The sequence below is a fragment of the Pantoea sp. Mb-10 genome (assembly GCF_021272205.1).
In the GTDB taxonomy this organism is placed as follows: Bacteria; Pseudomonadota; Gammaproteobacteria; order Enterobacterales; family Enterobacteriaceae; genus Pantoea.
The window spans coordinates 403,414-518,756 of record NZ_JAJSDX010000004.1 but is presented as its reverse complement, the minus strand read 5'-3'; the positions used below and the strand labels follow the sequence as shown (position 1 = coordinate 518,756).

Annotated in this window: 97 protein-coding genes and 1 riboswitch (2 of these 98 only partly in view); of the genes, 45 read left to right on the top strand and 52 right to left on the bottom strand. The window is 57.2% G+C overall.

The genetic code is table 11. From position 1 onward, the window contains the following. Positions 1–515, bottom strand: partial view of a dGTPase gene (gene dgt, locus LU196_RS11175; RefSeq protein WP_232759358.1) — the beginning only. The gene continues 979 nt to the left of window position 1, outside the view; 515 of the gene's 1,494 nt are visible here — the first part of the coding sequence; the start codon lies at positions 513–515; its stop codon lies beyond the left edge, outside the window. A 98-nt stretch (positions 516–613) separates the two neighbouring features. Between dgt and mtnN the strand changes: the two genes are divergently transcribed. The 3 genes from mtnN (at position 614) to LU196_RS11160 (ending at position 2,469) form a co-directional block, all read left to right on the top strand. Continuing rightward, on the top strand, positions 614–1,312 hold the full coding sequence (gene mtnN / locus LU196_RS11170) for a 5'-methylthioadenosine/S-adenosylhomocysteine nucleosidase (RefSeq protein ID WP_232759357.1): 699 nt from the start codon (positions 614–616) through the stop codon (positions 1,310–1,312). Continuing rightward, positions 1,305–2,099 (top strand): vitamin B12 ABC transporter substrate-binding protein BtuF, encoded by a 795-nt coding sequence (gene btuF / locus LU196_RS11165; RefSeq protein ID WP_232759356.1) that lies wholly within the window; start codon positions 1,305–1,307, stop codon positions 2,097–2,099. The genes mtnN and btuF overlap by 8 nt, the downstream gene beginning before the upstream one ends. A gap of 118 nt (positions 2,100–2,217) precedes the next feature. Next, entirely contained in the window at positions 2,218–2,469 is a 252-nt protein-coding gene (locus LU196_RS11160; RefSeq protein ID WP_232759355.1) for a hypothetical protein, read from the top strand. Positions 2,470–2,503: 34 nt separating this feature from the next. Here the strand turns inward: LU196_RS11160 and erpA are convergent, their stop codons facing one another. Beyond that, positions 2,504–2,851, bottom strand: coding sequence for an iron-sulfur cluster insertion protein ErpA (gene erpA / locus LU196_RS11155; RefSeq protein ID WP_232759354.1), 348 nt, complete (start codon positions 2,849–2,851; stop codon positions 2,504–2,506). Positions 2,852–3,071: 220 nt separating this feature from the next. Between erpA and hemL the strand changes: the two genes are divergently transcribed. Next, a complete protein-coding gene (hemL, locus tag LU196_RS11150; RefSeq protein ID WP_232759353.1) occupies positions 3,072–4,352 on the top strand; it encodes a glutamate-1-semialdehyde 2,1-aminomutase in 1,281 nt (426 codons plus the stop codon). A 46-nt stretch (positions 4,353–4,398) separates the two neighbouring features. On the opposite strand, the gene fhuB is transcribed toward hemL, so the two are convergent. From fhuB to hrpB, 5 genes are all read right to left on the bottom strand, one after another. Next, positions 4,399–6,378, bottom strand: a complete 1,980-nt coding sequence (gene fhuB / locus LU196_RS11145) for a Fe(3+)-hydroxamate ABC transporter permease FhuB (protein WP_232759405.1) — start codon at positions 6,376–6,378, stop codon at positions 4,399–4,401. Beyond that, positions 6,378–7,256 carry a Fe(3+)-hydroxamate ABC transporter substrate-binding protein FhuD gene (gene fhuD, locus LU196_RS11140; protein ID WP_232759352.1) on the bottom strand — a complete coding sequence of 293 codons (879 nt, stop codon included), beginning with the start codon at positions 7,254–7,256 and terminating at the stop codon, positions 6,378–6,380. Before fhuD ends, fhuB begins: the two co-directional genes overlap by 1 nt. A gap of 7 nt (positions 7,257–7,263) precedes the next feature. Continuing rightward, on the bottom strand, positions 7,264–8,058 hold the full coding sequence (fhuC, locus tag LU196_RS11135) for a Fe3+-hydroxamate ABC transporter ATP-binding protein FhuC (RefSeq protein WP_232759351.1): 795 nt from the start codon (positions 8,056–8,058) through the stop codon (positions 7,264–7,266). Positions 8,059–8,308: 250 nt separating this feature from the next. Continuing rightward, positions 8,309–10,855 (bottom strand): bifunctional glycosyl transferase/transpeptidase, encoded by a 2,547-nt coding sequence (gene mrcB / locus LU196_RS11130; protein ID WP_232759350.1) that lies wholly within the window; start codon positions 10,853–10,855, stop codon positions 8,309–8,311. A gap of 94 nt (positions 10,856–10,949) precedes the next feature. Next, positions 10,950–13,424 (bottom strand): ATP-dependent helicase HrpB, encoded by a 2,475-nt coding sequence (hrpB, locus tag LU196_RS11125; protein WP_232759349.1) that lies wholly within the window; start codon positions 13,422–13,424, stop codon positions 10,950–10,952. A 27-nt stretch (positions 13,425–13,451) separates the two neighbouring features. Here hrpB and thpR point away from each other — a divergent pair, with 27 nt between their 5' ends. The 9 genes from thpR (at position 13,452) to panD (ending at position 20,568) form a co-directional block, all read left to right on the top strand. After that, a complete protein-coding gene (gene thpR, locus LU196_RS11120; protein WP_232759348.1) occupies positions 13,452–13,991 on the top strand; it encodes an RNA 2',3'-cyclic phosphodiesterase in 540 nt (179 codons plus the stop codon). Next, on the top strand, positions 13,992–14,708 hold the full coding sequence (gene sfsA, locus LU196_RS11115) for a DNA/RNA nuclease SfsA (protein WP_232759347.1): 717 nt from the start codon (positions 13,992–13,994) through the stop codon (positions 14,706–14,708). It abuts the gene before it with no gap. A 301-nt stretch (positions 14,709–15,009) separates the two neighbouring features. Further along, positions 15,010–15,465: an RNA polymerase-binding protein DksA gene (gene dksA, locus LU196_RS11110; protein WP_232759346.1), complete on the top strand. Its 456-nt coding sequence runs from the start codon at positions 15,010–15,012 to the stop codon at positions 15,463–15,465. A 70-nt stretch (positions 15,466–15,535) separates the two neighbouring features. Continuing rightward, complete coding sequence (gene gluQRS / locus LU196_RS11105) at positions 15,536–16,471, top strand: tRNA glutamyl-Q(34) synthetase GluQRS (RefSeq protein ID WP_232759345.1); 936 nt, start codon at positions 15,536–15,538, stop codon at positions 16,469–16,471. A gap of 38 nt (positions 16,472–16,509) precedes the next feature. Further along, positions 16,510–17,919 (top strand): polynucleotide adenylyltransferase PcnB, encoded by a 1,410-nt coding sequence (gene pcnB, locus LU196_RS11100; RefSeq protein WP_232759404.1) that lies wholly within the window; start codon positions 16,510–16,512, stop codon positions 17,917–17,919. Continuing rightward, a complete protein-coding gene (gene folK / locus LU196_RS11095) occupies positions 17,916–18,401 on the top strand; it encodes a 2-amino-4-hydroxy-6-hydroxymethyldihydropteridine diphosphokinase (protein ID WP_232759344.1) in 486 nt (161 codons plus the stop codon). Before pcnB ends, folK begins: the two co-directional genes overlap by 4 nt. An 81-nt stretch (positions 18,402–18,482) precedes the next feature. Further along, positions 18,483–19,277, top strand: coding sequence for a 3-methyl-2-oxobutanoate hydroxymethyltransferase (gene panB, locus LU196_RS11090; protein WP_232759343.1), 795 nt, complete (start codon positions 18,483–18,485; stop codon positions 19,275–19,277). Between the two features lie 15 nt (positions 19,278–19,292). After that, complete coding sequence (gene panC / locus LU196_RS11085) at positions 19,293–20,147, top strand: pantoate--beta-alanine ligase (protein WP_232759342.1); 855 nt, start codon at positions 19,293–19,295, stop codon at positions 20,145–20,147. Between the two features lie 40 nt (positions 20,148–20,187). After that, positions 20,188–20,568, top strand: a complete 381-nt coding sequence (gene panD, locus LU196_RS11080; RefSeq protein ID WP_232759341.1) for an aspartate 1-decarboxylase — start codon at positions 20,188–20,190, stop codon at positions 20,566–20,568. A 53-nt stretch (positions 20,569–20,621) separates the two neighbouring features. On the opposite strand, the gene LU196_RS11075 is transcribed toward panD, so the two are convergent. The 3 genes from LU196_RS11075 to hpt form a co-directional block, all read right to left on the bottom strand. Beyond that, positions 20,622–21,392 (bottom strand): ABC transporter permease, encoded by a 771-nt coding sequence (locus tag LU196_RS11075; RefSeq protein WP_232759340.1) that lies wholly within the window; start codon positions 21,390–21,392, stop codon positions 20,622–20,624. After that, positions 21,389–22,312, bottom strand: coding sequence for an ABC transporter ATP-binding protein (locus LU196_RS11070; RefSeq protein ID WP_232759339.1), 924 nt, complete (start codon positions 22,310–22,312; stop codon positions 21,389–21,391). The genes LU196_RS11075 and LU196_RS11070 overlap by 4 nt, the downstream gene beginning before the upstream one ends. 243 nt (positions 22,313–22,555) lie before the next feature. Beyond that, on the bottom strand, positions 22,556–23,092 hold the full coding sequence (hpt, locus tag LU196_RS11065; protein WP_232759338.1) for a hypoxanthine phosphoribosyltransferase: 537 nt from the start codon (positions 23,090–23,092) through the stop codon (positions 22,556–22,558). 168 nt (positions 23,093–23,260) lie between these two features. Between hpt and LU196_RS11060 the strand changes: the two genes are divergently transcribed. Further along, positions 23,261–24,547 carry a cystathionine gamma-synthase family protein gene (locus LU196_RS11060; protein WP_232759337.1) on the top strand — a complete coding sequence of 429 codons (1,287 nt, stop codon included), beginning with the start codon at positions 23,261–23,263 and terminating at the stop codon, positions 24,545–24,547. Between the two features lie 19 nt (positions 24,548–24,566). On the opposite strand, the gene cueO is transcribed toward LU196_RS11060, so the two are convergent. After that, the gene (gene cueO / locus LU196_RS11055) at positions 24,567–26,207 is read right to left on the bottom strand and encodes a multicopper oxidase CueO (RefSeq protein WP_232759336.1); all 1,641 of its coding nucleotides are present in this window, start codon (positions 26,205–26,207) and stop codon (positions 24,567–24,569) included. A gap of 177 nt (positions 26,208–26,384) precedes the next feature. On the opposite strand from cueO, the gene LU196_RS11050 reads away from it, so the two are divergent. The 3 genes from LU196_RS11050 (at position 26,385) to speD (ending at position 28,515) form a co-directional block, all read left to right on the top strand. Beyond that, positions 26,385–26,732: a YacC family pilotin-like protein gene (locus tag LU196_RS11050; protein WP_232759335.1), complete on the top strand. Its 348-nt coding sequence runs from the start codon at positions 26,385–26,387 to the stop codon at positions 26,730–26,732. A 104-nt stretch (positions 26,733–26,836) separates the two neighbouring features. Beyond that, positions 26,837–27,718: a polyamine aminopropyltransferase gene (gene speE, locus LU196_RS11045; protein ID WP_232759334.1), complete on the top strand. Its 882-nt coding sequence runs from the start codon at positions 26,837–26,839 to the stop codon at positions 27,716–27,718. Further along, entirely contained in the window at positions 27,706–28,515 is an 810-nt protein-coding gene (speD, locus tag LU196_RS11040; protein WP_232759333.1) for an adenosylmethionine decarboxylase, read from the top strand. Before speE ends, speD begins: the two co-directional genes overlap by 13 nt. A 1,026-nt stretch (positions 28,516–29,541) precedes the next feature. On the opposite strand, the gene yacL is transcribed toward speD, so the two are convergent. From yacL to pdhR, 6 genes are all read right to left on the bottom strand, one after another. Then, positions 29,542–29,904 carry a protein YacL gene (yacL, locus tag LU196_RS11035; protein WP_232759332.1) on the bottom strand — a complete coding sequence of 121 codons (363 nt, stop codon included), beginning with the start codon at positions 29,902–29,904 and terminating at the stop codon, positions 29,542–29,544. A 161-nt stretch (positions 29,905–30,065) separates the two neighbouring features. Then, positions 30,066–32,663, bottom strand: coding sequence for a bifunctional aconitate hydratase 2/2-methylisocitrate dehydratase (acnB, locus tag LU196_RS11030; RefSeq protein ID WP_232759331.1), 2,598 nt, complete (start codon positions 32,661–32,663; stop codon positions 30,066–30,068). Between the two features lie 322 nt (positions 32,664–32,985). Continuing rightward, positions 32,986–34,410, bottom strand: a complete 1,425-nt coding sequence (lpdA, locus tag LU196_RS11025; protein ID WP_232759330.1) for a dihydrolipoyl dehydrogenase — start codon at positions 34,408–34,410, stop codon at positions 32,986–32,988. A gap of 175 nt (positions 34,411–34,585) precedes the next feature. Beyond that, on the bottom strand, positions 34,586–36,472 hold the full coding sequence (gene aceF / locus LU196_RS11020) for a pyruvate dehydrogenase complex dihydrolipoyllysine-residue acetyltransferase (RefSeq protein WP_232759329.1): 1,887 nt from the start codon (positions 36,470–36,472) through the stop codon (positions 34,586–34,588). A 14-nt stretch (positions 36,473–36,486) separates the two neighbouring features. Beyond that, positions 36,487–39,153, bottom strand: a complete 2,667-nt coding sequence (gene aceE / locus LU196_RS11015; RefSeq protein ID WP_232759328.1) for a pyruvate dehydrogenase (acetyl-transferring), homodimeric type — start codon at positions 39,151–39,153, stop codon at positions 36,487–36,489. A gap of 127 nt (positions 39,154–39,280) precedes the next feature. After that, positions 39,281–40,045 (bottom strand): pyruvate dehydrogenase complex transcriptional repressor PdhR, encoded by a 765-nt coding sequence (gene pdhR / locus LU196_RS11010; RefSeq protein ID WP_232759327.1) that lies wholly within the window; start codon positions 40,043–40,045, stop codon positions 39,281–39,283. A 504-nt stretch (positions 40,046–40,549) separates the two neighbouring features. Here pdhR and aroP point away from each other — a divergent pair. The 3 genes from aroP (at position 40,550) to LU196_RS10995 (ending at position 44,421) form a co-directional block, all read left to right on the top strand. Continuing rightward, on the top strand, positions 40,550–41,905 hold the full coding sequence (aroP, locus tag LU196_RS11005) for an aromatic amino acid transporter AroP (protein ID WP_232759326.1): 1,356 nt from the start codon (positions 40,550–40,552) through the stop codon (positions 41,903–41,905). A 159-nt stretch (positions 41,906–42,064) separates the two neighbouring features. Beyond that, complete coding sequence (locus tag LU196_RS11000) at positions 42,065–43,471, top strand: glycoside-pentoside-hexuronide (GPH):cation symporter (protein WP_232759325.1); 1,407 nt, start codon at positions 42,065–42,067, stop codon at positions 43,469–43,471. Then, positions 43,468–44,421: a family 43 glycosylhydrolase gene (locus LU196_RS10995; RefSeq protein ID WP_232759324.1), complete on the top strand. Its 954-nt coding sequence runs from the start codon at positions 43,468–43,470 to the stop codon at positions 44,419–44,421. Before LU196_RS11000 ends, LU196_RS10995 begins: the two co-directional genes overlap by 4 nt. Here the strand turns inward: LU196_RS10995 and ampE are convergent. Together ampE and ampD are read right to left on the bottom strand one after the other, a co-directional pair. After that, positions 44,403–45,257, bottom strand: a complete 855-nt coding sequence (gene ampE / locus LU196_RS10990) for a beta-lactamase regulator AmpE (RefSeq protein ID WP_232759323.1) — start codon at positions 45,255–45,257, stop codon at positions 44,403–44,405. The two genes, LU196_RS10995 and ampE, sit on opposite strands and share 19 nt — an antisense overlap. Positions 45,258–45,273: 16 nt before the next feature. Then, positions 45,274–45,825 carry a 1,6-anhydro-N-acetylmuramyl-L-alanine amidase AmpD gene (gene ampD / locus LU196_RS10985; RefSeq protein ID WP_232759322.1) on the bottom strand — a complete coding sequence of 184 codons (552 nt, stop codon included), beginning with the start codon at positions 45,823–45,825 and terminating at the stop codon, positions 45,274–45,276. A 179-nt stretch (positions 45,826–46,004) separates the two neighbouring features. Here ampD and nadC point away from each other — a divergent pair, with 179 nt between their 5' ends. From nadC to hofC, 4 genes are all read left to right on the top strand, one after another. Continuing rightward, positions 46,005–46,901 (top strand): carboxylating nicotinate-nucleotide diphosphorylase, encoded by an 897-nt coding sequence (gene nadC / locus LU196_RS10980; protein WP_232759321.1) that lies wholly within the window; start codon positions 46,005–46,007, stop codon positions 46,899–46,901. Positions 46,902–47,061: 160 nt separating this feature from the next. Further along, complete coding sequence (gene ppdD, locus LU196_RS10975) at positions 47,062–47,505, top strand: prepilin peptidase-dependent pilin (protein WP_232759320.1); 444 nt, start codon at positions 47,062–47,064, stop codon at positions 47,503–47,505. After that, positions 47,505–48,893 (top strand): type II secretion system protein GspE, encoded by a 1,389-nt coding sequence (gene gspE, locus LU196_RS10970; RefSeq protein ID WP_232759319.1) that lies wholly within the window; start codon positions 47,505–47,507, stop codon positions 48,891–48,893. Before ppdD ends, gspE begins: the two co-directional genes overlap by 1 nt. Beyond that, positions 48,886–50,085, top strand: coding sequence for a protein transport protein HofC (gene hofC, locus LU196_RS10965; protein WP_232759318.1), 1,200 nt, complete (start codon positions 48,886–48,888; stop codon positions 50,083–50,085). Before gspE ends, hofC begins: the two co-directional genes overlap by 8 nt. 31 nt (positions 50,086–50,116) lie before the next feature. On the opposite strand, the gene LU196_RS10960 is transcribed toward hofC, so the two are convergent. Further along, positions 50,117–51,157, bottom strand: a complete 1,041-nt coding sequence (locus LU196_RS10960) for a GMP reductase (RefSeq protein WP_232759317.1) — start codon at positions 51,155–51,157, stop codon at positions 50,117–50,119. Between the two features lie 218 nt (positions 51,158–51,375). On the opposite strand from LU196_RS10960, the gene coaE reads away from it, so the two are divergent. Genes coaE through yacG form a run of 3 tightly spaced genes read left to right on the top strand, consistent with a single transcriptional unit; the run spans position 51,376 to position 52,938 of the window. Continuing rightward, on the top strand, positions 51,376–51,984 hold the full coding sequence (gene coaE / locus LU196_RS10955) for a dephospho-CoA kinase (RefSeq protein ID WP_232759316.1): 609 nt from the start codon (positions 51,376–51,378) through the stop codon (positions 51,982–51,984). 4 nt (positions 51,985–51,988) lie between these two features. Then, positions 51,989–52,732, top strand: coding sequence for a cell division protein ZapD (gene zapD / locus LU196_RS10950; protein ID WP_232759315.1), 744 nt, complete (start codon positions 51,989–51,991; stop codon positions 52,730–52,732). A gap of 8 nt (positions 52,733–52,740) precedes the next feature. Next, complete coding sequence (gene yacG / locus LU196_RS10945) at positions 52,741–52,938, top strand: DNA gyrase inhibitor YacG (RefSeq protein ID WP_232759314.1); 198 nt, start codon at positions 52,741–52,743, stop codon at positions 52,936–52,938. Between the two features lie 25 nt (positions 52,939–52,963). Here yacG and mutT read toward each other — a convergent pair whose 3' ends face one another. Next, positions 52,964–53,359, bottom strand: coding sequence for an 8-oxo-dGTP diphosphatase MutT (gene mutT, locus LU196_RS10940; protein WP_232759313.1), 396 nt, complete (start codon positions 53,357–53,359; stop codon positions 52,964–52,966). A 185-nt stretch (positions 53,360–53,544) separates the two neighbouring features. Between mutT and LU196_RS10935 the strand changes: the two genes are divergently transcribed. Beyond that, positions 53,545–53,931, top strand: a complete 387-nt coding sequence (locus tag LU196_RS10935) for a response regulator (protein WP_232759312.1) — start codon at positions 53,545–53,547, stop codon at positions 53,929–53,931. A gap of 46 nt (positions 53,932–53,977) precedes the next feature. Here LU196_RS10935 and secA read toward each other — a convergent pair whose 3' ends face one another. The 21 genes from secA to ilvI all read right to left on the bottom strand — a co-directional run bounded on the left by secA (position 53,978) and on the right by ilvI (position 79,239). Beyond that, entirely contained in the window at positions 53,978–56,683 is a 2,706-nt protein-coding gene (gene secA, locus LU196_RS10930) for a preprotein translocase subunit SecA (protein ID WP_232759311.1), read from the bottom strand. A gap of 73 nt (positions 56,684–56,756) precedes the next feature. Then, positions 56,757–57,257 (bottom strand): secA translation cis-regulator SecM, encoded by a 501-nt coding sequence (gene secM / locus LU196_RS10925; protein ID WP_232759310.1) that lies wholly within the window; start codon positions 57,255–57,257, stop codon positions 56,757–56,759. A gap of 269 nt (positions 57,258–57,526) precedes the next feature. Beyond that, positions 57,527–58,444, bottom strand: a complete 918-nt coding sequence (gene lpxC / locus LU196_RS10920; RefSeq protein WP_232759309.1) for a UDP-3-O-acyl-N-acetylglucosamine deacetylase — start codon at positions 58,442–58,444, stop codon at positions 57,527–57,529. 101 nt (positions 58,445–58,545) lie between these two features. Further along, entirely contained in the window at positions 58,546–59,700 is a 1,155-nt protein-coding gene (gene ftsZ, locus LU196_RS10915) for a cell division protein FtsZ (protein ID WP_232759308.1), read from the bottom strand. A gap of 70 nt (positions 59,701–59,770) precedes the next feature. Continuing rightward, positions 59,771–61,027, bottom strand: a complete 1,257-nt coding sequence (gene ftsA / locus LU196_RS10910) for a cell division protein FtsA (RefSeq protein WP_013507861.1) — start codon at positions 61,025–61,027, stop codon at positions 59,771–59,773. Then, positions 61,024–61,863 carry a cell division protein FtsQ gene (gene ftsQ / locus LU196_RS10905; protein WP_232759307.1) on the bottom strand — a complete coding sequence of 280 codons (840 nt, stop codon included), beginning with the start codon at positions 61,861–61,863 and terminating at the stop codon, positions 61,024–61,026. The genes ftsA and ftsQ overlap by 4 nt, the downstream gene beginning before the upstream one ends. Position 61,864: 1 nt before the next feature. Next, entirely contained in the window at positions 61,865–62,785 is a 921-nt protein-coding gene (locus LU196_RS10900; protein WP_232759306.1) for a D-alanine--D-alanine ligase, read from the bottom strand. Then, the gene (gene murC, locus LU196_RS10895; protein WP_232759305.1) at positions 62,778–64,253 is read right to left on the bottom strand and encodes a UDP-N-acetylmuramate--L-alanine ligase; all 1,476 of its coding nucleotides are present in this window, start codon (positions 64,251–64,253) and stop codon (positions 62,778–62,780) included. Before murC ends, LU196_RS10900 begins: the two co-directional genes overlap by 8 nt. 68 nt (positions 64,254–64,321) lie before the next feature. Further along, entirely contained in the window at positions 64,322–65,380 is a 1,059-nt protein-coding gene (murG, locus tag LU196_RS10890) for an undecaprenyldiphospho-muramoylpentapeptide beta-N-acetylglucosaminyltransferase (RefSeq protein ID WP_232759304.1), read from the bottom strand. Further along, positions 65,377–66,591 (bottom strand): cell division protein FtsW, encoded by a 1,215-nt coding sequence (gene ftsW, locus LU196_RS10885; protein ID WP_232759303.1) that lies wholly within the window; start codon positions 66,589–66,591, stop codon positions 65,377–65,379. Before ftsW ends, murG begins: the two co-directional genes overlap by 4 nt. Continuing rightward, a complete protein-coding gene (gene murD / locus LU196_RS10880; protein ID WP_232759302.1) occupies positions 66,591–67,907 on the bottom strand; it encodes a UDP-N-acetylmuramoyl-L-alanine--D-glutamate ligase in 1,317 nt (438 codons plus the stop codon). The genes ftsW and murD overlap by 1 nt, the downstream gene beginning before the upstream one ends. Positions 67,908–67,909: 2 nt before the next feature. Further along, positions 67,910–68,992: a phospho-N-acetylmuramoyl-pentapeptide-transferase gene (gene mraY, locus LU196_RS10875; RefSeq protein WP_232759301.1), complete on the bottom strand. Its 1,083-nt coding sequence runs from the start codon at positions 68,990–68,992 to the stop codon at positions 67,910–67,912. After that, positions 68,986–70,347 carry a UDP-N-acetylmuramoyl-tripeptide--D-alanyl-D-alanine ligase gene (gene murF, locus LU196_RS10870; RefSeq protein WP_232759300.1) on the bottom strand — a complete coding sequence of 454 codons (1,362 nt, stop codon included), beginning with the start codon at positions 70,345–70,347 and terminating at the stop codon, positions 68,986–68,988. Before murF ends, mraY begins: the two co-directional genes overlap by 7 nt. Next, positions 70,344–71,831 carry a UDP-N-acetylmuramoyl-L-alanyl-D-glutamate--2,6-diaminopimelate ligase gene (gene murE, locus LU196_RS10865; protein ID WP_232759299.1) on the bottom strand — a complete coding sequence of 496 codons (1,488 nt, stop codon included), beginning with the start codon at positions 71,829–71,831 and terminating at the stop codon, positions 70,344–70,346. The genes murF and murE overlap by 4 nt, the downstream gene beginning before the upstream one ends. Beyond that, the gene (locus LU196_RS10860; RefSeq protein WP_232759298.1) at positions 71,818–73,584 is read right to left on the bottom strand and encodes a peptidoglycan glycosyltransferase FtsI; all 1,767 of its coding nucleotides are present in this window, start codon (positions 73,582–73,584) and stop codon (positions 71,818–71,820) included. The genes murE and LU196_RS10860 overlap by 14 nt, the downstream gene beginning before the upstream one ends. Before the next feature lie 16 nt (positions 73,585–73,600). Then, on the bottom strand, positions 73,601–73,921 hold the full coding sequence (gene ftsL / locus LU196_RS10855) for a cell division protein FtsL (RefSeq protein ID WP_232759297.1): 321 nt from the start codon (positions 73,919–73,921) through the stop codon (positions 73,601–73,603). Further along, the gene (gene rsmH / locus LU196_RS10850; RefSeq protein ID WP_232759296.1) at positions 73,918–74,859 is read right to left on the bottom strand and encodes a 16S rRNA (cytosine(1402)-N(4))-methyltransferase RsmH; all 942 of its coding nucleotides are present in this window, start codon (positions 74,857–74,859) and stop codon (positions 73,918–73,920) included. The genes ftsL and rsmH overlap by 4 nt, the downstream gene beginning before the upstream one ends. Positions 74,860–74,862: 3 nt before the next feature. Beyond that, positions 74,863–75,321 carry a division/cell wall cluster transcriptional repressor MraZ gene (mraZ, locus tag LU196_RS10845; protein ID WP_232759295.1) on the bottom strand — a complete coding sequence of 153 codons (459 nt, stop codon included), beginning with the start codon at positions 75,319–75,321 and terminating at the stop codon, positions 74,863–74,865. A gap of 490 nt (positions 75,322–75,811) precedes the next feature. Beyond that, positions 75,812–76,822 carry a catabolite repressor/activator gene (cra, locus tag LU196_RS10840; RefSeq protein WP_232759294.1) on the bottom strand — a complete coding sequence of 337 codons (1,011 nt, stop codon included), beginning with the start codon at positions 76,820–76,822 and terminating at the stop codon, positions 75,812–75,814. Between the two features lie 198 nt (positions 76,823–77,020). Then, a complete protein-coding gene (ilvN, locus tag LU196_RS10835; protein ID WP_232759293.1) occupies positions 77,021–77,512 on the bottom strand; it encodes an acetolactate synthase small subunit in 492 nt (163 codons plus the stop codon). Between the two features lie 2 nt (positions 77,513–77,514). Then, a complete protein-coding gene (gene ilvI, locus LU196_RS10830; RefSeq protein ID WP_232759292.1) occupies positions 77,515–79,239 on the bottom strand; it encodes an acetolactate synthase 3 large subunit in 1,725 nt (574 codons plus the stop codon). Between the two features lie 909 nt (positions 79,240–80,148). On the opposite strand from ilvI, the gene leuA reads away from it, so the two are divergent. Genes leuA through leuD form a run of 4 tightly spaced genes read left to right on the top strand, consistent with a single transcriptional unit; the run spans position 80,149 to position 84,825 of the window. Further along, positions 80,149–81,711, top strand: coding sequence for a 2-isopropylmalate synthase (gene leuA, locus LU196_RS10825; RefSeq protein ID WP_232759291.1), 1,563 nt, complete (start codon positions 80,149–80,151; stop codon positions 81,709–81,711). 2 nt (positions 81,712–81,713) lie between these two features. Beyond that, positions 81,714–82,805, top strand: coding sequence for a 3-isopropylmalate dehydrogenase (gene leuB / locus LU196_RS10820; RefSeq protein WP_232759290.1), 1,092 nt, complete (start codon positions 81,714–81,716; stop codon positions 82,803–82,805). 3 nt (positions 82,806–82,808) lie between these two features. Beyond that, a complete protein-coding gene (gene leuC / locus LU196_RS10815) occupies positions 82,809–84,215 on the top strand; it encodes a 3-isopropylmalate dehydratase large subunit (RefSeq protein WP_232759289.1) in 1,407 nt (468 codons plus the stop codon). A gap of 4 nt (positions 84,216–84,219) precedes the next feature. Beyond that, entirely contained in the window at positions 84,220–84,825 is a 606-nt protein-coding gene (gene leuD / locus LU196_RS10810; protein ID WP_232759288.1) for a 3-isopropylmalate dehydratase small subunit, read from the top strand. Positions 84,826–84,857: 32 nt separating this feature from the next. Here the strand turns inward: leuD and LU196_RS10805 are convergent, their stop codons facing one another. Next, complete coding sequence (locus LU196_RS10805) at positions 84,858–86,039, bottom strand: MFS transporter (RefSeq protein WP_232759287.1); 1,182 nt, start codon at positions 86,037–86,039, stop codon at positions 84,858–84,860. A 244-nt stretch (positions 86,040–86,283) separates the two neighbouring features. Between LU196_RS10805 and sgrR the strand changes: the two genes are divergently transcribed. The 4 genes from sgrR (at position 86,284) to thiQ (ending at position 91,378) form a co-directional block, all read left to right on the top strand. Next, positions 86,284–87,945, top strand: a complete 1,662-nt coding sequence (sgrR, locus tag LU196_RS10800) for an HTH-type transcriptional regulator SgrR (RefSeq protein ID WP_232759286.1) — start codon at positions 86,284–86,286, stop codon at positions 87,943–87,945. Positions 87,946–87,980: 35 nt separating this feature from the next. Then, positions 87,981–88,075: riboswitch (TPP riboswitch) on the top strand. Positions 88,076–88,120: 45 nt separating this feature from the next. Next, complete coding sequence (gene thiB / locus LU196_RS10795) at positions 88,121–89,107, top strand: thiamine ABC transporter substrate binding subunit (protein WP_232759285.1); 987 nt, start codon at positions 88,121–88,123, stop codon at positions 89,105–89,107. Further along, positions 89,083–90,693, top strand: a complete 1,611-nt coding sequence (gene thiP, locus LU196_RS10790; protein WP_232759284.1) for a thiamine/thiamine pyrophosphate ABC transporter permease ThiP — start codon at positions 89,083–89,085, stop codon at positions 90,691–90,693. Before thiB ends, thiP begins: the two co-directional genes overlap by 25 nt. Next, positions 90,677–91,378 (top strand): thiamine ABC transporter ATP-binding protein ThiQ, encoded by a 702-nt coding sequence (gene thiQ / locus LU196_RS10785; protein WP_232759283.1) that lies wholly within the window; start codon positions 90,677–90,679, stop codon positions 91,376–91,378. Before thiP ends, thiQ begins: the two co-directional genes overlap by 17 nt. Here the strand turns inward: thiQ and LU196_RS10780 are convergent. Next, positions 91,375–92,139 (bottom strand): DedA family protein, encoded by a 765-nt coding sequence (locus LU196_RS10780; RefSeq protein ID WP_232759282.1) that lies wholly within the window; start codon positions 92,137–92,139, stop codon positions 91,375–91,377. The genes thiQ and LU196_RS10780 overlap by 4 nt on opposite strands. Before the next feature lie 166 nt (positions 92,140–92,305). Here LU196_RS10780 and polB point away from each other — a divergent pair, with 166 nt between their 5' ends. The 3 genes from polB (at position 92,306) to rluA (ending at position 98,405) form a co-directional block, all read left to right on the top strand. Next, positions 92,306–94,666, top strand: coding sequence for a DNA polymerase II (gene polB, locus LU196_RS10775; protein ID WP_232759281.1), 2,361 nt, complete (start codon positions 92,306–92,308; stop codon positions 94,664–94,666). Positions 94,667–94,819: 153 nt separating this feature from the next. Continuing rightward, positions 94,820–97,726: an RNA polymerase-associated protein RapA gene (rapA, locus tag LU196_RS10770; RefSeq protein ID WP_232759280.1), complete on the top strand. Its 2,907-nt coding sequence runs from the start codon at positions 94,820–94,822 to the stop codon at positions 97,724–97,726. 19 nt (positions 97,727–97,745) lie between these two features. Then, positions 97,746–98,405 (top strand): bifunctional tRNA pseudouridine(32) synthase/23S rRNA pseudouridine(746) synthase RluA, encoded by a 660-nt coding sequence (gene rluA, locus LU196_RS10765; RefSeq protein WP_232759279.1) that lies wholly within the window; start codon positions 97,746–97,748, stop codon positions 98,403–98,405. Between the two features lie 36 nt (positions 98,406–98,441). Here rluA and djlA read toward each other — a convergent pair whose 3' ends face one another. Continuing rightward, the gene (gene djlA, locus LU196_RS10760; RefSeq protein WP_232759278.1) at positions 98,442–99,248 is read right to left on the bottom strand and encodes a co-chaperone DjlA; all 807 of its coding nucleotides are present in this window, start codon (positions 99,246–99,248) and stop codon (positions 98,442–98,444) included. Positions 99,249–99,430: 182 nt separating this feature from the next. Here djlA and lptD point away from each other — a divergent pair, with 182 nt between their 5' ends. The 6 genes from lptD to apaH are packed head-to-tail and all read left to right on the top strand — an operon-like array spanning position 99,431 to position 106,265. Next, the gene (lptD, locus tag LU196_RS10755; RefSeq protein ID WP_232759277.1) at positions 99,431–101,812 is read left to right on the top strand and encodes an LPS assembly protein LptD; all 2,382 of its coding nucleotides are present in this window, start codon (positions 99,431–99,433) and stop codon (positions 101,810–101,812) included. A 54-nt stretch (positions 101,813–101,866) separates the two neighbouring features. Further along, complete coding sequence (gene surA, locus LU196_RS10750; protein WP_232759276.1) at positions 101,867–103,162, top strand: peptidylprolyl isomerase SurA; 1,296 nt, start codon at positions 101,867–101,869, stop codon at positions 103,160–103,162. Next, positions 103,152–104,144, top strand: coding sequence for a 4-hydroxythreonine-4-phosphate dehydrogenase PdxA (gene pdxA, locus LU196_RS10745; protein ID WP_232759275.1), 993 nt, complete (start codon positions 103,152–103,154; stop codon positions 104,142–104,144). Before surA ends, pdxA begins: the two co-directional genes overlap by 11 nt. Then, complete coding sequence (gene rsmA, locus LU196_RS10740; protein ID WP_232759274.1) at positions 104,137–104,961, top strand: 16S rRNA (adenine(1518)-N(6)/adenine(1519)-N(6))-dimethyltransferase RsmA; 825 nt, start codon at positions 104,137–104,139, stop codon at positions 104,959–104,961. The genes pdxA and rsmA overlap by 8 nt, the downstream gene beginning before the upstream one ends. Before the next feature lie 4 nt (positions 104,962–104,965). Then, positions 104,966–105,343: a Co2+/Mg2+ efflux protein ApaG gene (gene apaG, locus LU196_RS10735; protein ID WP_232759273.1), complete on the top strand. Its 378-nt coding sequence runs from the start codon at positions 104,966–104,968 to the stop codon at positions 105,341–105,343. Positions 105,344–105,392: 49 nt separating this feature from the next. After that, entirely contained in the window at positions 105,393–106,265 is an 873-nt protein-coding gene (gene apaH, locus LU196_RS10730; protein ID WP_232759272.1) for a bis(5'-nucleosyl)-tetraphosphatase (symmetrical) ApaH, read from the top strand. Positions 106,266–106,307: 42 nt separating this feature from the next. Here the strand turns inward: apaH and folA are convergent, their stop codons facing one another. The 7 genes from folA to fkpB all read right to left on the bottom strand — a co-directional run. Then, positions 106,308–106,802: a type 3 dihydrofolate reductase gene (gene folA / locus LU196_RS10725; protein WP_232759271.1), complete on the bottom strand. Its 495-nt coding sequence runs from the start codon at positions 106,800–106,802 to the stop codon at positions 106,308–106,310. Positions 106,803–107,067: 265 nt separating this feature from the next. Beyond that, positions 107,068–108,213 carry a porin gene (locus tag LU196_RS10720; RefSeq protein WP_232759270.1) on the bottom strand — a complete coding sequence of 382 codons (1,146 nt, stop codon included), beginning with the start codon at positions 108,211–108,213 and terminating at the stop codon, positions 107,068–107,070. Positions 108,214–108,457: 244 nt separating this feature from the next. Continuing rightward, positions 108,458–111,679, bottom strand: coding sequence for a carbamoyl-phosphate synthase large subunit (gene carB / locus LU196_RS10715; RefSeq protein ID WP_232759269.1), 3,222 nt, complete (start codon positions 111,677–111,679; stop codon positions 108,458–108,460). A 13-nt stretch (positions 111,680–111,692) separates the two neighbouring features. Continuing rightward, positions 111,693–112,841 (bottom strand): glutamine-hydrolyzing carbamoyl-phosphate synthase small subunit, encoded by a 1,149-nt coding sequence (gene carA, locus LU196_RS10710; RefSeq protein ID WP_232759268.1) that lies wholly within the window; start codon positions 112,839–112,841, stop codon positions 111,693–111,695. Positions 112,842–113,314: 473 nt separating this feature from the next. After that, positions 113,315–114,127: a 4-hydroxy-tetrahydrodipicolinate reductase gene (dapB, locus tag LU196_RS10705; RefSeq protein ID WP_232759267.1), complete on the bottom strand. Its 813-nt coding sequence runs from the start codon at positions 114,125–114,127 to the stop codon at positions 113,315–113,317. A 206-nt stretch (positions 114,128–114,333) separates the two neighbouring features. Continuing rightward, positions 114,334–115,287 (bottom strand): 4-hydroxy-3-methylbut-2-enyl diphosphate reductase, encoded by a 954-nt coding sequence (gene ispH / locus LU196_RS10700; RefSeq protein WP_232759266.1) that lies wholly within the window; start codon positions 115,285–115,287, stop codon positions 114,334–114,336. Beyond that, a protein-coding gene (gene fkpB, locus LU196_RS10695; protein WP_232759265.1) for an FKBP-type peptidyl-prolyl cis-trans isomerase crosses the window boundary here: on the bottom strand, positions 115,268–115,343 show its final stretch. The gene runs 395 nt beyond the window's last position; 76 of the gene's 471 nt are visible here — the last part of the coding sequence; the start codon falls outside the window, past its right edge; the stop codon is at positions 115,268–115,270. The genes ispH and fkpB overlap by 20 nt, the downstream gene beginning before the upstream one ends.

The window sequence follows — 115,343 nt, the reverse complement described above, 5'->3', positions numbered from 1 at the left end:
TCCTGACGAATCATTGCATTCAGCTGGTCAAAATCAGCCCGCTGCGCGTCATTCGCCACGCCCGCCACCAGCGGATCCACCAGCTCGGCTGGCAGGTTAGCGTCGAACCAGTCATTGATGGCCGCTTCACCGAAGTGACCAAACGGCGGATTGCCGACGTCATGCAGCAGGCAGGCCATTTCCACCAGGCTTTCAAAGGCACCTTCGTAATCATCCAGCCCGTAACCTGCCAGGCCACCCTCCTGCATTTTCAGGGTATGCAGAATCTCTTTGGTGATATAACGCCCGGTTTGCTGTACCTCCAGCGAGTGCGTCAGGCGCGAGCGCACTGCCGCATTGCGCTCCAGCGGAAAGACCTGCGTTTTTTGCTGTAACCGACGAATTGCCGCGGAGTTAATAATACGCCCACGGTCACTCTCAAAATGGCGGGTAATAAGGTATTCACCTTCAGGAGCTTTGCGACTGGTATAAGGACGGGTGAAGCTGATCTTCTTCCTGAAATTGATCGTCGCCATCATAACCTCGTATTTTTAGGTGAATTGTTCCCTTGTCAGCCATGATAGACTATGCCTCACTTTTACGGTTTACATCCATAACTACAGCGAGATTCTTTATGAAAGCAGGCATTATTGGCGCGATGGAGCAGGAAGTCACACTGCTGCGTGACAAAATTGAAAACCGCCAGACGCTGAGCCTGGCCGGCTGCGAAATTTACACCGGCACGTTGAATGGCGTTGAGGTGGCTCTGCTGAAATCAGGCATCGGTAAGACGGCGGCGGCGCTGGGTACCACGCTGCTGCTGCAGTTGTGCAAGCCGGATGTGGTGATCAATACCGGCTCGGCGGGCGGTCTGGCCTCGACCTTGAAGGTGGGCGATATCGTGGTCTCTGACGAAGTGCGCTATCACGATGCCGATGTGACTGCATTTGGCTATGCGCCTGGTCAGATGGCAGGCTGTCCAGCGGCTTTTACTGCTGACGTTAAGCTGATTGAGGCCACTGAGCAGGTGATACAGCAGTTGAATCTGAATGCCGTGCGCGGCTTGGTCGTGAGCGGCGATGCCTTTATCAATGGCGGTGACGCGCTGGCGCGCATCCGCACCACCTTCCCGCAGGCCGTTGCCGTAGAGATGGAAGCCACAGCAATCGGTCATGTGTGCCACCAATTTGCCGTGCCGTTTGTGGTGGTGCGCGCCATTTCTGACGTCGCCGATCAGGCTTCCCACCTCAGCTTCGACGAATTCCTTAGCGTCGCAGCGACCCAATCTTCGCTGATGGTTGAAAACCTGCTGACGCAGCTGGCGCGTGGTTAAATACCTGCTGTTCGGGCTATTGCTGATTGGCAGTAGCCTGCTGGCTGCTCCCCCGCGCGTCATTACGCTTGCCCCGCATCTCACAGAGCTGGCTTTTGCCGCGGGCATTACGCCCGTGGCGGTCAGCGCCTGGTCAGATTACCCTGCGCAAGCCGCCTCCCTTGAGCAGGTGGCGAACTGGCAGGGAATCAAAGTCGAACGCATTATTCAACTTAAGCCGGATGTGGTGCTGGCATGGCGCGGAGGAAATCCACAGCGTCAGATAGACCAGCTGCGCCAGCTGGGACTGAATATCGTGTGGATCGATCCGCAAAACCTGGAGGCGATGATTGACGCGCTAGCCAGCCTACAGCGCTGGAGCCCACAGCCACAGAAAGCCGCCGCTGCAGCACAGGCATTACGCACACAGTTGGCGGCCCTGCGTCAGTACCCTCGGCCGCGTATACCCGTTCCGCTGTTTCTGCAATTTGGTCAGCAGCCGCTGTTTACTGCCGCGCGAAATACCCTGCAAAACGAGGTGATCGCGCTGTGCGGGGGGCGAAATATTTTTGCCGACAGCCCGGTAAGCTGGCCGCAAGTTAGCCGAGAGCAGGTGCTGGCACGGCATCCCCACGCGATTGTCACAGTCGGTGACGCACAAAAAGCCGCTAACGTCGCCGATTTCTGGCGGCCTCAGCTCAACGTGCCCGTCATCGCCATTGATGAGAACGAGTTCAGCCGGCCCGGCCCGCGCATGCTGCTGGCCGCCAAACAGCTGTGTGCTCAACTCCACGCGCAAGAAAAATAAACGGCCCTAAGGCTAAAGATTCCGCCCCTCGCGCCGAGGTATGTATAACAAGGTACCGCGCCACGTAAGCACGGTGCCCATCTCGCGCTATGCGCCTTTAAAACACCAGGACTACACCATGACCAGACTGCTTCTGCTGGCCATCGGGCTGGCGATCGCTGCGCCATCGGGCGCGAGCACCTCAACCGGCTCTATTGCCGCAACATTAACGCTATTTTATCGCTGTGACATTTCGCGCTTAAGCGACCGTACTCTGCCTTCTGTAGCCTGCGGTGGACAGGTTAACGCCCAGCCGCGCATGACGCAAAGCGCGCTTAAACGCGATGCGAAAAAGCGTGAAACTTCACGATTAGTGACACTGGAGTGGTAAGCGCTGACCGCCTGAACGGCGGTCAGATTATCAATTAGATGCTGAACGAAGAGCCGCAGCCGCAGGTGGTTTTTGCATTGGGATTGGTCACGATAAAACGTGAGCCTTCCAGACCTTCGGTGTAATCCACCGAGCCGCCGACCAAATATTGCAGGCTCATGGGATCCACCACCAGCGAGACGCCCTGTTTTTCGATGGTCATGTCGCCGTCGTTCAGCTGATCGTCAAAAGTAAAACCATACTGGAAGCCGCTGCATCCACCGCCGGTAATGTATACGCGTAATTTCAGCGCCGGGTTCTCTTCATCGGCAATCAGGTTTTTCACTTTTTTTGCTGCTGCATCAGTAAATTGCAAAGGCAGCGCTGCTACGTCGTCACTCATCTTATACTCCGGGTAAACGTCCAGGTCAGAAAACGACCTCAATTCCGCTATTATCTGCCAGCCCCTCGGTGCAATCAAGTGCCGCGCTTGGCACTGTGTGCCGCGTGGGGTGCGCTAAAGTATAGCGTGGCAACAGGCTTTCGCCCCCGTTCGCCTTTTATCGCAGCCCGTTCTTCCCGTAGAATGGCGCCAGATTTTTTAGAACAGCAGGAGCCGATCCATGAGTAAGTCAGAAAACCTGTACGCCAGCGCGCAGCGCCGCATTCCCGGCGGCGTCAATTCACCGGTACGCGCCTTTACCGGTGTCGGCGGCGTGCCGCTGTTCATCGAACGCGCCGATGGGGCGTATCTGTACGATGCCGATGGCAAAGCCTACATTGACTACGTGGGTTCCTGGGGGCCGATGGTGCTGGGGCACAATAACGCGACCATTCGCAACGCGGTGATTGATGCCGCCGCGCAGGGGCTAAGCTTCGGCGCCCCCACCGAAATGGAAGTGAAAATGGCCGAGCTGGTGTGCGAGCTGGTGCCCAGCATGGACATGGTGCGCATGGTGAACTCTGGCACCGAAGCCACCATGAGCGCCATTCGCCTGGCGCGCGGTTTCACCCATCGCGACAAAATCATCAAGTTTGAAGGATGCTATCACGGCCACGCCGATTGCCTGTTGGTGAAAGCAGGCTCCGGCGCACTGACGCTGGGTCAGCCGAACTCTCCCGGTGTGCCCGCGGATTTTGCCAAACACACCCTGACCTGCACCTTTAACGATCTGGCGTCAGTACGCGCGGCGTTTGAGCAATATCCCGACGATATTGCCTGCATCATCGTAGAGCCGGTCGCGGGCAATATGAACTGCATTCCGCCGCAGCCTGATTTCCTGCCCGGCTTGCGAGCCCTGTGCGATGAGTTTGGTGCCCTGTTGATCATCGACGAAGTGATGACCGGCTTCCGCGTCGCGCTCGGTGGCGCGCAGGCACACTATGGCGTGACGCCCGATCTGACCTGCCTTGGCAAAATCATCGGCGGCGGCATGCCGGTGGGCGCCTTCGGCGGCCGTCGTGACGTGATGGAAGCACTGGCGCCGACCGGCCCGGTATACCAGGCGGGAACGCTTTCCGGCAACCCAATCGCCATGGCTGCGGGCTTTGCCTGCCTGACGCAGATTGCCCAGCCGGGGACACACGCCACCCTGACGGCACGCACCACACAGTTGGCAGAGGGATTACTGGCCGCAGCCAAAGCGGAAAACATTCCGCTGGTGGTGAACCACGTCGGCGGCATGTTTGGCGTGTTCTTTACCGATGCGGAGCAGGTGACCTGCTATGCCGACGTTACCCGCTGCGACGTCGAGCGCTTTAAGCGTTTCTTCCATTTGATGCTGGCGGAGGGGGTTTATCTGGCGCCGTCAGCGTTTGAAGCAGGCTTTATGTCATTGGCGCACACCGAAGAGGACATCGCGCGTACCGTTGAGGCGGCACGTCGCTGTTTCGCACAGCTGTAAGCTGTCGTTTTACCGGTGTTAGTGGGCGCTCGAGAGAGCGCCCTTTTTATTGGCTGCGACGCAGCAGCCAGATAAAGTACGGCGCGCCCAAAAACGTCGCCATCAACCCCGCCGGCACCTGATCGGGGAACGCCAGCATTCTGCCGCACCAATCCGCCACGATCATTAGTCCACTTCCGAGCAGCCCTGCCATAACCAACTGGGGCAGCGCACGGCGGAAGCCGAGCATACGCGCAATATGCGGCGCCATGAGGCCGATGAAGCTCAGCGGCCCGATGGTTAACGTGGCGGTAGCGGTCAACGCGGCCGCCAACAACAGCAGGCAAAGGCGGGATGACGTCAGCGCCATGCCCGCCGATCGCGCCGTGGCGCTGCCCAGCGGTAGCAGAGTAAGCCAGCGGCTGGCTAACGGTGCCAGCGCCACCAGCACGGCGCCCACGCCCGCGCTCTGCAGCGCCTGAGGCCAGGAGAGGTTGTAGGTGGAGCCGGAAATCCAGCTCAGCAGCCCGGCCATGCGCGGATCGCCGCTGGCAAGCAGCACCATCAGCAAGGTCACAAAGGCACTGTTGAGCGCCATGCCCGCCAGCAGCATGCGCGCCGGTGAAAAGCCGCCGCGACTCGCCACCAGCAGGATAATCGCCAGGGTGAGCGCCGCGCCCAGCGCGCCCGCCGGCAGCAGCCAGGCCACGGCGTCGCCCGGTACAAAAAACAGCATCATCACCACGCCGCACGCCGCGCCCGAACTCACGCCCAACACTTCCGGGCTGGCCATGGGATTCCCGGTGAGACGCTGGATCAACGCCCCTGCCACGCCCAGCATCATGCCGACGGTAAGCGCCCCCAGCACGCGCGGTGCACGCCACGGCAGTAAGCGATCGCGCATGTCGCCGCTCGCCCACGTCCAGCTGTGCGCATCGTGCCCCATGCTCAGCGCCGCCAGGCTGAGTATCGCCACCAGCGCCACGCCGCACAGCCCCCATCGCCATACCGCCTGACGCTCCGCAGGCACCCGATCGCCGATGTTCATTGCTGGCGGCACTGAGCCATTGCGCAGTCGCGGCAGTAACCACAGCAGCACCGGTACGCCAATCAGCGCCGTTGCGGTGCCGGTTGAAATTTCGCGCCAGTGTCGAGTCAGCCACCACACGCTCTGATCCGCCAGCCACAGCAGCAGTGCGCCAATCAGCGGCGCCAGCAGCATCCGGCTCAGCAGACGACGTCCGCCGAGCAGCCTCGCCAGCAGCGGCGCAAACAGGCCGATAAAGCCAATGATGCCCGCCACGTTGACCAACTGGGCGCTGAGCAGAATAGCCAGCGCCAGCGCCGCCACCCGCGCCAGCGACAGGGAGAGTCCGAGGTTTTTCGCCACGCTGTCATCCAGCCCCATCAGCGTCAGCGGGCGCAACAGCGCCAGCGCCAGCGCGCACGCCACCAGCAAACGCGGCCAGAGCTGCGCAACGTTGCGCCAGTCCAGCTGGTTCAGCGATCCGGTGCCCCATAAAAACAGGTTTTGCAGCTGATCGTGGTTAAAAATGGCAAAAATTTGGTTCACCGCGCCGGTGTAGAGGCTCAGCACCAGGCCCGCGAGGATCAGCGTGACCGGTGACAGCCGTTTTCCCCAGGCGACGCCAAACACCAGCAGCCCCACCAGCACTGCGCCAGCGAGCGCCGCGAACTGTTCCGTCAGCGCCCCGCCGGGCAGCTGCCACAGGGTCGCGACGGTAATGCCCAACTGCGCGCCCGACGACACGCCCAGCGTGGTGGGCTCAGCTAACGGGTTACGCAGCACCTGCTGAAACAGCAGTCCCGCCAGGCCCAGCCCGGCCCCCACCAGCAGTGCCAGCACCAGCCGTGAAAGCTGGCTGGCGTGAAACACCATCTGCTGGATATTGGTCAGGTCAGGCGCGCGCGCGGCCTGAAGCCACTGGCCGATGGGAAGCGTTTGTGACAGGTTCAAGACGGTTAATGCCAGGGCCAGCGCAAACATGGCGCTTAACAGAACAACGGGAAAAAGGCGCTGACGCATCATGATGACTCCAGCGCGTCGGTTAATACGCGGACAAATTTCAGTGTTGAATAAGTGGCGCCGTAATACCACACCGCCGGCACGCGCTGAAAGCGTCCGGCGCGCACGAACGGCAGTGCCTGCCACAGCGCGGTGGCCTGCACCTGCTGCATGTCGCGTGCATTGTCGTGATCAAAGCAGATCACCTGCACATCCCCCACGTCAGCCAGCCGCTCCAGTCCCACCACGGCGCTGCCCCAAAAATTGGTTTCACCCTGCCAGGCATTGCGTAGGCCAAGCGTTTGCATGACTTCAAGAAACAGGCTGTTGGCCCCAAAGGTGATGGCGTGACGGCTATCCAGCAGCGACATCAGCAGCAGCGGACGCGATGCAAACGGCTTCAGGCGCTCGCGGGCCGCCGCCAGCTGCGCATCCATTTCATATAAGTGCTGCTGCGCCTGTGCCTCCCGACCAAGACGCGCGCCGAGCGCTTGCAGCGACTTGCGCGCGGTCGTCAGGGGTTTGCCGTCGCCGCTGTTGAGATCAAACCCCATTGACGGGGCGATGCGATCGAGCTTGTCCAGCGACGGTCCATAGCCATTGGAGTGCAGAATCAACGAGGGGTGTAATTGCGTCATCAATTCCAGATTGGGCTCGGTACGCAGACCGAGATCCACCGTGCTGGCTGGCAGCACCGGATCGCCCACCCAAATGCGGTAGTTGCGCGTGTCCGCCACGCCGAGCGGTGCCACGCCCAGCGCCATGAGCAGCTCCACCGGTAGCCACTCCATGGCAAGAATGCGCGTGGGATCGGGCACGACAGCACGCAGCGGCGCGACCTGCATCAACGGTGTCAGCGCCAGGGCGGTAAGTAAACGACGGCGAGAAAGGGTCAGCATCACGCCCTCACACCACGAAACTGACGGGCGCACCGCCCGCCGGATGCGGCAAAATCCCCATCGGGATGCCGTAGATATTATCCAGCACTTCCGGCTGCATAATCATGTCAGGCGTGCCTTCGGCCAGCATTTCGCCTCCGCGCAGCGCCACCAGTCTATCGCAGTAGCGCGCCGCCATATTGATATCGTGCAGTACCGCAATGACCGTTAACCCCCTGGCGCGACTCAGGTGTTGTATCAGCGTCAACACCTCAACCTGATGGGCAATATCCAGCGCCGATGTCGGCTCATCCAACAACAGGCAGCGGCTGTTTTGCGCCACCAGCATGGCCAGCCACGCCCGCTGCCGCTCGCCGCCGGATAAGCTATCCACCAACCGCCCGGCAAATGGACTCAGCCCTACCTGAGCGATGGCCTCGTCGACGTGCAGCCGATCTTCCCGACCAAAGCGTCCCAATGCGCCGTGCCAGGGATAGCGTCCAATCGCCACCAGCTCTCGCACCGTCATGCCTTCGGCGGCGGGCAGCTGCTGCGGCAAATAGGCCACCTGTCGCGCAAACACCTTGCTGTTCCACTCGACCACCGGCTTATCGTCAAGCAGCACGCGTCCGGTACTGGCGGCGTGGTGACGCCCCAGCAGTTTCAACAGCGTGGATTTACCCGAGCCATTATGGCCGATGAGCGCCGTGACGTTACCCGCGGCAAAGGTCAGCGAAAGTGGATGCAGCAGGGTGCGGCCCGGTACGCGGAAGCTGACATTATCCAGCGAAAAGGTGCTCTCTGTGGCGTGCGGATGCAGCATGGTAATCCTTGGTGTCTGCGCACGAGGCGCCCGACTCGTTATCGGTTCTGCGCTTGCTTAGCGGCTAAAAGCGAATGAAAACGAGAATGATTATTATGACGGAGGGATTTTAGGCGAAGAGCGCGGGCCGTCGCAAGATGAAATGCCCTTAGCCGTAACCGTCTGAGCAAAACCTCTGTGTTTTTGCGCGCTTATACTTCAGAGCGGGCATAAAAAAGGGCGCCGCAGCGCCCTTTGGGATAGCAACCGATTATTTGCTGCCAAACATATCCTTGATCCAGCCTGCCACGCCGTCGGCGTCCTTCTGCTCTTGCTGCGGCTGTTGCTGTTGCTGTTGCTGCTGCTGCTGCTGCTGTTGCTGTTGCTGCTGGAACAGCTGCTGCTGGACTTGCTGCTGTTGCTGACACAGCCCGTTAGCATCCAGCGTCCAGACCGGCAGCGAGCGCCATGTGCTGCTGCCCGTGCCGCAGACAAAGTTCCCGGCAGAATCCACATTCATCTGCGTGATGTCTTCCGGCGGCGTCAGCGTCAGCGGCATCGGTGCCTGATTGTCCAGATAGCGGCGATAGATCTGCATCGCGCCGCTCGAACCATACAGCTTCGACGTTTGGTTGTTATCGCGTCCCACCCACGTGATCGCCACTTCTTTACCATCAATACCGGCATACCAGCTGTCGATCAGATCGTTGGTGGTGCCGGTTTTGCCCGCCAGATGCGCGCTCGGATAGCGAGCACCGATAGCACGGGCGGTACCGTGATCCACCACCTGCTGCAGCGTATAGAGGGTGAGATAGGCCGCCTGGGCCGGTTCCACGCGCTGCGCCTGCGGATAACTCTGATACAGCACCGTACCGTCTTCCGCAATCACTGAACGCACCGCCGAGAGATCGGCTCGGTTGCCGCCGCTGGCAATGGACTGGAAAGCCTGCGCCACTTCAACCGGCGTCAGGTTAAGCGCACCCAGCAGCATCGCTGGCACCGGATGCAGCTGATCTTTCGCCACGCCCAGCTTGTTCCAGGTGTCCACCACCGCATCCAGACCCAGCGTCATACCGAGGTTAACGGTCGGCACGTTCATGGAGTTGGTGAGCGCGTCCACCAGCATCACTTTGCCGCTGAAACGACGATCGTCGTTCATCGGCTTCCAGATGCTGCCGTTGGGCTGCTTCAGCGCGATGGGCTCATCCGCCAGCCACGTATTAAGCCGATAGCTGTTGGGCTGACTCAGCGCCGTGAGGTAGGTCGCCGGTTTCGCCAGTGAACCGATTGAACGGCGCGCCTGCAGCGCACGGTTGTATCCGGCAAACTGCGGATCGGCACCGCCTACCATCGCGCGCACTTCGCCGCTGAAGCGGTCAACGACCACCATGGCGGTTTCCAGATCTTTCAGGCCACGCTGTTTTTTCAGCGTCGGAATGCCGTCTTCCACCGCTTTTTCCGCCGCATCCTGCGAAATCGGATCGAGCGTGGTGAAGATCTTCACGCCAGAAAGATCTTTGGTTTTATCGCCCAGCTTCGCCTGCAGCTCGTTGCGTACCATCTGCATAAAGGCGGGCTGCGGGGTGATCACGCCGCCTTTGGGCTGCACGCCGAGCGGACGCGCCGACAGCATGTCGTACAGTTCCTGATCGATCACGTTCTGCTGCTGCAGCAGACGCAGCACCAGGTTACGTCGCTCCAGCGCCAGCTTGGGATTGCGCCACGGGTTATAGAGCGACGCCCCTTTCACCATGCCCACCAGCATGGCCTGCTGATCGAGACTGAGTTCATCCACCGGACGGCCAAAGTAGTACAGGCTGGCCAGCGGGAAACCGCGGATCTGATCGTTGCCCGCCTGGCCGAGATACACCTCGTTCAGGTAGAGCTCCAGGATGCGATCTTTGCTGTAGCGCGCATCCATGATCACCGCCATGTAAGCTTCACGGGCTTTACGCCACAGTGAACGCTCATTGGTGAGGAACAGGTTTTTCACCAGCTGCTGCGTCAGCGTACTGCCGCCCTGCACCGCTTTGCCGGCGGTGATGTTGGCGAGGAAAGCACGGCCGATGGAGTACGGGCTGATGCCGTCATGCTCGTAGAAGTGGCGATCCTCGGTGGCAATCAACGTACTCACCAGCAGATCCGGGAATCCGGCGCGCGGCACAAACAGCCGCTGCTCGCCGTTCGGCGACTGCAGCATGGTGATCAAGCGCGGATCGAGGCGGAAGAAGCCAAAATCACGGCCGGTGTCGAGGTTTTTGATCTCGCTTAGTTCGTTATTGCTGAAGGTCAGCCGCGCGCTGATCTGCCCCTCTTTGCTGTCCGGGAAATCAAAGGGACGGCGCAGCAGGTCGATGGTATTGCCCTTCACGCTAAACTCGCCAGGGCGGGTAATGCGCGACACTTCGCGATACTGCGTACCTTCCAGCAGGGCAATCATCTCTTTTTTGTCATAGGACATGCCTGGCTCAAGGCTGACCATGCGCCCATACACCGCGGCAGGTAGCTGCCACACTTTGCCATCAATACGGCTGCGGATTTCGGAATCCAAATAGATGCCCCAGGCCACCATCACGACCACGAACACCAGCAGCAGCTTGATAATCCAGCCTAACCAGCGACGCTTGCCACGGGGTGGACGTTTTCCTTTACCTTTACCTTTGGGTGGCACCGGCGCACTCTCCTCATTATCTTCGTCAAAATCGTGCTGATCGATATCGTCATCCAGCTCCCTGCGGCGACCCCGCCGCGCAGCGTTGCGCGGCGGCTTTGGTGCTTTTCCTTTGCGTCCAATGGGTTCGCGATCGTTCCCAGACATGCTTTTTTCTCCAGGCATAGCGGCGGTTGCGGCCGTTACTCTAACTGCTTTCACGCATCGCGCATGGCAGAACCCTCTGATTTCGGCCCATGCATTACGATGAAAATTTCTTGGTGCGCCGCGTCGGCACGGCGCTGGCCGGATCGTCTGGCCACGGGTGCTTTGGATAGCGCCCCTTCATCTCTTTCTTTACGTCAGGATAGGCACCGCGCCAGAACGCCGCGAGATCGCGGGTGATTTGCAGCGGACGCTGCGCGGGGGACAGCAGTTCCAGAACCAGTGCGACGCGGCCTTCTGCGACGGTGGGATTGTGCGCTTCACCAAACATCTCCTGAATCCGCACCGCCAGCGCCGGCGGCTTTTCCGCATCATAGCGAATCGGCAGGCGGCTTCCGGTCGGCACAGTGTAATGAGTTGGCAACGCACTATCCAGCCGCTGACGCTGCGACCATGTGAGCAAATGTAAGAGTGCGCTGGTCAGATTCACGGCCTGCAAGCCTTTGAGATCGCGCACCGCGCGCATCTCCGGCAGCAGCCAGCGCGCCAGCGAAGCCAGCAACGTTTCGTCATCCATGGCGGGCCACGCCTCTTCCGGCAGCCACTGCGCCGCACAATGCAGACGCAAGCGTAGCTGCTCTGCTTCCGGTGTCCAGCCCAGCACCGATAATCCAGCTTCACGCACCCAGCGCAGCATCGCCGGATGCAGTACGTCGGCGTCCGGTCGCGCCTGCGGCTGCGCGCTAAGCACCAGTGCCCCAACGCGCTCGCGCTTCCAGGCGCGCAGCGTGCCTTTCTCCGCGTCCCACTCCACGTCCGTTTGCTGCTCCACCAACGTCGGGCAGCGTCGACGCAGGTCGTCGATGTCCACCGGCAGCGCCAGCAGGATACGCGCGTCGGCGGCGCTCGCCCCCTGCAGCAACGTGGGGGCGACCAGCCAGCCATAGCGGCTCAACGCATCCTGCTCGTCAAGCATGCCGCCAATGCCGTTGGCCAGCTGATAGCGGGCGCTGTCGCCGCGCCGCTGCGCCAGGCGATCGGCAAAGCCGGCGACCAACAGCGACGGGAACACGTCGGGATTGACGCGCCCACCGCGCGCGTTTAAACGCTGTTGCCATTGACGGGCGCGCTGCTGCCAGTGCGGCTGCGGCGCGTTCAGGGCATCACGCAAATCCGCACTGCCGCTGCGGGGAGGATCTTCTAAAATCGCCACCAGCAGCGCCGCGCTGGCGATGGCATCGGCATCATCGCCAGCGGCGCAGAGCATCGCCGCCAGGCGGGGTTCCGTTCCCAGCGCCGCCATTTTTCTCCCGCGCGCATTGAGCCGCAGCTTCTCGTCCAGCGCCCCTAAACGCTGTAGCAGTGCGGTAGCAGCAAGCACGCTGCGCGCGGGCGGCGTATCCAACCAGCGCAGCTGAGAGGCATCCTGGCATCCCCACAGCAGCAGATCGCTCACCAGTGCGCTGAGATCGCTGTGCAGGATTTCCGGCTCGCTGTGCGCGGCGGCGCGCAGCGCCTGCTCCTGCGGCAGCAAATGCAGGCACAGGCCGGGTGCCAGTCGACCGGCGCGGCCGGCACGCTGCGTCATCGACGCCTGACTGATACGCTGCGTGGTCAGCCGCGTCACGCCGCTGCGCGCATCGAACTGCGCGGTGCGCTCCAGCGCACTGTCGACCACCAGCCGAATACCCTCAATGGTGAGGCTGGTTTCCGCGATATTGGTCGCCAGCACCACTTTTCGCCGTCCTGCAGGCGCAGGCAAGATGGCACGGCGCTGAGCCTCCAGTGGCAGCGCCCCGTAGAGCGGGCACAAATCTACCTCGTCGCTGACGCGCGCGACCAGTTCGCGCCTGACGCGCTCAATTTCCGCGACGCCCGGCAGAAACAGCAGCAGCGAACCGGTTTCTTCGCGCAGCAGCTGCGCCACGTCGCGCGCCACCGTCTCCTCAAAACGCCCCTGCGTATTGAGCGCGGCATAGCGGCGCGCCACCGGATAGCTTCGCCCTTCCGAGACGATAAAAGGCGCGTCGGGCAATAACTGACGCAGACGATCGTTGTCCAGGGTGGCGGACATCAGCAGGACGCGCAAATCGTCGCGCAGGCCTTGCTGGACATCAAGCAGTAGCGCCAGCGCCATATCCGCCTGCAGGCTGCGCTCGTGGAATTCATCCAGGATCACCAAGGAAATCCCTTCCAGCATCGGATCGCGCTGAAGCATGCGCGTGAGGATGCCCTCGGTAACGACCTCTAGCCGCGTGTGCGCGCCGCAGCGCTGCTCACCGCGCAGGCGATAGCCCACCGTCTCACCTGGCTGTTCATTCAGCTGTTCTGCGAGGCGCTGCGCCACATTGCGCGCCGCCAGCCGTCGCGGCTCCAGCAGAATAATGCGACCGGGCAGCGCGGCCTGCTGCAACAGCTGAAGAGGAAGCCAGGTGGATTTCCCGGCCCCGGTGGGCGCGGCCAGTAACACCTGAGGCGACTGTGCCAGCGCGCGTAATAAGGCAGGCAGCACCTCGCTTACCGGTAACTCACTCAAACTCAACTCCCGCTCCTGTGCTAAGATGGCGCGCATTGTAGCACTACCCGGCCACGCCCACCCATGACCACGCAGCGCCTCTTTTTTGCCCTCGAACTGCCCGCCGCGCTTCAGCAGACGCTTGTGCAATGGCGAGCTGACAATTTCCCCGACGAGGCGGGAAAACCCGTGGCGGCGGCCAATCTGCATCTCACTCTGGCGTTTCTTGGCGAGGTCAACGCGGCGACGTCGCAGACGCTGCAACAGCTGGCTGCGCGCATCCATCAGCCGCGCTTTACCCTCGATCTGGATGATGCGGGCCATTGGCCGCGGCCAGGCGTTGTGTGGCTGGGCTGCCAGCGCGCGCCGCGCGGACTGCTGCAATTGGCGAGCCTGCTGCGCGCGCAGGCCGCACGCCACGGTTGCGCGCAGGGCACGCAGCCGTTTCATCCTCACGTCACGCTGCTGCGTCACGTCACGTCGCCTATCGCACTGCCGCCACGCGGTTTCCACTGGCAGATGCAGGTTACGCACTTTGCCCTGTTTGCCTCAACCTATGCGCAGGGACGCACGCGCTACAAACGCCTGGCGCAGTGGCCTCTCTCACCGCCTTCTGGAGCCTAAATGCTGTTTGATCCCCCGTTACAGCCGGCACGGCTGATCGCCCGTTACAAACGTTTTTTAGCCGATGTGGTCACCCCCGCCGGCGACACGCTGACGCTACACTGCGCCAACACCGGTGCCATGACGGGCTGCGCCACGCCCGGCGATACCGTGTGGTATTCCACGTCCTCCAGCACCACGCGCAAGTATCCCCACAGCTGGGAGCTCACTGAAACGCAGCAGGGCCATCTGATCTGCGTCAACACGCTACGCGCCAACGCGCTGGTACGTGAAGCCCTGGCGCATGATGCGATTCCGGAATTATCCGCTTACAGCTCGTGCCGCAGCGAAGTGAAATATGGCGCGGAAAAAAGCAGAATTGATTTCCTCTTACAGGCGGCGGACAAAGCGAACTGCTATATTGAAGTGAAATCCGTCACCCTGTTACAGCAGGGTAAAGGCTATTTTCCGGATGCGGTGACGACTCGTGGGCAGAAGCATCTGCGCGAATTGAGTAAGATTGTGGCGGAAGGCCATCGAGCCGTTTTGTTATTTGCTGTTCTGCACACGGGGATTGAGGACGTTTCCCCGGCGCATCATATTGATGCCCAGTACGCAGAACTGTTCGGACAGGCGCAGCGTTGCGGTGTGGAAGTGTTAGCATATCGCGCAGAGATCACGCCCGCTCAAATATTACTCACTCGGCCAGTGGCGCAGTCCATTTACCCCGTTCTGTAATAGTAAAAGCGATTTTGCGTGTCAAAATAGCCTTGAGCGAGCTGCAATTACGCTTTTTCGCACCGTGTTGTCAAGGTGTAGCGATGAATAATTGCCAACCTTGATGGCTTCTGCTATTTATAGCGACCTGTTTTTTTTCCCTGATGGGAATCGATATACCCTGAATACGTTGAGTTGCGGGAAGTCGGCAAGGGAGTGAGTCCAGGTGCAAGACATTGTCTGGCACTCGGACAAATGAGCACAGCCCTCGTGCAGCAACTTAATACAGGAAGGGTGGTGCGTGTTATCCAGGAGAAACAACATGCAAGAAGGGCAAAACCGTAAAACATCGTCCCTGAGTATCCTCGCCATCGCTGGTGTGGAGCCGTATCAGGAGAAACCGGGCGAAGAGTACATGAACGACGCCCAGCTGACCCATTTCCGCAAGATTCTGGAAGCCTGGCGTAACCAACTTCGGGATGAAGTTGACCGTACTGTGTCGCACATGCAGGACGAGGCCGCTAACTTCCCCGATCCGGTCGATCGTGCCGCGCAGGAAGAGGAATTCAGCCTGGAACTGCGAAACCGCGATCGCGAGCGTAAACTCATTAAAAAGATTGAGAAAACGCTGAAGAAAGTGGAAGACGACGACTTCGGCTACTGCGAATCCTGCGGCGTTGAAATTGGCATTCGTCGTCTGGAAGCGCGACCGACTGCCGACCTTTGCATTGATTGCAAAACGCTGGCAGAAATTCGCGAGAAGCAGATGGCGGGCTAATGACCGCGAGAAGACGGTTGCCGCACAGCGGAGGAAAAACGCATTTTTCCGCTGTGCGCACCACTGCATCATGAAGACCTCCCTCTCCCCCTGCATCGGACGTTTCGCTCCCTCTCCTTCCGGAGATTTGCACTTTGGTTCGCTGATCGCTGCGCTTGGCAGCTACCTGAGCGCGCGCGCGCAGCAGGGCCGCTGGCTGGTGCGTATAGAAGATATCGATCCGCCGCGCGAAGTGGCCGGTGCTGCAAGCCGTATTCTGAAGCAGCTTGAGCACTACGGCTTAGGGTGGGACGGCGAGGTGCTCTGGCAATCAGCGCGCCACGAGGCCTACCGCGCCGCGCTAAGCTGGCTGCAGCAGCATCGCCAGAGTTATTTCTGTACCTGTCCGCGTAGCCGGATTCAAAAAATAGGCGGCGTGTATGACGGGCACTGCCGCGACCGCCACCTGCCTGCGCAGAATGCGGCATTGCGTCTGCGCCAGCACGCGCCGGTCTACGGCTTTCACGATCGTTTGCATGGCTATCTGGCGGCGGACACGCGGCTGGCGGAAGAAGATTTTATTATCCATCGGCGCGACGGCCTGTTTGCCTACAACCTGGCGGTGGTGGTTGACGACCACTTTCAGGGTGTGACCGAGATTGTGCGCGGCGCGGATTTGATTGATCCCACCGTTAGGCAAATTGCGCTCTATCAGCAGTTTGGCTGGTCAGTACCGGACTATCTGCATCTGCCGCTGGCAATGAACCCCGACGGAAACAAGCTCTCCAAGCAGAATCATGCGCCGCCGCTGCCCGAGGGTGACGCGCGTCCTCTGCTGGTGCAGGCGCTGCGCTTTCTTGGTCAACCCGTTGCGCCAGGCTGGCAGGACGAAACGCGCGATAGGCTGCTGGAACGTGCGGTAGCGCAGTGGAATATCACGTCTCTTCCCCGAGACAACGCCCGAATCTCGCCCGAGATGACAACATCATTCCTAAATGGTTCGCAACAGGCTATGATTAGCCGCTGATTTTATTCACACCCATTTTCTCACTGTCGAGGTGTCCCATTTTTACCCGAGTCGCCAATTTTTGCCGGAGAGTCCTCAAGCGTGACGAGGAAGTGCCTGAAGAGGTGGAAACTGAAAGTCTGATGACGGTCATTCCCCGAGAAAGCCATAATATCTCACGCAAAGATATCAGCGAAAACGCCCTTAAGGTGCTGTATCGCCTCAACAAAGCCGGTTTTGAAGCTTACCTGGTAGGCGGCGGCGTGCGCGATCTGCTGCTGGGTAAAAAGCCGAAGGACTTTGATATCACCACCAACGCTACGCCAGACGAGATGCGCAAGCTGTTCCGCAATTGCCGTCTGGTCGGCCGCCGTTTTCGTCTTGCCCATGTGATGTTTGGACCGGAAGTGATTGAAGTGGCAACCTTCCGCGGCCACCATCAGGAAGAGCAGGACGACGATCGCAACAGTTCGCAGCGTGGCCAGAATGGCATGCTGCTGCGCGACAACATCTTTGGCAACATCGAAGACGATGCCCAGCGCCGCGATCTCACCATCAACAGCCTCTACTACAGCGTGGCGGACTTTACGGTGCGTGATTATGTGGGCGGACTGCAGGATCTTGAAGCGGGCGTCATTCGCCTGATTGGCGATCCGGAAACGCGCTACCGTGAAGATCCGGTGCGCATGCTGCGCGTGATACGCTTTGCGGCCAAGCTGGACATGCAAGTCGCCGCAGAGACCGCCGAGCCGATTCCTCGCCTGGCCACGCTGCTGAATGATATCCCGCCTGCGCGCCTGTTTGAGGAGTCGCTCAAACTGCTGCAGGCTGGCTACGGATTCCGCACCTATCAAATGCTGCGTGAATATCAGCTGTTCCAGCCCCTGTTCCCGACGCTGGCTCGTCATTTTACCGAACAGGGCGACAGCTTTATGGAACGCATGGTGGCGCAGGTGCTGAAAAACACCGATACCCGCCTGCACAATGATATGCGCGTGAATCCGGCGTTCTTGTTTGCCGCCATGTTCTGGTATCCGCAGCTGGAGTCGGCAGAGCGCATCGCCCAGGAGAGCGGTCTGACCTACTACGACGCGTTTGCCCTGTCGATGAATGAGACGCTGGATGAAGCCTGCCGCGCGCTGGCGATTCCAAAACGTATCACCACGCTGATCCGCGATATTTGGCAGCTACAGCTGCGGATCTCTCGCCGCCACGGCAAACGGGCGTGGAAGCTGATGGAGCATCCGAAATTCCGCGCCGCTTACGATCTGCTGGCGCTGCGCGCTGAGGTGGAGAACAATCCGGAGCTGCAGCGTCTGACACACTGGTGGGGCGAGTTCCAGTCCGCCGTGCCGGTGCAGCAGAAAACCATGCTCAACACGCTGGGCGACGATCCGGCGCCGCGCCGTAAACCACGCCGTCCGCGTCGTCGTCCTTCCGGTCCTCGCCGAGACAGTAACGCCCAATGATCCGGGCGTATCTGGCGCTGGGCAGTAACCTGGCCGATCCGCTACAGCAGGTGGACGCTGCGCTCGCCACGCTGGATGCGATACCGCATACTCACCGCGTGGCGACCTCCTCGTTCTATCGTACGCCGCCGTATGGTCCTGCTGACCAGCCCGATTACCTGAACGCGGTTGTGGCGCTGGATACCGAACTCGACGCCGACGCGCTGCTGGATCACACCCAGCGCATCGAACAGGAGCACGGTCGCGTGCGTAAAGCGGAGCGCTGGGGGCCGCGCACGCTGGATATCGACATCATGCTGTTCGGCAGCGCCGTGATCCATACGCCGCGTCTGACGGTGCCGCACTACGATATGCATAACCGCGCCTTTATGCTGCTGCCGTTGCTGGAGATTGCCCCTACGCTGCGCCTGCCGACCGGCCAGCCGCTGGCGGGCATCCTTGCCACGCTTGATTGCAGCGCCATTCACCCTTGGGTATCCTGACGGTGATAATACCGTAGCGAACGTATCGCGTTTTTCGCTAATCCAGTACACTGCGCGCAGCCGATTTACCTGGAGCGCGCAATGAAACCCACCACCCTTTCCCATCTCCGCCAAATGAAAGCTCGCGGGCAAAAGTTTGCCACGCTGACGGCGTATGATTTTAGCTTTGCCCGCCTGTTTGCCGACGAAGGTATTCAGGTGATGTTGATTGGCGATTCGCTCGGTATGACCGTGCAGGGCCATGACTCTACCCTGCCCGTCACCGTGGCGGACATTGCTTATCACACCACAGCCGTGCGCCGAGGCGCGCCCCATGCGCTGGTGATGGCCGATCTGCCCTTCATGAGTTATGCCACCCCAGAACAAACCTTTGACAGCGCCGCCCAGCTGATGCGCGCGGGCGCCAATCTGGTGAAGCTGGAGGGCGGCGCATGGCTGGCAGAAACGGTGAGCATGCTGACCGCGCGCGCCGTGCCGGTATGCGGCCATCTTGGACTCACGCCGCAGTCCGTAAATATCTTCGGGGGGTATAAAGTCCAGGGTCGCGATGAAGATGCGGCGGAGCAGCTGCTGGCAGATGCGCTGGCGCTGGAAGCCGCGGGCGCGCAGCTAATGGTATTGGAGTGCGTGCCGGTGGCGCTGGCCGCACGCGTCACCCAGGCGCTGCAGATCCCGGTGATCGGTATCGGCGCGGGCAATGTCACCGACGGCCAGATTTTAGTGATGCACGATGCGCTGGGCATTACCGGAGGTCACATCCCCAAATTCGCAAAAAATTTCCTCGCGGAAACCGGCGACATTCGCGCGGCGATTCGCCAGTATATTGCCGACGTTGAAGCAGGCCGGTATCCCGCTGCCGAACACAGTTTTCAGTAAACCAGGAGAGTTGCAGTGTTGATTATTGAATCACTGCCGATGCTGCGCCGTGAGATCCGACGCTGGCGGCAGGAAGGTAAACGTATTGCGCTGGTGCCGACCATGGGCAACCTGCACGATGGCCATCTTACCTTGGTGGATGAGGCACGCGAGCGCGCCGACATTGTGGTGGTCTCGATATTTGTGAACCCGATGCAATTCGAACGCGCCGACGATCTGGCGCGCTATCCGCGCACCCTGCAGGACGATTGCGAAAAGCTTAATCGTCACAGCGTGGACCTGGTGTTTGCGCCCGCCCCGGCGGAGATCTATCCGCAGGGGCTCGACAGCCAGACGTTTGTCGAGGTACCGGGCCTCTCGTCCCTGCTGGAAGGTGCCAGCCGACCCGGCCATTTTCGCGGGGTGGCCACCATTGTCAGCAAACTGTTCAATCTGGTGCAGCCCGATATCGCCTGCTTCGGCGAGAAAGATTTTCAGCAATTGGCAATTATTCGCAAGCTGGTGGCCGACATGGCCTTTGACATCCAGATTGTGGGCGTGCCGACCGTGCGCGCTAAAGATGGACTGGCATTGAGCTCGCGCAACGGCTATCTCACGGCCGAAGAGCGCCAAATTGCGCCGGGCTTGAGTCAGGTGATGAACAGCATGGCGGTGCGCTTGAGCAACGGCGAACGCCATATCGACGACATTATTGAACAGGCTGAAGCGCAGCTGCGTGAACGGGGCTTCCGCCCGGATGGCCTGGCGATCTGCGACGCCGACACGCTGCAACCGCTGACGGTGGACAGCCAGCGCGCCGTTATTTTGATGGCAGGCTGGCTGGGACATGCACGCCTGATCGATAATCAGCAAGTGGATTTGACGGAATAACACCGTTGTTTACTCGCAGCTTAATGAAGGTTAACCCGCTATGATTCGTACTGTTTTACAAGGCAAACTACACCGCGTGAAGGTGACGATGGCCGATCTGCACTATGAAGGTTCCTGCGCCATCGATCAGGATTTTCTCGACGCCGCCGGGATTCTGCAATATGAAGCCATCGACATCTATAACGTCACCAACGGCCAGCGCTTCTCCACTTACGCCATTGCGGCGGAGCGCGGCTCTAAAATCATCTCCGTGAACGGTGCCGCCGCTCGCTGCGCCTGCGCAGGCGATCTATTGATCATCTGCTCCTACGTGCAGGTTGAGGATGCTGTAGCGCGCAGCTGGCAGCCAAAAGTCGCCTACTTTGAGGGTGACAACGAGATGAAGCGCCTGGCCAAAGCGCTGCCGGTGCAGGTGGCCTGATCCGGCCGCGACAGACAGAAATAAAAAATGCAGCCGAGGCTGCATTTTTTGTATCAGGTGCGTAAGCCGCGCCCGCGCTGGATCAGCGCGTAAACCAGGATATAGAACACCACGATGAAGGCGATCAGCACCGACAGGGTAAACGCCAGCGGCACGTCATTAATGCCCAAAAAGCCGTAGCGGAAACCGCTGATCATATACACCACCGGATTCAGCTTCGACACCGCCTGCCAGAACGGCGGCAGCAGCGACAGCGAGTAGAACACGCCGCCGAGGTAGGTTAAGGGCGTCAACACAAACGTCGGAATCAGGCTGATATCGTCAAAAGTGCGTGCGAATACCGCATTCAGCAGGCCCGCCAGGGAGAACAGAATCGCCGTCAACAGTAAGGTCACGGCCACCATTGACCACGCATGAACGTGAAACGGCACGAAAAACAGCGAAATCGCCGTGACCAGCACGCCGACGCAGACGCCGCGTGCCACACCGCCGCCCACGTAACCGGCAATAATGATGTGCGTCGGCACCGGGGCCACCAGCAGCTCTTCAATGTTGCGCTGGAACTTGGCGCTGAAAAACGAGGACGCGACGTTGGCGTAGGCGTTAGTGATCACCGCCATCATAATCAGGCCCGGTACGATAAACTGCATGTAGCTGAAGCCATGCATGTCGCCAATACGCGATCCGATCAAGTTGCCGAAGATGATGAAATAGAGCGTCATGGTGATCACCGGCGGCACCAGCGTCTGGATCCAGATGCGGGCAAAGCGGTTGATCTCTTTTGCCCAAATACTCTTTAGGGCTACCCAATACAAACGGGTCATACTTTCGCTCCTTTTCCTTGGGTCAGGCCAACGAACAGCTCTTCCAGGCGGTTGGCTTTGTTACGCATACTCAGCACCTGCACGCCCTGCGCGCTCAACTGACTGAAGACGCTATTCAGGCCCTGCTCGCGCATCACTTCGACTTCCAGCGTGGAGGTATCAACCAGACGATACTGGAAGCCTTCCAGATGCGGCAGCGGACTGCGCGGGGCGAGATCGAGAATGAAGGTTTCCGATTTCAGCTTGGACAGCAGCCCTTTCATGGAGGTGTTTTCCACCAGCTCACCGCGCTGAATAATGCCGATATTACGGCACAGCATCTCGGCTTCTTCCAGATAGTGCGTGGTCAGAATAATGGTGGTGCCTTTGGCATTCAGCTCTTTCAGGAAGGCCCACATTGAACGGCGCAGCTCAATATCGACCCCTGCAGTAGGTTCGTCGAGAATCAGCAATTTCGGCTCGTGCATCAGCGCACGGGCAATCATCAAGCGGCGTTTCATCCCGCCCGACAGCATGCGCGCACGCTCGTTTCGCTTGCCCCATAAGTCGAGCTGATTGAGGTATTTTTCCGCGCGCGCATTGGCTTCGCGGCGCTCTACGCCGTAATAGCCCGCTTGATTGACCACAATCTGCATCACGGTTTCAAACGGATTAAAGTTGAATTCCTGCGGCACCAGGCCCAGCTGGCGCTTGGCGTTAACGACGTCTTTCTGCAGGTCATAGCCAAAGACGCGCACGCTGCCGCCGGATTTATTCACCAGCGAACTGATAATACCAATGGTGGTGGATTTACCGGCGCCGTTTGGCCCCAGCAGCGCGTAGAAATCACCTGCTTCCACGTTGAGATCCAGTCCTTTCAGCGCCTGTACGCCGCCGGGATAGGTCTTAGTCAGCCCGGAAAGTTCCAGTGCATTAGTCATTACGAATCCATATCCTGTTGTCGTGACATCATTGCCACATAGATGATAGTGCGCTTACGCCAGCTTTGCGGGGTTATTGAGCGATAACAGTTGTGAAATCAAAGGCGAAGCGCCGCGTCTGCGCCCTCAAGACGTTGACGCTACGCCACACGCCGAAAAGATGAACAGCGCCCGTGAGTCAATGACTTACGGGCTGCGCATCTTAACGTAAGCGAGCGGCGTTGGCCTTGGAAGATTGTGCGGTTATTCGCCAGTGGGGATCACTTTTCCGATGTACGGTAGATGGCGATAACGCTGCGCGTAGTCAATGCCGAAGCCCACCACAAACTCATCGGGAATGGTAAAGCCGACAAACTCCACCGGCACCTCAACTTCGCGGCGCTCTGGCTTATCCAACAGCGTACAAATTGCCAGGGAAGTGGGCGCACGCAGCTGCAGAATTTCGCGCACTTTGCTCAGCGTATTGCCAGAGTCAATGATGTCTTCAACGATCAGCACGTCTTTGCCGCGAATGTCTTCATCCAGGTCTTTTAAGATCTTCACATCACGCGTGGAAGACATTCCGCTGCCGTAGCTGGAGGCAGTAATAAAATCCACTTCGTGCGGCACGGTAATGGCGCGGCAGAGGTCGGCCATAAACATAAACGATCCGCGCAGCAGGCCGACCAGCACCAGCTCTTTGCCGCTGTCGCGGTAGTGTTCGCTAATCTGTGCGCCCAGTGCGGCCACACGGGTTGCGATCTCCTGCTCAGAGATCATCACGTCGACGGTGTGTTTCATTGCATTCGCCCGATTGAAGGTGTTCAGAAAGGGGCGAAGTTTACCATATTCAGTGCATCCTCTAACCCGGCGCACAGAACGCAAACGATACCGTGGCGAATTTTATTGCGCTGGTTTTTACTGGATGTCATCTCTCTGCCGCGATCGCGGCGACCTCAGGAGTCATCTATGGCTGATTCATCCAGTAAGAAAACGCACCTCGGCGCGCGCGAGCTGCATCCGGAAACCCAGATGCTTAATTACGGTTACGATCCTCGTCTGTCAGAAGGAGCGGTGAAACCGCCGGTGTTTCTGACCTCCACCTTCGTGTTCAACAGCGCGGAAGAGGGGCAGGATTTTTTCGATTTCGTCGCAGGACGCAAGCAGCCGCCGGAAGGTAAAAGTGGCGGACTGGTCTATTCACGGTTCAACCACCCCAACAGTGAAATTGTTGAGGATCGCCTCGCCATCTATGAAGGCGCAGAGCGGGCGGCGCTGTTTTCATCGGGCATGTCTGCTATCGCCACCACGCTGCTCACGTTCGCCCGTCCCGGCGAAGTGATTTTGCACTCGCAGCCGCTTTACGGCGGCACCGAGACGCTGTTAAGCAAGACGCTGCACGATTTGGAGATCAAATCGGTAGGGTTCAGCGACGGTACCGATGAAGACAAAGTTTACGAGGCGGCGAAGCTGGCCTGGCAGCGCGGGCGGGTGGCGATCATTCTGATCGAAACGCCGGCCAATCCCACGAACAGCCTGGTGGACATTCAGCTCATGCAGCAGGTGGCCGATGTTATCGCCCAGCAGCAGGGATCGCGCCCGATTCTCGCCTGCGACAATACCCTGCTCGGCCCGCTGTTCCAGCATCCGCTGCAGCACGGTGCTGACCTGTCGCTCTACTCGCTCACCAAATACGTGGGCGGCCACTCTGATCTGATCGCTGGCGCAGTAATGGGCAGCAAAGCGTTGATCGATAAGGTGCGTTCGCTGCGCAGCGCCATCGGCACCCAGCTCGATCCCCACTCCAGCTGGATGCTGGGGCGCTCGCTGGAGACACTCTCGCTGCGCATGGAAAAAGCCGCCAGTAACGCCGAGCAGGTCGCTGCGTTTCTGCGCGCGCATCCGCAGGTGGAGAAGCTGCACTGGCTGCCGTACCTGGATGCCGAGAGCGCGGCAGGTAAAACCTGGCAGCGGCAGTGCAGCGGCGCAGGGTCTACTTTCTCCTTCGATATTCAAGGCGGCCAGCCTGCCGCTTTCCGTTTTCTCAACGCGCTGGCGTTATTCAAATTGGCGGTCAGCCTGGGTGGCACGGAATCGCTGGCGAGTCACCCCGGCAGCACCACGCATTCAGGCGTTCCGCAGGAGGTGCGTGAGCGCATTGGCATTACCGAGGCTACAGTGCGCTTGTCGATCGGTATCGAAAATGCGCAGGATTTGATCGAGGATATTCGTCTGGCGCTGGACGCCGCGCGCTAAAAGCGCAGCGTCCGGCGCGTTAGGTCACGGTAAAGCCCAGCATCATGCCGGTGTCTTCGTGCTCAAGAAGATGACAATGCGCCATATAAGCGTTGTCGGCATTGGCCACGTAGTCAAACTGCACCAGCACCTCGCTGCGCCAGCCGTTCACGCTCACCATGTCCTTCCAGCCCGCGCGGTGTGGCGCGGGCGGTTTACCGTTCTCAGACAGGATGCGGAACTGCGCGCCGTGAATGTGGAACGGATGCAGCATGGCGTCACCCTCGCCGGAGATCGTCCATTTCTCCACGTTGCCGAGCCTGGCGTTAAACATCGGCTTGGTCATGTCAAAGGCCTGGCCATTGATCTTGTTGCCGTTGTGGAAATCATATTCTCCGGCGGGAGCCTGCGCGCCGTGATCCATGTCCATGCCGCCGTGACCCATCGCCATGCTGCCATGATCCCTTGCCATGCTGCCGTGCCCGGCGTGGGCGTTGCTATCCGCGTCAGGCTGTTTGGCGGCCGATGCGCCATGTCCCGCCATCTGGCCCATGGCGTTGTCGCCATATTGCTGCATTAATGCCTGCATGCCCAACCGGTCAAGCTCAGGATCCATCATGAGCTGCAGCCAGCGGGTTTGCGCCCCCTCAGCCGACGGCAGCGGCGGCAGCTCGGCCAGCTTATCCGGCAGCGAGCCACTGGCCATGATGCGCAGCGGCAGGATCTGCACCAGCGGCAGCGGACGATCAAACGGCGCGAGCGTCATACCCATTTGCGTCACCGGACGCGTGACCACATCAAACGCTTTGCCGTCGGAGGTATCAATCAGCACCTCGAAGCGCTCCCCCGGCAGCATCGGCAGGCTCTCTACGCTCACTGGCTCAGCCAGCAATCCGCCATCGCTGCCAATCACGTACAGCGCCCGCCCGTCGCTGGTGGCGATGTCCAGCGACCGCGCGTTACAGCCATTGAGCAGCCGCAGGCGCAGCCAGCCGCGCGGTACGGCATGCTGGGGATACTGTTCGCCGTTGGTGAGCATCATGTCGCCAAACCACCCCACCGCCGCGCGCATCACATCCAGCGCGTAGTCGATGCGCGTGCCGTCCGGCGTCAGCTGTTTATCCTGAAAAATCAGCGGCACGTCGTCTTCGCCCCACTGCATCGGCAAACGCAGTTGGCCATACGCCTGATCTTCCAGCAGCACCAGCCCCGCGAGTCCCTGCGCGACCTGATGACCGGTTTTACCGTGCAGATGCGGATGAAACCAGCAGGTAGCGGCGGGCTGATCGGGGGTAAAACGCACCTGCCTCGACGCGCCGGGCGCAATAATCGCCTGCGGACCGCCATCCACGTCACCGGGAATCGCCAGGCCATGCCAGTGCACCGTGGTCGCCTCGGGCAGCCGATTATGAATATTGACCGTCACCGCTTTTTCACGCTGCAAGCGCAGCGCAGGCCCCAGAAGATTGCCGTTATAGCCCCATGTCGGTACGGCATTGCCCTTCCATTGCGTGGTGCCGCGCATTGCGGTCAGCGTATATTCGCCGCGCGCATCCGGCGCCAGCAGCGTGGGGATCGGCAGCAGAGGCCGCGTCGCCGCCATGAGCTGACGGCTCCACAGCGGCAGGGCACCTGCGGCGCTGAGTGCCGCGGTCAGTTTGAGAAAATGGCGACGTTGCATAGGCATGTCCTTGTCGAAACCGGGCACACAGCGTAAACCCTTCCCCCGTGGGAGGGTCAAGTGTGGAAACCGCACGACGCGTGAAAAAAAAGGTTCGCCGCCCGTTTTGGCAAATTTAGCGGAAACCCCGCCGTAACTGTGCTAACGTCACTCAATTGTCCCTTATTGAGAATGATTATGACGAAAAGCATCAGGCTCCTGCTGTTGGCGGGACTCGTTAGCTTCTCCTCCACCAGTTTTGCCCTGAGCGAGTCCGAAGCAGAAGATCTGGCCGATCTCACCGCGGTGTTTGTCTATCTCAAAAACGATTGCGGCTATCAGGATTTACCTGACGCGCAAATCCGTAAAGCGCTGGTGTTTTTCGCTCAACAAAACCGTTGGGATTTGAGTAATTACAGCAACTACAATATGAAAGCACTCGGTGAAGAGAGCTATAAAGACCTGAGCGGTATTGCGGTGACAAACGACAAAAAATGTAAGTCGTTAGCCCGAGATTCGCTGAGCCTGCTCGCTTACGTAAAATAGCCCGCCCCTGCTCTGCTGCTGAGGATTTGACCGTGCAACCACGGTCATTATTCGCTATTCTTTTCGCCCATTTTTATGGTGTTGCGACAGCAGGAGAGCCCTTCATGGCCCAGAATGACATGTGGTATGAAACGCTTCATACCGGTTTTGGACAATACTTCACCGTCGATAAACTGCTTTATCGGGACAAAACGGCGCATCAGGATCTGGTGATCTTTGAAAACGCGGCCTTTGGTCGGGTCATGGCGCTGGACGGCGTCGTACAAACCACCGAACGCGATGAATTTATCTACCACGAAATGATGACTCATGTGCCGCTGCTGGCGCACGGTGAGGCGCGCCGCGTACTGATTATCGGCGGCGGCGACGGCGCCATGCTGCGTGAAGTGTCGCGTCACGCAGACGTTGAGCACATCACCATGGTGGAAATTGATGCTGGCGTTGTGGATTTCTGCAAAACCTACCTGCCGAATCATAGCGCTGGCGCCTATGACGATCCTCGCTTGAATCTGGTGATTGCTGATGGCGTCGATTTCGTTACCCAGACCGAAGAAACGTTTGACGTGATCATTTCAGACTGCACCGATCCCATTGGTCCGGGTGAAAGCCTGTTTACCTCCGCCTTTTACGCAGGCTGCAAAAAAGCGCTGAATCCAGGCGGCATTTTTGTGGCGCAGAACGGCGTCTGCTTCCTGCAGCAGGATGAAGCAGTGAATAGCCACCGCAAGCTTAGCCACTATTTTACCGACGTGAGCTTTTATCAGGCGGCGGTGCCCACATACTACGGCGGCATCATGACGTTTGCCTGGGCCAGTGATAACCCTGCCCTGCGCACGCTTGACACCGCCACGCTGCAACAGCGCTTTGCCGCCGCGAACCTGCCCTGTCGCTACTATACGCCCGCGATCCACTCTGGCAGTTTCGCCCTGCCGCGCTATCTGCTGGATGCCTTGTCAGATGAGGATGAAACAAATTGCAAAAGCTGAAATTACACGGCTTTAACAACCTGACCAAAAGCCTGAGTTTCTGTATTTACGACATTTGCTACGCCAACACCGAAGCCGAGCGCGACGGTTATATTGCCTATATTGATGAGCAGTATAATGCGACGCGTCTGACTGAGATTCTGACGGAAACCTGTTCTATTATTGGTGCCAACGTGCTGAATATTGCGCGTCAGGATTATGAGCCGCAGGGTGCCAGCGTCACGATTCTGGTGAGCGAAGAGCCGATTAACCCGAAGGACATTGATAATTCGGAGCATCCTGGCCCGCTGCCAAACTCTGTTGTGGCGCATCTCGATAAAAGCCATATCTGCGTGCACACCTATCCCGAGAGTCATCCCGAGGGCGGACTGTGCACCTTCCGCGCGGACATTGAAGTCTCAACCTGCGGCGTTATCTCTCCGCTGAAAGCGCTGAACTACCTGATCCATCAGCTGGAATCTGACATCGTTACCATCGATTATCGCGTGCGCGGTTTCACCCGTGATGTGAACGGCGTGAAGCATTTTATCGACCATGAGATCAATTCGATTCAGAATTTTATGTCGGAAGATATGAAGTCGATGTATGACATGGTCGATGTGAACGTGTATCAAGAAAATATTTTCCACACCAAGATGTTGCTGAAAGAGTTTGATTTGAAATATTACCTGTTTAACACGCGCCCCGATGATTTGGCGCCTGAGGAGCACAAGCGCATTACCGATTTGCTGTGGAAGGAGATGCGGGAGATTTATTACGGCAGGAATATTCCGGCCACGGGGTTGCGGATTTCGTGATAGGGCCGGGGCTTGTGCCGCAGGCCGGGGCGGGGCTTGTGCCGCAGGCAGCGGCTCGGTGCTTTTCCGCTGGCGCGGTGCTGGCGTTAGCACGGCGCAAATTTCGTTCGCCATGGCACTGGCAGGTGCCTTTGCCGCGGTGCGGCGACCGAGCAGAGGGCGCCAGGCCGTGCCCTCTGCACTCCCCGGCCCTGCGCCAGCCCCGCTCGCCGCTGCGCGGTGCCTTCACTCCCTCAGCCTTCCTGACGGACCGGCGTCGATTCGCTCCTGCTCAACGCCGCCTTTCGCCGCATCCATGCGGCTCATCCTGGAAGCCTTCAGTCGTTCAGCGAGTGGGGATGGCGCTACCAAACCTCGCTGTGGGTCTTTTATGTTTTTCGCAGCCGCCGCGTGGCGGTAAGACTTTTAAGGTGCGTTCAGGCTGTGCTGCTTTAAGCAAACCTCTATTTCGCGTTTTTTATCTTTAGACGCCAGTGCGTGTCTGAAAGGTTTTTAAGTAACGTCCCGCCCGTGCAGTTTTAAACAGAACTTTTTTTACTTTCTTTTTCAGCCCGTTGTCATCTATGCAGAACTGCTTACAGACAACCAGACAACCAGACAACACCAGACCAAAACAAGAAAAGATCCCCACAGGCGGCGGTGTTGAGCGCCATCCGGAGCGCCGAACGGAGCGTGACGGCCAGGACGAAGCGGCAGGGATGCCGCTGAGAGCGCGGAATGAGCCAGGGATGGCGAATCCGCGCGGTCCGTGAGGCTGGCGCGGCGGAGTGAGGGAACAGCGGAGGCTGGCGCAGGGCGCGGATTGCAAAGGGCCGCGCCCATCGGCCCTTTGCCCGTACGCCGCAGCGGGGCGGATGAAACTGCCGTGCGGTTAGCGGGCGGAACCCGCTCAGGGTCAGGCCAGCGCAGCGGCCAACGCGCGAGCCCGCGCAACTCAAAACCGCCAGTTGAGCGGGCCGGCCCCCGCTCACCACTCATCGGCTTTGCGGACCGGACTCCCGCAGCGCCCGGCCATCGCCATGGCCGCTATTTCCCTGCCAGAAACGCCCGATATGCTGCCATCACCGCCAGGAAATCTTCCACACCGCAGAAAGAGAGACTCTCTTCATCGTAGTAAGTCATCCCCTCTTCCAGCCCCTCATCCTCCAGCGCCAGCTGATTGGCACGAATCATCACCTCTTCCTCGTCCAGCCACAGCGTATATTCGTGCCCTACGCGCTGCCACTGCTGATGCGTGCCCTTAACCTGTTTGATGGCGGCCTCAACCTCATCCAGCAGCGTCAGATTCTCTCTTACCTCTTCGTTGAACCAGTGCCCGACGGCTTCGTGGTCCATCGACATACGCACTCTGACCTGACCGGTCAGGTCACGCAAAAATTCATATTCCATGGGGGCCTCATGCTGGCGGCTCGCCAATATTGCGAGCATTTTGTGCGCAGCGTGTTGAATAAAATGGGATCGGGGTCGCATTATGCCCGCTCACCCCAACGGAAAAAAGGCATAAAAAAAGGGACGGTTCGCATCGTCCCTTTTGGCGTTACGCGTACGGCTTAAACCGCAGTCTGGAAGATCACGCTGTCGGCTTTCTCAGTGTATTGACCCAGCTGGTCAAAGTTGAGGTAGCGATAGGTGTCATCGGCGGTTTTATCTACCTGCACCATAAACTGCTGATACTCTTCCGGCGTCGGCAGTTTACCCAGCAGGGACGCGACCGCAGCCAGCTCCGCAGAGGCCAGGAACACGTTCGCACCGGTGCCCAGACGGTTCGGGAAGTTACGCGTCGAGGTGGAAACCACCGTCGCGCCATCCTGCACGCGTGCCTGGTTACCCATGCACAGTGAACAACCTGGGATCTCGATACGCGCGCCGCTCTTACCAAACACGCTGTAGTAGCCCTCTTCGGTCAGCTGCGCCGCATCCATCTTGGTTGGCGGTGCCACCCACAGACGCGTTGGCAGCTGGCCTTTGTGCGCATCCAGCAGTTTACCTGCCGCACGGAAGTGACCGATATTGGTCATGCACGAGCCAATGAACACTTCGTCAATCTTCTCGCCCTGCACGTCAGACAGCCAGCGCGCATCGTCCGGATCGTTCGGCGCGCACAGAATCGGCTCTTTGATGTCGGCGAGGTCGATTTCGATGACCGCCGCGTATTCGGCATCGGCATCGGCTTCCAGCAGCTGCGGATCGGCCAGCCATTTTTCCATACCCTGGATACGGCGCTCCAGCGTGCGGCGATCGCCGTAGCCTTCGGAGATCATCCACTTCAGCAGTACGATGTTCGAGTTGAGGTACTCGATAATCGGCTCTTTATCCAGCTTGATGGTACAACCTGCCGCTGAGCGCTCGGCAGACGCATCGGTCAGTTCAAACGCCTGCTCAACCTTCAGCTTCGGCAAGCCTTCAATTTCCAGTACGCGACCCGAGAAGATGTTCTTTTTGCCTTTCTTCTCAACGGTCAGCAAACCTTGTTTGATGGCGTAAAGCGGGATTGCATGCACCAGGTCACGCAGCGTGATACCCGGCTGCATTTCCCCTTTGAAACGTACCAGCACTGACTCAGGCATATCCAGCGGCATCACGCCAGTTGCAGCAGCAAACGCCACCAGACCAGAACCCGCCGGGAAAGAGATGCCGATCGGGAAGCGGGTGTGGGAGTCACCGCCAGTGCCGACGGTATCCGGCAGCAGCATGCGGTTCAGCCAGCTGTGAATTACGCCGTCGCCCGGACGCAGCGATACACCGCCGCGGTTCATGATGAAGTCAGGCAGCGTATGGTGCGTGGTCACGTCAACCGGCTTCGGATAAGCCGCCGTGTGGCAGAATGACTGCATCACCAGATCCGACGAGAAGCCCAGGCACGCCAGGTCTTTCAGTTCGTCGCGGGTCATTGGGCCAGTGGTATCCTGCGAGCCGACAGAGGTCATTTTCGGTTCGCAGTAAGCACCTGGGCGTACGCCGTCAACGCCACAGGCGCGGCCTACCATTTTCTGCGCCAGAGAGTAACCGCGCGTGCTGGTCGCAACGTCTTTCGCCTGAGCAAAAACGTCGCTGTGCGGCAGCCCCAGCGACTCACGTGCTTTCGTGGTCAAACCGCGGCCGATAATCAGCGGAATACGGCCGCCGGCGCGCACTTCATCCAGCAGTACGTCGGTTTTCAGTGCGAAGGTTGCCAACAGTTCGTTGGTCTCGTGATTGCGCACTTCGCCTTTGTACGGGTACACGTCGATCACGTCACCCATGTTCAGGCGCTCAACGTCCAGTTCGATTGGCAGGGCGCCCGCATCTTCCATGGTGTTGAAGAAAATCGGCGCGATTTTACCGCCGAGGCACAGTCCGCCACCTTTTTTGTTCGGCACATACGGAATGTCTTCGCCCATAAACCACAGCACCGAGTTGGTGGCAGATTTACGTGAAGAACCGGTACCGACAACGTCGCCCACGTAGGTCAACGGGAAGCCTTTTTCCAGCAGCGCGTTAATCTGCTTGATCGGGCCAATGTTGCCGGGCTCGTCAGGCTCGATCCCTTCGCGTGGGTTTTTCAGCATCGCCAACGCGTGCAGTGGAATATCAGGACGCGACCAGGCATCCGGTGCCGGAGAGAGATCGTCGGTGTTGGTTTCGCCGGTCACTTTGAACACGGTCGTGGTGATCTTTTCAGCCAGTTTTGGACGCTTAAGGAACCATTCAGCATCGGCCCACGACTGGAGAATCTGTTTCGCGTGCGGGTTGCCCGCTTTCGCTTTTTCTTCAACGTCGTAGAAGTTATCGAACATCAGCAGCGTGTGCGACAGGGCCTTGGCGGCAATCGGCGCCAGCGCCTCGTCGTCGAGTGCTTCAATCAGCGCGTGGATGTTATAACCGCCCTGCATGGTGCCGAGCAGCTCAACGGCTTTTTCACGAGTGACCAGAGGAGAGTGCGCTTCGCCTTTCGCGATAGCAGCCAGGAATCCGGCTTTAACATACGCCGCTTCATCAACACCCGGCGGGACACGGTTGACCAACAGATCGGTCAGGAATTCTTCTTCACCCGCTGGCGGGTTTTTCAGCAGTTCAACCAGCGCGGCCATTTGGGATGCATCTAAAGGTTTAGGCACAATTCCCTGGGCAGCACGCTCGGCAACGTGCTTACGGTATTCTTCTAGCACGACGTTCTCCTCGCTCTCATTGTAAAGCTTTCCGGTGCACCTGTGATGCTGTCAGACAGTAGGGTGAGGTGCCCGGTTCTGCGTCGGCCAGCATAGCAGGATTTCAACTCTTTGTTAATCTGTTTACAAAAAAGCAACATTAACAGTGAAGGCAGCATAATTGTCTGCGACTAATGGTATTTCCACGAAAGGGGAAGAATCGGCCATAACTGTTTGCATAGCCTTACCACGGATAGGTTAACTTTTGGTTATGTTATCAATCGCTAAAACGGCAAAAAAAACGGCTCCCTGGGGAGCCGTGATGGGTGCGGATGCAACCCGATTATTTCTTTTTCGCTTTGGGATTTGGCAGGTCGGTAATGCTACCTTCAAACACTTCTGCTGCCAGGCCAACGGATTCGTGCAGCGTGGGGTGCGCGTGAATGGTCAGCGCGATGTCTTCTGCATCGCAGCCCATTTCGATCGCCAGACCGATCTCACCCAGCAGCTCGCCGCCGTTGGTGCCGACCACGGCGCCACCGATCACGCGGTGGGTCTCTTTGTCGAAGATCAGTTTGGTCATGCCATCCGCGCAATCGGAAGCGATAGCACGGCCAGACGCGGCCCATGGGAAGGTCGACACTTCGTAGCTGATGCCTTTCTCTTTGGCTTCTTTCTCTGTCAGGCCTACCCAGGCAACTTCTGGCTCGGTATACGCGATGGAAGGAATCACTTTCGGATCGAAGTAGTGCTTCATGCCTGCGATAACTTCGGCCGCCACGTGGCCTTCGTGCACGCCTTTATGCGCCAGCATCGGCTGGCCGACGATATCGCCGATCGCATAGATATGTGGCACGTTGGTACGCATCTGCTTGTCGACGCGGATAAAGCCACGATCGTCAACTTCCACGCCCGCTTTGCCGGCGTCCAGACCTTTACCGTTAGGTACGCGACCAATCGCCACCAGCACGGCGTCATAGCGCTGCGCTTCAGCTGGCGCTTTTTTACCTTCCATTGACACATAGATACCGTCATCTTTCGCGTCAACCGCGGTGACTTTGGTTTCCAGCATCAGGTTGAATTTCTTGCTGATACGCTTGGTGAACACTTTCACCACGTCTTTGTCAGCCGCGGGGATAACCTGGTCGAACATCTCAACCACGTCAATTTTTGAACCCAGCGCATGGTAAACGGTGGCCATTTCCAGACCGATAATGCCGCCGCCCATCACCAGCAGACGCTCAGGCACTTCTTTCAATTCCAGCGCGTCGGTGGAATCCCACACGCGTGGATCGCTGTGCGGAATGAACGGCAGTTCGATAGGACGTGAACCTGCAGCGATGATCGCATTGTCGAAGTTGATGGTGGTCGCACCGCCTTCACCTTCCACCACCAGCGTATTGGCACCGGTAAATTTACCGAGGCCGTTTACCACGGTGACTTTACGGCCTTTCGCCATACCAGCCAGGCCGCCAGTGAGCTGATTGATGACTTTTTCTTTCCAGGTACGGACTTTATTGATGTCCGTTTGCGGCTGGCCAAACACGATACCGTGCTCTTCCAGTGCTTTCGCTTCTTCAATCACTTTCGCTACGTGCAGCAGCGCTTTTGACGGGATACAACCTACGTTCAGACACACGCCGCCGAGGGTGCTGTAGCGCTCTACCAGCACAGTTTCCAGACCTAAATCAGCGCAACGGAAGGCTGCAGAGTAACCTGCAGGACCTGCCCCAAGTACCACGACTTGAGTTTTAATCTCTGTACTCATCATGACCTCTTGTTAGATTGCCGGCGGGCAAAAGCGAGCCTGTCCCAGACTCTTGATGCCCTATTCTCCACCGGGACATTTCACCGCGAGAGTTTACAGAATTGTTAAAAAACTGCAAACGGCAGTAAAACTGAAAACTTACAACAAGGCCGGCATATGCCGGCCTTGATTAATGTCACATCACCAGACGGCGAATGTCTGACAGCATATTGTTAATGATGGTGATGAAGCGCGCACCATCTGCCCCGTCGATCACGCGGTGGTCGAAGGAGAGCGAGATCGGCATCATCAGGCGCGGAGTGAACTCTTTTCCGTTCCACACCGGCTCCATCGCAGACTTGGACACCCCAAGAATCGCCACTTCTGGCGCGTTCACGATAGGCGCAAAGTGCGTGGTTCCCAAACCACCCAGGCTAGAGATGGTGAAGCAGCCGCCCTGCATATCGCTGGCGGTCAGCTTGCCATCACGTGCCTTCTTCGAGGTCGCCATCAGCTCACGCGACAGCTCGGTGATGCCCTTCTTGTTCACGTCTTTGAACACCGGAACCACCAGGCCGTTTGGCGTATCTACCGCCACGCCGATGTTGATGTATTTTTTCAGCGTTAGCTTCTGGCCATCTTCCGACAGCGAGCTGTTAAAGCGCGGCATCTGCTCCAGCGCCGCGGCTACCGCTTTCATGATGAACACCACCGGGGTGAACTTCACATCAAGCTTGCGCTTTTCCGCTTCGGCATTCTGCTGTTTGCGGAACGCTTCGAGGTCAGTGATATCGGTTTTATCAAAGTGCGTAACGTGCGGGATCATCACCCAGTTGCGGCTCAGGTTCGCGCCTGAGATCTTCTGGATGCGGCCCAGCTCCACTTCTTCGATTTCACCAAACTTGCTGAAGTCCACTTTTGGCCATGGCAGCATGCCCGGCAGACCGCCACCGCTGGCGGCTGCGGGTGCGGCTTCCGCACGCTTCACCGCGTCTTTCACATAAGCCTGCACGTCTTCTTTCAGGATGCGGCCTTTGCGTCCGGTGCCTTTGACTTTCGCCAGGTTGACGCCGAACTCGCGTGCCAGACGGCGGATCACAGGGGTAGCGTGAACGTAGGCGTCATTCTCAGCGAATTCACCTTTGCTCTCGGCTTTCGCCGCAGGCGCAGGGGCGGCTTTTGCCGGCGCGGCAGCAGGCGCTGCATCCTGCTTGGCAGGCGCTGGCGCGGCGGCCGGTGCGGCACCTTCAACCTCAAACACCATGATCAGTTTGCCAGTGGTGACTTTGTCGCCGGTAGCCACTTTCAGCTCTTTGACCGTACCCGCGAACGGCGCGGGGACTTCCATTGACGCTTTGTCGCCTTCAACCACAATCAGTGACTGCTCAGCAGCGACTTTATCGCCCACTTTCACCAACACCTCGGTGACTTCCACTTCGTCGCCGCCGATATCTGGCACGTTAACGTCTTTGGCCCCCGCGGCGGCTGCCGGAGCAGACGCAGCCTGCTCTTTGACTTCCGGTTTCGCGGCAGCTTCAGGCGCGGCGCCTTCGGCTTCAAAAATCATGATCAGCGAGCCGGTGTTCACTTTGTCACCGGTGGCGATCTTGATCTCTTTGACTTTACCGGCAAACGGCGCAGGCACTTCCATGGAGGCTTTGTCGCCTTCAACGGTGATCAGTGACTGCTCAGCAGCCACGGTATCGCCTACTTTTACCAGAATCTCGGTCACTTCGACTTCGTCACCGCCGATATCCGGCACGTTTACCTCTTTGCTCTCTGCCGCCGCAGAGGCCGCCGGGGCGGCGTCCGCTTTTTTCTCTTCGGCTGCAGGCGCAGGCGCATCAGCGCCTTCAGCCTCAAAGATCATGATCGGCGAACCGGTATTCACTTTGTCGCCGACGGCGATTTTAATCTCTTTCACCACGCCGGCCTGCGGCGAGGGCACTTCCATGGACGCTTTGTCGCCTTCCACGGAGATCAGCGACTGTTCAGCTTCAACCTTGTCGCCAACCTTCACCAGAATTTCGGTGACTTCAACTTCGTCGGACCCGATATCCGGAACGTTGATTTCGATAGCCATTACTCTCTTACCTCTTAAGCCAGACGCGGGTTAACTTTATCGGCATCGATATTGAATTTCGCGATGGCGTCCGCCACGACCTTCTTCTCGATTTCGCCGCGTTTAGCCAGTTCGCCCAGCGCAGCAACCACCACGTAAGATGCGTCCACTTCAAAGTGGTGACGCAGATTCTCGCGGCTGTCGGAACGGCCAAAACCATCGGTACCCAGCACGCGATAATCGCTTGATGGCACATAGCTGCGAACCTGCTCAGCGAACAGCTTCATGTAGTCCGTGGAGGCCACTGCTGGTGCGTCGTTCATGACCTGCGCGATGTAAGGCACGCGCGGCGTTTCGGTTGGATGCAGCATGTTCCAGCGCTCACAGTCCTGACCATCGCGCGCCAGCTCGGTGAACGAGGTTACGCTGTAAACGTCAGAGCCGATGCCGTAGTCATTCGCAAGGATCTGCGCGGCTTCACGTACGTGACGCAGAATAGAACCTGAACCCAACAGCTGCACTTTGCCCTTGCTGCCTGCTACCGTTTCCAGCTTGTAGATACCCTTACGGATACCCTCTTCCGCGCCTTCTGGCATGGCTGGCATGTGGTAGTTTTCGTTCAGCGTGGTGATGTAGTAGTAGATGTTCTCTTGCGCTTCACCGTACATACGCACCAGGCCGTCATGCATGATGACTGCCACTTCATAGGCGTAAGACGGATCGTAGGAGATGCAGTTAGGGATGGTCAGCGACTGAATATGGCTGTGACCATCTTCGTGCTGCAGACCTTCGCCGTTGAGCGTGGTACGGCCGGACGTCCCGCCTACCAGGAAGCCACGCGCCTGCTGATCGCCTGCCAGCCACATCAGATCGCCGATACGCTGGAAACCGAACATCGAGTAGTAGATGTAGAACGGAATCATCGGCAAGTTGTTAGTGCTGTAAGAGGTCGCCGCCGCCAGCCAGGATGAACCCGCGCCCAGCTCGTTGATCCCTTCCTGCAGGATCTGCCCTTTCTCATCTTCTTTATAGTAAGCAACCTGCTCACGGTCCTGTGGGGTATATTGCTGACCGTTCGGGCTGTAAATACCAATTTGACGGAACAGACCTTCCATACCAAAGGTACGCGCTTCGTCCGCGAGGATAGGGACTAAGCGATCTTTGATCGACTTGTTTTTGAGCATCACGTTCAATGCACGGACAAAGGCGATGGTGGTTGAGATCTCTTTGCTCTGCTCTTCCAGCAGCGGACGGAACTCTTCCAGCGCAGGCATTTCCAACTTCTCGGTGAACTCAGCCTGGCGGGTCGGCAGATAGCCACCCAGCTTCTCACGCTGGCCGTGCAGATAGTTGTACTCTTCTGAGCCTTTTTCAAAGGTCACATACGGCAGTTTTTCGATCTGATCGTCAGCCACAGGCACATTGAAGCGATCGCGGATGTAGCGAACGCCATCCATGTTCATCTTCTTAACCTGATGGGCGATGTTTTTGCCTTCCGCCGTGTCGCCCATACCGTAGCCTTTAATGGTATGTGCAAGGATCAGCGTCGGCTGGCCTGTGGTGTCCTGCGCTTTTTTCAGCGCGGCAAAGATTTTCTTCGGATCGTGGCCGCCACGGTTCAGCGCAAAGATCTCTTCGTCTGACCAGTCTTTCACCAGCGCCGCAGTTTCCGGATATTTGCCGAAGAAGTGCTCACGCACGTAGGCACCGTCGCGTGATTTAAAGGTCTGATAGTCGCCATCGACCGTTTCATTCATCAGCTGGATCAGCTTGCCGCTGGTGTCCTGCTTCAGCAGCTCATCCCAACGACCGCCCCAGATCACTTTGATCACGTTCCAGCCTGCACCCGCAAAGATGCCTTCCAGTTCGTTGATGATCTTGCCGTTACCGGTGACCGGGCCGTCCAGACGCTGCAGGTTACAGTTGATGATGAACACCAGGTTATCCAACTTCTCGCGGGTGGCGATGGTGATCGCACCTTTGGATTCTGGCTCGTCCATTTCGCCGTCACCGAGGAAGGCGTAAACGGTCTGTTTCGAGGTGTCTTTCAGACCACGGTGTTCCAGATATTTCAGGAACTTCGCCTGATAAATAGCGTTCAGCGGGCCAAGACCCATAGACACGGTAGGGAACTGCCAGAAGTCCGGCATCAGTTTCGGGTGTGGATAAGATGACAGGCCGTTGCCGTGCACTTCCTGACGGAAGTTGTTCATCTGCTCTTCGGTCAGGCGTCCTTCAAGGAAGGCGCGCGCATAAATGCCCGGAGAAATATGTCCCTGGAAATAAACCAGATCGCCGCCGTCTTTGTCGCTACGCGCGCGGAAGAAGTGGTTGAAACACACTTCGTAGATCGTGGCAGAAGACTGGAAAGAAGAGAGGTGACCACCCAGCTCCAGATCTTTCTTCGATGCACGCAGAACCGACATGATGGCGTTCCAGCGAATTGCGGAACGGATACGACGTTCAAGAGAGGTGTTGCCCGGATACGCCGGCTCATCTTCAACAGCGATGGTGTTGATGTAGTTGCTGATAGCAGATGCGCCACCGGCCACTTTCACGCCACCTTTACGCGCGGTGTTCAATACCTGATCAAGCAGATACTGTGCGCGCTCAACACCTTCTTCACGGATGACCGATTCGATCGCCTGTAGCCAGTCACGAGTTTCGATCGGATCCACGTCATTCTGTAAACGTTCTGACATGGGGTGTGTTCCTTATCTGTGTCTAATACGTTGAATTTTCAGGAGCCTGTCTGCTTGTGCTGTGCTTCTGGTTCACAGCACAAGAAGACAGGCCCGTCGTTTTATTTCGCACGTTCGTTGCCGTGCGTTAATCCTTGCGTTGCTGTAAACGACGCAGGGAGCGTTCACGACGACTCTGCTCCCGACTTCTGTCCAGCAAGATTTCCTCAATGAACGCCAGGTGACGATGGGAGGCCTCGCGTGCTTGTTCTGGCTCACGAGCCACAATCGCCTCGAAGATTCTGGCGCGGTGACCGCTCACTTTCGCCAGCATTTCACGGCGAGCGTAGAGCAATTCGAAATTCTGCCGGACGTTTTGTTCCAGCATAGGGCCCATGGAACGCAGCAAATGCAAAAGCACCACATTATGGGCCGCTTCTGTGACAGCGATCTGATACTTCATTACCGCATCCGCTTCGGCATCCAGATCGCCGCTGTCCTGCGCCTGTTGGATATTCACGTGGCAATCGCGTATGCGCGCCAGGTCTTCGTCCGTGCCGCGCAGCGCGGCATAGTAGGCCGCAACGCCTTCCAGCGCATGGCGGGTTTCCAACAGGTCAAACTGTGATTCGGGATGTTCAGCCAGCAGACCGATCAGCGGGTCGCTCAGGCTTTGCCACAGATTGGTTTGGACATAGGTGCCACCGCCCTGACGGCGCAGCAGCAGGCCTTTAGCTTCCAGGCTCTGAATGGCTTCGCGCAAAGATGGACGTGAGACATCAAACTGTTTCGCCAGTTCGCGCTCGGGGAGGAGTTTTTCACCCGGCTGGAGCGTCCCTTCCATAATGAGGGACTCCAGCTGCTGCTCGATGGCATCGGAGAGCTTGGGTTGGCGTATTTTACTGTAAGCCATCTTCCCTTCTTATGAGCCGAACGTCCGGAGTAAATTGGTAATACCAATTGAAAAATGGTGCCCGTAAAGTAACAAAGTATTCACCTTGTGTCTATATGGCGAACACCGTGCGCCTGCGTGTCAGCCCTGTTATCGCCTGCTAACTCACCGGGTTTAAGGCAAAAGCCTCGCAAATGCTGAATTGTTAACAGATTTCACTTTTACCAAACCTTACACTGAGCCGCTCGTTCTGCGGGCCTATCTATAAGGCAACCCTATTCGTGTTGTTACAGAATTCGTGGCAGAAATACGGTGAGGCCAGACCGGCAGATGCTGTTTTTCCAGGCAACGCCCAGCACGAAAGGCAAAAGCAGGTGCAATGCGGCGCGCTTATCACTATTCTGGTCGCCGGGGTAGCCTCGACACGCACACAACCGGCGAGACACCGTAAAGAAATTTATACATTTGGAAAAGCCTTACAGTGCGCGCACTGCAGGCGCACAATAACAACATCATGAGGTTTGTATGGAACAACAGCATGGCGATACGCTGCATCGCGGCTTAAAAAATCGTCATATTCAGCTGATTGCGCTGGGCGGGGCTGTGGGTACCGGCCTGTTTCTGGGCAGCGCATCGGTGATTAAATCTGCCGGGCCTGGCGTTATTCTCGGTTACGCTATCGCCGGATTTATTGCCTTTCTCATTATGCGTCAGCTCGGCGAGATGGTGGTTGAAGAGCCGGTCGCCGGCAGCTTTAGTCACTTCGCTTACAAATACTGGGGTAACTTCGCCGGTTTCGCCTCTGGCTGGAACTATTGGGTGCTCTACGTGCTGGTCGCCATGGCCGAATTGAGCGCCGTGGGTAAGTATATTCAATTCTGGTGGCCTGGTTTTCCTACGTGGGCTACCGCTGCGATCTTTTTCGTGGCCATCAACGCCATTAACCTGACCAACGTTAAAGTGTTTGGTGAAATGGAGTTTTGGTTTGCCATCATTAAAGTAGTGGCGGTAATCGCCATGATTCTGTTTGGCGGTTGGCTCCTGTTCAGCGGCAACGCCGGCCCGCAGGCCAGCGTCAGCAACCTGTGGAACCAGGGCGGTTTTCTGCCTAACGGCATGAGCGGGCTGGTCATGATGATGGCCATTATCATGTTCTCGTTTGGCGGCCTGGAGCTGGTGGGCATCACCGCTGCTGAAGCGGATAATCCGCAGGAAAGTATCCCTAAAGCCACCAATCAAGTGCTGTGGCGCATCCTGATTTTCTATATTGGCTCGCTGGCAGTCTTGCTTTCCCTGCTGCCCTGGACCCGCGTCACCGCCGACACCAGCCCGTTTGTCCTGATTTTCCATGAGCTGGGCGACTCGCTGGTGGCCAATGCTCTTAACGTGGTGATCCTGACGGCGGCGCTGTCGGTGTATAACAGCTGCGTTTACTGCAACAGCCGCATGCTTTTCGGCCTCGCACAGCAGGGCAATGCACCAAAAGCGTTGTTGAAAGTGGACCGCCGTGGCGTACCGGTTGCGACCATTTTGGTTTCCGCACTGGCAACGGCGCTCTGCGTGCTGATTAACTACCTGATGCCGGGTGAAGCCTTTGGTCTGCTGATGTCGCTGGTGGTCTCCGCGCTGGTGATTAACTGGGCGATGATCAGCCTTGCCCATATGAAATTCCGCAAGAAGAAAGATCAGCAGGGCGTAACAACGCGCTTCCGCGCCGTTCTCTATCCCGTCGGCAACTGGATCTGCCTGGTATTTATGGCTGCAGTGCTGGTCATCATGGCGATCACGCCAGGCATGGCCATTTCTGTATGGCTGATTCCGGTCTGGCTGGTGGTGCTGGCGATAGGCTACGCCATCAAAAACAAAGTCCAAAAACCCTAATGTATTTCGGCCCGGCACATTGCTGCCGGGCCGCTCGACCGATCTGCCTCACACTTCTTTGCCGCCGCGCGTTTTGTCCATCTACCTGACCGAATCCTTACCAGCAGCCTGCTGATTTTGGGCAGATAATTTTTGCTCCACCGGTCGCAGGAGACGACAATGAAAGGAGCAGCCCTCTCGTTCAGAGAAAAACTTGGCTACGGCATGGGCGATGCCGGATGCAACATGATCGGCGGCGCCATCATGTTATTCCTTAACTATTTTTATACTGATGTGTTTGGCCTTGCGCCCGCGCTGGTCGGCACGCTGCTGCTGTCGGTGCGCGTGCTGGATGCAGTCACCGACCCCATCATGGGCGCCATTGCCGACCGCACGCAGAGCCGCTGGGGCCGTTTTCGCCCGTGGCTGCTGTGGATCTCCGTGCCCTATGTCCTGTTTAGCGTACTGATGTTTACGACGCCGGACTGGTCATATGAATACAAAGTTGTCTGGGCGTTTGTCACCTACTTCCTGATGTCATTGACCTATACCGCCATCAATATTCCCTACTGCTCGCTAGGCGGCGTGATCACCAACGATCCCGGCGAACGCGTCTCTTGCCAATCCTACCGCTTTGTTATGGTCGGCGTGGCCACCCTGATTCTCTCCCTTTCACTGCTGCCTATGGCCGAATGGTTTGGCGGCGGTAACAAAGCGCGCGGCTATCAGCTGGCCATGAGCGTGCTGGCGCTGATAGGTCTGGGGATGTTTCTCTTTTGCTTTGCCACGGTGCGCGAGCGCATTCGCCCTGCCGTACCCAGTCATGATGATTTGAAGAAAGATTTGCGCGATGTGTGGAAAAACGACCAATGGGTGCGCATTTTGCTGCTGACGTTCTGTAATGTGTGCCCCGGCTTTATTCGCATGGCTGCCACAATGTATTACGTGACGTGGGTGATGGGCCAGTCCACGCATTTCGCCACGCTGTTTATCAGCCTGGGCGTGATCGGCATGATGCTGGGCAGTACGCTGGCAAAATACCTTACCGACCGCTGGTGCAAACTGAAAATCTTTTTCTGGACCAACATCGCACTGGCGTTGTTTTCCTGCGGCTTCTACTGGATTGATCCGCACGCTACCGTGGCCGTGGTCGTCGCCTACTTCTTGCTGAATATTCTGCACCAGATTCCGTCGCCGTTGCACTGGTCGCTGATGGCGGACGTGGATGATTATGGCGAATGGAAAACCGGCAAGCGCATCACCGGCATGAGCTTCTCGGGCAACCTGTTTTTCCTGAAAGTTGGGCTGGCAGTGGCGGGGGCGATGGTGGGCTTTTTATTGTCCATTTACGGCTACGACGCGGGCGCCAAACAGCAAGCCCCTAACGCTATCAACGGAATTATGCTGCTGTTTACCGTCATCCCCGGTGTTGGCTATCTGATCACCGCGGGCGTGGTGCGCCTGCTAAAAGTCGATCGCACCCTGATGCGCACCATTCAAGACGATCTGGCTCTTCGCCGCGCCAACTTCCATGACCTCAATCTGCCTGTAACGACGGCGACCTCGCAACCTGGAGAGATAAAATGAGCTGGCCAAATCCCTTTATTACCCAGCGTGCCGATCCCTTTATTTTGCGGCATGACGCCGGCTACTACTTTGTTGCTTCGGTACCCGAGTACGATCGGCTGGAGATCCGTTACGCAGAGACGCTTAACGGCTTAGTGAATGCCACGCCGGTCACCGTCTGGCATAAGCCCGATACCGGACCTTACAGCGCGTTGATTTGGGCGCCGGAGCTGCACCGTATTAACGGACAATGGGTGATTTACTTCGCTGCGGCGCCGACGCGTGAGATCAAAGACGGGCTTTTCCAGCATCGTATGTACGCGCTGGTGTGTGACGATGCCGATCCCCTGACCGGCCATTGGCAACCGTGCCGTCGGGTTTATACGCCCATCGACAGCTTCTCACTGGATGCCACCCATTTCGTTCACCAGGGCAAAAACTGGTATCTGTGGGCGCAGAAAGATCCCAATATCCCCGGCAACTCCAATTTGTACTTGGCTGAGCTGCTCAATCCGTGGACGCTAAAAAGCCCCCCGGTCATGCTCAGTCGGCCGGAGTATCAGTGGGAGTGTGCAGGGTTCAGCGTCAATGAAGGGCCGGCGGCGATTCGCCACGGTGACCGCTTGTTTATCACCTACTCCGCCAGCGCCACCGATGAAAACTACTGTCTTGGCCTGTTAAGCATTGATGCAAGGGCTAATCCGCTGGACAGCCTCGCCTGGCACAAATCGGCGCGGCCGGTCTTTACCACCAGTTGGACAAACCAGCAGTATGGCCCGGGGCACAACAGTTTTACGGTCGATGAGGAGGGGCGTGATGTGCTGGTTTACCACGCCCGTAATTACACGGAAATCGAGGGCGATCCCCTCTGGGATCCCAATCGCCACACGCGATTAAAGTACGTTGCCTGGCGCGAGGACGGTATGCCGGATTTCGGCGTACCGCCTGCCGATCACACCAGCGCGCCGTAGATCGTCAACAGCGCCACCACGACCACCAATACCCATGATGTGCGCTTTGCCAACGCCACGGCCACCCGTGGCGTTTCAACTTTATCGAGGTGGGGATCGCGCGCCAGGGAAAACTGCGCCAGGCTGGTCAGCACCTGATAGGGCGAGCGGTGCAGATCGCTCAAGGAGGCGAACCACGCGGGTAAAGCGCGCTCACCGTGTCCCAGCAGCGCATAGGCCACGCCGGCCAGCCGCGCGGGGATCCAGTCCAGCACGTGCAATATGCGATCGACGCCCGACTGCGCGCGCGCGAGCGCACCTTGATATTTTGCCAGCCAGCTTTGCCAGGCACGCAGGAAGGCATAGCCCACCAGCAGCACCGGCCCATAGGGTCCCCCCACCACGAACCAGAACAGCGGCGCGAGGTAGTAACGGAAATTAATCCAGATTAGCGCGTTTTGCAGTTCGCGCAGGAACTCGCGCTCGCTGCAGGCCACCGGCACCCCGTGAATCAGCGTCAGTTCAGCGGCCATCGCCTGATGCGCAGCTTCATCATCGTGGCTTGCGGCTTTGAGATAGCGGTGATAGTGAATACGCACCGATCCCGCGCCAATGCACAGCAACCCCACGAGAATCCAGAACAGGAGCTGCGCGACACCAAACAGAATCCCCTTCAGGCTGACCACCATGAGCCAGACGATCAGCATGGCGGTCACCGTCATGAGCACCGTGCGAGTCAGTGAAAAACGCGATATTTTGCGAAACAACGGCGCCAGGCGATGATCGAATTGCCAGTGTTCGCCAAGTTTAAAAAGACGCTCCCAACCTAACACTAATAACAAGCTAAACAATGTCATACCTGCTCCTGCGGTTTCAGGGATTCTCCTGCTTAAGGGAATGGTGATAGCGCGCCCAGTCAAAAGCGGGACCTGGATCGGTTTTCCGCTGCGGCGCGATGTCGCTGTGACCCGTGATACGATCGTGCGTCAGCGGATAATATTGCATCAGTAGCTTACTGACCTGCTGCAATGTCTGATATTGCTCGACGGTATAAGGCAGCGTATCCGTGCCTTCAAGCTCAATCCCGATGGAAAAATCGTTGCAGTTTTCCCGACCATTAAATTGTGAGACGCCTGCGTGCCATGCGCGCTGGTCGAAGGAGACGTACTGCACCAGCTCACCGTCGCGGCGAATCAGGCAGTGTGCTGCCACGCGCAAATGCGCAATCTCAGCAAAATAGGGATGATCGTCCGGCGAGAGCGTGCCGGTAAAAAGCCTGTCGATCCACGGCCCGCCAAATTCACCCGGCGGTAAGCTGATATTGTGAATCACTAACAGCGACGGCTTTTCATCGTTGGGTCGCGCATTAAAATGCGGCGACGGCACCTTGCGCGCGCTGGTCACCCAGCCATCTTCGAGCTTCATGACATTTATCCTGCACCAAATCTGGCTGAGAATACCATGATTCAGAGCAGGCGCTTGCGACATAATGCGGCAAGGCAGCCATGTTTAGTATACTAAACAATTTTCTGCCATAAGCTGGAAAAGGACGTTCTTTCGGGCTAAGGTGAGGGCTCCTCACCCTACCCTGAAGAGAGAACAGCATGGCGTCACGTCGTTACGATCCTGCCCAACGCCGGCAAACACTGCTGAAAACTATCGCGTTAGATATCCCAGAAACCGTACGTGCTGCACTGCGCGAGGACTTGGGCGGTGAAGTCGATGCCGAACGCGATATCACCGCGCAATTGCTGGACAAGCGCGAACAGGCGCATGCGCAGGTGATAACGCGTGAAGCGGGTGTTTTCTGTGGTAAACGCTGGGTGCAGGAGGTGTTCAGGCAATTGGGCCAAAGCGTTGAGATTATCTGGCATGTCGACGACGGGGAGAGCCTCGCACCAGAACAGCGTCTGTTTGAGCTCAAGGGCCCCGCGCACATCCTGCTCACGGCTGAACGCACGGCGCTGAACTTTGTGCAAACGCTCTCTGGCGTGGCGACCGAGACGCGGCGCTATGTCACCTTGCTGGCAGGTAGCACCACACAACTGCTCGATACCCGCAAGACTTTGCCAGGTCTGCGAAGCGCCCTGAAATACGCGGTGCTGTGCGGCGGCGGCGGCAATCACCGTCTGGGGCTAGCAGATGCCTTTCTTATTAAAGAAAACCACATCATTGCCTGCGGCTCGGTGCACGCGGCGGTCGCCAAAGCACAGCAGTTACAGCCTGATGTGCCCGTAGAAGTTGAGGTTGAAACGCTGGGAGAACTGCAGGAAGCCATTGACGCTGGCGCAGACATTATCATGCTGGATAACTTCAGTTTTGCCATGATGCAGCAGGCGGTCGCGCTGACGGCGAACCGCGCGCTGCTTGAAGTGTCTGGTAATGTTACCGAAGCCACGCTGCCACGCATTGCGCAGACCGGCGTCGATTACGTTTCGGTGGGCGCCCTGACCAAACATGTGCACGCCCTGGATCTGTCGATGCGCTTTCGCCCCCGCTAACGCTACGCTCAGTAAAACGCCGAGGCCTCTTCCAAAATTTTGCTGAGCGGTATGCAATCCATCACCTTTATTTCGTGACGTTTCCCACTCCGCGTGCGCGTCACTTTTCCTGTTGATCGCCCTTCTTTACCGTAGCCGCTCCCACACAAGGAGCCTACGCATGGACACACAACGCGGTTTTACCCTGATTGAACTCATGATTGTGATTGGCATCGTCGCCATTCTCAGCGCAATTGGTTTACCCAGCTATCAACGCTATCTGCAGCGCGCCGCCCTCACCGACATGCTGCAAACGATGCTGCCGTACAAAACCGCCGTCGAACTCTGCGCGATCGAGCGCGGTGGGCCAGCGCAGTGCCAGGGGGGCGCGGGTGGTATTCCGGCAGCAAAAGGTTCGCGCTACGTGGCCTCGCTGAGTGTGGCAAACGGCGTCATCAGCATGACGGGGCAAGAGAGCTTAGCAGGCTTGAGTGTCGAAATGACGCCGAGCTGGGATGAAACGGAAGGCGCGGTTAACTGGCAGCGCAGTTGCAGTAGCGCCAGCCAGAGCCTACGCGATAGCTGCCTTGAACAGTTCCGCTTTGCTGACAAAGAGGTGAACTGATGGCCGACTGCACCGCAGCGCTGTACGCCTTGTGCGCACGACAGCACGCACTGATTTTACAGCACGACGCCACGCTACTGCGCGTGGCGATGGCGAAGGCGCCCGATCCACAACTGCTGGAAGCGCTACGCTTCGCCAGTCAGTGCGAAGTGGAGGTGGAGTGCTGGCCTGCCGCTCGCCTGGAACAAGCGCTGCATGCCAAGGAGAGCACTGACGCACCGCGTGAACAGCGTTCGGCTGAATCGGCAATTGCCGCAGTGGATCAGATTTTGCGGCAGGCGCTTCAGCGTCGCGCTTCTGACGTACATCTGGAACCACAGCGCCATGGATTACGCGTTCGCCTCCGCATTGATGGCGTCCTGCATGCGCTACCCAATCCGCTGGACGCTCAACCCTCGGCGGTCCTGGCACGGCTGAAAATTTTAGGTGGATTAGATATCGCCGAACGACGCCTGCCGCAGGACGGGCAGTTTACCCTCGACATTGATGGCTCCCACGCCGCTTTTCGCCTCGCAACATTGCCGGTTAATCGCGGTGAAAAGGCCGTAGTCCGTTTGCTGCAAAGTGAAAACAGCGCCCTCACGTTGGACAAGATCGGCATGCCCGCCGTCCAGCTTCGCCTGTTCAAAAATGCCTTACTGGAACCGCAAGGGCTCATTTTAGTAACCGGCCCCACTGGCAGCGGTAAAACCTTCACGCTGTACAGTGGGCTCAATGCGCTTAACGTGCCCGAAAAAAATCTGTGCAGCGTCGAAGATCCGGTGGAGATACCGCTGGAGGGGATCAATCAAACTCAAATTCAGACGCGCAGCGGCCTCGACTTCAACCGGGTGCTCCGCTCGCTGCTGCGGCAGGATCCCGATGTCATTATGGTTGGCGAGATTCGCGATGCCGAAACCGCTCAGATTGCCGTGAAAGCGGCACAAACCGGGCATCTGGTCCTTTCTACTCTGCATACCAACTCCACGGCGGAGACGTTAACGCGCCTGCGACAAATGGAGATTCCGGGCTATCTTCTCGGACCCGCGCTGCAGCTGATCGTTGCGCAGCGCCTCGTCAGGCGATTGTGCGTACACTGCCGCAAACCGGCACAGGCCATTGCCCATTTGCCCCACGGCATGTGGCCTGGCACCTTGCAAACCTGGCGAGCCCCCGGCTGCGATCACTGTTTTTCGGGCTATTACGGGCGCCTGCCGCTGTTCGAAATGTTACCCATGAGCAATAAGCTCAAAAATGCCGTGTCGGCGGAAATGCCGCTGGAACATGTGCTGTCGCTGGCGCAGGAGCAAGGCATGAAAACGTTGCTGGCGGCCGGGCTGGAAGCCGTCAGCCGCGGCGATACCTCTTTTGAAGAGATGCAGCGCGTGGTCGGTTGCAGCGATGGCTAATCTTGAGCATTTCCACTGGCAAGCGCTGGATACCATGGGCACGTTACAGCAAGGCGAATCGCTGCAAGCTAATCAGGAGGCATTGCTCAACCACTTATCCGATCGCGGTATGCTGCCAGTGAGCTGGCAGCGGGTGAGACGTTGGCGTGTACGAGACTGGACGTGGCAGCAAAAGATTGATTTCGTCCGTCAGCTGGCGACGCTGCTTAAAGCGGGTCTGCCGCTGGCGGAGAGCCTGCTGCTGCTGGCGGAAGGTCATCCCCACGCAGGTTGGCGCGTCCTGCTCAACGCTTTGCAGCAGCAAGTCATGACGGGCCTTCCTTTTTCGCAGAGTCTGCAACAATGGCCGCAGATCTTCCCACCGCTGTTTGCGGCGCTGATGCAGGTGGGTGAGCTTACCGGGCAGCTCGACGAATGCTGTTGCCAGCTGGCTCAGCAGCAAACCCAGCAGCTGTTTCTCAGGCAGAAAGTCATGAAGGCGCTGCGCTACCCGTTGTTTATCCTGCTCGTGGCGCTGGCCGTGAGCGCCGGTATGCTGCTGTTTGTCTTGCCGGAGTTTGTCGCCGTCTATGCCAGCTTCGATGCACCGCTGCCTGCCTTTACCGCAGTCGTCATGTCGCTGTCTGCCCTGCTGCAGCAGGCGGCCCTGCCGCTGGCGGTTGTGCTGATTATACTGGTGGCAAGTGGATTGCAGATCTACCGCCGCTCGACGCCGTGGCAGAAACGCCTGCAGCGAGGCGTGCTGCGTATACCTTGGCTTTCTGTACTGTGGCGCGGTGGTCAACTCAGTCAGATCTTCGCCATCCTGCAGCTCACACAGCGTGCCGGGTTGACGCTGCTGCACAGTTTACAGGCGGTGGAAACGACGCTGCTCTCAGCGCTGTGGCGGGAGAGTGTGAGTGCTCTCCAGCAGCATATTGCTGCCGGCATGCCGATGCATCAGGCATTGGCGCAGGATGAACTGTTCACACCGCTTTGCAAACAGCTGATCCGCGTGGGTGAAGAGGCCGGTGCGCTCGACGTGATGTTTTCACGACTCGCGGAGTGGCATGAGGCGCAAACGCTGGCGCGCGCAGATAACCTCGCCGCTGCGCTGGAGCCCGCAATGATGATCGTGATTGGCGGCATTGTGGGTACGCTGGTAATTGCCATGTACTTGCCCGTATTTGGCCTGGGAGACGCCATCCGTTAAGCAGGGGCGTGCACGCACCTGCTTAACGCAATTAGCGATTAAAAACGCGATTTTCCTGTTCGGCGACCCGGATAAAGGTGGTGCGCTTAGTCAACTCCTTCAAACGGGCAGCGCCGACGTAAGTACAGGCCGAACGTAATCCGCCGAGAATATCTTGCAGCGTTTCTTCAACCGGGCCGCGCAGTGGAAGACGGACGGTTTTGCCTTCGGCCGCGCGATAGTGCGCAACGCCCCCCACGTGACGCTTCATCGCTGATTCTGAACTCATGCCGTAAAAGAGCATAAATTTCTCTCCGTGCTCCTCGACGACCGTGCCCTCACACTCATCGTGTGCCGCTAACATACCGCCCAACATGACAAAGTCGGCGCCGCCGCCAAAGGCTTTTGCAATGTCCCCCGGTACGGTACATCCCCCATCGCTGACAATTTGCCCGCCCAGCCCGTGTGCGGCATCGGCGCATTCAATCACAGCAGAAAGCTGTGGGTAGCCGACGCCCGTTTTGACTCGCGTCGTGCACACTGAGCCGGGGCCAATTCCCACCTTTACGATATCCGCACCGGATAAGATCAGCTCCTCGACCATCTCGCCGGTGACGACGTTACCCGCACAGATTGTTTTATCCGGATACCTTTCACGTGCGCGCTGAAGAAACGTTACGAAATGCTCGGAATAGCCATTCGCCACATCAATGCAGATAAAATTGAGCTGCGTAGAGAGCGACAGGATCGCGTTTAGCTTGCTGAAGTCCGCGTCAGATGTGCCGGTCGACACCATGACATTACGCAGCACGTTATCAGGTACACGCTGAATGAACGTTTGCCACGCCTCCACGCTGTAATGTTTATGGACCGCAGTGAGCACATCCCTCTGTGCCAGGGCTTCCGCCATGGTGAAGGTCCCTACGCTATCCATATTAGCGGCAATCACGGGCACGCCAGTCCAGCTGTGATGGGTATGTTTAAAGGTATAAGTGCGCGCCAGTTCAACCTCGGAGCGACTTTTCAAGGTAGAGCGTTTAGGACGGATCAATACATCTTTAAACCCCAGTTTTACATCTTCTTCGATACGCATAGTACGATGTCCCGATGAGTGATGGCGAACCACAGTCTGGGCCAGTCTCACCGCAGCGATATCGGCATCATGCGTGCCATTTGCCCGGCAACAAGACTGCGAATTTCACTTAATTTACGCTACAATCGCTTAAATTTAGCTGAGAAAAATGATGGTAGTCATGATCTCATGCTCCTGCGGAAATGCTCCGCCCGATGACGCTATTCTGAGAGAACGTTATGCCTTTTACCGTAGCACTCACCGGCGGAATAGGCAGTGGTAAAAGCACCATTGCCAACGCGTTCGCCGCGTTAGGCGTCGATATTATTGATGCCGATGTGATTGCCCGCGACGTGGTCGCTCCTGGTACGCCTGCGCTTGAGGCGATTGTCCGCCGACATGGTGACGCCATTTTGACCGCAGAGCGTACGCTTTACCGTGCCAGATTGCGGGAGATTATTTTCCAAAATCCACGCGAGAAAAATTGGCTCAATCAACTGCTTCACCCTCTCATTAACGCGCGCACCCAGCAGCTTAAATCCCAGGCACGCTCACCTTATGTGCTGTGGGTCGTGCCGCTGTTAGTGGAGAACGGCTTACAGCATCAGGCTGACCGCGTGCTGGTTGTGGATGTTGATGAGGCCACCCAGCTGCAGCGAACCCAGCAGCGCGATGGCGTGACGCTTGCACAAGCCAAAAATATTTTAGCCGCCCAGGCCAGCCGGGAGCAGCGTTTAGCCTGTGCGGACGACATCATTGATAATCGTGGCACACCCGAAGAGGTGTTGCCGCGTGTTGCTGAACTTCACCAGCGCTATTTACGCCTGGCGGCAACCAGACAGGATTAACACCATGAGTACACCGGTTCTTTTTGAACATCCCCTAAATGAAAAGATGCGCACATGGCTGCGCGTTGAGTTTCTGCTTAATCAGCTGCATGACAGCGTTCCCATCAGCCATTCGGTCTCCGCATTAGGCGTGTTCCGCTGCCTCAGCGATCTACTGGATATTTTTGAGCGGGGCGACATGCGCACCGAATTGCTCAAGGAGTTGGACAGGCAGCAGCAAAAATTACGTGCATGGCTGGACGTGCCCGGTGTGGATGAACAGGCGGTCAAAGGGTTAAGCCAGCGTCTTAAACAGCAATCTGCAGAGCTACTCAGTGCACCACGCATGGGTCAACAGCTGCGCGAGGACCGATTAATCGCGCTGGTGCGTCAACGCCTGAGCATTCCCGGTGGATGCTGTAGCTTTGATTTACCCGGATTGCACATTTGGCTACATCAGCCGCAGGCGATGCGCGATGCGCAAGTCAACGGCTGGCTGGACTCCTTGCTGCCGCTGCGCAACAGCCTGTCACTTATTCTCGATTTAATCCGCCAGTCCGGGGTGTTTCGCCATCAAACCAGCCTGAATGGTTTTTACCAGGATAACGCCGAAGGGGCTGACCTGCTGCGCTTGCAGCTGTCGCTGGAAGAGGCGCTTTATCCGCAGGTTTCAGGCCATAAAAGCCGCTACGCCATTCGCTTTATGCCGCTGGATACCGAGCGTGGTGAAGTACCTGCCCGATTGAACTTTGAACTGGCCTGTTGCTAGAGGGTGTTATGCAGGAAGAGATGATTGTTGTACCTTGCCCAAACTGTCAGAAAGACGTGATGTGGGACGAATTGAGCCCGTGGCGACCATTTTGCAGCAAACGCTGTCAACTTATCGACCTCGGCGAATGGGCGGCAGAAGAAAAGCGCATTCCCAGCGAGAGCGATCTGACGGACAGCGATGGCTGGAGTGAAGAACAAAACTGACGTTTAAGGGGCACTGCCCCTTTGGTTATATTTCACCCGCCACCAGCTTGGCGATCAGCGCATGGTTAGCGGCAGGAAACTCTTCTGCCACTAAATCTCGCTGCGCCACCCAGCGCTGTGGCTGCCCTTCCCGACCATAAGGTTCACCCTGCCAGCCCTCAACCAAAAAGAAATGCAGGGTCACGCGCAGATCGTCGTAGCTATGGTCTGCCTCGCCTAGCGCTTGCGCGCGCGTCACGTCAATGCCGGTCTCTTCCATCAGCTCGCGCTTCAAGGCCTGTTCAGGTGTTTCGTTGTCTTCGATCTTCCCTCCAGGAAACTCCCACTTATTGGCCATATAGGAACTGGCTGAACGCTGGGCAAGAAAGATTTGCTGATGGGCATTGCGAATGATACCCACCGCGACTTGCAGGTGTTTCATAAACTGGATTCCGCTGTTATTCAAAGAGCGCCGATTCTAAAACAGACGCCGCTGGATGTTAACCGTGCCGCCTTCAGGCGGGCACGTGCTGGGCTTAATAATGAATTGAGACAGGTCGTAATGCTTTCCGGTCGCCGCACCGTGAATACTCACCGCCAGTGTATTCACCGCTTGGCCAGACAATCATGGAATCTTCAAAACCGTTTACCTTGACGCAGGATGCCCCGAAACAGTTAAACGTCATGCGTCATCTCGTGTTTCACGATATCTTGACGCTGGATACAGCCAATAACACGCTGACCTGGCATCGAGGCAACACGATCATCCCATTAAACGAATCGCAAAAACGTTTTTTTTCCTGCCTGTTACTGCGCATCACGTCTAAACGGCAGATTATCGCTACCGTCTGGAACGAAAATTACCCCTGCGTGAGCGACAATAACTATCACCAGCTGCTGTTTCAAAGTCGAGCGCTTTTGAAACGCCACGGTTTGCCAGACGGTTTACTGATCACCATTCCTTATCACGGCGTACGCCTGAACGAAGAAAAGCTGATGTCACTGGCGAATTAGGTTTTTGCTGCGTAAAAAAAAGGAGCCCGAGGGCTCCTTTTTTCAATCAGGCCAGTCGGCCATGACACTGTTTGTATTTTTTGCCTGAGCCGCACGGACAAGGATCGTTACGCCCCACTTTGCGCTCTCCGCTCTGTGAAGCCAAGGATGCGGCTGCAAGTACTTCATCATCTGCATGACTCAGCTGCTGCTGCTGCGCCAGACGTTCAGCTTCTTCACGACGCTGTTGCTCCATCGCTTCCACCTCCTCCGGCATACGCACCTGCACTTTGCTCAGCGTGCTGATGACTTCATATTTCAGCGACTCCAGCATTGCAGCAAACATGGCGAAGGATTCACGTTTGTACTCTTGCTTGGGATCTTTTTGCGCATAGCCGCGTAAGTGAATGCCCTGACGCAGGTAGTCCATGGCGGCAAGATGCTCTTTCCACAGCGAATCCAGGGTTTGCAGCATCACGCCTTTTTCGAAGTTGCGCATCATATCGGCGCCCACAACCTCTTCCTTCTCCGCATAGTTTTCGCTCGCGCGCTGCATAATGCGCTCACGCAGCGTCTCTTCATGCAAATCAGGCTCTTTATCCAGCCATTCGGCAATGGGCAGATCGAGGTCGAAATCGTTGCGCAAGCGCTCCTCTAAGCCCGGCACATCCCACATTTCCTCCAGCGACTGCGGTGGAATGTAGGTATCGATGGTGCTTTTGAAGACATCCTCACGGATGCTGTTGATGGTGTCAGATACATCAGAAACATCCAGCAGTTCGTTACGCTGGCTGTAGATAGCTCGGCGCTGGTCATTAGCGACGTCATCATATTCCAGCAGCTGCTTACGAATGTCGAAGTTACGGCTTTCTACTTTGCGTTGCGCATTGGCAATCGCTTTGGTGACCCACGGATGCTCAATGGCTTCACCCGGTTTCATGCCTAACTTACGCATCATATTGGAGACGCGATCGGAGGCAAAGATACGCATCAGCGCATCTTCCATCGACAGATAGAAACGTGATGAACCGGCGTCCCCCTGGCGACCTGCGCGGCCGCGCAGCTGGTTATCAATACGGCGCGATTCATGACGTTCTGTACCGATAATATGCAAACCGCCTGCTGCCAACACCGCATCGTGGCGCAGCTTCCAGGCCTCTTTGATGGCTTGGATTTGCTCTTCGGTAGGTGCATCCAGCGCGGCCACCTCTGCCTGCCAGCTTCCACCCAGCACGATATCGGTACCGCGACCTGCCATGTTTGTTGCAATGGTCACTGCGCCAGGCTGTCCCGCCTGAGCAACAATGTCCGCTTCACTCGCGTGGAACTTGGCGTTCAGTACGCTGTGCTTGATGCCTGCGCGCGTCAGCTCACGGGAAACCACTTCCGATTTTTCAATCGAGATGGTACCCACCAGTACCGGCTGGCCTTTTGCCGTGCAGGTACGGATGTCTTCAATAATGGCGTCGATCTTCTCTTTTTCGGTCATGTAGACCAGATCGGCCATATCTTTACGCACCATAGGCCGGTTGGTTGGCACGACGATGGTATCGAGCTTGTAAATGGAGCTGAACTCAAACGCTTCGGTGTCGGCGGTTCCCGTCATACCCGCCAGCTTCTCGTAGATACGGAAGTAGTTCTGGAAGGTGATGGACGCCAGCGTCTGGTTCTCGTTCTGAATGTCGACGCCTTCTTTGGCTTCAACGGCCTGGTGCAGACCGTCTGACCAGCGACGACCTTGCATAGTACGCCCGGTGTGCTCATCAACGATGATGACTTCGCCGTCTTTCACGATATAGTCGACGTCGCGCGTAAACAGCGCGTGGGCACGCAGGGCTGCCGTGACGTGATGCATCAGCATGATGTTGGTTGGGGAGTATAGCGACTCGCCCTCTTCCATGATGCCCTGGCTAACCAGCAACTCTTCAACCTTGACCAGACCGCGCTCTGTCATGTGCGCCTGACGGGCCTTCTCATCAACCCAGAAATCACCCTCACCCTGAAACGTGTCAGAGTCTTCCTTTTCCTGACGAACCAGGTGAGGAATGATCTTGTTCACTTTGATGTAGAGATCGGAGCTGTCTTCCGCTGGCCCCGAGATAATCAGCGGGGTACGCGCTTCATCGATCAGAATGGAGTCGACTTCGTCCACCAGCGCATAGTGCAGTTTACGCTGTACACGCTCTTCCGGGCTGAACGCCATGTTGTCGCGCAGATAGTCAAAACCGTATTCGTTGTTCGTGCCGTAGGTAATATCGGCTGCGTAAGCGGCACGCTTGGCGACGGCAGGCATGCCCGGCAAGTTGATGCCGACGCTCAGACCGAGAAACTCAAACAGCGGACGGTTATTTTCGGCATCACGCTGCGCCAGGTAATCGTTGACGGTCACCACGTGTACGCCTTTGCCGGTGAGGGCGTTCAAATAGGCTGGCAGGGTAGCGGTGAGCGTTTTACCTTCACCGGTACGCATTTCGGCAATGCAGCGTTCGTTCAACACCATGCCGCCGATCAGCTGAACGTCAAAATGGCGCATGCCAAATACGCGCTTGCTGGCCTCACGCACGGTGGCAAACGCTTCCGGGATGAGACTTTCAAGGCTTTCGCCATTTTTCAAACGCTCGCGGAACAGGTCAGTCTTGCCTTTTAATTCATCATCAGAGAGTTTGACGAAATCCGGTTCCATTTTGTTGATGGTATCAACCACTTTGCGCATACGGCGCAGAGTACGATCGTTACTGCTGCCAAAGACTTTGGTTAAAAGCTTGATTAACATGTTAATTTCTCGATTCAGTCGTGATAACACGAACTGCAAAAATCAAATATAAAGAGGCGAAAAAAAGAAGCAGTTAAGCGTTGAACGGCCCGGCGCGGATACCGTGCGCAGCCGCCAGCCAGTTGGCAGCAGAAGAAGATGGGAATGAAAACGTGCGCGGCGCAGCCTGTAACGTGGGGGTGACATCGGGCTGCGCGGGAGAAATCAGCAGGGCCTGTAATGAGTCAATCAGCGCCAGTTTCTGCGCGGCCAGCGGTGCCGCACTGGCGCAGTGCAGTTCGCCACAGGGCGCCATGCTGAATGAGAGATGGCGAATCACGGTGCGAATGGCATGCTGATGCCAGTAGTCCACGTTGACACTGGGTCGACGGGCCGTTTCCTGCAGGCGAATCAGGTGATCAAAGTGAACAACGTTGCCGACAAACAGGCTGCTGATGGGTGAGTCATTGGACGTGGGCTCGGCGTTCTGCGCGCAGGCAGGCAGGCCAAAACTGGCAGCTACCATGCCCAACAGGAGATGAGGCCAGAAGTAGCGCCTGCCTAATTGTCGCCAGCGTGAAAAAATCCCGATCACAACCTGTCCACAGTGAATAAAAAGATAAGCGGCTAAATGTTGTTAGCCCCGCTCATACCAGCGCAAGATAATAGCATCTATGTCGCATCTCGACAGTACTGATTAGCGGACTTACGCGGGATTTCGCGTTTATTTGCGCAGGCTTTCACCAGTGGACAAGACTCATGCGAGTCAGCACGGCAGAAGGAAGTACAATGGGGAGAAATAAAAAAACGGCGCACTGCGCTGGCCGGAGAGAGTGCCAGGCAACACGCCGTTTTTTGTCTGACTTACGCCAGCACCAGATTAGGGGCTTTGAAGGCCAGCGGCAATTCAGCTTCGTCTTCGAAGGTCGCCCATTCCCAGGCTTCCTGCTTGGCGAGAACCGCTTGCAGCAGTTTGTTGTTTAACGCATGGCCCGATTTAAACGCACTGAATGCGCCAATGATGTTGTGACCACACATAAACAGGTCGCCAATCGCATCAAGCATTTTATGGCGAACAAACTCGTCTTCAAAACGCAAACCGTCTTCGTTGAGCACGCGGAAATCGTCGAGACCAATCGCACAATCTAAGCTACCGCCCAGGCACAGGCCTTTAGACTGCAGATATTCGATTTCACGCATGAAGCCAAACGTGCGCGCGCGGCTGATTTGGCGAACAAACGCATCAGCCGAGAAGTTCAGTTGGTAACGTTGTGAACTTGAATCAATGGCCGGATGCTTGAAGTCGATAGTGAAGTCGAGTGAAAAACCGTTGTACGGTTTAATCTCGGCCCACTTATCGCCGTCTTCAACACGAATCGCCTGCTTAACGCGCACGAATTTTTTGGCGCTGTTAAGTTCCTGCACGCCTGCGTCCATCAGCAGATAGACAAACGGCGCAGCGCTGCCATCCATGATCGGGATCTCAGGGGCATCAACTTCGACAATGATGTTATCGATGCCAAGACCCGCAAGGGCAGCATTCAGGTGTTCGACCGTAGAAATACGCACGCCGTCATCATTCACCAGGCAGGTACTCAGCATGGTGTCGCGCACGTATTTTGCATCAGCCGGAAAATCAACCGGTGGATTCAAGTCAGTGCGACGATAGATGACCCCGGTGTTAGCCGACGCAGGGCGTAATGTCAGCGTGACTTTTTTGCCGGTATGCAAACCGACGCCAGTCGCCTGAACAATACGTTTTAATGTCCTTTGTTTGATCATCGCATTATCTCGCAATATTACCCATCCGACCGCCAGTATAAATCACCGGCGGGCGAACACTTTAGCACAAAGAGCGGGGAACCCCAATTCTCAGGATATTCTTAATCGGCCTGTTTACGCAGGAAGGCCGGAATATCCAGATAATCAGGTTCTTTACCCGAGGCTGCAGGTTGGTCGTTAACCACTTTTGCCGCCGGCTTCTGCTCTTGTGGCAGAGGCGCCATACCGTGCTGCTGGTAACGGTGGTCCATAACGGGCTGCGAAGCAGGCTTGTTAGTGACCAAAGTAATTTCTGGGCGCTTGTCCATGCCAATACCGGTTGCTACGACGGTCACGCGCAGTTCGTCGTTCATCTCTGGATCCAGAGAAGTACCGATGACGACCGTGGCATTGTCTGAAGCGAAAGCACGGATGGTGTTACCGACGGTTTCGAACTCATCCAGACGCAGATCAAAGCCGGCAGTGATGTTGACCAGTACGCCGCGCGCGCCAGAGAGGTCGATATCTTCCAGCAGCGGACTGGAGATCGCCATTTCTGCCGCTTCTTCCGCACGATCTTCGCCGCAAGCCACGCCGGAACCCATCATGGCGTAGCCCATCTCAGACATCACCGTACGCACATCCGCGAAGTCGACGTTCATCAGGCCCGGACGCGTAATCAGTTCCGCGATACCCTGTACAGCCCCTTTCAGCACGTCGTTGGCCGCACCGAAAGCGTCCAGCAGAGAGATGCCGCGACCCAGCACTTTCAGCAGTTTGTCGTTAGGAATGGTAATCAGTGAATCGACATGCTTAGACAGCTCGGCGATACCCTGCTCGGCAAAGGCCATGCGCTTTTTGCCTTCAAAGTTGAAAGGCTTAGTGACCACGGCAACGGTCAGAATGCCCAGTTCTTTTGCCACTTCGGCCACGACTGGCGCGGCGCCAGTCCCGGTACCGCCGCCCATGCCAGCGGCGATGAACACCATGTCTGCCCCATCCAGCGCAGAACGCAGTGCTTCACGATCTTCTTCCGCTGAAGTACGACCGACTTCCGGGTTTGCACCCGCACCGAGACCCTTAGTGATGTTGGTCCCGATTTGAATCGTCTGGCCGACCGCCGTTTTACGCAATGCTTGCGCATCGGTATTCACAGCAAAGAATTCCACACCTTCGATACGCTCGCGTACCATGTGCTCTACGGCGTTGCCACCGCCACCGCCGACGCCGATGACTTTAATCACCGCGTCATTGGTTAATTCCATAGGTTCAAACATGATTTCTCTCCGTTATGTGCCTGTCGCCTGGAGATCATAAACATTGCCACCATGATCTCCTTTAAAAAAATTAGAACTCTTTCTTCAGCCAGCTATTGATACGCTTGAACCAATTGCCCACTGAAGCACGTTTTTCCGTTTCTGCGTCACCGTTCATGTGTGACTCTTTACCATAGTGCAGCAGGCCAACCGCCGTTGAGTAATACGGCTCCTGTGCATAATCGGTAAGCCCGGTAATATTTAACGGCTGACCGATACGTACCTGCGTGTGAAACACGCGCTGGGCGCAGGCGGCTAAACCTTCAATCTGCGCCGCGCCACCGGTTAATACAATGCCGGCAGCAAGATGGTGTTTAACGCCCTGCTGGCGGAGCTGCTCTTGCAGCTGCAAAATCTCGTCATTCACTAAATTCAACAGTTCGGTATAGCGCGGCTCAATCACCTCAGCCAGCGTCTGACGCTGTAAGCTGCGCGGCGGACGTCCACCCACGCTCGGGACTTCGACGTTTTCGTCTTTGCCCACAATCGAACCCAGCGCACAGCCGTGACGCACTTTGATGGCCTCTGCGTCAGTCGGCGGCGTGCCAAAAGCGTAAGCGATGTCGCTGGTCACCACGTTCCCCGCGTAAGGGATCACTTTGGTGTGGCGCAGCGCGCCGCCGGTATACACCGCGATATCCATTGTACCGCCACCGATGTCCACAACACAGACGCCCAGCTCACGTTCGTCTTCAGTCAGTACGGAGAAGCTCGACGCCAGCCCGGCAAAAATCAGTTGGTCAACTTTAAGGCCACATCGTTCAACCGCTTTCACGATATTTTTCGCCATGTCGTTGTGACAGGTGATTAAATGCACTTTTGCCTGCATGCGCACGCCGGAAAGCCCAACCGGATTCTTGATGCCTTCCTGATAATCGATGGCATATTCCTGTGGAATCACATGCAGAATACGATGTTCGTCACGCACGCGTACGGATTTCGCCGTATGTACCACGTTCTCTACATCATCCTGAGTCACTTCTTCTTCCGAAATCGGAACCATCCCGATTTCGTTCTGACAACTGATATGTTTGCCCGATAAAGCAAGGTAAACCGAAGAAATCTGGCAGTCCGCCATTAACTCAGCCTGGTCAATCGCGCGCTGTACGCATTTCACGACTGACTCAAGGTCATTTACGCCGCCTTTATCCATACCGCGAGACGGGCAGCTGCCCACCCCGATAATGTTGACCATACCATCGGGCAGAATTTCCCCAACCAGGGCGGCAACCTTCGCGGTGCCGATTTCGAGTCCTACTACCAGTTTTCTGTCCGTTGCCTTGATCATTGTGGTTTAGCCTGTGCCTGGTTTTGTTGCTGATTACTGTCCTGTTGCTCCAACGGCAGCGCAGCCCAGCCAACGGCGGCTCCGGAGTCGTAACGCAAATCAACGTAGGTAACACGTCGGTTTTGACTCTGGCCCTGCTGCTGCAACTCCGGATAGAGCTCAATAAAGCGGTTCAGACGCTTCATGGTATCGCTGCGCCCCAGTTCGATCCGTACATCATCGCTGGTGACCAGCTGCCATGAGCGCCGCGCCGTCATCGACGCGACCTTCAGGGTAAACTTGTTGGCACGGAGCACGTCGCTCATGTTGTGATAACCGGCCAACACCTCTTTTTCACTGCCTTCCGGACCATACAACATCGGCAACGTTTCTTTGCCGAGGTGGCTGGTCGGGACGCTGAAGGAGACGCCATCGGCGTCGACCATGTGTGAATCATTCCAGCGTGCAACCGGAACGTACTCCACCAGGTTTATCTTCAGCTCATCAGGCCACTGCTTACGCACGCTGACCTGTTTAATCCACGGTAAACGCTCTATCTGCTGCTGAATAATATCCACGTCCTGCGACATGAACGTACCCGGTGCGCCCAATGACAAAATGGCCTGGCGGATATCGTCATGCGTGGTGTAATGCGTGGGGCCCGTCACCACTAATTTTGACAGCGGCAAACGCGACGCATCGTTCATCCACTTCAACACCACCAAACCACCCGCGCCCATCACGCCCAGCACAATCAGCAGAAACACAATGCCAAACAGCCGTGCTCCATTACTGCGGCCGGAACGGGCCCGTTCTTGAGTTTCGCGATTTCGAACGCGCAGTGCTGCCTGAGACATATCAGTCAGCCAACTCCAAAATACGCGCCACCAGCTGCGGGAAACTGTAACCTGCCTGCTTGGCGGCCATCGGCACCAGGCTGTGGCTGGTCATTCCCGGAGACGTATTCACTTCCAGCAGATGGAAACGGCCTTCGCTGTCGGTCAAGACGTCAACGCGTCCCCAGCCGCTGCAGCCCAAGGCGCGCCAGGCAGCCAGGACTATAGACTGTAATTCTGCTTCCTGCTCGTCACTCAGGCCCGATGGACAGAAATACTGAGTATCGTCAGAAATGTATTTTGCTTCATAGTCATAGAACTCGCTGACGGTATTAATTCTGATTGAGGGCAGGATCTCATCTCCTACGATGCCAACGGTGTACTCTGCCCCACTCAAAAAGGCCTCAATCAGCACATCGTCATCGTGACGAAACGCTTCGTCCAGCGCCGCCGGCAGCGCGTCTGTGGTGTTAACACGGCTGATGCCGACGCTTGACCCTTCACAGCTGGGTTTAACAAACAGCGGCAGGCCGAGTTGCTCAATGGCCTGGCGGGTTGCGGCATCAAAGCCCTGCGCATAGTGTTGACGCGTGACCCAGACAAATTTGCCCGAGGGTAATCCCCTGCCCTGCCACAGCAGCTTGGTGCGCAATTTATCCATGGTAATGGCCGAGGCCATCACGCCGCTGCCGGTGTACGGTAGGCCGATAAAATCCAGCACCGCCTGCAGCGTGCCATCCTCACCGCCGCGGCCATGCAGGGCGATGAACGCTTTATCAAAGCCCAGCTGCTTTAACGTCAACGCTGAGGTATCACGCGTGTCCACGGCGTGCGCATCAATGCCCATTTCGCGTAGACCGTTTAATACCGCATTGCCTGACATCAGCGACACTTCACGCTCCGCCGAAGTGCCCCCCATCAACACCGCTACTTTTTCAGCCATGACGGGCCTCCGTGTTCAGCGCAGGCTGTAACTGAATGTCAGCCAATTTGCGCGCAATTTTACCGATGTTACCTGCCCCCTGGACGATAATCAGATCGTCACCCGCCAGCAGCGGTGCCAGTGCGTCCGGCAGCGCATCGTGGTCAGAGACCAAAATCGGGTCGACTTTCCCCCGGTTGCGGATTGCACGGCACAGCGAACGGCTATCTGCGCCGGGAATGGCCGTCTCACCTGCGGGATACACTTCCAGCATCAGCAGCACATCCACCTGTGACAGCACGTTGGCGAAATCGTCAAACAGATCGCGGGTGCGCGTGTAGCGGTGCGGCTGGAACACCATTACCAATTTTTTCTCAGGCCAGCCGGCGCGTGCCGCTTTGATCGTGACGTCGACTTCCGTGGGATGGTGTCCGTAGTCGTCCACCAGCATCGCGCTGCCTGGCGTCCCGTTGACCGCCTCGGTGTCAAACTCGCCCAGCACATCAAAACGGCGTCCAGTGCCCTGGAAGCTCTCCAGCGCGGCCAGAATCGCCTCGTCTTCAATGCCTTCCTCGCTGGCGACCGCCACGGCCGCCGCGGCGTTCAACGCATTGTGACGACCTGGCGCATTCAGCGTGACCTGCAGCGTCGGCTTGTCGTGACGAATAATCGAAAAATGCCCCTGCGCGCCGCGCTGTTCATAATTCTCTACGCGTACATCGGCATCGTCGCTAAAGCCGTAAGTGGTGATTTGACGCCCAACGCGCGGGATAAGATCGCGAATCACGACATCATCAACGCACAGCACTGCGCGCCCGTAGAACGGCAGGTTGTGTAAAAAGTTGATAAACGTCTGCTTCAAATTCTCGAAATCGCCCTGGTACGTGTCCATATGGTCGGCTTCGATATTGGTCACAATCGCCACCATCGGCTGTAGATGCAGGAAAGACGCATCGCTTTCATCCGCTTCGGCAATGAGATAACGGCTGGAGCCAAGGCGCGCATGCGTGCCTGCCGCTTTGACTAAGCCGCCGTTGACGAAAGTGGGATCTAAGCCACCTTCGGCATAAATACTGGTGACCATCGCCGTGGTCGTGGTTTTACCGTGCGTGCCGGCAATGGCGATGCCGTGCCGGAAGCGCATCAGTTCCGCGAGCATTTCAGCGCGGCGAATCACTGGAATACGCTGTTCACGCGCAGCCACCAGCTCCGGGTTATCCTGCGCCACGGCGGTCGACACCACCACGACGCTGGCGTCGGTGACGTTTTCCGGACGGTGGTTGAAATAAATGGTGGCGCCCAGCGACGTCAAATGCTGCGTCACCGCGTTAGGGGCCAAATCAGAACCGCTGATATGGTAGCCTTCGTTCGCCAACACTTCGGCAATACCGCCCATGCCAGCACCACCGATGCCGACAAAGTGAATGTGCCTGACGCGACGCATCTCGGGCACAATAGAACGCAGTTTTGCCAATTGTTGTGTATTCATCTGCCTCAATTACCTGTTTTCCTCTAGGTACCTGCTTTCAGGTACGGGGCCAGCGTGCGCCCATGAACCTATTTCGCGACACGTGCCACTTCTTGGGCCACGCGTTCGGTGGCATCGGGAATCGCAACCTGGCGGGCTTTTTCCGCCATAGTGATTAATGTGGCGCGATCCCACTGGCGTAGCGTGTCGGCTACTGCAGCCGCGGTAAATTGCGGCTGCTCGAAAATTTTGGCGGCACCAGCCTGTTCGAGCGGCAAGGCGTTCCAATATTGCTGGCGATCTTTATGCTGAAAGGGCACAAAGATAGCGGGCAATCCGGCTGCGGCAATCTCGCTAACCGTGAGCGCGCCAGAACGGCAAACCACCACATCAGCCCAGGCATAAGCCGCCGCCATGTCGTCAATAAATTCGGTGACCTTATGCTGCGCTTGGCCAACCTCGCCATATGCCTGCAGTACGCTTTCGCGCGCACCTTTTCCGGTCTGGTGCCAAAGCGTAATGGCGTCACCCAGTTCGGCTGCCACCTGCGGCACCACCTGGTTGAGAATACGTGCGCCCTGGCTTCCGCCAATCACGAGCACGCGTATCGGTCCCGTGCGCGAAGGCAAACGCGCGGCGGGCAGCGGCAGCGCCAGAACATCGGTGCGCACCGGGTTTCCTACCACCTCGGCGTTCGGAAACGCACCGGGGAAGGCCTGCATCACTTTGGTGGCAATTTTCGCCAGCCCTTTGTTGGTAAGCCCGGCAATGCCGTTTTGTTCGTGGAGCACCACCGGAATACCGCAGCTCCAGGCGGCCAGTCCGCCAGGGCCTGACACGTAACCGCCCATGCCCAATACCACATCTGGCTGCCAGCGCTTCATAATAGTGCGCGCCTGACGCCAGGCATTGACGATGCGGAACGGCGCCAGCAACAGCGCTTTCAGGCCCTTGCCGCGCAGCCCGCTGATACGGATGAAATCAATCTCAATGCCGTGCTTCGGCACTAAATCCGCTTCCATACGATCGGCGGTTCCCAGCCAGCGCACTTGCCAGCCCTGTTCCATCAGATGATGCGCCACTGCCAGGCCGGGAAAAACGTGTCCGCCCGTACCGCCCGCCATGACCATCAGCCGTTTGCCACTCATCGAGCACCTCGGGTAAACGCCTGCGCTTTCGCCAGGCGCGTTTCATAATCAATACGCAACAAGAAAACGATCGCCGTCGACATAATAATCAGGCTCGAACCGCCATAGCTGATCAGCGGTAGCGTCAGGCCTTTGGTCGGCAGCATGCCCGCTGCCGCGCCGACGTTAACCAGCGCCTGAAAGCTAAACCACACGCCAATTGAACAAGCGAGGAAGCCCGAAAAACGCTGGTCAATCTCCAGCGCGCGTCGGCCAATCGACATCGCACGAAAAGCCACGAAGAATACCATTAACAGCGCCAAAACCACACCGACATAACCCAACTCTTCACCAATGATGGAGAAGATGAAATCGGTGTGCGCTTCGGGCAAATACTCCAGCTTTTGCACGGAGTTTCCGAGCCCTTGTCCCCAAAATTCGCCACGGCCAAATGCCATCAACGATTGCGTCAGCTGGTAGCCGCTGCCAAAGGGATCTTCCCACGGATTCCAGAACGAGGTGACGCGGCGCATACGGTAGGGTTCGGCGATGATCAGCAAAATCACCGCGAAAATACCGGATCCGATAATCGCCAAAAACTGCCACAGCTTGGCACCGGCCAGGAACAGCATGGCCAACGTCGTGACAAACAACACCACCACCGTGCCGAGGTCAGGCTGGGCAAGCAACAGCACCGCCAGCACCACCATTACGCCCATGGGCTTACAGAAGCCCCAGAAGTTATTGCGGACCTCTTCAACCTTGCGCACCAGATAGCTGGCGAGGTAGCAAAACAGCGAGAGTTTCGATAACTCGGCAGGCTGAATACGCAGCGGGCCGAGCGCAATCCAGCGTGACGCCCCGTTTACCGAACTGCCCACCACCAGCACAATCAGCAGAAGCAGTACGGAGGTCATTAGCATGGCGTTGCTGTAGCGCTGCCAGAAATCCATCGGCACGCGCAGTGTGACCAGCGCCATACCAAATGCCAGCGCAATATAAAAGGCATCGCGCTTGGCGAAATAGAATGGGTCTTCATTCAGGCGTTGGCCAACAGGCATGGACGCCGACGTCACCATCACGAAACCAATGATGGCCAACCCAAACGTTAGCCACAGCAAGGTGCGATCGTAGAGTACGATCGGCGCATCGTCGCTTTCGCGCGCGCCCATTACCCAGTCTCTAAGCCGCAGCGATAAAAAATTGGCCAGCATGGCGCCCGGGATCCGCATCAGCCTAACTCCCGCGCCAGTTGCGCGAAGACGTCGCCGCGCTGTTCAAAATTGCGAAACTGATCCAGGCTCGCACATGCAGGGGATAACAGCACCATATCGCCTGCCGAAACCTGGGACGCAATCTGCGCGATTGCCTGCTGTAAGGTCTCGGTGCGCGTGGCGATATCCGGGCGCAGCGCGGCCAGCGCATCCCCATCACGGCCGAAACAGTACAGCCTCACGCGATCGCCCTGTAAGTAGCGCGCCAGCGGCGTAAAGTCAGCCGCCTTGCCATCACCGCCGAGCAGGAGCCACAGCGTGCCTTTCACCTGCAGGCCATTCAGTGCGGCTTCGGTACTGCCCACGTTGGTGGCTTTTGAGTCATTGATCCAGCGCACGCCTTTGGCTTCATGCACCAATTGGAAACGGTGCGCCAGCCCGCCAAAGGTGGTGAGTGCTTTTAGACTGGAGGCGCGCGGGATATTCACCGCATCCGCCAGCGCCAGCGCAGCCAGTGCGTTGGTATAGTTGTGCTGTCCCACCAGTTTCATTTCGTCGGCGTTAAGCACTTTCTCGCCTCTCACGCGCAGCCAGGTACTGCCCTGCTGCTGATTGAGGTGATAATCGCCGAGATTAATACCAAAGCTAACGCAGCGCGCGTCGACCCCACGGACCGGCATAGTCATCCCATCATCCGCATTGACGACGCAAACGCTGGCATGTTCATAAATACGCAACTTCGCGGCGCGATACTGCTGCATGCCCAACGGATAGCGATCCATGTGATCTTCCGTCACGTTGAGGATGGTGGCCGCGGCAGCTTTAAGGCTGTGGGTGGTTTCCAACTGGAAGCTCGAGAGCTCAAGCACGTATAGCTGAGCAGGCGATTTCAGTAAGGTCAGCGCGGGCAAACCAATGTTGCCGCCGACGCCTACCTGCCAGCCTGCGGCACGCGCCATTTCGCCCACCAGCGTGGTGACGGTGCTTTTGCCATTAGAACCGGTAATGGCGACGATAGGCGCTTGCGCTTCGCGACAGAAGAGTTCGATATCACCAATGATCTCAATGCCCGCATCGGCCGCTTCACTCAGCGCAGGATGCGCCAGCGCAATGCCGGGGCTGGCGATGATCAAATCCGCCGCCAATAGCCAGTCGCTGTTGATACCGCCAACGTAGCGCTCAACGGTATCCGGCAGTTTATCGACGCCCGGTGGCGATACGCGGGTGTCCATCACGCGCGGCGTTACGCCCTGCGCAAGAAAGAAATCAACACAGGACAGGCCGGTAAGACCCAATCCAATGATGACCACGCTTCTGCCCCGATAGTCAGCCATGATCAACGCACCTTCAGTGTTGCCAGGCCAATCAGCACCAGCATCAGCGAAATAATCCAGAAGCGCACGATGACGCGCGGCTCTGGCCAGCCTTTCAGTTCATAGTGGTGATGGATCGGCGCCATGCGAAAAATACGCTGACCACGCAGCTTGAATGAGCCTACTTGCAGGATCACCGACAGCGTTTCGACTACAAACACGCCACCCATAATCACCAGCAAAAATTCCTGTCGTAACAGCACGGCCAGCGTGCCTAACGCGCCGCCCAGCGCCAGCGAACCGACGTCGCCCATAAAAACTTGGGCTGGATAGGTGTTGAACCATAAAAAGCCCAGTCCGGCACCGACGATCGCGGTGCAGACAATCACCAGTTCCCCCGCATGGCGCAGATAGGGAATGTGCAGATATTCGGCAAACTTAACGTTGCCGGTGGCCCACGCCACCAGCGCAAAACCGGCGGCCACGAAGACCGTAGGCATTATCGCCAGCCCGTCCAGGCCGTCGGTGAGGTTAACCGCGTTACCGGTGCCAACAATCACGAAGTAGGCCAGCACCACGTAGAACAGCCCCAGCTGCGGCATGATGTCTTTAAAGAACGGTACCACCAATTGTGTGGCGGGCGTGCCTTTCCCAGCAGCGTAAAGCGCAAACGCGACGCCCAGTGAAATCACGGACATCCAGAAATATTTCCAGCGCGCAATCAGCCCTTTCGTGTCTTTGCGCACCACTTTGCGGTAATCATCGACAAACCCAATGATGCCGAACCCCACCAGCACCACCAGCACGCACCACACGTACGGATTAGAAGGATAAGCCCACATCAGCACGGAAATGGTGATGGACGTGAGGATCATGATCCCACCCATGGTCGGGGTGCCGCGCTTGCTGAAATGCGACTCGGGACCGTCGTTGCGTACCACCTGGCCGATTTGCAGCTTTTGCAGCCAGGCAATCAGGCGCGGTCCCATCCACAGCGAAATAAATAAGGCGGTCAGCAGGCTGACAATGGCGCGAAACGTCAGGTAAGAAAAGACGTTAAAACCGGAATAAAGTGCGACCAGATGTTCGGCCAGCCAGACTAGCATGTTGCTTTCTCCTGTAAGCTCTGTACTACCTGCTCCATGGCGGCACTACGTGAACCTTTTATCAAAATAGTCATGTCCTGATGCTGGGACATCAGCGCGTGCAAACGTTCAATGAGCTGCGTCTTAGTGGCGAAATGTTCGCCTCTTCCGCTGCTTTCACCGATCAGTTGGCTCAACTCACCCACGCTCAGGACGCAATCTACGCTGGCGGCTTTGGCGGCTTCACCGACCTGACGGTGACAGGCTTCTGCCTCATCGCCCAGCTCAGCCATGTCACCCACCACCATCACGCGATAGCCCGGCATATCACCCAGCACCTGCGCCGCCGCCGTCATGGATCCCACGTTGGCGTTATAGCTGTCATCAAGCAGCAATTTGCTGGCAGATAAACGAATCGGGAAGAGACGCCCAGGAACAGGCTGTAATGTTTTAAGGCCAGCCTGAATCGCACTCAGGGGCGCGTCGATAGCGAGGGCCAGCGCCGCCGCCGCCAGCGCATTCGCGACGTTATGACGTCCCGGCAGCGGCAATTCAATCGCCACGTCACCGCGCGGAGTGTGCAGCGTAAACAGCGTGGCATCGGCGCGCAGCACGATCTCGCTGGCGCGAAATTCCGCATCAGCCATAGGGTGCGGTGAGAAGCGCCACAGCGTTTTATCGCCAAACTGATGCTGCCAGTTAGCCAGATCGTTGCTGTCAGCGTTGACAATCGCGGTGCCGTGAACCGGCAAGCCGCCAAAAATTTCGCCTTTGGCTTTTGCGACGCCCGCGAGTGAGCCGAAGCCTTCAAGGTGCGCAGCAGAGAGGTTGTTGACCAGCGCCGCTTCAGGACGCACCAGGCTGGTGGTATAGGCAATTTCACCCTGATGATTGGCACCCATTTCAATCACGGCATAGTCGTGATGGTCGGTCAGGCGCAGCAGCGTCATGGGCACGCCGATGTCGTTATTTAAGTTCCCTGCGGTGTAGAGCGTCTCTCCGCACTGGCGCAGAATGGCCGCGGTCATCTCTTTTACCGAGGTTTTTCCGGACGATCCGGTCAGGCCGACCACGCGCGCGTTTGATTGCTGACGCACCCAAGCCGCGATTTGACCAAAGGCGATGCGCGTGTCCGCGACCACAACTTGCGGCACGCCAACCGGCAACGGTTTGTTGACCAGTAGTGCCACTGCCCCGTTGGCAATGGCCTCATCGGCAAAGTTGTGGGCGTCAAAGCGTTCACCCACCAAGGCCACGAACAGGCTGCCTTTAACCACTTTACGGGTATCCGTAGTGACATCGTCAATAGAGCAGTCATGTCCATGGAGCTCACCGGCACTGATTTCTGCCAGGGTTTTCAGGTAAAAAGGTATCATGCCATCACCCCTAACAGTCTTGCCACCGTATCGCGGTCAGAATAGTCCAGACGGCGATTGCCAATTATTTGATAATCTTCATGTCCTTTGCCCGCGACCAGCACAATGTCGTGTGCGTCAGCCTGCATGACGGCATGGGTCACCGCTTGGGCACGACCCGCTACCGCGCGCGCGCGGCCCGGATCGAGTAAACCGCTCAAAATGTCTTCAACGATGGCGGCGGGCTCCTCGCTGCGAGGATTGTCATCGGTAATCACCACGATATCGGCGAACTGCTCGGCGATGGCGCCCATCAATGGCCGCTTGCCTTTGTCACGATCGCCGCCGCAGCCAAATACGCACCACAGCTTGCCTTTACAGTGCAGCCGAGCCGCCTCTAGGGCTTTTTCCAGCGCATCCGGCGTATGGGCATAATCCACTACCACCGTAGGCTTATCGGGTGCCGAAAACACTTCCATGCGCCCGCAAACCGGCTTCAGCTGCGGCGCGGTTGCCAGCAGCGCATCCAATGGATAATCGAGTGCCAACAGCGTGGCCAGTGCCAGCAGCAGGTTGCTGACGTTGAATGCGCCCATCAGACGGCTGTCTACTGCACCTTCCCCCCAGCTTGAGCGGAAATGAATGTGCGCCCCGCCATCGTGGTAGGCCACCTGCGTAGCGTGCAGCCAGCGGCCGTGCCACGCGGCAGAGAGATCCTCATGCAGCGTCACTGCCACCGCGTCCGGCAGCTTTTCCAGCCAGCGACGGCCGACCGCATCATCGGCGTTGATCACCGCTAGGCCAACCTGATGTTCGGAGAAGAGCAACCATTTCGCCGACTCATAGCCTTGCATATCACCATGGTAATCAAGGTGATCGCGGCTCAAATTCGTAAAGACCGCTGCGGCGAACGGCAGCGCGGCCACGCGGTGCTGTACCAGACCGTGGGAAGAGACCTCCATCGCGGCCAGCGTTGCGCCTTTGCCGACGAAGTCGTGTAATACATGCTGAACATCGACCGCCGAGCCCGTGGTGTTTTCACTGGGAGCCAGCTGACCATAAAGCCCATTACCGATCGTGCCCATAACGGCAGAGGTCTCACCCAGCAGGCTGGCCCACTGCGCAATTAATTGGGTTGTGGTGGTCTTCCCGTTGGTGCCGGTGACCCCGATCGCTTTCAGCTGCTCGGCCGGCTGTTGATAAAAACGTCCGGCCAGCGCTGAAAGCCGCTGCGGCAGCTGTGCCAGATAGATCACCGGGACACCGTGCATCTCACGGATATCCCCATCGCTGGCTTCGCCTTCGGCTTCGGCAATCACGGCCGTTACCCCTTGCGCGATAGCCTGCGGAATAAAACGACGACCATCAGCGTGATGGCCCGCCACGGCGACAAACAGATCGCCAGCAGCCGCAGCGCGGCTGTCCAGAGTCATGTCTCGGAGTGGACGCGCCGGCGCGCCGGGCACCCACGGTGCCAGCAGGTCGCGCAGGTTACGATCTGTCACTGGATTCCTCACTTCTGTTCTTCACAAGCTCATTCTTATCAATGGTTGGCAGCGCATCAGGCTCAATATTCATGGTGCGCAGTACGCCGCCCATGATGGCGCCAAACACCGGCGCGGAAACCGCACCGCCATAATATTTACCGGCCTGCGGATCGTTAATCACCACCACCAGCGCAAAGCGCGGGCGGCTCGCCGGCGCGACGCCTGCGGTATAGGCGATATATTTATTCACGTAACGCCCATCGGGCCCCACTTTTTTCGCGGTGCCGGTTTTAATCGCAATGCGGTATCCCTTGATCGCCGCTTTTACGCCACCACCACCGGGCAAGGCCACACTTTCCATCATATGCATTACGGTTTTCACCAGATCTTCTGGGAATACCCGTTCCCCCGCGACAGGCGGGTCAACTTTGGTGATAGAGAGCGGACGGTTGATGCCATAGCTGCCTATGGTTGCGTAGACACGCGCTAACTGTAACGGCGTTACCATTAGCCCGTAGCCGAAAGAGAAGGTGGCCCTCTCTATGTCAGACCACCGTTGTTTTTGAGGGTATAAGCCACTACTTTCCCCGACCAGCCCCAAATTGGTCGGTTTTCCCAATCCAAAGCGCGCGTAAGTCTCTACAAGCGCTGAGGACGGCATCGCTAACGCCAGGCGTGAAACCCCGACGTTACTCGACTTCTGCAGTACCCCAGTAAGGGTCAATTCGTTATAGCGTGCCACATCTTTGATTTCATGGCCGTTAACACGATAAGGCACCGTGTTTAATACGCTGTTCTCTTTCACCACGCCGCGCTGCAGCGCCGTCATCACCACCATCGGTTTGACCGTGGAGCCGGGCTCGAAAATATCGGTGATGGCGCGGTTGCGCATCACATCTTTAGGCGTGTTGCTCAGGTTATTCGGGTTATAGGCCGGGCTGTTCGCCATCGCCAGTACTTCGCCCGTGTTCACATCGACCAGCACGGCGGTGCCGGATTCCGCCTTGTTAAAGGCCACGGCATTATTAAGCTCGCGATAAACCAGCGCCTGAAGACGTTCATCGATACTCAACGTCAAATTATGGGCCGCGCGGCTATCTACGGAAGAGATATCCTCAATGACGCGGCCATAGCGATCTTTACGCACGGTGCGCTCACCAGGCGATCCTGTTAGCCACTTATCAAAGCTTTTCTCGATGCCCTCAATGCCTTGGCCATCAATATTGGTGAAGCCGATGAGGTGCGCGGTGACTTGTCCAGCAGGATAGTAACGGCGCGATTCTTCGCGCAGATAGATGCCGGGCAGTTTGAGTTTCTTGACGTACTCACCAATGGCAGGGTTGACCTGCCGGGCCAGATAGATAAAGCGTCCTTTGGGATTCGCATTGATACGTGCAGCGAGCTGATCGAGGGGAATAGACAGCGCATCAGAAAGCGCTTTCCAACGGCTGTCCAGCGACACGCCGCCGTGCTCGGTGAGCTCTTTCGGATCGGCCCAGATCGCATTCACCGGCACGCTGACCGCCAGCGGACGTCCGGCGCGATCGCTGATCATGCCGCGCGCAGTCGGTACCGATTGCACGCGCAGAGAGCGCAAATCGCCCTCTTTGACCAACTTGTCCGGGCTGATAACCTGGAGCCAGGCAACACGTGATAACAAGCCCCCAAGCGCCAGCAGAATACAGCCGCACAGCAACGCAAAACGCCAGCTTACAAAGCTGGCCTTTTCTTCCTGTTTTCTCAACTTCAGCGGTTTGCCTGCGCCACTCATTGGGTTCGGTAATTCCTTATTTTTGCACCACAATATTTTCCTGAGAAGGATCAACGTGCTGCATCTGGAGCTTATCAGTTGCTATCCGCTCTACCCGGCTGTGATCGCCAAGGGCATTCTCTTCCAGAATCAGGTTGCGCCATTCAATGTCCAGCGCGTCGCGCTCCAGCACCAGCTGCTCACGCTGGGCCGTAAGTAAACGGGTCTTGTGCGTCGTGGTTACGACCAAAACAGACGACACCAGCACCGCAATCAGCAGCAGCAGCGGAATTTTGCCAAACCGCAAAATATCGCCTGCGATGACGCCGGGCAGGCTGTGCCTTTCGTTGCCGATCACGCGCCGGTCCTTTCCGCAATGCGAAGCACGGAGCTGCGCGCACGAGGATTTTCAGCGACCTCCGCTTCGCCAGGGATCAGTTTCCCGAGCGTTTTAAGTTCGCGTCCGCCCAGCGCTTTCAACTGCGATTCCGTCATAGGAATCCCCGCCGGTACTTGCGGGCCACGACTTTGGTCGCGCATAAATCGCTTCACCAGGCGGTCTTCCAGCGAATGGAAGCTGATCACTGACAGCCTGCCACCGGGCGCCAGCACCGACAGCGCCCCTTTCAGCGCGATCTCGATCTCTTCCAACTCGCTGTTTACCCAAATACGAATCGCTTGAAACGTTCGGGTTGCGGGGTGCTTGAACTTGTCCTTTACCGGCATCGCCGCGGCAATCACAGCCGCTAACTCTTTGGTACGCGTCATCGGCTGTTCGCGATTGCGCTCAACGATGGCGCGCGCGATACGCTTACCAAAGCGCTCTTCACCAAAGGTTTTGATCACCTTAGCGATATCGTCCTCTTCGGCGGTCATCAACCATTCCGCGGCAGACTGACCGCGCGTCGGGTCCATGCGCATATCCAGTGGGCCATCGCGCATAAACGAAAACCCGCGCTCTGCATCGTCGAGCTGCGGTGAAGAAACGCCTAAATCTAATAAAACGCCATCGATTTTGCCGGTCAGCCCGCGCGCCTCGACATACTCTGCCAGCGCAGAGAACGGCCCGTGCACGATCGAGAAACGGGGATCGTTGATCTCCGCCGCTGCCGCTATCGCCTGCGGATCGCGATCGATCGCGATCAGACGCCCGTGCTCTCCCAGCTTCGAGAGGATCAGACGTGAGTGACCGCCGCGCCCAAAAGTGCCGTCAATATAAATGCCGTCTTCCTTGATATTGAGGCCGTTAACCGCCTCATCGAGCAGCACCGTGGTGTGTTTAAAATTTTCCTGCATAAGCTATAGCGACAAGTCCTGCAACCGCTCAGATAAAGGCTCCTGAGCCGACTGTTCTGCGTCAATATCATCCTTGACTTGTTGATACCAGGTCTGTTCATCCCACAGCTCAAACTTGTTGAACTGTCCAACCAGCATCACTTCTTTGGTAAGGCCCGCATGTTGACGTAGCGTCCCCGCGAGCAACAAGCGTCCTGCATTATCCATCTGGCATTCGCTGGCATGTCCTAACAGCAGCCGCTGCACGCGGCGCTCATTGGGATTCATGCTGGATAAGCGAGCCAGCTTTTTTTCAATGATTTCCCATTCGGGCAGGGTATAAAGCAGCAGGCAGGGTTGATGAAGGTCAATGGTGCATACCATTTGCCCCTGAGACTCCGCGACAAGCAGATCCCGGTAGCGCATTGGAACCGCCAACCGACCTTTGCTGTCGAGATTGACTAACGTTGCGCCACGGAACATGTCAGTCCCACCCCTCAGTCACCCGTTTTCACCACTTTATCCCACTTTTTACCACGAAACGAGTTTACGGAGCCGATGAAATCCTTGTCAAGCCGCAACGGTAGGTGAATATCACTCTTTACAAGGAGAAGAAATTATTCAGATGACGTCGTGGTAGAAATAAAAGACAAATTTAAAAAATTAACCTAATGAATAGTGGAATAAAAATCTTTTCATTTTGCTAAATGGTGAAAATTAAAGCGCTTTTCAGACACAACCTATTTAGCCTGAGCGGGCCGACGCGCGCTGCATTTTAGGGGATTTCTGATAGGAAGCCTAGCGGTCATGCGGTCACACGGTGTGGCGCGGCGCGGAAGTGGTAAACAATTAAGAAAATTGCTGGAATTTAATTTGTTAGCTGGGATGACGTTAATTTATGCAGGGTTCTCAAGCGCGGCTGCCCAATAATAGTGGGTGAATTAATCGGCGTGGGCAATCTCTGCCCACGCTTTCATTTTGGTCGGCGACTCAATTGACCGCGTCGGAATAAATTACGGCGAATGCGCGTTAACCCCGGTTTCGGTTTGCGGGGTTCATCTAAAGAAGCCAAGACTAATTCCAGAACGCGCTCGGCAACATCCCGATGACGCTGTCCTACAGCCAGCACCGGACATTCAAGGAAGTCTAATAATTCGTGGTCGCCAAATGTCGCGATCGCCAAATCGGTTGGCAAGCGCCCCTCGCGCTTCAACGCCACATCCATCACTCCCTGCAATAAACCAAAAGAGGTAGTAAAGAGCGCATCGGGCATAGGGTTATCGTCGAGATAGCGTTCAAACAGCGTCGCCGCCGCCGCGCGATCAAAACTGTTGCAGTAGAGGTAATCGATGGGGCGCGGATCGTCTTTCCAGGCCTCGCGGAACCCCATTTCACGCAGAAAGCTTACTGACAGTTCAGGCAGCGCGCCGAGAAACAGCACATTCTTCACCGGGAGCTGACGCAATTCAGCTGCCAGCGTGCAGGCATCGTCCTGATCGGCGCCCACCACGCTGGTAAAGTGTTCACGATCCAGCGCGCGGTCTAGCGCAATGATGGGTAAGGCGTTGTTGATCCAGCGCTGGTAAAACGGGTGCTCCGGCGGCAGGGACGTGGAGACAATAATGGCGTCGACCTGACGCTGCAGTAAATGCTCAATACAGCGCATCTCGTTATCGGGCTGATCCTCGGAGCAGGCGATCAGTAGCTGATAACCGCGCTGACGCGCCTGACGTTCCAGGTAGTTGGCAATGCGCGTATAGCTGGTGTTTTCCAGATCGGGGATGACCAACCCAATCGATCGCGTACGTCCGGCACGCAAGCCCGCCGCCACGGCATTTGGGTGGTAGTTGTATTCGCGCACCACCGCCATAACTTTCTCAACGGTTTTTTCGCTGACACGATACTGCCGTGCTTTGCCGTTTATAACGTAGCTGGCTGTCGTCCGCGATACACCTGCCAGGCGCGCAATTTCATCGAGTTTCACGATAACACCTTCATTCTCAGAAGCCAGGCCTTGCGGAAATATCCGCAGAGTAGCTAAGGATAAAACGTTTGTAACATCTAACCGCAGAAAACCACGCTGAGCAACCGCTTTTGTCCGGCAAGCTCAGGCCACGCATAAAATAAAAAAACCCGGCATTACGCCGGGTTAGCTTCATTAACTCTGTTCATTCAACAGGCATTAGCGCATGACGCGATCGCCACGTGAAACGCCCACGATGCCGGACCGCGCCACTTCCACAATCTCCGCCACTTCACGTACCGTGTTCAGGAAGGCATCCAGCTTGTCGCTGGTGCCCGCGAGCTGAACCGTGTACAGCGTCGGCGTGACATCAACAATGTGGCCGCGGAAAATTTCTGCGCTGCGCTTTACCTCTTCGCGTCCGTATCCGCTGGCCTGAATTTTCACCAGCATGATTTCACGCTCAACGTAGGCGCCCTGCCCCAGCTCACTGACGCGCAGAACGTCTACTAGCTTGTGCAGCTGCTTCTCGATCTGCTCCAGCACCTTTTCGTCACCCACGGTCTGGATGGTCATGCGCGACAGCGTAGGATCGTCCGTTGGCGCAACCGTCAGGCTTTCAATATTGTAACCGCGCTGTGAAAACAGTCCGACCACGCGGGACAATGCGCCGGATTCGTTCTCCAGCAGAACCGATAACACACGACGCATAATTATGTCCTCTCCGTTTTGCTCAACCACATCTCATCCATCGCGCCACCGCGAATTTGCATCGGGTAAACGTGCTCACTGCCATCCACCGTGACGTCCACGAACACCAACCGGCCTTTTGCCAGGGTATCCAACGCCAGCTGCAGCTTCTCTTCAAGCTCAGCCGGATGCTGGATAGCAATGCCAACGTGACCATAGGCTTCCGCCAGGCGCACAAAATCAGGCAGCGACTCCATATAAGATTGCGAATGACGTCCGGAATAGATCATGTCTTGCCACTGCTTCACCATGCCAAGGAAGCGGTTGTTCAAGTTCAATACCAGTACCGGCAGATCATATTGCAGTGCGGTAGAGAGCTCCTGAATATTCATTTGGATACTGCCGTCGCCCGTCACGCAAATTACCGTTTCATCTGGCAGCGCCATTTTAACGCCCAGCGCGGCGGGCAGACCAAAGCCCATGGTGCCGAGCCCGCCTGAGTTAATCCAGCGACGCGGTTTATCGAACTGATAATAGAGCGCGGCAAACATCTGGTGCTGACCCACATCAGAGGTCACATACGCATCGCCATGGGTTAAACGGCAGATGGTTTCAATGACTGCCTGCGGTTTGATCTTCTCGCTGGTGCGATCGAACGCCAGGCAGTTGCGGCTGCGCCAGCCGTCAATGGTTTGCCACCAGTCGCGCAGGCTGTCTAACTCTTGCTGCGGCTCACTTTGCGCCAGCAGCTCCAACATCTGCACCAGCGTTTGCCTGGCATCGCCAACAATCGGGATATCCGCACTCACGGTTTTTGATATCGAGGTCGGGTCGACATCAATGTGCATGATGGTTGCGTTGGGGCAATACTTCGCCAGATTGTTGGTCGTGCGATCGTCAAAACGCACGCCAATGCCGAAAATCAGATCGGCGTTATGCATGGTCATGTTGGCTTCATAAGTGCCGTGCATGCCCAGCATGCCCACGCACTGGCGGTGTGAGCCGGGGAAAGCGCCCAGTCCCATCAGCGAGGTGGTCACCGGGATATTTAACTTTTCCGCCAGCTGCAGCAGCTCGGCTTCACAACCAGAGGTGATTGCACCGCCGCCGGCATAAATCACGGGCTTATGCGCCGCCAGCAGCGTTTGTAGCGCACGCTTGATCTGCCCTTTGTGCCCCTGAATGGTCGGGTTGTAAGAGCGCATGCTCACGGTTTCGGGCCAAACATAAGGCAGCTTATTGGCAGGGTTAAGAATGTCTTTCGGCAGATCGATGACCACAGGACCGGGACGGCCGCTGGCGGCCAGCCAGAAGGCTTTTTTCAGAACGGTCGGGATCTCTTCGGTATTTTTTACCAGAAAGCTGTGCTTTACCACGGGACGCGAAATGCCCACCATGTCGCACTCCTGGAAGGCATCGTAGCCAATTAGCGAAGACGGGACCTGCCCTGAGAGAATCACCAGCGGAATCGAATCCATATACGCGGTCGCAATGCCCGTGATGGCGTTGGTCGCGCCTGGGCCTGACGTCACCAGCACCACGCCGACTTCGCCGGTTGCGCGCGCTAAACCGTCAGCCATATGCACGGCGCCCTGCTCGTGACGCACCAGCACGTGGTCAATGCCACCGACCGTTTGCAGCGCATCATAAATGTCGAGCACCGCTCCGCCCGGATAACCGAATACTTGCTTAACGCCCTGATCGATCAACGAACGGACGACCATTTCGGCTCCTGACAACATCTCCATTTTCTGCCTCCAGGCGTCAGGAAAGAAGGCCAACAACGCGCATTATCCCTGCGTCATTTGCCTCCCGACCACTTTTCGCCAATTAAGATCAAAACCTTATGTTTATGCTCGAAAGAGAGAATTCATTTCTGTCTTCCAGGTACAGGGAGTCTACTTGCGTTGATTCTTTTGAGAGTAGGTCGATTACCATAACCGCAGAAAACTCTGCCTGCAAACGCCGCCCTTGCCCATACGGCGTAATTCGGCAGAAAAGGCTCTAACACGCCCGTTTAGCGCGCGAGGAATTAACTAATGCCTTGCGATAACCACAGATGAAAATGCTGGATAAAAGATTATTTGCAGCGTCTTCTAAGAAATAGGATTTTTATATTGCCGGCAGGCTCAGGCCACAATTTCCTGCACTCATAAGTTTATGGCGAGATTAACTCCCAATTCAGGATCTCACATCACATTCTGCTGAGAAATCCGGTTTGTCTTGATTCTTCAACAAGTCGCACAACGAATAAAAACCCTTTCATTACATTAGGTTATGGTATTAAAATTATTTCATCCACCCTATTTTTAGCGTTAATCGCTTATTTTTCCAATCGATTAACATCAATACGCTACCAGGAGAATTATTCTTAGAATATCGCCCTGATATCCCTTGCTGGCTGCCCCTACTTTCAGGGTTGACAAGCCATAATGATTCCAGTACCAATATACGCATCATTAAATTTCGGGGTTTGAGCTATGTTCCGTTTTTCTCGCCTACTTGGTCTACTACTTAACGCATCCAGTTTGCGCGGTAGACTCGTGGGCGAAAACGAGAATTGATTCGAACCCACTGACAGTTTAAAAACCCGCGCCACTGCGCGGGTTTTTTTATGCTCGTTGCACCGGCGAAGTCAATGTAAAAGGAAGAGCACCATGAGCCAGCAAGTTATTATTTTCGATACCACTTTGCGTGATGGTGAGCAGGCGCTGCAAGCCAGTCTGAGTGTGAAAGAAAAACTGCAGATCGCCCTGGCGCTGGAAAGAATGGGCGTTGATGTCATGGAGGTGGGTTTTCCGGTCTCTTCACCGGGTGACTTCGAGTCGGTGCAGACTATTGCGCGCACCATTAAAAACAGCCGTGTTTGCGGGCTGGCGCGCTGTGTAGAAAAAGATATTGACGCCGCATACGAGTCGCTGCGCGTCGCCGACGCATTTCGTATTCACACGTTCATTGCCACCTCGCCAATGCACATCGCCACCAAGCTGCGCAGTACGCTGCCAGAGGTGATTGAGCGCGCCGTTCACATGATCAAACGCGCGCGCAACTACACCAACGATGTCGAGTTTTCCTGCGAAGATGGCGGTCGCACACCTATCGACGATCTGTGCCGCATGGTAGAGGCCGCGATCAATGCCGGTGCAACCACCATCAACATTCCTGACACCGTGGGTTACACCACGCCGGGTGAATACGGCAATATCATTAGTCAGCTGATTAACCGCGTGCCGAACATTGATAACGCGATTTTGTCTGTTCACACCCATGACGATCTGGGTATGGCCACCGGCAACGCCATTGCCGCGGTACTGGCGGGTGCGCGTCAGGTAGAGGGCACGCTGAACGGACTGGGTGAGCGCGCCGGTAACTGTGCGCTGGAAGAAGTGATCATGGCCATCAAAACCCGCCAGCAGATCATGAATGTCCACACCAACATTAATCATCAAGAGATCTACCGCACCAGCCAAACCGTGAGCCAAATCTGCAACATGCCCATTCCGGCCAACAAAGCGGTGGTGGGCGCCAATGCGTTCGCGCACTCTTCGGGCATCCACCAGGATGGCGTGCTTAAAAACCGTGAAAACTACGAAATCCTGACGCCAGAATCGATCGGCCTGCACAAAATCCAGCTCAATCTGACCTCACGCTCCGGCCGCGCCGCGGTAAAACACCGTATGGAAGAGATGGGCTATCAGGAATCGGATTACAACCTGGATACCCTGTATGACGCTTTCCTGAAGCTGGCGGACAAAAAAGGCCAGGTGTTTGATTACGATCTGGAAGCCTTGGCCTTCATTAACAAGCAAAACGAAGAGCCGGAGTACTTCCAGCTGCATGAATTCAACGTGCAAACCGGCTCCAGCGTCACCGCCACCGCGTCTGTACAGTTGGGCTGTGGTGAAGAAACCAAAGCCGATGCTGCCACTGGTAACGGTCCGGTCGATGCGGTTTACCAGGCGATTAACCGTATTACCGGTTTCGAAGCCGAACTGCTGAATTACAAATTAACCGCCAAAGGCCACGGTGAAAATGCGCTGGGGCAAGTGGATATCGTGGTCAATTACAACCAACGTAAATTCCACGGCGTAGGCTTGGCGACCGACATCGTTGAGTCTTCAGCGAAAGCAATGGTGAATGCCCTGAACAACATCTGGCGCGCCAAACAGGTAGAAAAAGAACTGCAGCGTAAATTTAAAGATCAGAAGGAAACGGTGTAACTATGACTCAGTCTTATCATATTGCGGTAATGCCCGGCGACGGAATCGGCCCGGAAGTCATGGCGCAGGCCATGAAGGTGCTTGATGCGGTGCGCGAACGTTTTGCTCTGCGCATCACCACCAGCGAATATGATGTGGGCGGCATCGCTATTGATCGTCACGGCGAACCTCTGCCCCCCGCCACCGTTGCCGGCGCCGAACAGGCCGATGCGATTCTGTTTGGTTCCGTGGGTGGGCCAAAATGGGAGCATCTGCCGCCCGCGAACCAGCCTGAGCGCGGCGCCCTTTTGCCGCTGCGTAAGCACTTTAAATTGTTCAGTAATTTACGCCCCGCAGCGCTGTATAAGGGCCTGGAGGCATTCTGCCCGCTGCGCAGCGACATCGCCGCGCGCGGTTTCGATATTCTCTGCGTGCGTGAGCTGACCGGCGGCATTTACTTTGGCCAACCCAAAGGCCGCGAGGGCAGCGGCCCACACGAGCGCGCTTTCGATACCGAGGTTTATCACCGCTTTGAAATCGAGCGCATTGCGCGTAATGCTTTTGACGCCGCGCGCAAGCGCCGCAGTAAGGTCACCTCAGTGGATAAAGCCAACGTGCTGGCCACGTCGGTGATGTGGCGTGAAATCGTCAATGAGGTGGCAAAAGGGTACCCGGATGTGCAGCTGAATCACATGTACATCGACAATGCCACCATGCAGCTGATCAAAGATCCGTCACAATTCGATGTTTTACTCTGCTCTAACCTGTTTGGTGACATCCTGTCCGACGAGTGCGCCATGATCACTGGCTCAATGGGCATGCTGCCTTCTGCCAGCGTGAATGAAGAGGGTTTTGGCCTGTTTGAGCCGGCCGGCGGTTCCGCGCCGGATATTGCCGGGCAGAATATCGCTAACCCCATTGCGCAAATTCTGTCGCTGTCGATGCTGCTGCGCTTTAGCCTGAATGCAGTAGACGCCGCCGACAGCATTGAACGCGCGGTGAGCCGTGCGCTGGAAGCTGGCCACCGTACCCGTGATTTGTCCGGTAACGGCCCAGCCGTTAGCACAGATGAAATGGGCAGCCTGATTGCCGGTTTCATCACAGAGGAAAAATAATAAATGAAAAGCTTATACCAGAAGTTATTTGATGCACATGTCGTTCACGAAGCGCCTAACGAAACGCCGCTGCTGTATATCGATCGCCATCTGATCCACGAAGTGACCTCACCGCAGGCGTTTGACGGCCTGCGCGCGCACGGCCGCAAGGTGCGCCAGCCTGAGAAAACGTTCGCCACCATGGATCACAACGTCTCCACCCAGACCAAAGATATCAATGCCTCCGGCGAGATGGCGCGTATTCAGATGCAAGAGCTGATGAAGAACTGCGCCGAGTTTGGTATCCAGCTGTATGACCTGAACCACCCTTTCCAGGGCATTGTCCACGTCATCGGCCCGGAGCAAGGCATGACGCTGCCCGGTATGACAATTGTTTGCGGCGACTCTCACACGGCCACGCATGGCGCCTTTGGCGCGCTGGCCTTTGGGATCGGGACCTCTGAAGTCGAGCACGTCTTCGCCACGCAAACCCTCAAGCAGGGCCGTGCTAAAACCATGAAGATTGAAGTGCGGGGCCACGCAGCGCCCGGCATCACGGCTAAAGACATTGTGCTGGCCATCATTGGTAAAACCGGTAGCGCAGGCGGCACCGGCCATGTCGTCGAGTTCTGTGGCGAAGCCATCGAAGCGCTGAGCATGGAAGGGCGTATGACGCTGTGCAACATGGCGATTGAAATGGGTGCCAAAGCGGGTCTGGTTGCGCCGGATGACACCACGTTCGCCTACCTGAAAGACAAGCAGTTTGCGCCAAAAGGCGACGACTGGGAGCAAGCGGTAGCCTACTGGCGCACGCTGAAGTCGGACAGCGATGCCAAGTTCGATGCCGTGGTCACCCTGAACGCCGCGGATATCGCGCCGCAGGTCACTTGGGGCACCAATCCCGGTCAGGTGATGGCCGTTGACCAGGCGATTCCCAACCCACAGCAGTTCGCCGATCCCGTGGAGCGTGCTTCGGCAGAGAAAGCGCTGGCGTATATGGATCTCAAGCCGGGCATCCGCCTCACCGATGTTGCCATTGATAAAGTATTTATCGGCTCGTGCACCAACTCGCGCATTGAAGACTTACGCGCTGCCGCCGCGATTGCCAAAGGACGTAAAGTGGCACCGGGCGTGGTCGCCATGGTGGTGCCCGGTTCCGGCCCGGTAAAAGCCCAGGCGGAAGCCGAAGGGTTAGACAAAATTTTTCTCGATGCGGGCTTCGAATGGCGCCTGCCTGGGTGCTCCATGTGCCTGGCGATGAATAACGATCGTTTAAATCCTGGCGAGCGCTGCGCCTCCACCAGTAACCGCAACTTTGAAGGCCGTCAGGGCCGCGGCGGTCGTACACATCTGGTGAGTCCGGCCATGGCTGCCGCCGCCGCCGTAACCGGTCGCTTTGCCGACATTCGTGAACTGACTCAGGGAGCTTAACGCCATGGCGAACAAATTTACGCAACACACCGGCATTGTGGCCCCGCTGGATGCGGCCAATGTTGATACCGACGCCATCATTCCCAAGCAGTTTCTGCAGAAAGTGACGCGTACCGGTTTCGGCGCACACCTGTTCCACGACTGGCGCTTTGACGACGATGCAGGCACCCAGCCTACCGCGAGCTTTGTGCTGAATAAGCCGGAATTTCAGGGCGCCAGCATTTTACTGACGCGGGAGAACTTCGGCTGTGGATCTTCCCGTGAACATGCGCCTTGGGCGCTGACCGACTTTGGCTTCCACGTGGTGATCGCGCCCAGCTTCGCCGATATTTTCTATGGCAACAGCTTCAACAACCAGCTGCTGCCGGTCACGCTGAGTGAAGAGGAGGTGGACGCCCTGTTCAGTCTGGTCGCCGCACAGCCTGGCATCCGCTTTACCGTGGACCTGGAAGCGCAAACCGTGACCGCAGGCGACAAAACTTACCACTTCAACATTGACGGCTTCCGCCGCCACTGCATGATCAACGGCCTCGATAGCATTGGCCTGACGCTGCAGCACGAGGCGTCCATCGCCACGTATGAAGCTAACCAGCCGGCATTCTTACGCTAATCACACAAGGGCGACTCCGTCGCCCTTCTCCGCTATCGCACGTCACGCACCCGCGCCGCCAGCAGCAATGCCACAACGGCCATGATCAGTGCCAGCCAGTAAACCGCCTCATGACCGTAATGCTCACTCAGTGCGCCCTGAATCAGTCCCGCAATAATCAATCCGGTGGAAATAGAGGTCGTAAACAGCGTGGTCGCGGCACCGGCACGCCCCGGCATCAGATCCTGAAACCATAGCATGCCGATCCCGGCGATAATCCCAATAAAGGCCGCATTAAACAGCTGCAGTACCATCAGCGCGGTCTGCGAGGTAAACAGCACCAGCCCCAGATAAAACAGCACGGCCGAGACCAGCGCCAGTAGCATAAGCGCGCGTTTCCCGACGCGCCGCGCATAGTGGCCCGCGAGCAGCATAATCGGAATTTCCAGTCCCGCCGCCGTGCCCATGAGCAGCCCCGCCAGCTTCTCCGGCAGGCCCAGCGTGGCGCTAATATACAGCGGCATATCAATGATATACATGGTATTGCACGCCCACATCACCACCGACGCGATAAACAGCAGACGCACGTGGCTGTCTTTCCACGGGCTCAGCTGCAGCAGCACCTGTTCCGGCGTGACCACCACGCGCGGCACCGAAGGCAGCGTAAACCAGATCAGCAGCAGGCTCAGGAAGAAAATCCCCGCCGCTACGCTGAACAGCGTGACAAAGCCGTAATTGAGCGCCAGCGCAAACGACAGCGGCGGGCCAATCACCCACGCCAGCGACAGCTGCGCGCGCATCACCGAGCTAAACATCACCACTTCACGCGCCGAGCGATCGGCATATTCGCGGGCCAGCGCAAACACTTGCGGCATCGCCACGCTCGCCAGTCCTGATAGCAGGACGCCCAACGTAATCAGCGTAAGGTAGTGACGATTAAAGGCAAACAGCAGCGCGTTGAGCACGGCCATCAGGCAGCAAAACAGAATGAGATGGCGGCGATCGCCGCGGCTGTCCGAGCGCTTCGCCACCAGCAGGCTAATCACAATTCCGGCGAGGGCATTCACGGTAAAAAACAGCCCCACCCAAAAGGGCCGCACCTGCACTTCGCGGGTCAAAAACAGGCTCAGCGTGGGGGCCTGAAGCGCACCGGCAACGCCGGTCATAAACGACACCGCCATAAAAGCGAGGTAAACCGGATTAATGCGGCGCTGACGCGTTAACAGCGATTTCATCACGAAATCCCTTAAAACAGAGGGGTAGACAAGAAGAGAGAAGATTTTCATAGCCCCATGAAAAAAGCCAGCAGAGATAACGCTGCTGGCGGTGAAATGCACCCAACTCAGAAAAGGTTCCATTGAGGGAACCGCTGGCAGAGCGCCATTCGGTAGAATGCCTCCCGCTCTTCCATTGCCGCACAGTATGCCTCTACTATGAGGAAGGAAAAACTGAGCAATATTTCAATGGAGTTCCCCTTTTATGTCTTCGTCACGCCTGCAACACCAATTTATTCGCTTGTGGCAGCAGCGCCAGGGTCAAGACGGAGACACCACGCTGGCCGAATTGGCCGCCCTGCTGCACTGCTCGCGCCGTCACATGCGCAGCCTGCTCAACGCGATGCAGGCCGCAGGTTGGCTGCAATGGCAGGCCGAAGCGGGCAGAGGTAAACGCTCCCACTTACGCTTCTGTTACAGCGGATTGGCGCTGCAGCAGCAGCGCGCAGCGTCGCTGCTCGATCAGGATCGCATCGATCAGCTACTGCAGCTGGTCGGTGATAAAAACGCGGTGCGCCAGATGATTGCGGCGCACCTGGGGCGTAGCTTTCGTCAAGGCAAGCATATTCTGCGCGTACTCTACTACCGCCCTCTGCTCAATCTGCTGCCTGGCTCACCGCTGCGCCGTTCCGAAACCCACCTGGCGCGACAAATTTTCAACGGTCTGACACGCATAAATGAGGAAAAAGGGGAAATCGAGCCCGATATTGCGCATCACTGGCAGCAGCTCTCCCCGCTGCAGTGGCGTTTCTTTCTGCGTCCGGCCATCCGCTTTCACCATGGCCGCGAGCTGGAGATGGACGATGTGATTGCCTCGCTGACGCGCGCGCGTCAGCAGCCGCTGTTTTCACACCTTGCCCAGGTGGAGTCCCCGGCGCACTGGACGCTGGACATCACCCTCACGCAGCCCGACGCATGGCTGCCTTGGCTACTCGGCAGCGTCAGCGCGATGATTTTGCCGCGGGAATGGCCTACGCTGCCTGACTTTGCCCGCCAGCCCATCGGCACAGGGCCCTACCGCGTGATACGTAATCAGCAGAGTCAGCTAAAAATTGCCGCGTTTGATGACTATTTTGGCTTTCGCGCCTTGATAGATGATGTCTCCATTTGGGTGTTGCCGGAGATCGGTGATGAACTGGTGCCAGCGGGCGTCACGTTGGAGGGCGAAACGGCTGACGAAACCTCGGTTGAGAGCCGCCTGGAGGAAGGCTGCTATTTTCTGCTGTTCGACCAGCGCAGCGCGCACGGTCGTGACGCCCACATCCGGCGCTGGGTAAGCGATCTGCTCGCCCCTATTGCGGTGCTGCACCATGCCCAACGGGCGCATCAACGCGACTGGTTTCCGGCTAACGGCCTGCTGCCGCGTTGGCATCATCGGCGTGATGTCTCGCCCGTTAGCAAGCCCACAGGGTTAACGCAGCTGACAATCAGTGGATACCACCACCACGTAGAGCACGACGGTATTATGCAGGCGCTGCGTCCGCTGCTGGCGCAGCACGGCATCGCGCTGATTGCGCGCGAACTCAGCTATGAAGCCTGGTCAGCGGGCGAAGGAGAAAGCGATATCTGGCTGGGCAGCGTCAATTTCACGCTGCCGCTGGAGTATGCGCTGTTTGCCCAGCTGTATGAGCTGCCGCTGATGCAGCGCTGTATCCCGATCGACTGGGCGAACGATGCCGCACGCTGGCGCGAAAAAGCGCTGCCGCTGGCGGAATGGAGCCAGCAGTTGCTCACTCACCACTATCTTCATCCGCTCTTTCATCACTGGCTGCTGCTGCAGGGCCAGCGCAGCATGCGCGGCGTGCGGCTCAATACGCTGGGCTGGTTCGATTTTAAGTCAGCCTGGTTCGCGCCACCCGATTTGTGATGCTTTCCCGCCGCCGCAGAAGTGTCTACACTAGGCCGTTCTCAACGGGGTGCCTGCAGTTCAGGCTGAGAGAGACCCGTCGAACCTGATCCGGTTAATACCGGCGTAGGGATTTGAGAGGTACCCACTCAGATCCTTTGCGACTCAACCTTATTTTCTCCTCAAGGAGCGCAAAGTGTTAAATAAAGTGTTGCCCCTGTTACTGCTGATCGCTGCCCCGGCGTTTGCTGCCAAACCCGTCCTCACCGTGTACACCTATGACTCCTTTTCCGCCGAGTGGGGCCCCGGCCCAGCGGTAAAAAAAGCCTTTGAAGCGGAGTGCGGCTGCGAACTGCATTACGTCGCGCTGGAAGATGGCGTTTCGCTGCTGAACCGCGTGCGCATGGAAGGCAAGAATAGCAAAGCCGACGTGGTGCTTGGACTGGATAACAATCTTGTCGACGCCGCCGCAAAAACGGGTCTGTTTGCCAAAAGCCGCGTGAATACTACCGCGCTGCAGCTGCCTGATGGCTGGCACAGCGATACGTTTGTGCCTTATGACTACGGCTATTTTGCCTTCGTGTATGACAAAACCCGGCTAAAAAACCCGCCGCATAGCCTGAAAGAGCTGGTGGACAGCCCCGAAAAGTGGCGCGTGATTTATGAAGATCCGCGTACCAGCACGCCAGGATTGGGCCTGCTGCTGTGGATGCAAAAAGTTTACGGCGACAACGCCCCCGCCGCATGGCAAAAGCTGGCGCAGAAAACCGTGACCGTCACCAAAGGCTGGAGCGAGGCGTACGGCCTGTTTCTTAAAGGCGAAGGCGATCTGGTGCTGAGCTATACCACCTCTCCGGCATATCACCTTATTGAAGAGAAGAAAGATCGCTACGCCGCTGCGGCATTCAGTGAGGGACACTATCTGCAGGTCGAAGTGGCCGGGCAGCTCGCCAGTAGCAAGCAACCCAAGCTGGCGCAGCAGTTCCTGCAATTTATGCTGTCGCCTGCTTTCCAGCAGACGATCCCCACCGGTAACTGGATGTATCCCGTGATCAAGAGCGACCTGCCTGCGGGCTATGAAACACTGACCGTGCCCGCTCACGCACTGCAGTTTACGCCGGCTGACGTGGCTGAACATCGCGCCAGCTGGATCCGCGCATGGCAGCAAGCCGTCAGCCGTTAATGCCAGGCTGGCTGGTTCCAGGCAGCGCCGTGGCGCTGCTGCTGTGTGCGGTCGCGCTGCTGGCGTTTGGCGCCCTGTTTTCAGCGGCGCCTCTCGCCGACTGGCGGGGTTTACTCAGCGACAACTACCTGCACCACGTGCTGCGGTTCTCTTTTGAACAGGCGCTGCTCTCGTCGCTGCTCTCGGTGCTGCCCGCTATCCCGCTGGCGCGCGCGCTCTACCGTCGTCGTTTCCCCGGCCGTACTCTGCTGCTGCGCCTGTGCGCCATGACGCTGGTGCTGCCGGTGCTGGTGGCGGTGTTTGGCTTGCTGAGCGTCTATGGCCGCAACGGCTGGCTGGCCCAGCTCTGTCAGGCCATAGGCTTTGAGTATCACTTCTCGCCTTACGGCCTGCAGGGCATTTTGCTGGCGCACGTCTTCTTTAATCTACCGCTGGCCACGCGCATGCTGCTGCAAGCGCTGGAGAGCATCCCTGCCGAGCAGCGTCAGCTGGCCGCGCAGCTGGGTGTGCGCGGCTGGAACGCCTTTCGCCTGCTGGAGTGGCCGTGGCTGCGGCGCCAGCTTCTGCCGACGGCCGCGCTGATTTTTATGCTGTGCTTTGCCAGCTTCGCCACCGTGCTGGCGCTGGGCGGCGGTCCACGCGCCACAACGCTGGAGCTGGCGATTTATCAAGCGCTCAGTTTCGATTACGACCCCGCACGCGCTGCACTGCTTGCGCTGCTGCAGTTGGGCTGTTGCCTGCTGATGGTGTTGCTAAGCCAGCGCTTTAGCCAGACCATCCCCACGGGAAGCCAAACGCTGCGCGGCTGGCGCGATCCGCAGGACAGCGCGCTGGCGCGCATTGGCGATGGCGTTTGCCTTGCACTTGCCCTGTTGCTCCTGCTGCCGCCGCTGGCCGCGGTCATCGTCGATGGCTTGCGCGGCGGCATTGCCGGTGCGCTGCAGCAGGCGGCGCTGTGGCAGGCCACCTTTACGTCGGTGCGCATTGCCGTTGGCGCCAGCCTGCTGTGCGTCACGCTCACCGTGATGCTGCTGTGGAGCAGCCGCGAACTGCGCCAGCGCCAGCGGCGCGTGCTGGCGCAGACGCTGGAACTGAGCGGCATGCTAATTCTGGCAATGCCGGGCATTGTGCTGGCGAGCGGCTTCTTTCTGTTGTTCAACGCCACCATTGGCCTGCCGCAGCGCGCCGATGCGCTGGTGATCTTCACCAATGCGCTGATCGCGATTCCCTATGCCATGAAAGTGCTGGAAAATCCCATGCGCGACATCACCGCACGCTACAGCGTACTGTGCGCCTCGCTGGGTATTCAGGGGCTGAATCGACTGCGACTGATTGAACTGCGTGCGCTGCGGCGTCCGCTGGCCCAGGCGCTGGCTTTTGCCTGCGTGCTCTCGATCGGTGATTTTGGCGTCGTGGCGCTGTTTGGCAGCGCCGACTTTCGCACGCTACCTTTTTATCTGTTCCAGCAATTAGGCGCCTATCGCGGCGCGGACGGCGCGGTGACCGCGCTGCTGCTCTTACTGCTCTGTTTGCTACTGTTTACCCTGATGGAAAAACGCGCGGGTCGCCATGCTCACTCTGAATAACCTCACTTACCTTTACCAGCACTTGCCCATGCGCTTCGACCTCAGCGCCCAAGCCGGCGAACGCCTGGCGATCCTCGGCCCCAGCGGCGCAGGAAAAAGTACCCTGCTGAACCTGCTCGGCGGATTTTTACCGGTCAGCCACGGCACGGCGATCCTGAACGGGCGCGATCATACGCACAGCGTTCCCGCGGCGCGGCCCGTCTCCATGCTGTTCCAGGAAAATAACCTTTTTCCCCACCTCACCGTGCAGCAAAACATGGGCCTGGGGCTGCATCCGGGTCTCAAGCTGACCGCGGCACAGCAGCAGCAGGTAGCGGATATTGCCGAGCAAACCGGCCTGGAAGCCCTGCTGACGCGCCTGCCGGGCGAACTCTCCGGTGGCCAGCGCCAGCGCGTGGCGCTGGCGCGCTGTTTACTCCGCGATCGCCCCATTTTGCTGCTGGATGAGCCGTTTTCCGCGCTGGATCCTGCTCTGCGCAAAGAGATGCTGCAGCTGGTACGCAGCGTATGCGCAGCACGCAATATGACGCTGCTGATGGTGTCACACAGCCTGGAAGATGCGCAGCAAATTGCGCCGCGCAGCGTGGTGATTGTTGAGGGACGCGTCTGCTGGGATGGCCCCACCGAACGCTTACTGCGCGGCGAGAGCGAGGCTGCGGCCATCCTTGGCGTTGTGCCGCGTTAGGCGAAAAACACTTTCCATAACAGCTGGCGGAACAGCGGCATCATCGGGTGAAACTGCAGCGCGATAAATGCGCCCAAACCAACCGCAGCGCCCAACGGTGCCAGCCAGCGCAGGCGTGACGGCGGCAGATATTTCGTTGCCCAGTCTTGGGTTTTTCCACTGCGCCAGCGGCGCCACAGCAGCCATCCCCCCAGCCAGACCAGCAGCGTCACCAGCAGCAGCAGCCATTTAAAGCTACTGCCCTGCGCGGCCTGCGGCACATCAATGGCCACGCCCGCTAAAATCCCCGGCATCAGGTAGGCTGGCGGCCACAGGATGCAGCCGATGAGATTAGGCGGCAGAAACTTACGCACCGGCAGCTCCAGCATGCCCGCTGCCAGGGGAATGAGCGGACGCGTAGGCCCAACAAAGCGCCCCACCAGGATAGTAAACATGCTGTGTTCATGCAGCGCGTGCTCGGTTTTATCCAGCAGTCCCTGATACTTTTTGAGGTATTTCCAGCGGTGCAATGGCCCCTGAAACTTCCAGCCGATGCCAAACGACACCCAGTCGCCAATCAAACAGCCGGCAAACCCCGCCGCCCACGCCGGATACAGGCCAATCTGTCCGCTGCCGACCAGCGCCCCCAGGCTCGCCATTAACACCGTGCCCGGCAATAGCAATCCAACAAAGGCCAGCGACTCAAGAAAAGTAACCAGCGCGACGGCCATCAGCGCATACTCGAGCGATTGGGTAAACAGGTGTTGAATCCAGGCTTCCATAACGGTCCTCTGCGCAATATAGAGGCTGGATTGTCCGGAGCCGATGCCACCCCGTCAAGGCAAGATTTGTAGGAGGATGTTGACAGTTTGCTGACAAATTAACCGCCGCTCCCGCACTGTATAAATATCCATGATATACTGGCATGAAATCGCTACGGGAGTAACCGTGACTCAACCACGCGCAGGCTTTGTACTCACTCGCCACTGGCGAGACACCCCAACAGGCAGTGAAATTGTTCTCTGGCTGGCCACGGATAGCGGCCCTCAGCGCCTGGTCCTGCCTGCGCAGGAGTCAGTGGCGTTTATTCCTGAAGCATTTCGGGCCGAAGTAGAAACGCTGCTGCGCGACGAGCGCCACATGCGCTTGCAGCCGCTGACGCTGAAAGACTTCCGTCGCAGGCCGGTGTTTGGCCTTTACTGCCGCAGCTATCGCCAGCTGCAACAGCTGGAGAAACGCCTGCGCGAAAACGGCATTCCGGTCTATGAAGCGGATATTCGCCCACCGGAGCGCTATCTGATGGAGCGCTTTATTACCGCCCCGGTGTGGTTCGGCGGCGAAACGCGCGGCGACAGCATCGTGAATGCTCGCCTGAAACCGCATCCCGATTACCGTCCGCCGTTAAAATGGGTCTCTCTGGACATTGAAACCACGGAATACGGTGAGCTTTATTGTATTGGGCTAGAAGGATGCGGCCAGCGTCAGGTATTTATGCTCGGCCCGCCCAACGGCGACCCGGCCAACCTCGACTTTGATCTGATTTATGTGGATACCCGCCCGCAGCTGCTTGAACAGCTAAATGCCTGGTTCACTCGCCACGATCCCGATGTGCTCATCGGCTGGAACGTGGTGCAATTTGATCTGCGCGTCCTGCAAAAGCACAGCGACCGCTACGGCATTCCGCTGCGCCTTGGCCGACAGCAGCAGCCGCTGGAGTGGCGCGAACACGGTTTTAAGCCGGGCGTGTTTTTCGCGCAGGCAAATGGACGGTTGATCATTGACGGCATAGAGGCGCTGAAATCGGCGTTCTGGGATTTTCCGTCGTTCAGTCTTGAAGCCGTCTCGCGCGAGCTGCTGGGCGAAGGCAAGGCGATCAACAATCCGTGGCAGCGCATGGAAGAGATCAACTGGCGCTTTGCCCACGACAAACCCGCGCTCGCCACCTATAACCTGAAAGATTGTGAGCTGGTGACGCGCATTTTTCAGCACACCGCCATCATGCCGTTCTTACTGGAGCGCGCCACGGTCAACGGCCTGGCCGTGGATCGCCACGGTGGCTCAGTGGCGGCGTTCAGCCACCTCTATATTCCCCGCCTGCACCGCGCTGGATTTGTGGCCCCGAACATGGGCGAAGTGGCGCCGGAAGCCAGCCCTGGCGGTTACGTCATGGATTCCCGGCCAGGCCTGTACGACTCGGTGCTGGTGCTGGACTATAAAAGCCTGTATCCGTCCATTATCCGCACCTTTCTGATCGATCCCGTGGGGTTGGTCGAGGGATTGGCACATCCGAGCGATACCGACTCTATTCCCGGCTTTCGCGACGCGCGTTTCTCGCGGCAGACGCACTGCCTGCCTGCCATCGTCGAACAGATTTGGCAAGGGCGCGAAGCCGCTAAGCGCGACGGCAATAAACCGCTGTCGCAGGCGCTCAAAATCATTATGAACGCGCTTTACGGCGTGCTTGGCACCAGCGCGTGTCGCTTCTTCGATCCGCGTCTGGCGTCCTCCATCACGCTGCGCGGCCACGCCATCATGCAGCAAACGCGGGAGCTGATTGAGGCGGAAGGCTTTGATGTCATTTACGGCGATACCGACTCGACTTTTGTCTGGCTCAAAGGGCCGCAGAGTGAGACCGAGGCCGCCGCCATCGGTCAGCGGCTGGCCGATAACGTCAACCGCTGGTGGCAGGCACATCTGCGGCAAACGCTGGGACTGGAGAGCGCGCTGGAGCTGGAGTATGAGACCCATTTTCGTCGCTTTCTGATGCCAACTATTCGCGGTGCTGAACAGGGCAGCAAGAAACGCTACGCCGGACTGATTCGTCACGCCGACGGCGAACGGCTGGTTTTCAAGGGGCTGGAGTCGGTGCGCACGGACTGGACGCCGCTGGCGCAGCAGTTTCAGCAGACGCTTTACGGGCTTATTTTTCGTAATGAGCCTTGGCAGGACTATATCCGCACCACCGTGGCACAGCTGCTGGCGGGAGAGCTTGACCCTTTGCTGGTGTATAAAAAACGCCTGCGTCGACCGCTCAAAGACTACGAACGCAACGTGCCACCGCACGTGCGCGCCGCGCGCCTCGCCGATGAGCATAACCGCAAGCTGCAGCGGCCGCTGCAGTACCAAAACGGCGGATCGATTCGCTACGTGATGGCCACCGCCGGGCCGGAGCCGCTGGAAGCGCGCGTGACGCCGCTGGATTACGACCACTATGTTACGCGCCAGCTGCAGCCGGTCGCCGAGGGGATTCTGCCGTTTGTCGGTGATGACTTTGCTACACTGATTACCGGGCAGCTGGGGCTGTTTTGACAGGTGACGAATGCCTTTCCATCCAGTACCATAGCGCCCTTCCTGATTCTCACCGCACGCACAACCTGACCAGACACTCTGTTTGGCGGTTATGTATTGCCTGAGTGCAGGTGAACGTCTTTATGTCTTGTTAGAGAATCGAGCAAAAAATATATGGTATTTACACTGGGTCAACGCTGGATAAGTGATACGGAAAGTGAACTGGGACTGGGGACGGTGGTGGCGGTTGATACGCGCATGGTCACGCTCCTGTTTCCGGCAACCGGCGAAAACCGCCTGTATGCACGCAATGATTCTCCCGTCACGCGCGTCATTTTTAATCCGGGCGATACCGTTACCAGCCATGAAGGCTGGCAGATGCGCGTCGATGAAATTCGTAACGATAACGATGTGATCACCTACATCGGCACGCGTCTTGATACCGAAGAGAACAATGTCACGCTGCGTGAGGTGATGCTGGACAGTAAGCTGGTGTTCAGCAAACCGCAGGATCGCCTGTTCGCCGGTCAGCTGGATCGCATGGATCGCTTTGCGCTGCGCTTCCGCGCGCGTAAATACCAGAGTGAGCAGTATCGCTTAGCCATCAGCGGCCTGCGCGGCATGCGTACTAACCTGATTCCGCACCAGTTGCACATCGCCCACGACGTGGGCCGTCGCCATGCGCCACGCGTTTTGCTGGCAGATGAAGTGGGCTTGGGTAAAACCATCGAAGCGGGCATGATCATTCAGCAACAGCTGCTGGCAGGTCGCGCCGATCGCGTGCTGATCGTGGTGCCTGAAACGCTGCAGCATCAGTGGCTGGTTGAAATGCTGCGCCGCTTTAACCTCCGCTTTGCCCTGTTTGATGACGATCGCTACACCGAAGCTCAGCACGACAGCGACAACCCATTTGATACGGAACAGCTGGTGATCTGCTCGCTGGATTTTGTGCGTCGCAACAAACAGCGCCTTACGCAGCTGGCGGACGCCGAGTGGGATCTGCTGGTGGTGGATGAAGCGCACCATTTGGCCTGGAGCGAAGACGCGCCGAGCCGCGAGTATCAGGTGATTGAACAGCTGGCAGAACGCATCCCGGGCGTGCTGTTGCTGACTGCGACACCGGAGCAGCTTGGCCTTGAAAGCCACTTTGCCCGCCTGCGCCTGCTGGATCCCAACCGCTTCCACGACTTTGAGCAGTTTGTGGAAGAGCAGCAGCACTTCCGTCCCATTGCCGATGCGGTGACGTCGCTGCTGGCCGATCAGGCGATCAATAAAGAAGAGATAAACCTGATCAACGATCTGATCGGCGAACAGGATATTGAACCGCTGCTGCAGATAGCGAATAGCGATCGTCCCGGTAAAGAGGACGCGCGCAAAGAGCTGGTGTCCATGCTAATGGATCGCCACGGCACCAGCCGCGTGCTGTTCCGCAACACGCGTAACGGCGTGAAAGGGTTCCCTAAACGCGAACTGCACGCGATCCGCCTGCCGCTGCCCGCGCAGTATCAAACGGCCATCAAGGTCTCTGGCATCATGGCGGCGCGTAAAAGTGCGGAAGATCGCGCGCGCGATATGCTCTATCCCGAGCAGATTTATCAAGAATTTGAAGGCGACAGCGGCACGTGGTGGAACTTCGATCCGCGCGTAGAGTGGCTGATGGGCTATCTCACCAGCAACCGCAAAGAGAAAGTGCTGGTGATTTGCGCCAAAGCCGCCACGGCGTTGCAGCTTGAACAAGTGCTGCGCGAGCGGGAAGGTATTCGCGCAGCCGTGTTCCACGAAGGTTTGTCGATCATTGAGCGCGACCGCGCCGCCGCGTTTTTTGCTTCTCAAGAAGACGGGGCGCAGGTGCTGCTGTGTTCAGAAATCGGCTCTGAAGGCCGCAACTTCCAGTTTGCCAGCCGACTGGTGATGTTCGACCTGCCGTTTAACCCCGATCTGTTGGAGCAGCGTATCGGCCGCCTCGACCGTATCGGTCAGATGCACGATATTCAAATTCTGGTGCCGTGGCTGGAGAAAACCGCGCAGGCGGTACTGCTGCGCTGGTACCACGAAGGACTGGACGCGTTTGAGCATACCTGTCCTACGGGCCGCGCTATTTACGATAAGGCTTACCCGCAGCTGATTGATTTCCTTGCGTCGCCGGACAATCCCGAAGGCCTCGATACCTTCATCAGTGAAAGCCGCAAACAGCATGATGCGCTGAAAGCACAGCTTGAGCAGGGCCGTGACCGCCTGCTGGAGCTGAACTCCAACGGCGGCGAAGCGGCGCAGGCGCTGGCCAATGCCATTGCCGATCAGGACAACGATACCGAGCTGGTTAACTTTGCGCTGAATCTGTTTGATATCGTCGGCATCAATCAGGAAGACCGCAGCGATAACCTGATCGTGCTGACGCCTTCCGATCATATGCTGGTGCCGGATTTCCCGGGATTACCGGAAGAGGGTTGCACCGTGACCTTTAACCGTAACCAGGCGCTGTCGCGCGAAGATACCCAGTTTATTACCTGGGAACATCCGCTGATCCGCAACGGGCTCGATTTGATTCTTTCCGGCGATACCGGTAGCTGCGCCCTCTCCTTGTTAAAAAACAAGGCGCTGCCGGTCGGTACGCTGCTGGTAGAGATGATTTACGTGGTGGAAGCACAGGCACCGAAACATCTGCAGCTGACGCGCTTCTTGCCGCCTACGCCGGTGCGTTTGCTGATGGATCGCGCGGGCAATAACCTCGCGGGTAAAGTGGAGTTTGAAAGCTTTAACCGCCAGCTGAATGCCGTTAACCGCCACACTGGCAGCAAGCTGGTGAACGCGGTGCAACAGGAAGTGCACGACATTCTGGTTCAGGCCGACAAAGTCATCGTGCCGGAAGCGCAGGCAATCATCGCCGGCGCCAAAGCCGAAGCGGATGAAAAACTCAACGCGGAGCTTGCACGCCTGCAAGCCCTCAGGGCGGTCAATCCCAACATCCGCGATGACGAGATTGAAGCGCTGGAAAGTAACCGCGCGCAGGTGCTTGAGAGCCTGAGCGACGCCGGTTGGCGTCTGGACGCGCTGCGCCTGATTGTGGTGACACACCAATAACCACTGAGATCCCAATAACATGCTGATGGAACCTTACAATCCTCCCCGTGAGCCGTGGTTACATATCCTGTATCAGGATGCGCACATCATGGTGGTGAATAAGCCGAGCGGATTGCTGTCGGTACCGGGACGTCTGGCGGAGCACAAGGACAGCGTGATGACGCGCATCCAGCGTGATTTTCCGCAGGCAGAGTCGGTACATCGTCTGGATATGGCCACCAGCGGGGTGATTGTGGTTGCGCTCAATAAAGCCGCGGAACGGGAGTTGAAGCGGCAATTTCGCGAGCGCGAGCCGTCTAAAGTCTATGTCGCGCGCGTCTGGGGACACCCGTCGGCGGCAGAAGGCGTGATTGATTTGCCGCTGATCTGCGACTGGCCAAATCGCCCCAAGCAAATGGTGAGTTTCGAGCACGGTAAACCGGCGCAAACCGAGTATCAGGTGCTGGAACAGGAAGCGGGCAACAGCGCACGCGTCCTGCTGAAGCCGATCACCGGGCGCTCGCACCAGCTGCGCGTGCATTTGCTGGCGCTGGGGCACCCGATCCTGGGCGACAACTTTTACGCGCCGGAAGAGGCACGGCTGCTGGCGCCGCGCCTACAGCTGCACGCGGAGTCGCTCACTCTGACGCATCCGGCATTTGGTAACAGCATGACGTTCCGTCAGCCTGCGGACTTTTAATCGCGCGGCGCCACCCAGGCGCCGCCCGTTTCCGCCTTACTTAAAGCCTTTCTCTTTGCGGATCAGATCGTAGGCCGCCTGAATCTCCTGCGCTTTTTGCTTGGCCATCTCCATCATCTCTGGCGGCAGTCCTTTTGCCACCAGCTTGTCGGGGTGATGCTCGCTCATGAGCTTGCGGTAGGCACGTTTGATGGTGGTGCTGTCATCGCTGCTTTTCACGCCCAGCACGCTACAGGCGTCGTCCAGCGTGGGGCCGCGACGCGTTTGCTGGTAGGCACCGCCCTGATAGCCGCCGCCAAATTGCTGACCGCCTTCCATCATGCGCAGGAACTGATCGAACTGCGCGCGCGAAATGCCCAACTCTTCCGCAATCACATACAGCACCTGGCGCTCGTTGGGGTGCAAAGAACCGTCCGCATACGCCGCGTGGATTTGGATCTCCAGGAACACGCGAATCAGGTCGTAGCGACCAAAACAGGCGCTACGCAACTCGCGCAGCTTGCTGCGCAGCGGATAATCGCTCTGTTTCCCGTCGCGAAAAGCGCGCTGTGCAGCCGCGCGTGCTTCACCGTGCAGCTGAACGCGGTCCATTAATAAAGAAGCGGTCTGAATATCCGCCTCGGTTACGCGCCCCTTGGATTTGGTTAAATGTCCCATGATCTCAAAGGTGGTGCGGAAAAACAGGCTCTGACGCGCCTGCTGGTTGGCAAAATAGCCCTGCCCTTTTACGCTGCGCGCTTTATCAAACAGATGACCAATGACCAGACCAATCACAATGCCCCAAAAGCCAGCCCCGGAAAGAATGCCGAGAGCCAGACCGATAACTTTTCCCCAGTAGCGCATAAACTCCTCAATTCGCCATGCTTGCGGCTGAAAATTGCATTATCATACCTGTCATTTATCTCAGCGCCTAACGGCAGCGCGGTCGTAAAAGGATTAACACTGGCGGAACGCCGGGCAGTAAGTTAGTCTCTGACCGGATTGTCGGCATGATGCCCGTTTTCATGGAATTTTCGAAACCGCGTATGAAAAAACGTATACCTACCCTGCTGGCTACCATGATTGGTGCAGCGCTTTACAGTCAGCATTCGCTCGCCGACGATCTCATGTCGCAATGTATGCTGGGCGTACCGAGCTATAACCGTCCCGTGGTCAATGGTGATGCCAATTCACTGCCCGTCACCATTAACTCTGACTCAGCCAAAGGGAACTATCCGGATGACGCGGTGTTCACCGGAAACGTTGATGTTCAGCAGGGCAATAGCCGCATGCTCGCCGACGAAGTCCAGCTGCATCAGCGCCAAAAAGAGGGGCAAACCACCCCGGTGCGCACCGTCGATGCGCTGGGTAATGTGCACTACGATGACAATCAGGTCATCTTGAAAGGTCCTAAAGCCTGGTCGAATCTGAATACCAAAGACACCAACGTCTGGAACGGTGATTACCAGATGGTGGATCGTCAGGGGCGCGGTACCGCCGATCAAATGAAGCTGCGCGGTGAAAACCGCTATACCATTCTTGAAAACGGCAGCTTTACGTCGTGTTTGCCTGGCTACAACAGCTGGAGCGTGGTGGGTTCGGAAGTGATCCAGGACCGCCAGGAAGAAGTGGCGGAGATCTGGAACGCGCGCTTTAAGCTCGGCAGCGTCCCGGTGTTCTACAGCCCTTACCTGCAGCTGCCTATTGGCGATCGCCGTCGCTCCGGCTTCCTGATCCCCAATGCCAAATACGGCAGCAGCAACGGCTTCGAATTTATTCTGCCTTACTACTGGAACATCGCGCCGCAGGCGGATGCCACGATTACGCCGCACTATATGAGCAAACGCGGCATGCAGCTGGAAAACGAATTCCGCTACCTGACGGTGTTTGGTGCCGGCCTGATGGAATTCGACTACCTGCCGTCAGATAACCAGTATAACAAAGACAAGGCCGCCCGCCCGCTGGCCCAGAAAGACAGCAGCGATGACCGCTGGTTGTTCTACTGGCAGCACGCTGGCGTGTATGAAAGCCACTGGCGCTTCAACGCCAACTACACCAAGGTCAGCGATCCGTACTACTTCAACGATCTCTATTCGAAGTATTACAGCTCAACCGATGGCTACGCGACACAAAAATTCAGCGTAGGCTATGCGGACACCAACTGGGACGCCACGCTCTCCAGTAAAGATTTCCAGGTGTTTGGTGATACCACCACCAGCAACGTTTACCGTGCGCAGCCGCAGCTTGACGTCAATCTTTACCAGAATGATATTGGCCCGTTTGACGGTCGCATTTACGGCCAGGCGGTGAAGTTCACTAACGTTAACAGCCGGATGCCAGAAGCAACGCGCCTGCACATTGAACCCACCCTGGATCTGCCGCTGTCGAACGGCTGGGCCAGCTTAGACACTGAAGCCAAGCTGCTGGCCACGCACTATCAGCAAGACAATATCGATCGCTACAACAACGGCCAAGTGGGGGGTGTAGCCGCCCCAACCAATCCGCTCGATAGCACCGTTAACCGCACGCTGCCGCAGTTTAAAGTGGACGGTCGCCTGGTGTTCGATCGCGATATGGACTGGCAGCCGGGCTATACCCAGACGCTGGAGCCGCGCGTACAGTATCTCTACATTCCCTACCGGGACCAGAGCAATATTTATCCGTATGACTCTACGCTGCTGCAAACCGACTATACCGGCCTGTTCCGCGATCGCACTTACAGCGGCCTGGATCGCATCGCGTCGGCGAACGAAGTCGCTTCCGGCGTCACTACGCGCATTTATGATAACGATCTGGTTGAACGTTTTAACGTTTCTGTGGGTCAAATCTACTCGTTTACCCCGTCTCGTACCGGTGTAAACCAGACGAATAAAGAAGATGACACGGGCAGCCTGGTGTGGGCCGGCGACTCCTACTGGAAAATCAGCGACAATTGGTCTGCGCGCGGCGGGCTGCAATACGATACGCGCCTTGATAACGTCTCGCAGGGCAACGCCGTGCTGGAGTGGCGTCAGGACCAGGATCGCATGGTGCAGCTGAGCTATCGCTACAGCAGCCCGGAATATGTGGCACAGGCGCTGAATAACACCAGCTTGCTGACCAACCCTATTTATGAAAAGGGGATTTCGCAGGTGGGTACCACCGCCAGCTGGCCCATTGCTGACGCCTGGTCCCTGGTGGGCGCGTACTATTACGATACGCGCAACAGCCGCCCGGCCGATCAGCTGGTTGGCCTGCAGTACAGCTCCTGCTGCTACGCTATTCGTCTGGGTTACGAACGTAAGATCAACGGTTGGGAAAACAACGACAGTAAGTATGACAACCAAATCTCATTCAACATTGAGCTGCGTGGTCTGAGTTCTAACTATGGCTTGGGTACCGACAAAATGCTGCGCGGGGGCATCATCCCTTACCAGCGCGCTTTCTGATGTTGTGATGTTTGACAGGCTCTCCCGCAGTGCGGAAACAACAATGGATAAAGTATGAAGAACTGGAGAATGCTGATTCTTGGTGTGGCGGTCGCCGCTAACACTGCGTTCGCAGCCCCTCAGGTGGTTGATAAAGTTGCCGCCGTCGTGAACAACGGCGTGGTGCTGGAAAGTGACGTTGATAACATGCTGCGCACGGTGAAATCACAGGCGAAGCAGGCTGGTCAGCAGCTTCCAGATGACAAAACGCTCCGTCATCAAATCCTTGAACGCCAGATCATGGATAACATCATCCTGCAAATGGGTGAAAAAGCGGGATTACAGGTTACCGATCAACAGCTTGATGAGGCTATTCAGAACATCGCGGCGCAAAACCATATGACGCGGGATCAGCTGCGTAGCCGTCTGGCTTACGATGGCATGAACTACAGCGACTACCGCACGCAGATTCGTAAAGAGATGATGATTGCAGAAGTGCGCAATAACGAAGTGCGTCGCCGCGTCACGATTCTTCCGCAGGAAGTGGATACGTTAGCCACGCAGATTGGCGCACAGAACACCAAGGGAACCGAACTTAACGTCAGCCAAATTCTGCTGCCGCTGTCTGAAAACCCGACGCAGCAGCAGGTTGACGATCAGGAAGCGCTGGCGCGCAAGCTGGTTGGCGAGCTGAAAAATGGCGCGGACTTCGGCAAAATGGCGGTAACCTACTCTGCGGATCCGCAGGCGCTCAAAGGCGGAAACATGGGCTGGGCGAAAATCGAAGAGTTGCCTACCCTGTTCTCGCAGGCGCTGAGCACGGCGAAGAAAGGCGACATTGTTGGCCCCATTCGCTCCGGTGTGGGCTTCCACATTCTGAAAGTGAACGATCTGCGCGGCGAGAGCAAAAACATCTCCGTCACCGAAGTGCATGCCCGCCACATTCTGCTTAAGCCGTCGCCGATTCTCAGTGACGACCAGGCCCGTGCCAAAATTGAACAAATTGCTGCGGATATCAAGAGTGGCAAAACCACGTTTGCGGCGGCCGCTAAGCAGTTCTCTGACGATCCGGGCTCCGCGAATCAGGGTGGCGATCTTGGCTGGGCAACGCCGGAAATCTACGATCCTGCTTTCCGCGATGCCTTGCTCAAGCTGCAAAAAGGCCAGGTTAGTGCCCCTGTGCACTCCTCCTTTGGCTGGCATTTGATTCAGCTGTTAGATACCCGTCAGGTTGATAAAACCGATGCGGCTCAGAAAGAGCGCGCGTATCGCCTGCTGTTTAACCGCAAGTTTGCGGAAGAAGCACAGACCTGGATGCAGGAGCAGCGCGCCAGTGCCTACGTGAAGATTCTGGATAACAATGGTCAATAGTTATCGCGTGGCGATCACTCCCGGCGAACCCGCCGGGATTGGTCCCGACCTCACCGTTCAGCTGGCGCAGCAGAACTGGCCCGTTGAACTGGTGGTGTGCGCCGATGGCGCGATGCTTGAAGCTCGCGCTGCTCAGCTGGGTTTACCGCTGACGTTACACACTTATCAGCCAGGATCAACGCCCAAACCGCAGCAAGCCGGCACCTTAACATTGTTGCAAATCGACGCCCCTCACGCTGTGCGCCCGGGTGAACTTAATGTTGCCAATGCGCACTATGTGCTGGACACGCTGGCGCGTGCCTGTGATGGGTGTCTGCAGCAGGAATTTGCCGCGTTGATTACCGGTCCGGTGCATAAAGGCGTCATCAATGACGCCGGCATCGCCTTTACCGGACATACCGAATTTTTCGCCGATCGCGCTGGCGGGCATCGGGTGGTGATGATGCTGGCGACCGAAGCGCTGCGCGTTGCGCTTGCCACCACGCATCTGCCGCTTAAAGATGTGTCTGCGGCGATTACCCGTGAATGTCTGCATGAGGTCATTACCCTTCTACATCACGATCTCCAGCAAAAATTTGGCATCGCGCATCCCCACATTTTCGTCTGCGGTCTTAATCCACACGCGGGCGAAGGCGGCCATATGGGCCGTGAGGAAATTGACACTATCATCCCTGCCCTTGACGCGTTGCGTCAGCAGGGCGTGCAATTAACCGGGCCATTACCGGCCGATACGCTGTTCCAGCCCAAATATCTTCAGCATGCCGACGCTGTCCTGGCGATGTACCATGACCAGGGCTTACCGGTTCTGAAATTTCAGGGATTCGGCCGCGCGGTAAATATCACGCTGGGCCTGCCTTTTATCCGCACGTCTGTTGACCACGGTACCGCGCTGTCATTAGCCGGTCTGGGTCAGGCAGAACCCGGCAGCTTTATCACGGCGCTTAACCTCGCCATCACTATGATCAAGAGCAGTAATGAATAATCGCGTCCATCAGGGGCACTATGCCCGCAAACGTTTCGGGCAGAACTTCCTGAACGATCAATACATTATCGACAGCATCGTCTCCGCTATCCATCCACAAAAAGGAGAAGCGCTGGTGGAGATCGGCCCCGGTCTCGGTGCATTAACCGAGCCCGTGGGTGAGCGCCTTGATGCGCTGACCGTTGTTGAACTGGACCGCGATCTTGCCGCGCGTTTGCAGACCCATCCGTTTCTCGGACCCAAGCTGACCATTTTCCAGCAGGATGCGATGACCTTTGATTTTGCTGCGCTGGCGCAGGAAAAAGGTCAGCCGCTGCGCGTCTTCGGCAACTTGCCTTACAACATCTCGACCCCGCTGATGTTTCATCTTTTCAGCTATACTGGGTCGATTAAAGACATGCACTTCATGCTGCAAAAAGAGGTGGTCAATCGTCTGGTTGCCGGCCCGGGCAGCAAAGCTTATGGCCGCCTAAGCGTCATGGCACAGTATTACTGTCAGGTGATCCCGGTACTGGAAGTGCCGCCACACTCCTTTACGCCACCGCCTAAGGTGGACTCTGCCGTGGTGCGTCTGGTGCCTTATACACAGGCACCGTATCCGGTCAGCGATATTCGCTTGCTGAGTCGCATTACTACAGAAGCGTTTGGCAAGCGGCGTAAAACCCTGCGTAACAGTCTGGCCCATATGTTTACGGCTGGCGCGCTGGATGAACTGAACATTGATGCCTCGCTCCGTGCCGAAAACGTTACGGTGGCGCAGTATTGCGAACTGGCAAACTGGTTAGGCAATCATCAGGCTGCAACCCCGGAGAGCTAAGCGAATGAGTGACCTGGCCCGCGTGTGTGTTCATGTACAGAGTCAGTATGTGGCGTCACAATCTTCCCCGGAAGACGAACGGTACGTGTTTGCCTACACCATTACCTTGCGCAACATTGGCCGCGCCAACGTGCAGTTGCTCAGCCGCTACTGGCTGATTACCAATGGCAACGGGCGCGAAACCGAGGTGCAAGGTGAAGGCGTTGTCGGCGAGCAACCGCACATCGCGGCCGGCGGTGAGTTTCAGTATACCAGCGGCGCCGTTCTTGAAACGCCGATGGGCACCATGCAAGGTCACTACGTGATGATCGACGAACAGGGCGAAACCTTCCACGTCGAGATACCGGTCTTTCGGCTGGCCATCAATACCCACATACATTAATTCTCCTCCGCCCGGTCTGTCCGGGCGGCGCGTTTTATCGGACGATCGAATGAGTACATACCTGATTGGCGATGTTCATGGCTGTTATGACGAGCTACGCGCTCTGCTGGCGCAGGTTAACTTTGATCCCCAGCAGGATACGCTCTGGTTAACGGGCGATCTGGTCGCACGTGGCCCCGGATCGCTTGACGTGCTGCGCTACGTCAAGTCGCTGGGTAGCAGCGTACGCATGGTATTAGGCAATCACGATCTCCATCTGCTGGCCGTGTACGCTGGTATCAGCCGTAACAAGCCTAAAGATCGGCTCACGCCGCTGCTGGAAGCGGATGATGCCGATGATTTAATTAACTGGCTGCGCCGCCAGCCGCTGCTGCAGGTGGACGAAGAGAAAAAACTGCTGATGGCCCATGCAGGCATTACGCCGCAGTGGGATCTCGATACTGCAAAAATGTGCGCCCGCGAAGTCGAGGCCGTGCTGGCCAGCGACAGCTATCCGCTGTTTCTGGACGCGATGTACGGTGACATGCCCAATAACTGGACACCCGAACTCACCGGATTAGCCCGCCTGCGCTTCAGTACTAACGCACTCACGCGCATGCGCTTCTGCTTCCCCAATGGTCAGCTGGATATGATCTGCAAAGAGTCACCCGCAGACGCCCCGCCGCCGCTTAAACCCTGGTTCTCTGTGCCGGGCAAAATTGGCCCTGACTATACGCAGGTGTTTGGTCACTGGGCATCGCTAGAGGGCAAAGGCACGCCACCGCACGTTATCGGGCTGGATACCGGTTGCTGCTGGGGCGGCACGCTCACCCTGCTCCATTGGGAAAGCGGTGAATACTTCACGCAAACCTCAAACCGCGAGCCGGCACTGGCCGAGCCTGTCGCGACCGCCTCGTCGCCGCTTGACGATACCGCTTCCTAAAAAAAAGCCCCGCGGATTAGCGGGGCTTTTTTATCGGCATGCTTACACCCCAGACTCCGTGCGGCGATCCAGGATCTCAAAGCAATAGCTGTGTGAGTTCTGCGCGTCGGCATCGTGAAACTCGCTGAAGGTCGACTGCCACTCATCCGGCTCATAATCGGGGAACTGCGTGTCGCCCTCAACTTCAGCGTCGATATGCGTCAGATAGAGGCGATCGGCGCGCGCCAGCATCTGTTCGTAAATGCGACCGCCACCAATCACCATGATCTCTTGCGCATCGCCCGCGATCGCGATCGCTTCTTCCAGGGACGTGGCCCAGGTCACTCCCTCATGGGTACCTGGCTGACGGCTGACCACAATATTGAGTCGTCCAGGCAGCGGGCGACCAATGGATTCAAAGGTCAAACGCCCCATAATAACGGGCTTGTTCAGCGTATTACGCTTGAACCATGCCAAATCCGCGGACAGGTTCCATGGCATGGCATTTTCCATACCAATAATGCGATCCGCAGCCAGTGCCGCGATCAGACTAATCATGTTTAAAGACCTACAGGAAAAAATTGGCGCCATCATACGGAAAGGCGAAAGTTTCGTCGATAGGGCGACCGCGCTATTTACGTAAAGCACCTTTGCCACCGCATTTTTGCGGCACGGCAGAGTATTACTCCAGTATTTAAGACAAGGCTGGAAAGAGCCGCCATCCTTAGCCCAGGTCACGGCACAATTCAGGGGTCAATCGGGAGGTCGCGGCAATCAAATGTAAAGAAACCAATGACCCCCGCAGGGGCCGTTGGCTAAGCCCTTAGAAATCGTAGCGCAGGCGAACCAGGTTGACGTTGCCCAGAGACTTATCGGTGCTGGAGGTAATCACGTATTCGTAATCCACACGGAAACCGTAGTCGAGCTGCGCACTGACGCCGACGCCGTTATCAATGCGCTTGTAGTTACGGCCATTGACGAACTCCAGTCGGTCGCCCATGACGTAAGGCTGCACCGATTTCACCGCATAGTGCCCCACCGGGAATTTATAGCCCGCGAAGTACTCAACGCCCCATGCATCGTCAGCAAAATAAGTGTTGGCATTTTTAATGCCGGTTGGCGCAAAGTTCTGATACCAGCCTGCGCCCGCTGAAAGCGTCCAGCTATCCGGTGTCCAGCTCAGCGCCGTGCCATAAATGTTTTGGTTGTAATCTTTGCTGTCGCCGCTGGCGTTGTTGCGCATCGTCGCGCGGGTGAAGTTCCACGCGGTGCCCCAGGTCAGATCGTGCGCAAGGTGGTAGTCCACGCCAAGCGAGCCACCGCCCTTACGCTGATAGCGCAGGTTATTACCGCGCTGCAGCAGCGCATTGTCCTCAAACAGATAGGCAGCATAGACATCTGCATCGCCGAAACTGTTCTTATATTTAAGCATTTTACGTGAACGGTAGGTGCCATCGTAATCGCCGTTGATCCCCACGCCCGAGCCCTGGGCTTTCATGTCGTAATCCCAGATGTCGGTTTTGGCACCCACCACATCATAGAAGACGCTGTTTTGCTGGCCGAACGTCAGCTGGCCCCAGGTTTTACTTTTGAAACCGGTATAAAGCTGACGGCGGGTGGTGTCGCGGTCAGTGGTGGCATAGTGGTGATCCCAGTTGAACTGGGCGGGAATATTTACGCCCAGCTCGTAATAGCTCACCCAGCTTACGTCGTCAAACAACGCATAATCTGCGCCAAAGCGGAAACGGGTGCCGCCGTCGTAGCCGTTGCGTTTATACGACTTGTCGTTGACGCCGTTTTGATGCAGAAATTGTGGACGGATACTGCCGCCCACTTTGAATGTCAGCCGACTAAGTGGATCGCCCGCCTGGGGATCTTGTTTTAACAAGGTAATTTCCGCCTGGCTGGCAAGCGGCGCAGCGGCGAGTAACGCGGCGACCGCGCAAAGAGTGAAAGCACGCATTTTCATTTTTATATCCCGATAAGGTAAACGCTCTTTTCATGAGCGAGCGAGATAGTAAGGGGTGACTGACGGGGATACGTTTATAAATTTGTGCGAATATTCCTAAAAATGCGTTTTACCGCATGATTAGACAAACCTTATGTCAAATTACTACTTTCACTGTCTTAAACGCTAACCATAAGTTAAATCGATAAAAAAAGCGGCGCACTTAGGCGCCGCTGAGAGACGTAATCACCGCTTGTTGCAGACGTTATTTTATCTGCGCGTGCATCTCCTGCACGGAAATGACTTTTTCCGTGGGATCCGCGTTAAGCGCCATGGCAGTAGCAAAGCCACCATTCAGGGTAGTGTCGTAGTGCACTTTATACTGCAGCGCGCTGCGGCGAATCAGCTTGGAATCCTCAATCGCCTGACGTCCCGCCGTGGTGTTCACGATATAGGTATATTCACCGTTCTTCAGGCGATCCTGGATATGCGGACGGCCTTCGTGCACTTTGTTCACCAAGCGCGGATTGATGCCGGCTTCGCCCAGCACCACGGCGGTGCCGTGGGTCGCATCCAGCTCAAAGCCAAACTTCTGCAGCTTCGCCGCGAGGTCGACGATACGCTTCTTATCGCCCTCACGCACTGACAGCAGCGCACGACCGGTTTTTTTCATGTTGCTTTGCGCGCCCAGCATCGCTTTCGCGAAGGCTTCCGCAAAGGTACGGCCCACGCCCATGACTTCGCCGGTGGAGCGCATTTCTGGCCCCAGAATCGGATCGACGCCCTGGAACTTGTTGAACGGCAGCACCACTTCTTTTACCGAGTAATACGGCGGGATAACTTCTTCCGTCACGCCCTGCTCGGCCAGGGTTTTACCGGCCATCACGCGTGCGGCCACCTTGGCCAGCGGCACACCGGTGGCTTTCGAGACAAATGGCACGGTACGCGCGGCGCGCGGGTTCACCTCAATCAGGTAAACTTCGTTGTCCTTCACCGCAAACTGCACGTTCATCAACCCGCGCACGTTCAGCTCAAAGGCGAGTTTTTCAACCTGCTGACGCATCACGTTCTGAATGTCCGTGCTCAGCGTGTAGGCGGGCAGTGAACAGGCGGAGTCACCTGAGTGTACGCCGGCTTGTTCGATGTGCTCCATAATACCGCCAATCAGCACGCGCTCGCCGTCGCAAATGGCGTCAACATCCACCTCAACGGCATCGTCCAGGAAGCGATCCAGCAGCACCGGCGCATCGTTGGACACCGAGACGGCGTTCTGGAAGTAGCGTTTCAGGTCGATTTCGTCATAGACGATCTCCATGGCGCGACCGCCCAGCACATAGGAAGGACGCACCACCAGCGGATAACCGATGGCGACGGCTTTTTCCACCGCCTGTTCCAGCGTGGTCACCGTGGCGTTGGCCGGCTGTTTCAGGCTCAGACGTTCAACGGCCTGCTGGAAGCGTTCGCGGTCTTCCGCACGGTCAATCGCGTCCGGGCTGGTGCCGATCACCGGCACACCGGCCGCTTCCAGCGCACGCGCCAGCTTCAGCGGCGTTTGACCGCCGTATTGCACAATCACCCCTTTAGGCTGTTCGATGCGCACGATTTCCAGCACATCTTCCAGCGTCACAGGTTCAAAGTAGAGGCGGTCAGAGGTATCGTAATCGGTGGAAACGGTTTCTGGGTTACAGTTGACCATGATGGTCTCGTAACCGTCTTCACGCAGCGCCAGCGCGGCGTGCACGCAGCAGTAATCAAACTCAATGCCTTGGCCGATACGGTTTGGACCGCCGCCCAACACCATGATTTTGTCACGGCCCTGGCTTGGATTCGATTCGCACTCTTCTTCATAGGTGGAGTACATGTAGGCCGTGTCGGTGGCAAACTCTGCCGCACAGGTGTCCACGCGCTTGTACACCGGATGCAGGTTAAACTGGTGACGCAGCTTGCGAATTTCACTTTCGGCTACGCCGGCCAGCGCCGCCAGGCGGGAATCGGCGAAACCTTTACGTTTCAGCGCGCGCAAGAACTCGGCATTCAGGCCATTGACGCCTTCACGTGCCACCTGCTCTTCCAGACGCACCAGCTCTTCAATCTGAACCAGGAACCAGCGATCGACATTGGTCAGATTGAAGACGCCATCCACTGACATGCCCGCGCGGAACGCATCGGCGATGTACCAAATGCGGTCAGAGCCCGCATCTTTCAGCTCGCGACGGATGCGGGTTAACGCTTCTGCGTCATCCAGATCAACTTTTGGATCGAATCCGTTGGCACCCACTTCCAGGCCGCGCAGCGCTTTCTGCATCGACTCCTGGAAGGTACGACCAATCGCCATGACTTCACCCACGGATTTCATTTGCGTGGTGAGGCGATCGTTCGCGCCGGCGAATTTTTCAAAGTTAAAGCGAGGGATCTTGGTGACAACGTAGTCGATAGACGGCTCAAAGGACGCCGGCGTGCGGCCGCCGGTGATGTCATTCATCAGTTCATCAAGCGTGAAGCCTACCGCCAGCTTGGCCGCGACTTTTGCAATCGGGAAGCCAGTCGCTTTCGATGCCAGCGCCGACGAACGTGACACGCGCGGGTTCATTTCAATAACGATCAGGCGACCATCTTTTGGGTTGACCGAAAACTGCACGTTCGAGCCGCCCGTTTCCACGCCGATTTCACGCAGCACCGCCAACGAGGCGTTACGCATGATCTGGTACTCTTTATCAGTCAGCGTCTGCGCGGGTGCTACCGTAATAGAGTCACCGGTATGAATGCCCATGGCATCGAAGTTTTCAATGGAGCAGACAATAATGCAGTTGTCATTTTTGTCGCGTACCACTTCCATCTCATACTCTTTCCAGCCAATCAGCGACTCGTCAATCAGCAGCTCATTGGTGGGCGACAGGTCGAGACCGCGTTCGCAGATCTCTTCAAACTCTTCACGGTTGTAGGCGATACCCCCGCCGGTGCCGCCCATGGTAAAGGATGGACGAATGATGCAGGGGAAGCCAACGTCTTCCGCCACCTGCAGCGCCTCTTCCATGCTATGGGCAATGCCGGAGCGCGCGGTATCGAGACCAATGCTCTTCATCGCCACGTCAAAGCGACGACGATCTTCGGCTTTATCGATGGCATCAGCGGTGGCGCCGATCATGGTTACACCAAACTCTTCCAGCACGCCCTGGCGCTCAAGCTCCAGCGCACAGTTCAGCGCCGTTTGTCCACCCATGGTCGGCAGAACGGCATCCGGACGCTCTTTTTCGATGATTTTGCGTACCACTTCCCAGTGGATAGGCTCAATGTAGGTGGCATCCGCCATTTCCGGGTCGGTCATGATGGTCGCCGGGTTGGAGTTCACCAGAATGACGCGGTATCCCTCCTCACGCAGCGCTTTGCACGCCTGCGCGCCGGAGTAGTCAAATTCACATGCCTGGCCAATCACAATCGGGCCAGCGCCAAGGATCAGGATAGATTTTATGTCAGTACGTTTTGGCATCGTGGGCTCCTGATTACTTCGCGTTTGAACGGTAGGCTTCAATCAGTTCGATAAAGTGATCGAACAGTGGCGCCGCATCGTGCGGGCCTGGGCTCGCTTCGGGGTGTCCCTGGAAGCTGAAAGCCGGTTTATCGGTGCGGTGAATACCCTGCACCGTTTGGTCGAACAGCGACACATGCGTGACGCGCAGATTGGCAGGCAGTTGAGCATCATCCACTGCGAAACCGTGGTTCTGCGCGGTGATCATCACCGTGTTATTGTCGAGATCTTTCACCGGATGGTTGCCGCCGTGGTGGCCTAATTTCATTTTCACCGTCTTGGCACCGCTCGCCAGCGCCAGCAGCTGATGACCCAGGCAGATACCAAATACCGGAATGTCGGTGGTCAAGAAGGTTTGAATAGCCTGAATCGCGTAATCACACGGCTCCGGGTCACCGGGTCCGTTGGACAGGAAGATACCGTCTGGATTCATGGCCAGCACTTCTTCCGCCGGGGTTTTCGCAGGCACCACCGTCAGGCGGCAGCCGCGATCCACCAGCATGCGCAGGATGTTACGCTTCGCGCCGTAATCGTAAGCCACAACATGATAAGGCAGCGCTTCTGCCGTTTGTTGCTCAGGCAGATCGTTTGCCAGCGTCCAGCTGCCTTGCTGCCAACGGTAGGTCTCTGCGGTCGTGACTTCTTTGGCCAGATCCATGCCCTTCAAACCGGGGAACGCCTGCGCTTTTTGCAACGCCAGCGCCGCATCCGGGTTATCGCCCGCGATGATGCAGCCGCTCTGCGCGCCTTTCTCGCGCAGCAGACGGGTCAGTTTGCGGGTATCGATATCCGCAATGCCGACAATATTATTGCGCTGCAAATACGCTGACAAACTCTCTTCGCTGCGGAAGTTGCTGGTAATCAGCGGTAAATCGCGGATAACGAGCCCTTGCGCATGGATTTGGCTGGATTCTTCATCAGCGCGGTTGACGCCAACATTGCCGATATGGGGATAAGTGAGAGTAACGATCTGGCGGGAATAGGAAGGATCAGTGAGAATTTCTTGATAACCGGTCATTGACGTGTTGAAAACGACCTCACCCACTGCCGACCCCGTTGCCCCTATGGCCCGACCGTGGAATTGGGTTCCGTCTTCCAGAACCAAGAGCGCTGACTTAATCAAAACATCCTCCAGGGAATAAACAGTCACAATATCTGCATATTAATTCAAAACAGACGTCTGAATCAACGTAAAAACCGCCTGACTGCTCGATTTTTGGCAAATTGCGCGCATTCTAATGATCACCCTGGTGAAAGTCTACACTTTAGGGCTATTTTTTTAGGTTTTATACGTCACTGGAGATAAAACTTGTCGAAAACCAGTAAAAGATCGCAATAACTCAGTCAATTAAACGGTTGCCTGATGAAATCAACCGCCGCAGTGCGCCAACCGGAGGATATTTTTGACCAAATGGTCAAAATTTGCGTTTGCGACAGGAAAAACGCAGGGTAAAAACAATAAAACGCGCAACTCACCTTATTTTTTAATGCTCCCTGCTACTTTTAGGACAAAATAAAGGGCAATAATAATATTGCCCTTTTCAATCAATGTATTGCTGATTGAAATAACCACATCACGATGGTTCACAACACAGGTTAAACCGGCAAATCCAGCACATCACGCATATTAAAAAGCCCGTTTTCTTTACACTTAACCCATAACGCCGCTTTAACCGCCCCTTTTGCAAAGGTCATACGGCTGGTAGCTTTGTGGGTGATCTCTACGCGCTCGCCAATGTCCGCAAACATCGCTGTATGCTCGCCCACGATGTCACCCGCGCGCACGGTGGCAAACCCTATGGTATGAGACTTGCGCTCGCCGGTATGGCCCTCACGGGCATAGACGGCGTGATCGTCCAACTTCCATTCCATGGCGTCTGCAATCGCTTCCCCCATGGCCAAGGCCGTCCCGGACGGTGCATCGACTTTATGGCGGTGGTGCGCTTCCACGATCTCGATATCCGCATAGTCGCCCATGACTTTGGCGGCCTGCTGCAGCAAATTGAGCACCAGGTTAACCCCCACGCTAAAGTTTGCTGCGAACACGATGCCGATCTCTTGCGAGGCCGCCTGAATGGCGGCTTTCCCCGCCTCATCAAAACCGGTGGTGCCAATCACCATCGCCTTACCGTGCGCGCGACAAAATGCCAGGTAAGCTAACGTGCCCTCGGGGCGCGTAAAATCGATTAACACATCAAAGTGTTCGACCACCTTCAGCAAATCATCGGTTATCGCGACGCCAATATTGCCTACGCCCGCCATTTCACCAGCATCCGCACCCAGCAGGGAGGAACCTTCTCGTGCCAGCGCCGCCCCCAGCACCACGCCTTCTGCTTCGTGAACGGCCTGGATCAAATTACGCCCCATACGGCCAGGGGCACCCACGATAGCTACGCGGATCTCACTCATATTTATTCATTCCTGATACAAAACTATGCATGCACGTGAACAGGTTAACGGTCAGATAACCCTCACGCCACCTTAAAAAAGCCATAATTAGAATTTTGTACTCGCCGCCCAAGATCATCAGTAAAAGCAATGTCCGCCCGGCAAGTACGCGGACGCCAGGCAAAAAAAAGACCGAACAGCGTCGGTCTTTTTTGTTTGTCGTTCGGTTACTGAACGTTGCGTACGTCAACGCGCAGCTCTTTGGGCACTTCGAACACAATATTCTCTTCCCGACCAATAAGCTCAACCGCTGCTTCGCCGCCGAGTTCGCGCAAGCGCTCAACCACCTGCTGCACCAGAATATCCGGCGCCGAGGCACCGGCCGTCACGCCAATGGTTGCGCGATCTTTAACCCACTCTTCCTGGATATCGTCCGCGGAGTCAATCAGCTTGGCAAGTTTGCCCGCGCGCTGGGCCAGTTCGGCCAACCGGTTAGAGTTTGATGAGTTTTTTGATCCTACGACCAGCACCACATCCGCATCGCGCGCCAGCACGCGAACGGCTTCCTGACGGTTAGTCGTGGCATAGCAGATGTCATCTTTGCGCGGCCCCACGATCGCCGGGAAGCGCTGACGCAGCGCGTCAATCACATCGGAGGTGTCGTCAACGGAGAGCGTGGTTTGCGTCATAAAACAGAGATTGCTCTCGTCTTTAACGTTGAGCTTGAACACATCTTCCGGTGATTCCACCAAATACATGCCGCCAGCGGGGTTGTTGTACTGCCCCATGGTGCCTTCCACTTCAGGATGCCCGGCATGGCCGATAAGGATAGCCTCCACGCCTTTGCGACTGGCACGCGCCACTTCCATATGCACTTTGGTCACCAGCGGGCAGGTGGCATCAAATAACATCGTCAGATTGCGCGATTTTGCTTCGGCGCGCACTGCCTGAGAGACGCCGTGCGCCGAGAAGATCAAAATGGCGTTGTCCGGCACTTCACTGATCTCTTCGATGAAGATCGCACCGCGTTCACGCAGGCCGTTGACCACATAGCGGTTGTGCACCACTTCGTGTCGGACGTAGATAGGGGCGCCGTACATCTCCAGCGCGCGCTCAACAATGCTGATCGCACGGTCGACGCCCGCGCAAAAGCCGCGCGGGTTAGCTAACAGAATTTGCATCGTTTGCCTCCAGGACCGGATCGATTTCCAGCACTTCAATCTCAAATTGAATGCGC

What these genes read in the sequence shown, in the direction of transcription:
- LU196_RS10860 (WP_232759298.1), bottom strand. Translation starts at nt 73,584, where the DNA reads ATGAGTGGCGCAGGCAAACCGCTGAAGTTGAGAAAACAGGAAGAAAAG.
- dksA (WP_232759346.1), top strand. Translation starts at nt 15,010, where the DNA reads ATGCAAGAAGGGCAAAACCGTAAAACATCGTCCCTGAGTATCCTCGCC.
- cueO (WP_232759336.1), bottom strand. Translation starts at nt 26,207, where the DNA reads ATGCAACGTCGCCATTTTCTCAAACTGACCGCGGCACTCAGCGCCGCA.
- murD (WP_232759302.1), bottom strand. Translation starts at nt 67,907, where the DNA reads ATGGCTGACTATCGGGGCAGAAGCGTGGTCATCATTGGATTGGGTCTT.
- pdhR (WP_232759327.1), bottom strand. Translation starts at nt 40,045, where the DNA reads ATGGCTTACAGTAAAATACGCCAACCCAAGCTCTCCGATGCCATCGAG.
- LU196_RS10780 (WP_232759282.1), bottom strand. Translation starts at nt 92,139, where the DNA reads ATGGAAGCCTGGATTCAACACCTGTTTACCCAATCGCTCGAGTATGCG.
- LU196_RS11060 (WP_232759337.1), top strand. Translation starts at nt 23,261, where the DNA reads ATGGCTGATTCATCCAGTAAGAAAACGCACCTCGGCGCGCGCGAGCTG.
- LU196_RS11070 (WP_232759339.1), bottom strand. Translation starts at nt 22,312, where the DNA reads ATGACTAATGCACTGGAACTTTCCGGGCTGACTAAGACCTATCCCGGC.
- panB (WP_232759343.1), top strand. Translation starts at nt 18,483, where the DNA reads ATGAAACCCACCACCCTTTCCCATCTCCGCCAAATGAAAGCTCGCGGG.
- ppdD (WP_232759320.1), top strand. Translation starts at nt 47,062, where the DNA reads ATGGACACACAACGCGGTTTTACCCTGATTGAACTCATGATTGTGATT.
- erpA (WP_232759354.1), bottom strand. Translation starts at nt 2,851, where the DNA reads ATGAGTGACGACGTAGCAGCGCTGCCTTTGCAATTTACTGATGCAGCA.
- LU196_RS11000 (WP_232759325.1), top strand. Translation starts at nt 42,065, where the DNA reads ATGAAAGGAGCAGCCCTCTCGTTCAGAGAAAAACTTGGCTACGGCATG.
- nadC (WP_232759321.1), top strand. Translation starts at nt 46,005, where the DNA reads ATGGCGTCACGTCGTTACGATCCTGCCCAACGCCGGCAAACACTGCTG.
- leuB (WP_232759290.1), top strand. Translation starts at nt 81,714, where the DNA reads ATGACTCAGTCTTATCATATTGCGGTAATGCCCGGCGACGGAATCGGC.
- apaH (WP_232759272.1), top strand. Translation starts at nt 105,393, where the DNA reads ATGAGTACATACCTGATTGGCGATGTTCATGGCTGTTATGACGAGCTA.
- leuA (WP_232759291.1), top strand. Translation starts at nt 80,149, where the DNA reads ATGAGCCAGCAAGTTATTATTTTCGATACCACTTTGCGTGATGGTGAG.
- speE (WP_232759334.1), top strand. Translation starts at nt 26,837, where the DNA reads ATGGCCCAGAATGACATGTGGTATGAAACGCTTCATACCGGTTTTGGA.
- LU196_RS10900 (WP_232759306.1), bottom strand. Translation starts at nt 62,785, where the DNA reads ATGGCTGAAAAAGTAGCGGTGTTGATGGGGGGCACTTCGGCGGAGCGT.
- hemL (WP_232759353.1), top strand. Translation starts at nt 3,072, where the DNA reads ATGAGTAAGTCAGAAAACCTGTACGCCAGCGCGCAGCGCCGCATTCCC.
- LU196_RS11075 (WP_232759340.1), bottom strand. Translation starts at nt 21,392, where the DNA reads ATGACCCGTTTGTATTGGGTAGCCCTAAAGAGTATTTGGGCAAAAGAG.
- gspE (WP_232759319.1), top strand. Translation starts at nt 47,505, where the DNA reads ATGGCCGACTGCACCGCAGCGCTGTACGCCTTGTGCGCACGACAGCAC.
- fhuC (WP_232759351.1), bottom strand. Translation starts at nt 8,058, where the DNA reads ATGCTGCATCCGCACGCCACAGAGAGCACCTTTTCGCTGGATAATGTC.
- LU196_RS10720 (WP_232759270.1), bottom strand. Translation starts at nt 108,213, where the DNA reads ATGAAAATGCGTGCTTTCACTCTTTGCGCGGTCGCCGCGTTACTCGCC.
- ampD (WP_232759322.1), bottom strand. Translation starts at nt 45,825, where the DNA reads ATGAAGCTCGAAGATGGCTGGGTGACCAGCGCGCGCAAGGTGCCGTCG.
- secA (WP_232759311.1), bottom strand. Translation starts at nt 56,683, where the DNA reads ATGTTAATCAAGCTTTTAACCAAAGTCTTTGGCAGCAGTAACGATCGT.
- ftsW (WP_232759303.1), bottom strand. Translation starts at nt 66,591, where the DNA reads ATGCGGATCCCGGGCGCCATGCTGGCCAATTTTTTATCGCTGCGGCTT.
- hofC (WP_232759318.1), top strand. Translation starts at nt 48,886, where the DNA reads ATGGCTAATCTTGAGCATTTCCACTGGCAAGCGCTGGATACCATGGGC.
- aceE (WP_232759328.1), bottom strand. Translation starts at nt 39,153, where the DNA reads ATGTCAGAACGTTTACAGAATGACGTGGATCCGATCGAAACTCGTGAC.
- pdxA (WP_232759275.1), top strand. Translation starts at nt 103,152, where the DNA reads ATGGTCAATAGTTATCGCGTGGCGATCACTCCCGGCGAACCCGCCGGG.
- djlA (WP_232759278.1), bottom strand. Translation starts at nt 99,248, where the DNA reads ATGCGCTACTGGGGAAAAGTTATCGGTCTGGCTCTCGGCATTCTTTCC.
- LU196_RS10995 (WP_232759324.1), top strand. Translation starts at nt 43,468, where the DNA reads ATGAGCTGGCCAAATCCCTTTATTACCCAGCGTGCCGATCCCTTTATT.
- fhuB (WP_232759405.1), bottom strand. Translation starts at nt 6,378, where the DNA reads ATGCGTCAGCGCCTTTTTCCCGTTGTTCTGTTAAGCGCCATGTTTGCG.
- ilvN (WP_232759293.1), bottom strand. Translation starts at nt 77,512, where the DNA reads ATGCGTCGTGTGTTATCGGTTCTGCTGGAGAACGAATCCGGCGCATTG.
- leuD (WP_232759288.1), top strand. Translation starts at nt 84,220, where the DNA reads ATGGCGAACAAATTTACGCAACACACCGGCATTGTGGCCCCGCTGGAT.
- rluA (WP_232759279.1), top strand. Translation starts at nt 97,746, where the DNA reads ATGCTGATGGAACCTTACAATCCTCCCCGTGAGCCGTGGTTACATATC.
- murC (WP_232759305.1), bottom strand. Translation starts at nt 64,253, where the DNA reads ATGAATACACAACAATTGGCAAAACTGCGTTCTATTGTGCCCGAGATG.
- ftsA (WP_013507861.1), bottom strand. Translation starts at nt 61,027, where the DNA reads ATGATCAAGGCAACGGACAGAAAACTGGTAGTAGGACTCGAAATCGGC.
- sgrR (WP_232759286.1), top strand. Translation starts at nt 86,284, where the DNA reads ATGTCTTCGTCACGCCTGCAACACCAATTTATTCGCTTGTGGCAGCAG.
- folA (WP_232759271.1), bottom strand. Translation starts at nt 106,802, where the DNA reads ATGATTAGTCTGATCGCGGCACTGGCTGCGGATCGCATTATTGGTATG.
- aroP (WP_232759326.1), top strand. Translation starts at nt 40,550, where the DNA reads ATGGAACAACAGCATGGCGATACGCTGCATCGCGGCTTAAAAAATCGT.
- ftsQ (WP_232759307.1), bottom strand. Translation starts at nt 61,863, where the DNA reads ATGTCTCAGGCAGCACTGCGCGTTCGAAATCGCGAAACTCAAGAACGG.
- LU196_RS10960 (WP_232759317.1), bottom strand. Translation starts at nt 51,157, where the DNA reads ATGCGTATCGAAGAAGATGTAAAACTGGGGTTTAAAGATGTATTGATC.
- mraY (WP_232759301.1), bottom strand. Translation starts at nt 68,992, where the DNA reads ATGCTAGTCTGGCTGGCCGAACATCTGGTCGCACTTTATTCCGGTTTT.
- LU196_RS10935 (WP_232759312.1), top strand. Translation starts at nt 53,545, where the DNA reads ATGGAATCTTCAAAACCGTTTACCTTGACGCAGGATGCCCCGAAACAG.
- ilvI (WP_232759292.1), bottom strand. Translation starts at nt 79,239, where the DNA reads ATGGAGATGTTGTCAGGAGCCGAAATGGTCGTCCGTTCGTTGATCGAT.
- lpdA (WP_232759330.1), bottom strand. Translation starts at nt 34,410, where the DNA reads ATGAGTACAGAGATTAAAACTCAAGTCGTGGTACTTGGGGCAGGTCCT.
- LU196_RS10805 (WP_232759287.1), bottom strand. Translation starts at nt 86,039, where the DNA reads ATGAAATCGCTGTTAACGCGTCAGCGCCGCATTAATCCGGTTTACCTC.
- yacG (WP_232759314.1), top strand. Translation starts at nt 52,741, where the DNA reads ATGCAGGAAGAGATGATTGTTGTACCTTGCCCAAACTGTCAGAAAGAC.
- aceF (WP_232759329.1), bottom strand. Translation starts at nt 36,472, where the DNA reads ATGGCTATCGAAATCAACGTTCCGGATATCGGGTCCGACGAAGTTGAA.
- ftsZ (WP_232759308.1), bottom strand. Translation starts at nt 59,700, where the DNA reads ATGTTTGAACCTATGGAATTAACCAATGACGCGGTGATTAAAGTCATC.
- panD (WP_232759341.1), top strand. Translation starts at nt 20,188, where the DNA reads ATGATTCGTACTGTTTTACAAGGCAAACTACACCGCGTGAAGGTGACG.
- lptD (WP_232759277.1), top strand. Translation starts at nt 99,431, where the DNA reads ATGAAAAAACGTATACCTACCCTGCTGGCTACCATGATTGGTGCAGCG.
- surA (WP_232759276.1), top strand. Translation starts at nt 101,867, where the DNA reads ATGAAGAACTGGAGAATGCTGATTCTTGGTGTGGCGGTCGCCGCTAAC.
- hrpB (WP_232759349.1), bottom strand. Translation starts at nt 13,424, where the DNA reads ATGCGCGCCATCTTAGCACAGGAGCGGGAGTTGAGTTTGAGTGAGTTA.
- rsmA (WP_232759274.1), top strand. Translation starts at nt 104,137, where the DNA reads ATGAATAATCGCGTCCATCAGGGGCACTATGCCCGCAAACGTTTCGGG.
- hpt (WP_232759338.1), bottom strand. Translation starts at nt 23,092, where the DNA reads ATGAAACACACCGTCGACGTGATGATCTCTGAGCAGGAGATCGCAACC.
- LU196_RS11050 (WP_232759335.1), top strand. Translation starts at nt 26,385, where the DNA reads ATGACGAAAAGCATCAGGCTCCTGCTGTTGGCGGGACTCGTTAGCTTC.
- fhuD (WP_232759352.1), bottom strand. Translation starts at nt 7,256, where the DNA reads ATGCTGACCCTTTCTCGCCGTCGTTTACTTACCGCCCTGGCGCTGACA.
- leuC (WP_232759289.1), top strand. Translation starts at nt 82,809, where the DNA reads ATGAAAAGCTTATACCAGAAGTTATTTGATGCACATGTCGTTCACGAA.
- mrcB (WP_232759350.1), bottom strand. Translation starts at nt 10,855, where the DNA reads ATGTCTGGGAACGATCGCGAACCCATTGGACGCAAAGGAAAAGCACCA.
- lpxC (WP_232759309.1), bottom strand. Translation starts at nt 58,444, where the DNA reads ATGATCAAACAAAGGACATTAAAACGTATTGTTCAGGCGACTGGCGTC.
- ampE (WP_232759323.1), bottom strand. Translation starts at nt 45,257, where the DNA reads ATGACATTGTTTAGCTTGTTATTAGTGTTAGGTTGGGAGCGTCTTTTT.
- murG (WP_232759304.1), bottom strand. Translation starts at nt 65,380, where the DNA reads ATGAGTGGCAAACGGCTGATGGTCATGGCGGGCGGTACGGGCGGACAC.
- LU196_RS11160 (WP_232759355.1), top strand. Translation starts at nt 2,218, where the DNA reads ATGACCAGACTGCTTCTGCTGGCCATCGGGCTGGCGATCGCTGCGCCA.
- mutT (WP_232759313.1), bottom strand. Translation starts at nt 53,359, where the DNA reads ATGAAACACCTGCAAGTCGCGGTGGGTATCATTCGCAATGCCCATCAG.
- apaG (WP_232759273.1), top strand. Translation starts at nt 104,966, where the DNA reads ATGAGTGACCTGGCCCGCGTGTGTGTTCATGTACAGAGTCAGTATGTG.
- mraZ (WP_232759295.1), bottom strand. Translation starts at nt 75,321, where the DNA reads ATGTTCCGTGGCGCAACGTTAGTCAATCTCGACAGCAAAGGTCGGTTG.
- dapB (WP_232759267.1), bottom strand. Translation starts at nt 114,127, where the DNA reads ATGAGTGAGATCCGCGTAGCTATCGTGGGTGCCCCTGGCCGTATGGGG.
- zapD (WP_232759315.1), top strand. Translation starts at nt 51,989, where the DNA reads ATGAGTACACCGGTTCTTTTTGAACATCCCCTAAATGAAAAGATGCGC.
- carB (WP_232759269.1), bottom strand. Translation starts at nt 111,679, where the DNA reads ATGCCAAAACGTACTGACATAAAATCTATCCTGATCCTTGGCGCTGGC.
- ispH (WP_232759266.1), bottom strand. Translation starts at nt 115,287, where the DNA reads ATGCAAATTCTGTTAGCTAACCCGCGCGGCTTTTGCGCGGGCGTCGAC.
- coaE (WP_232759316.1), top strand. Translation starts at nt 51,376, where the DNA reads ATGCCTTTTACCGTAGCACTCACCGGCGGAATAGGCAGTGGTAAAAGC.
- thpR (WP_232759348.1), top strand. Translation starts at nt 13,452, where the DNA reads ATGACCACGCAGCGCCTCTTTTTTGCCCTCGAACTGCCCGCCGCGCTT.
- sfsA (WP_232759347.1), top strand. Translation starts at nt 13,992, where the DNA reads ATGCTGTTTGATCCCCCGTTACAGCCGGCACGGCTGATCGCCCGTTAC.
- yacL (WP_232759332.1), bottom strand. Translation starts at nt 29,904, where the DNA reads ATGGAATATGAATTTTTGCGTGACCTGACCGGTCAGGTCAGAGTGCGT.
- mtnN (WP_232759357.1), top strand. Translation starts at nt 614, where the DNA reads ATGAAAGCAGGCATTATTGGCGCGATGGAGCAGGAAGTCACACTGCTG.
- gluQRS (WP_232759345.1), top strand. Translation starts at nt 15,536, where the DNA reads ATGAAGACCTCCCTCTCCCCCTGCATCGGACGTTTCGCTCCCTCTCCT.
- thiP (WP_232759284.1), top strand. Translation starts at nt 89,083, where the DNA reads ATGGCAGCAAGCCGTCAGCCGTTAATGCCAGGCTGGCTGGTTCCAGGC.
- folK (WP_232759344.1), top strand. Translation starts at nt 17,916, where the DNA reads ATGATCCGGGCGTATCTGGCGCTGGGCAGTAACCTGGCCGATCCGCTA.
- murF (WP_232759300.1), bottom strand. Translation starts at nt 70,347, where the DNA reads ATGATACCTTTTTACCTGAAAACCCTGGCAGAAATCAGTGCCGGTGAG.
- thiQ (WP_232759283.1), top strand. Translation starts at nt 90,677, where the DNA reads ATGCTCACTCTGAATAACCTCACTTACCTTTACCAGCACTTGCCCATG.
- rsmH (WP_232759296.1), bottom strand. Translation starts at nt 74,859, where the DNA reads ATGCAGGAAAATTTTAAACACACCACGGTGCTGCTCGATGAGGCGGTT.
- rapA (WP_232759280.1), top strand. Translation starts at nt 94,820, where the DNA reads ATGGTATTTACACTGGGTCAACGCTGGATAAGTGATACGGAAAGTGAA.